The sequence below is a fragment of the Streptomyces gelaticus genome, from assembly GCF_014649535.1.
Classification (GTDB): domain Bacteria; phylum Actinomycetota; class Actinomycetes; order Streptomycetales; family Streptomycetaceae; genus Streptomyces; species Streptomyces gelaticus.
This window is the reverse complement of sequence record NZ_BMTF01000002.1, coordinates 285,931-400,399: the sequence shown is the minus strand read 5'-3', so window position 1 is coordinate 400,399 and position 114,469 is coordinate 285,931. Positions and strand designations below refer to the sequence as shown.

Here is a 114,469-nt window from a genome sequence, read left to right as displayed (position 1 = left end):
GTGGCGCTGACCGCGGCCGTCACCTGGTCCGTCGTCGGCGGCACCTCCCTGGGCCGTGAGGCACGGGCCATCGGCTCCGCCCTGACGGCCGGTGACATCGACCTGGCCCGCGAGCGGCTGCCGCATCTGTGCGGGCGCGACCCGCAGTCCCTGGACGGCCCCCAGATCGCCCGCGCCGTGGTCGAGTCCGTGGCGGAGAACACCTCGGACGCCGTGGTCGGCGCCCTGGTGTGGGGCGCGCTGGCCGGGGTTCCCGGGCTGGCCGGCTTCCGGGCCGTCAACACCCTCGACGCCATGGTCGGCCACACATCGGCCCGCCACCGGCGCTACGGCTGGGCCTCGGCCCGCCTCGACGACCTCGCGGGCTGGCCCGGCGCCCGGCTCACGGCTCTGCTCGCCGTGGCCGCAGGGGGGCGGCCGCGTGGAGCGGTCCGCGCCTGGCGGGCCGATGCCGACAAGCACCCGAGCCCCAACGCGGGCCCGGTGGAGGCCTCGTTCGCGGGTGCGCTCGGCGTACGGCTCGGCGGCACCCTCGCGTACGGCGGCCGGGTCGAGCACCGCCCCGTGCTCAACGGGGAGACGGGCCGGGCAGTGGAGACCGCGGACATCGAGCGCGCGGTGCGGCTGTCGCGGCGGGTGGGCGCGCTGGCCCTCGGCGTGTGCGTGGCGGGGCGGCTCGGCGCGGCCCTCGCCGCACGACGGATCACGGGGCGCCGCACGGCAGGGCCTCGCATCGCAGGACGGAGAAGCACATGAGCGGCGGGCTGCTGGTCGCCGGAACCACTTCCGACGCGGGCAAGAGCGTTGTCACGGCAGGCATCTGCCGCTGGCTCGTACGCCGGGGCGTGAAGGTGGCGCCCTTCAAGGCGCAGAACATGTCGCTGAACTCCTTCGTCACCCGCGAGGGCGCCGAGATCGGGCGCGCCCAGGCCATGCAGGCCCAGGCCGCCCGCGTGGAGCCGACCGCACTGATGAACCCGGTCCTGCTCAAGCCCGGCAGCGACCGCTCCAGCCAGGTCGTCCTGATGGGGAAGCCGGTCGGCGAGATGAGCGCCCGCGGCTACCACGGCGGCTGGCAGCAGGCGCTGCTCTCCACGGTCGTGGACTGCCTGGAGCAGCTCCGGGGCACGTACGACGCGGTGATCTGCGAGGGTGCGGGCAGTCCGGCCGAGATCAATCTGCGGCGCACGGACATCGTGAACATGGGCATCGCACGGGCGGCCCGCTTCCCGGTGGTGGTGGTCGGCGACATCGACCGCGGTGGTGTCTTCGCCTCGTTCTTCGGTACCACGGCACTGCTCGCAGCGGAGGACCAGTCACTGATCGCCGGCTATCTCGTCAACAAGTTCCGCGGCGACGTGTCGCTGCTGGAGCCGGGCCTGGAGATGCTGCGTGACCTCACCGGGCGGCCGACGTACGGGGTGCTGCCCTTCGCCCACGGCCTCGGCATCGACGAGGAGGACGGCCTGCGGGTGTCGTTGCGCGGAGCCGTGCGCGAATCGGTCGTCGCGCCGCCGCACGGCGAGGACGTGCTGCGCGTCGCGGTGTGCGCGGTGCCCCTGATGTCGAACTTCACCGATGTGGACGCGCTGGCCGCCGAGCCGGGCGTCGTGGTCAGGTTCGTGGACCGCGCCGAGGAGCTCTCCGACGCGGACCTCGTGGTCGTGCCGGGCACCCGCGGCACCGTGAAGGCGCTGGCCTGGCTGCGCGAGCGCGGCCTCGCCGAAGCACTGGTGCGGCGCGCGGCCGAGGGCCGTCCGGTCCTCGGCATCTGCGGCGGCTACCAGATCCTCGGCGAGCGCATCGAGGACGAGGTCGAGTCGCGGGCCGGGCGGGTCGAGGGCCTCGGCCTCCTCCCCGTACGCATCCGCTTCGACCGCGAGAAGACCCTGGCCCGGCCCGTCGGCGAGGCGCTCGGCGCGCCGGTCGAGGGGTACGAGATCCACCACGGAGTGGCGGACGTACACGGCGGCGAGGGGTTCATCTCCGACGGCCGAGGACACAGCCTGGACGGTTGCCGGGCCGGCGCCGTGTGGGGCACCCACTGGCACGGTTCGCTGGAGAGCGACGAGTTCCGCCGCCGCTTCCTGGCCGAGGTCGCGCGGGCCGCCGGCCGCCGCTTCGTCCCCGCTCCCGACACGGCGTTCGCCGCGCTGCGCGAGGAACAGCTCGACCGCCTCGGTGATCTCATCGAGGAGCACGCGGACACCGACGCGTTGCTGCGGCTCCTGGAGTCGGGCGCGCCGTCGGGCCTTCCCTTCATCGCCCCCGGAGCCCCCGGAGCCCCCGCAGTCTCCGCAGTCCCCTCGGCTCCCGCAGCCCCGGGAGGCCGCCGATGACCCCGGGCACCGGCCGGGTCCGCGTTTCCCATGCCCATTCACCCGCAGGAAGGATCGCCTCGTGAGCACGCATTTCCCGTTCACCGCCGTCGTCGGGCAGCAGGATCTGCAACTCGCCCTGCTGCTCAACTCCGTCGCACCGAACATCGGTGGCGTGCTCGTACGGGGTGAGAAGGGCACGGCGAAGAGCACCGCCGTGCGCGCGCTCTCGGCACTGCTGCCGGAGGTGGACGTCGTCGCCGGGTGCCGTTTCTCCTGCGACCCCGTATCGCCCGACCCGGCGTGTCCGGACGGTCCCCACGAGGCGGGGGCCGGTGTGCCGCGGGACGCCCGGATGGTCGAGCTGCCCGTCGGCGCGTCCGAGGACCGGCTCGTCGGGGCGCTCGACATCGAGCGGGCACTCGCGGAGGGCGTGAAGGCCTTCGAGCCGGGCCTGCTGGCCGACGCGCATCGCGGGATCCTCTACGTCGACGAGGTCAACCTGCTCCACGACCACCTCGTGGACCTGTTGCTGGACGCCGCCGCCATGGGGGCCTCGTACGTCGAGCGCGAAGGCGTCTCCGTACGGCACGCGGCACGTTTCCTGCTCGTCGGGACGATGAACCCCGAAGAGGGCGAGCTGCGGCCGCAGTTGCTCGACCGTTTCGGGCTGACCGTCGAGGTCGCCGCGTCCCGGGAGACCGATCAGCGGGTCGAGGTCGTGCGGCGGCGCCTCGCGTACGACGACGACCCCGCGGCCTTCGCCGCCGGATGGGCCGACGAGGAGGACGCGCTGCGGGCGAGGATCGTCGCCGCGCGGGCGCTGCTGCCCGGAGTACGGCTCGGGGACGCGGCGTTGCGGCAGATCGCGGCCACCTGCGCGGCCTTCGAGGTCGACGGGATGCGCGCGGACATCGTGATGGCGCGGACGGCCACCGCGCTGGCCGCCTGGGCGGGGCGTACGGATGTGCTCGCCGAGGACGTACGGCAGGCGGCCCTGCTCGCACTCCCCCACCGGCGCCGGCGCAATCCGTTCGACGCGCCGGGCCTCGACGAGGACAAGCTCGACGACACGCTGGAGCAGAACAGCGGCGAGGACGAGGACCCGGACCCGGACGGCCCCGGTGGCGGCGGCCGGCCCCCGCGGGGCGACGGCCCCGACACGCCGCCGCGGCCCGAGGGCGAGGCCGGCGACACGCCCGCGCCCTCCGTCCCCGGGCAGGGGCAGGAACAGGGGCAGGGGCAGTCCTCCCGGGGCGGTGAGCAGCAGCCGGTACGCGCTGCCGAGCCGTTCCGCACGAAGATGCTGAGCGTTCCCGGTCTGGGCGAGGGCGCGGCGGGGCGGCGGTCCCGGGCGCGCACCGAACACGGGCGCACGACCGGCGCGCGGCGTCCGCAGGGCGCCCTGACCAAGCTGCATCTGGCGGCGACCGTGCAGGCCGCCGCCCCGCACCAGCGGGCGCGCGGGCGGTCCGGGCGCGGGCTGGTGGTCCGGCGGGACGATCTGCGCCAGGCGACCCGGGAGGGGCGCGAGGGGAACCTCGTGCTCTTCGTGGTGGACGCCTCCGGGTCGATGGCCGCCCGGCAGCGGATGTCCGCCGTGAAGGGTGCGGTCCTCTCGCTGCTGCTGGACGCGTACCAGCGGCGGGACAAGGTCGGGCTGATCACCTTCCGCGGCAAGGACGCCGAGGTGGCGCTGCCGCCGACGTCCTCCGTGGACGCCGCGGCGGCACGGCTGGAGCTGCTGCCGACCGGTGGGCGCACCCCCGTCGCGGCCGGGCTGCTGAAGGCCCATGAGGTGCTGCGGGTGGAGCGGTTGCGTGATCCGTCGCGGCGGCCGCTGCTGGTCGTGGTGACCGACGGACGGGCGACCGGGGGGCCCGAGCCGGTGGCACTGGCGGCCCGGGCGGCGCGGCTGCACGAGGCGGAGGGCGTCGCGTCCGTCGTCGTGGACTGCGAGTCGGGGCCGGTACGGCTCGGCCTCGCGGGAAGCCTGGCGCACGCTCTCGGGGGCAGTGCCGTCACGCTCGACGCGTTGCGGGCCGACTCGATCGCCGGACTCGTCAAGGACGTTCAGGAAACCAACAGGAGGGCTGCGTAATGCCGCAGGGACAGCCGACCACCGTGCCCGACGACGGGCTCACCACCCGTCAGCGCCGCAACAGGCCGCTGCTGATGGTGCACACCGGCATCGGCAAGGGGAAGTCGACGGCGGCCTTCGGGCTCGCGCTGCGCGCCTGGAATCAGGGATGGCCCATCGGCGTCTTCCAGTTCGTCAAGTCGGCGAAGTGGAAGGTCGGTGAGGAGAACGCGCTGAAGGTCCTCGGCGCGAGCGGCGAGGGCGGCTCCGTCGTCTGGAACAAGATGGGCGAGGGCTGGTCGTGGGTCCAGCGCGACGGCCAGATGGACAACGAGGAGGCGGCGCGCGAGGGCTGGGAGCAGGTCAAGCGCGACCTGGCCGCCGAGACGTACCGGCTGTACGTCCTCGACGAGTTCGCGTACCCGATGCACTGGGGGTGGGTCGACACCGACGAGGTGGTCGACGTGCTGCGCAACCGCCCCGGCACTCAGCACGTGGTCGTCACCGGGCGCAACGCACCGCAGAAACTGCTGGACGCCGCCGACCTGGTGACCGAGATGTCGAAGGTCAAGCACCCGATGGACGCCGGTCAGAAGGGTCAGCGGGGCATCGAATGGTGAGGCACCGGCAGTGAACGTTCCTCGTCTGGTGATCGCCGCGCCCTCGTCGGGCAGCGGCAAGACCACCGTCGCCACGGGGCTGATGGCGGCCTTCGCGGGGCGCGGCCTGGCCGTGTCCCCGCACAAGGTCGGGCCCGACTACATCGACCCCGGCTACCACACGCTGGCCACGGGCCGGCCGGGGCGCAACCTCGACGCGTACATGTGCGGCCCCGATCCGGTCGCCCCGCTGTTCGCGCACGGGGCGCGGGGCTGCGACCTGGCGGTGGTCGAGGGCGTGATGGGGCTGTACGACGGGGCGGCGGGCCAGGGCGAACTGGCGTCGACCGCCCAGGTCGCGAAGTTGCTGCGGGCACCCGTGGTGCTGGTGGTCGACGCGTCGTCGCAGTCGCGTTCCGTGGCCGCGCTGGTGCACGGCTTCGCCTCGTGGGATCCGCAGGTGCGGATCGGCGGGGTGATTCTGAACAAGGTCGCCTCCGAGCGGCACGAGGCGCTGCTGCGGGACGCGCTGGACGAGTCCGGTCTGCCGGTGCTGGGGGTGCTGCGGCGGGCCGAGCAGGTGGCGGTGCCCTCGCGGCACCTGGGGCTGGTGCCGGTGGCCGAGCGGCGCGGTGACGCGGTGGGCGCGGTCGAGGCGATGCGGGCGCAGGTGGTGGCGGGGTGCGATCTGGACGCGCTGATGGCGCTGGCCCGGTCCGCGCCCGCGTTGCCGGGTGGGGCGTGGGACGCGACGGAGGCGATCGGTGGCTGCGGCGGGCCCGTGCCGCCGTCCTCCCCCGCCGGTGGCCGGGGCCCCGTCGTGGCGGTGGCTTCCGGCGCCGCGTTCACCTTCTCCTACGCCGAGCACACCGAGCTGCTCACCGCGGCCGGGGCCGAGGTCGTGCCGTTCGATCCGTTGCGGGACGAGGCGTTGCCCGAGGGCACGCGGGGGCTGGTCATCGGCGGGGGCTTCCCGGAGGTGTACGCCTGCGAGCTGTCGGCCAACGCGGCGCTGCGCAGGGCCGTCGTGGAGCTGGCGGAGTCGGGGGCCCCGGTCTCCGCCGAGTGTGCGGGGCTGCTGTATCTGGCGCGTTCGCTCGACGGGCTGCCGATGTGCGGGGTCCTCGACGCCGAGGCCCGGATGTCGAAGCGGCTGACGCTCGGGTACCGGCAGGCCGTGGCGGTCTCCGACAGTGTGCTGGCGGCGCCCGGCACCCGGGTGCGCGGGCACGAGTTCCACCGCACGGTGCTGGAGCCGGGTGCCGGGTCCGCGCCGGCGTGGGGCATGCACCAGCCGGAGCGCCGGGTCGAGGGGTTCGTGCAGGGCGGCGTGCATGCCAGCTATCTGCACACGCACTGGGCCGCGGAGCCCCGGATGGCCCGCCGGTTCGTCGAGCGGTGCGGGGGATGAGCCGCGTGCGGTGCTCAGTCCGCGACGCCCACCACGAGCCAGATGAAGCCCACCCCGGCCACGGTGCACAGCAGCGTGGAACGCGCCGGGTGTGCGTGGTGCGCCTCGGGGAGGATCTCGGCGGCGGCGAGGTAGAGCAGCGCACCGCCGAAGAAGCCGAGATAGCAGCCGAGGAGCTCCTCCGGAAGGGTGAACAGGAGAGTCGTCGCGGCGCCCACGATCGGCGCCAGGGCGTCCGCGAACAGCATGAACACGGCTTTGTGGCGGGCGTTACCGTACAGGCTGGTGATCGTGTACGTGTTGAAGCCGTCGGCGAAGTCGTGCGTGATGACGGCGAGGGCGACGGCGGCTCCCATTCCGGCGCCCACCTGGAATGCCGCGCCGAGGGCGATCCCGTCCATCAGGCTGTGGCCGACCATCGCCGCCGCCGCCGTGAGCCCGACCTGCGGCACCCGCTCCTCGCCCGCGCCGTGAGCCGCCCGGCGTACCGCGAGGAGCCGCTCCACGAGGTGGGCGAGGAGGAAGCCGCCGACGAACAGCAGCAGGGCGGCCGGGACGCCGAAGACGGGTTCGCCCGCGGCGTCGACCGCCTCCGGCAGCAGGTCCAGGCCGACGACTCCGAGCATCAGTCCGCCGGCGAAGCCGAGGACCAGGTGACGGCGGTCGGTGACGCGCTGGGCGACCCAGCCGCCTGCCAGGGTCATCAGGAACGCGCCGAGCGCGACGAACACCGCCATGCGCTCTTGCTAGCCGATTGACCCCGGTGCGCGCATCTCAGCGCGCCCCGCGCCGCCCTCTCCTCCCCCCCTCCTCCCGCACTCCGAAAGGACCCCGGCCATGTCCGAAGCAGTCCACGCAGCCTCCGTGTTGCGGCCCGCGTCGCTCGCCGTCGGGGTCGGCGCGTCCAGGGGCGCGCCGGCCGACGAGATCCTCGGGCTGGTCCGGGACACCCTGCGCGGGGCCGGGCTCTCGCCGCTGGACGTCGCGGAGCTGGTGACCGTGGACGCCAAGGCGAAGGAGCCGGGAATCGTCGCCGCCGCCGCGGCGCTCGGCGTGCCGCTGCGCACGTACCCGGCCGGGGAGCTGGCCCGCATCGAGGTGCCCGGTCCGTCCGGCGCACCACTCGCCTCGGTCGGTACGCCGTCGGTCGCGGAGGCCGCCGCGCTCGCGGCGGGGGGTGAGCTCCTCGTACCGAAACGGAAGTCGGCCCCGCAGGGGCGGGCGCCGATGGTGACCTGTGCGGTGGCCCGCCGCGAACGGCGCGGGAGGGCGGACGACGCGCTCGCGGCGCCGGAGGTGCCGTCCGGCCCCGGCCGTTGCGTGGAGCCGGGTGCCGGGCGCACAGTCGTGCTGCCGGACTCCGAGGACCAGCCGGGGCCGGCACGGCAACCGGCCTCCCGCCCCGACGGCGGCCCTCACCACCACCCCACGGCGGCCATGCACACTCCCGCGGAAAGACCCGACGCGACCGGCGCGGGCACGCACGATCTGCGGCACCACGGTGACGCGGAGGTACGGGGACGGGACCGGGATCTGACCGATCTCGCCGTCAACGTACGGGCCGGGACTCCCCCGGCCTGGCTGAGGGAGCGGATATCCGCGGCGCTGGACTCGCTCGCCGCCTACCCGGACGGCCGTTCGGCGCGGGCCGCGGTCGCGGCCCGGCACGGGCTTCCGGTGGAGCGGGTGCTGCTGACCGCGGGGGCGGCGGAGGCGTTCGTGCTGATCGCACGGGCGCTGCCGGCCCGCCGTCCGGTCGTGGTCCATCCGCAGTTCACCGAGCCGGAGGCGGCACTGCGCGCGGCCGGGCACGAGGTGGGGCGGGTGCTGCTGCGGACCGAGGACGGATTCCGGCTGGACCCGTCGGCGGTACCCGAGGACGCGGATCTGGTGGTGGTCGGCAATCCGACCAACCCCACGTCGGTGCTGCATCCTGCGGCGGTGCTGGAGCAACTGGCGCGTCCCGGCCGGACGCTGGTGGTCGACGAGGCGTTCATGGACGCGGTGCCCGGCGAGCGCGAGACGCTGGCCGGGCGTACGGACGTCCCGGGGCTCGTCGTGCTGCGGAGCCTCACCAAGACCTGGGGGCTCGCGGGGCTGCGGATCGGCTACGTGCTGGCCGGCCCGGGGACCGTCCGCGCACTGGAGGCGACCCAGCCGCTGTGGCCGGTTTCGTCCCCGGCGCTGACGGCCGCCGAGGCGTGCATGGAGCCGCGGGCCCTGGCCGAGGCGGCCGCCGCCGCGGAGCGGATCGCGGTGGACCGGGCCCATCTGGTGGCGGGACTCATGGAGTTCACCGAGATCCGGGTGGCGGCGCCGGCCGAGGCGCCGTTCGTCCTGGTCCGGCTGGACCGGGCCGGTGAAGTGCGGGAGCGGCTTCGGATGCTGGGGTTCGCGGCGCGCCGAGGGGATACGTTTCCCGGGCTCGGTCCCGAGTGGCTGCGGCTGGCCGTGCGCGACCGTGTGACGACCAACCGCTTCCTTCAGGCTTTCGACCAGGCACTGCAGACGCTGGGCGCGGCGGTGCGCTGACGGGGCAGCCGGTGAGGGACCGGCACCGGCTGCCCCGCTCGGGCTCGTGAAGGGTCAGCCCTGGGCGCGGCGCCTGGCCACGACCACCGCCCCGGCGCCCGCCGCCAGCAGTACGGCCGCACCGCCCGCGATGTACGGCGTGGCGGAGCTGCCGCCGGTCTCCGCGAGGTTCGAGCCGGCGGCCGGTTCGTGGCCGGTGCCGGTCTGCGGCTTCACCCCGCCGCCGGTGGTGCCGCCGTCCGTGGAACCGCTCGTGCTGCCGCCGTTGCCGGTGGAGCCTCCGTCACTGGAACCACCACCGCTGGAACCGCCGTTGCCGGAGCCGCCGTCGCTGGAGCCGCCGCTGTTCGACCCCCCGTTGCTCGATCCGCCGTTGCTCGATCCGCCGGTGTTCGATCCGCCGGTGTCCCCGCTGCCCGGTCCGGCCGGCTTCGGCGTCTGGCAGGTGGCCTCGACGAGGGTCACCTCACCCTGAACCTCCGCGACGTTCAGCTTGAGCGGGTTGACGGAGACCTTCAGCCGCAGCGCGGTCGCCGCGGCGGTGCGCGAGGTGGTGTGCGTCTTCGAGAGGTCGAGGCTCACCTCTCCGACGCCCGGCACGCTGATCTGCGTGGTGCCGCCCGCGGTGAGGTCGATCCGCTTGCCGAGGACCGACACGTGCCCCAGTACGTTCGACTCGGCGACCGGCTTCCGGCCCACCTCGCAGACCGCCTTCGAGGTGACCTTCTCCACCTCGATCAGGGAGAGCAGCGGCAGTCCGGGGACGTGGACCCGGGCCTTGGCCACATTGCTGTAGCCCTCGGCCCGGTGCTTGTCGACGGTGGCGTTCGCGGTGGCCACATCGGCGGCGAGCACGCTGACCGGCCGGCCGCCGTCCACCCCGTCGAGCCGCACGCTGAGCGCGGTCTCCTTGGCGTCGGCGGGTGCCTTCACCTCATTGAGCGTGGCCCTGAGCGGCACGTCGACCGTCTTGTTCAGGAGCGAGACGTCGAGTGCGGCACGGAGCACGACCGCGCTCGCCTTCCCGTCGCCGGTGGCCGTGGTGGTCGCGTCGGCGGCCTGCGCCGGGGCGGCGACCAGCAGGGCGACGGGAGCGGCGGCGACCGCCAGGGCGGCCAGGCGGAAGGTTTTGCTGTTCAAGGTGGTGGAACCCCCACAAGAGACATGGAGCCACCGGTGCCGTCCAATGGGGGACATCGAGAGCTCCGGTGGCCTCGACCCCGAAAGCTTTACGCACGGAGGGTGAACTCGCGGACACCTGACGTGAGTTCACCCCAAAGGGGGGTTTCCGCGCCTGTATTCGATTATCTCGGTACGCTCGTTCCTCCGGGTCCACCGAGTGCGGACGGCGCCGGAGCCGACCGAGCCGGGGTACGCGCAAAAATGTTTCAACGACGGGGCAGGCGATCCGGTAACTGCCCGTCACCACGGCGCACCCCGGTCACCGGGCCGCCGGGCTCAGCCGATCACCCGCCCGTTCAGCACCACCCGCCGCGGTGCCGCGAGCACCCGTACGTCCGCCCGCGGGTCCTCGTCGTACACCACCAGGTCCGCCGGGGCGCCCTCCTCCAGCACCGGCCGGCCCAGCCACTGCCGCGCGCCCCAGGTCGTCGCGGACAGCGCGTCCAGGGCCGGGATGCCCGCCTTCACCAGCTCGGCGACCTCGTCCGCCACCAGACCGTGGGCGAGCACGCCGCCCGCGTCGGTGCCGACGAAGACCGGGATCCCGGCGTCGTACGCGGCGCGCACCGTGTCGTAGCGCCGCTCGTGCAGCCGCCTCATGTGGGCCGACCAGCGGGGGAACTTGGCCTCGCCGCCCGCCGCGAGCGAAGGGAAGGTGGCGATGTTGATCAGCGTGGGAACGATCGCCACACCGCGCTCGGCGAAGAGCGGAATGGTCTCCTCGGTGAGGCCGGTGGCGTGCTCGATGCAGTCGATCCCGGCCTCGACGAGATCGCGCAGCGAGTCCTCGGCGAAGCAGTGCGCGGTGACCCGGGCGCCGAGCCGGTGCGCCTCGGCGATGGCCGCCCGGACCGCGTCGCGCGGCCAGAGGGCGGTCAGATCGCCCACCTCGCGGTCGATCCAGTCGCCGACCAGCTTCACCCAGCCGTCGCCGCGGCGCGCCTCCTGCGCGACGTAGGCGACCAGCTCGCCGGGCTCGATCTCATGGGCGTAGTTCCGGGTGTACCTGCGGGGCCGGGCGATGTGCCGGCCCGCCCTGATGATCTTCGGCAGGTCCTCGCGTTCGTCGATCCACCGGGTGTCGGACGGTGAACCCGCGTCCCGCAGCAGCAGCGCACCCGCGTCCCGGTCGGCGAGGGCCTGCTTCTCGCTGGTCGCGGCGTCGACGGCACCGTGGTGGTCGAGCCCGACGTGGCAGTGGGCGTCCACCAGGCCCGGCAGTACCCAGCCGGTGACGGTCACCGCCCCGTCCGCACCGGCCGGTCTCCCGTAGGAGATCCGCCCGTCGACCACCCAGAGCTCGTCCCGGACGTCCTCGGGACCGACGAGCACCCGCCCCTTCACATGCAGCACCTGCGATGCCTTGTGATCACTCATGGGCAGCACTGTACGAGGCGGCGCGCGGGGCCCTGGGTACGCTTCGACCGAAGCACTGTCCGTACGCGCCGCAGCGCGCCGGACCGACCCGACCCGAAGAGAGCACCACCGTGACGCACCCCTTCCTCGACCTCGCCCCGCTCACCGCCGCGCACTTCGCGGCCGTCGAGAAGCGGGTGGCCGGCCTCCTCGCCACCGAGCAGGACGTCGTCATCATGCAGGGCGAGGCGCTGCTGCCCCTGGAAGGCTGCATCCGGGGCGGCGCCCGGCCCGGCTCGACCGCGCTGAACGTCGTCACCGGGCCGTACGGGCAGACCTTCGGGAACTGGCTGCGGGACTGCGGTGCCGACGTGGTCGATCTATCCGTCCCCTTCCACACGGCGGTCACCGCCGACCAGGTCGCGCGGGCGCTGGCCGAGCACCCGGAGATCGACTTCGTCTCGCTGGTCCACGCGGAGGCGGCGACCGGAAACACCAATCCAGTCGCCGAGATCGGTGAGGTGGTCCGTTCGCACGGGGCGCTGTTCATGCTGGACGCCGTCGCCTCGGTGGGTGCCGAGCCTCTGCTGCCGGACGTGTGGGGCGTCGACCTCTGTGTGATCGGTGCGCAGAAGGCGATGGGCGGCCCGGCCGGGGTGTCGGCGGTGTCGGTGAGCGAGCGCGCCTGGGAGCGGATCGCCGCCAACCCCCAGGCCCCGCGCCGCTCGTACCTCTCGCTGCTGGACTGGAAGGAGCGCTGGATCGACGGTGGCCGCAAGGCCCTGCTGCACGCCCCCGCCCAGCTGGAGATGCTGGCGCTGGAGGCCTGCGTGGATCGGATCGAGACCGAGGGCCTGGAGGCGCTGATGGCACGCCACGCCGCCGCCGCCGCGGCGACGCGCGCCGGTGCGGTGGCTCTCGGCGGCGGGCTCTCGCCGTACGTGCACCAGGCCGCGGAGGCGGCGCCGGTCGCGACGACGCTGCGCGCCCCCGAGGGTGTCGACGCCGCCGGGCTGGTCGCGCGGGCGCTGGCGGCCGACCCGTCGCTGCCGCTGATCGCGGGCGGCGGCGCGCTGTCCAAGGAGATGATCCGGGTCAATCACTACGGCGTGGACGCGACGCGGGGCGCGGTGCAGTCCTCGCTCGCGGCGCTGGGGGCGGCGCTGGCCGACGCGGGCCGGAAGGTCGATCTCGAAGCCGCCCGCAAGGCGGTCTCGGAGGCCTGGCCGAGCGAGTAGCCCCTCGCCGCTCCTCGGGTGTGCGAGGGGCCCGGTCCCGCGAAGTGCCAGCTCCCGAGGGTGCGTTGGCCTCTCGGACCCTGGCGGGTGCCGAGAGCCGATGCGTACTATGTGGGACCTGATCACGACCGTCGGTGATCTCGGGACCGGAGGCCGGGGCACAGGGATCAGGCAACTGCACACCAAGCACCAGCGGGAGACTCGCCCATGCACTGTGGAGTAGAACTGACCGCCTATCTCGTCAACGAGTCGCGCGCCAGGATGCCCGATCTCGCCGAGGACCCCCTGGCGGCGGCATGGATTCCGGACGGCGACCGGCCCGCGGTGCGTGCGCTGTGGGACGAGTTCGCCGGCACCGTCTACCCCCACGACGATCTGGTGGTCTCGCTGCGCGGAAGGTACATCGCGGACACCCTGGCCCGCGCGCTGCGCAAGGATCCGGACACGGTGCTCGTCGTGTGCGGGGCCGGTTTCTCGTCGTACCCGTGGCTCCTGCCGTTCCGGACCGCGCTCGAAGTGGATCTGCCGGACATGGCCGCGGCCAAGCGGTCCCGTACGGCGCAGCTGGTGGCGTCCGGGGTCCTGCCGGAGCGCGATGTCCACCATCACGCGGCCGACCTCAGCAGCCCGGACGCGCGCAAGGAACTCGTGTCCCTGGTACGCGAATTGGCCGACGGGCGCCCGGTGGCCTATGTCGCCGAGGGCCTGGTCTTCTATCTGTCCCCGGAGGCGGCGCGCGCGGTCGTCGGCCTCGGGGCCGAGTTCGGTACGTGCGCGGTCACCGCCGTCAGCTACTGGCCCGCCGCGGCCGCGGGAAGCCGGGTCCTCGCCGACCAGCGTCAGTGGTTCCGCAGCCGTTCGGTCCCGGAGGAAGCCTCCTATCTGACCCACCACGGCCTGACCTCGCTGCTCGGCAAGGAGATCGAGGACTGCGGACCGGAGGATCTGCAGCGGCGGTACCTCGACCGCGTCGACGTGCCCGAGTCCGACCTGATTCCCGAGTACGTGGCCGTCTCCTGGAACGCGCCCGCGCAGAACGTTCCCGGGCAGGGCCTTCCGGGGCAGGCCGAGGTGACGCGTTGAGCGAGGTGCTGCACCTGCAGAGCAGGGCGTACCCGGTGCACCACAACTCCCCGCCCCTGGGCCTGGATTCCTTCCGGGTGCCGGGGCACGGCGAGTTACGCCCGGCCCCCGGTGAGCTGGGGACGCTCGTGTACAACCCGGACCACACGATCGAGCTCGACCTGAAGGAGATCATCACCGGGGTGATCACGCTTCCCGGTACGGAGATCGTCGGCTGCCACGCCCGGATCCTGAGCGCGGGCAGCATCCTGGTGACGTACGCGCTGCGGCACGAGGCGGACCTGCGCCTGCTCCCGCTCGCCGACCTCGACGCGCTGGACGCGCGGGTGAACAACGTGCTCCGCGAGGCGGACGGCCCCGTCCTCGCCGCGGTGCTGGCAGCCGCGGTGGCCTGCGGTCTGGTGCAGGGGCTCGCGCTGCGACCGGACCTCGCGAGCGGCGGGGAGGCGTCACCGGTGGACCGTCAGTCCGCCCGGTACAACTGCCACTTCGTCACCGAGGAACCCCCGTGGGCGACCGATCCGCGGCTGCCGCAGCTCAGTCCGGGGCCGCACTGCCGGATACTGCTGCCGTACACCTACGCCTGGGACCGGGACCCGGCGACGCCGCTGCACGAGCTGCGGACGATGCTGGAGCCCACCGACATCGCGACGGCACAGCAGTCCCTGCTCGTCGGTGCTCTGCTGGGTGGCCGCCGGATTCTGGTCGACCTCGCCAAGGCCGAGCACCCCATGACCGACGTCCACGCGTTCCGGCGCTTCCTCGACGGGGTCTGGTCCGACTACCACCACCTCGACGGCTACCGCATAGAGTCGGACCAGGGCCCCCGGGCCACCTATCTGGCCGCCCGTGATTCCATCGGCCTGGACAACACCCAGGAGCGGGCCGACAAGCTCCTCGGCTACGTCGGCAACTCCCTGCTGGCCGCCGCTTCGCAGCGGACCGAGGCACTCGACACCCGGCTCAACCGCGTCGCCTCCTCGCTCGCCATGGTCGCGGCGGCCTCCTTCAGCCTCGATGTCGCGGTGTTCCTGCTGCCCGATGTCTCGCTGGCACCGCGGATCGGCGTCGTCAGCAGCCTGATCGCGCTGACCGCCGCCGGGATCCTCGCCGTGTTCCTCCCCAACCGCCGCCGGTGGAGGCCTCCGTCGAGGCGCGGCGCCGCCGGGCCTGCGAGGCGCGTACCACGCGGGCGCACGGCAGCCCCCGCTCCTGTCCCCGCGCCCGGTCCGGACGGCCTGCCCGCCGACCCGTCCCCCCAGCCGTAAACCCGCTGTACCTGGCGGGCACCGGCGACCACAGTGGAGCCCATGACCTCTCTCGTACGTCACATCACGATCGACTGCGCCGACGCCTACGGGCTGGCCGGCTTCTGGGCCGGGGTGCTCGGCGCACGGCTCTCGGACGACGACGCCCCCGGTGATCCCGAGGCGCTCGTCGAATCCCCCGGCGCCGCGCTGCTGTTCATCCAGGTGCCGGAGTCCAAGAGCAGCAAGAACCGTGTCCACCTGGACATCCAGCCGCAGGACCGGACGAGGGACGAGGAGGTCGAGCGGCTGCTCGGCCTCGGTGCCACCCTCGTCGCCGACCACCGAAAGCCCGACGGGCGGGGCTGGGCGACGCTCGCCGACCCTGAGGGCAACGAGTTCTGCGTCGAGTGCGGTGCGGCGGAACGGGCGGCCCTGACCGGGACCCGGCTGCCGGTCACGGCGGACGACGTGACCACCGCGGTGGACCTCGCCCTCGCCGCGCTCCGGGAGTCCCCGGTGGACGACTGGAACATTCCGGCGGGGTCGCTGGAGTGGAGCTGCTGGGAGACCGCGGAGCATCTGAGCGACGACCTCTTCTCCTACGCGGCCCAACTGGGCCCGCGGCGGCCGGAGCTGGACACGTACCTCCCTTACCGCTGGAGCCCCGACCGTGAGGGCGGTCCGTGCAACGCGGTCTTCGCGGATCCGTCGGCCGGCCCCGCCGGGCTGCTCCGGACGCTGGAGGCGAACGGGGCGCTGCTCGCCGCGATGGTCCGAACGGCCTCGCCCGAGCTCCGCTCGTACCACTCCTACGGAGTGTCCGATCCGGAGGGCTTCGCCGCGATGGGGATCGTGGAGACCCTGGTGCACACGCACGATCTCGCCGCGAGCCTGGATGTCACCTGGAATCCGCCCGCCGGTCTGTGCGACCGGGTGCTGGCCCGGCTGTTCCCGGACGCTCCGAAGGACGCCGACCGCTGGACCGTACTGCGCTGGGCCACCGGCCGCGCCGAGCTGCCCGGCCACCCGCGCGTCACGTCGTGGAAGTGGCACAGTGCGCCGCTGGACGGGGCCGGTCAGGAGTAACGGGCGGCCGCCCGGACCGCTGTCCCGGGACGCTCCCGGGGAGAGGCGTTCTCCCCGGGAGACTTGAAGCTGCTTCGGTCCAGCGGTCAGAGTTCCGCGTCGAGGACGTCCGCCCACGCCGCGCCTTCCGTGCTCCCGTCGGACCGGGGCAGCGACAGCTCCGCCCAGATGACCTTTCCCTGGGAGGTGTAACGGGTGCCCCAGCGCTCGGCCAGCTGCGCGACGAGGAACAGACCGCGGCCACCTTCGTCCAAGGCACCGGCATCGCGCAGATGGGGTGAGGTGCTGCTGCTGTCCGCCACCTCGCAGGTGAGGGTGCGGTCGTACAGCAGTCGTACGGTGACCGGTGCGGAGCCGTAGCGGATGGCATTGGTGATCAACTCGCTGAGCAACAGTTCCGTGGCGAACGCAAGCTCGGACAGGCCCCAGTCGTCGACCTTCTCTGCCACGGCAGCACGCATTTCCGCCACAGCGGCAGGGTCGAACGGTACGTCCCAGTCGGCGACATGGTCGGGCGGGATCGCCCGCGCCCGGGCGATGAGCAGCGCCACATCGTCCTTCGGCCGATCGGGCAGGAGCGCGTCGAGGACCGCCTGGCAGCTCTCCTCCGGCGACCGGTCGGGATGGCCCGCCAGGGCCTGACGCAGCAGCTCGATCCCCACGTCGATGTCCCGGGTGCGGTCCTCGATGAGCCCATCGGTGTAGAGGACGAACTGCGTGCCCTCCGCCACCTCCAGTTCGGCCGTCTCGAACGGCATTCCCCCCAGGCCCAGGGGCGGGCCGGCCGGCAGGTCGGGGAACGACACACTGCCGTCGGGCCGGACCAGTGCGGCCGGGGGGTGCCCGGCCCGGGCCATGGCGCAGTGGCGGGAGACGGGATCGTAGATCGCGTACAGGCAGGTAGCTCCTGTGATCCCCGCATCGACGGTGGTCTCCGCCTCCTCCTGGTCGATGCGTCCGACCAGGTCGTCGAGGTGGTGGAGGATCTCGTCGGGCGGAAGGTCGAGTGTGGAGAAGTTGTGCACGGCCGTGCGCAGCCGTCCCATTGTTGCGGCCGCGTGCAGGCCGTGACCGACGACATCCCCGACGACCAGCGCCACCCGGCTGCCCGGGAGCGGGATCACGTCGAACCAGTCGCCGCTCACCCCGGAGACGGCGGGCAGGTAGCGATGGGCGACGTCGAGCGCGCTCTGTTCGGGCAGGGCCCGCGGGAGCAGGCTGCGCTGCAGAGTCACGGCCATGACGTGCTCACGGGTGTAGCGGCGGGCGTTGTCGATGCTGACGGCCGCCCGTGCGACCAGTTCTTCGGCCAGGGACAGGTCGTCTTCCTCGAACGGCTGGGGCTTCTCGGAGCGCCAGAAGTTGGCCATGCCCATGATGACGCCCCGTGCCCGGAGGGGCACCGTGATGAGCGAGTGGATTCCGTAATCGATGATCGCCCGCGTCCGCTCCGGGTCCTGGGCGAGCCAGCCGGGTGCGGCGGACAGGTCGGGCACCAGCTCCGGCCGGCCGGTGGCGAAGGCCCGTGCCTGTGGCGTGGACGGGAGAAAGTTGTTCAGTTGACCGATTTTGTACAGGGGATGATCGTCCCGGATGCCGCGTACAGCGGTGCGGCGCATTTCCGTGTCCGTGCTGGTCGGCTCGTCCCCGTGGAGAACCGGTTCGGCCAGATCGACGGTTCCGAAGTCGGCGAGCCGGGGGACCGCGATCCTGGTCAGTTCCTCGGCCGTGCGCACCACATCGAGGGTGGTACCGATGCCGAGACCTGCGTCGTACAGCAGGCGCAGCCGCTCGCGGGCGTTCTCCGCCCTGCCGGACAGCGCACGCAGCTCTGTGGAGTCACGCAAGGTCGCGACTGTCCCCCGGGGGCCGCCGTGACGGTCCGTGGGCCGCTGGTTCACCGCGAGCAGTCGGCTTCCCGCAAGGTGCACTTCGTCCGTGGCAGGGCGGCCCGAGGTCAGCAGCTCCTCCATGCCGGGATCGAGGCCGGCCAGGTCCGGGATACGTCGCCCCTCGGCGTCGAGCGGCAGATCCAGCAGCCGTCTGGCCTCGTCGTTGGCCAGCAGCAGTCGACCGTCGTTGCCGACGATGAGCACGCCTTCGCGCACGGCGTGCAGCACCGCGTCGTGATGCTCGTACATACGATTCATCTCGGCAGCGCCCAGACGGTGGGTCTGCCGCCGCAGCCGCCTCGCCACCAGGGCCGTCCCGCTCGTGGCCAGTCCGAGCGCTATCGCCCCGGCACCGAGGATGATCGGAATCTGCCGTGCCACCGCTCCGGTCACCTTCTCGACCTTCATGCCGGCAGCCACCAGGGCCACGACCTGCACGTGATCGCGGACGGGTACGATCGCCTGCACCTCGCGGCCGAGCGGGCCGTTGACGCTCTCGGTGTACACATGGCCGGCCAGCGCCGGCCCTATGGTGGCGACGGCCCTCTTCCCGATCAGCTCCGGCCGGGGATGCGTGTAGCGGATCCCCTTCGTGTCCATCACCACGATGAAGTCGACGCCGGCCGCCTTCCGCCCCGCCTCGGTGAGCGGCTGGAGCACCGCGGAGGGATCAGGGGCTTTCAGCGCGGTCACGATGCCCGGTGAATGAGCGAATGTCTGCGCGACGGCGATGGTGCGGTCTCTCGCCTCCGCGCTGTTGTCGCGCCGGGCCTCCACCAGGAGCGCCAGCATCGCAGCGGCCACGAGGAGCACGACAACAGCCACCTGCAGGGCGAAGACCTGGCCTGCGAGGCTCCGCGGACGCCTGCCCATGAGTGACCGCATCTGTGCGCTCCGGAATCGGCCGAAACGATTGACCCCGACGATTGCCTCCCTTTGCCCTTTGTAACACCGCGGGGTCGAAGCTGCGTGCGGTCGGGGTTCGTCCGGGGGCGGGATCGAGCGGCGGCCCGACGCCGCTCCGGCAGGCGTGGCAACGGACCGGCGCCAGGGACGGCACGGATACAGCCGGCCCGGATCGTGGGGAGGGCCCGGCTCCGACCCGGACGACCGCCGGGCCGTCCGGGTGGAGGCCATCGACGACAGCTGTGCGCGTCAGCCGGAGAGCACGTCCAGGACCCGGTCCACATCGGCCGGTGTGTTGTACAGGTGGAAGGCGGCACGCAGACTCCCCGCCCGGTCGGAGACCACCACCCCGGCCCGCGCGAGCTCCGGTGCCCGCCCGCCCAGGCCGGGCACGGCCACGATCGCCGACTCCCCCGGCACCGCCTCGTGCCCCAGCCCGGCCAGCTCCGCCCGCAGGCGGGCCGCGAGCCCGGTGGCATGGGCGTGGACGGCGTCCACCCCGACCTCGTTCAGCAGCGCGAGGGACTGCTCGGCGCCGTGGTACGAGAGGAAGGCGGGCGGTTCGTCGTAGCGGCGTGCGGTCGGTGAGAGCCGCTCGACCGGTCCGTACGTACTGCTCCAGGGGTCGACGGCGGCGGACATGCCGACGGAGACCGGCGGCAGGGCCCGCTGCGCCTCCTCGGTGACGGTGAGGAACGACGCGCCCCGCGGGCAGAGCAGGAACTTGAAGCCGCCGGTGACGGTGTAGTCGTACTCCCCGGCGTCCAGCGGCAGCCAGCCCGCCGACTGGGTGGCGTCGAGCAGCGTCCGGGCACCGTGGGCGGCGGCCGCCGCGCGCACCGCCTTCAGGTCGGCGATCCGGCCGTTGGCCGACTGCACGGAGGAGAAGGCGACGAGAGCGGTGCCCGGACCCACCGCGTCGGCCAGCCGGTCCAGCGGCACGTAGCGCATCCGGAGGTCGCCGCGGGCCGCGAGGGGACCGACGACGGAGCTGAACTCGACCTCGGGAGCCACGACTTCGGCCCCCGGATCCAGCGAGGCGGCGATCAGCCCGACATGTACGGAGACCGAGCTGCCGACGGCGACCCGGTCGGTGGCGACCCTCGCGAGGCGGGCGAAGCCGGTCCGGGCCGCCTCCACTCTTTCGAATTCACCGGAGCCGTCCGTGACGCCCTCGGCGATCGCCTCGGCGAGCGTCCGTACGGCCGCCACGGTCCGCCGGGGCAGCAGCCCGCAGGTGGAGGTGTTGAGATAGGTCGTCCTCGGTGCGAACTCGGCTTCCACGGCACGGCTGAGCGAAGTAGTCTCCATGCGCCCAGCCTGGGCCCCCTCAACCTCCGGTCAATCAAGAAAGGTTGAGGAGGACACCCGAGCACCGCTCATGCGTGCCACCGCCGTCACCCCGCACAGCGCGGCCTCAGCCCTGCGGGACCTCGCAGGCGCCGTCGGCGTCGCACGCCGCCGCGTCCTTGCCGATCACGGTGAGCGGGCGGTCCTTCCACGCCTGCTCCAGGGCCTGGGCGAAGACCTCGGCGGGCTGGCCGCCGGAGATGCCGTAGCGCCGGTCGAACACGAAGAACGGCACCGCGTTGGCACCCAGTTCGGACGCCTCGCGCTCATCGGCCCGCACCTCGGCTGCGTACGCCTCCGGGTCGGCGAGCACGGCGCGCGCCTCGTCGCCGTCGAGCCCGGCCTCGACGGCCAGCTCGACCAGGACGCCCGTGTCGTAGACGGACCGCTCCTCGGCGAAGTTCGCCCGGTAGGCGAGGTTCAGCAGCTCGTCCTGGCGGCCGCGGGCCCTGGCCAGGTGGAGCAGCCGGTGGATGTCGAAGGTGTTGCCGTGGTCACGGCCCTCGGTGAGGTAGCCGAGCCCTTCGGCCTGCGCGTTGGCCGCGACGTTGGCCTCCATGGCCTGTGCCTCTTCGCGGGTGCGCCCGTACTTCTGCGCCAGCATGTCGATCACCTGCGCGGTCTCCCCCTTGGCGTGCCCGGGGTCGAGCTCGAAGGACCGGTGCACGACCTCGACCTGGTCGCGATGGGCGAACCCGGCCAGGCCCTTCTCGAAGCGGGCCTTCCCGATGTAGCACCAGGGGCAGGCTATGTCGCTCCAGATCTCGACGCGCATGTCTGTTCTTCTCTCCGTGTCCTCGTACGTACGGCTCGGACGGCGTACGGCTCAGATGGTGCGGAGCCACCCTCCGCCCCCGGGCACAACACCGGAGCGGACCGTCTCATTCCCTCTCACCCACGAGCTCGGCGGGATGACCCGGGACAGCCTCCTCGGCCGCCTCCCACCGGGACGGCGGGCCGCCGGACGGGACGGCCCGCCGCACTCACGAGGTCATCCGATTCATCAGACCGGGTCGATAACCCAGCGGGACGCCGTCCCGATGGTGGGCTGGAAGACGACCTGGGCCCCGACCTTGCCGTTCGCGTCCAAGTACTTGCCGCTCCGGGTGTGCCTGATGGACTTCGGACTGCCGGACGTGGTCGTCCATTTCTGAAACTCGCCACCGTTGCACGGGAATGTGTAGACATCCGCACCGTTTCCGTCGAGGCAGTGGCCTGATGCCGGGTTCCTGAAGATGCCGCCGCTGATCTGCCACACCTGCTTCGCGCTGCGGTCGCAGTTGCCGAGGACAAGGTTTCCCTTGCCTCCCGAGATGTTCACCTGAAGGCAGGAATTGCTGCTGTTGCCGTTGATCACCTGATAGTTCACCGGCGCCGCCTCCGCCGAGGTCGCGGCGCCGACCAGCAGCGTCGAGCCGAAGGCGATCGCCGCGCCCGCTCCGGCGAGTCGAATGAGGTTTCCCTTGAGTCCCATGATTGATCCCTCGATCGAGTTCAGATGATTGGCGCGCGCCGCCTGTGGCGCCGCCCGGTCATTCGGGTTCCCTGGTACGTGACAGGAAGGGTGTTGAGGTGCTGCGGCATCTGTGCCGCCGTCTACGTTGAGGGGTGGCGCCGCTCGGGTGCAGCAATCTCGGAGGAGCCCGGATCCGCTGGGCTCCCCCGCTGGATGAGCTACATTTCTGGGCTCCGAAGTCCGGACGATTCCGGAGAGCGAGACGGGGGAAAGCGGCGTATATGAGGGGACCGGCCTCACCACAAAGCTGGTTCGTCAACCGGTTGCAGCGGTTGCGTACGTCCTCGGGGTCACCCACCCAGGCGCAGCTTCTGGCCTACGACCAGAACAAGGTCCTCACTCGGTCGTCGCTGTCGGACCTGCTGGCAGGCAAGTTCACAAAGCCGCCCCCGTGGGAGCGGGTCGCGGCCTATGTGATCGCGTGCGTCCACGCCGCGCACGCCGGTCGGATCGACCTCTCCGCCGAGGCAGAACTCGCCCGACTGCGGGGTGACCATGCCACGCTCACCGACCTGTTCGAGACCACTGTCAGGGAGGCCCGCGCACCGGCGGCGCGTTCTTCGGGCTCGCGGACCCGTCCGGCGACCTGTCGGCTGCCTCCGCGCAACACCAGCTTCACCGGCCGCGACGCCACCTTGCGGGAGTTACGGCAGCGCCTCACCTCGGGCAACGACGGCGCGATGCAGGTCGTACACGGGCTGGGTGGTGTCGGCAAGACGCAGCTTGCGGTTGAGTACGCCTACCTCCACCGGTCGAAATACCGGTTCGTGGCGTTCGTGGACGCCGAAGATCCCGATCTGGTGGCCTCGCAGTTCGCGTCGCTGGCCAGGGAGCTGGGACTGGCGGAGGTCAGCTCCGAGCAGGTCGTCCCACGGGTGTACGGCGCATTACTGGACCACGGGCCCTGGCTGATCATCTTCGACAACGGGGAGAAACCCGGCACGCTCGTGGACGCGCTGCCGTCCGGTGACCTGGGGAGCAGCGGTCACGTCATCGTCACGACCAGGCTGCGCGGCTGGTCGAGCAGAGCCGGCGTCATCGACCTGGACGTGTTCACCAGGCGGGAGGCGGTGGAGCTGCTGACCCGGCGGGTGTGCGGCATGACCACAGTGGTGGCGGACCGGATCGCCGAGCACCTGGGGGACCTGCCGCTGGCGCTGGAACAGGCAGCCGGGTACATGGACTACAACCACACGGCGCCGGAGGAGTACCTGGCTCTGCTGACGTCGCGGCTGGAGGACATGATCGCGCTGGGCGAGCTGGCCTACCGGCCGACGGTGGTGGTCGCGACCCTGTGGCAGCTCAGCGTGCAAAGGTTGGAGATCCAGCAGCCGCGAGCGATGCGACTGCTGGAGCTGTGTGCCCTGCTGGCGCCGGAACCGATCCCGCTGGACCTGTTCAGCAGCACGGAAACACTGAATGCGGCCGTGGCCGATCCGGTGGCGTGGGACACGACGGTCGGTGCTCTGGCCGGCCTGGGGCTCGCGAGGCGCGGAGCCTCCTCCCTGGTGCTGCACCGGCTGGTGCAGGCCGCCATCCGCGCCGCGATGCCGGACGACGTGCGCACCGACGCTCGGGTGAAACTGTGCCGGGCGCTGCTCGCGGCAGTGCCGCACGACATCCACGGTGACCCGGATGCGCGATCGCGATGGCAAGAACTGCTCCCGCACGCGCTCGTGGTGACCAAGGACGAACCGCCGGCCGAGTGCGCGGCGGAGACGGCGATGCTACTGAGGCTGGCGTCGGCGTTCCTCCTTTCGATCGGGGACCACCCGGTGGCACTGCCCCTGTGTGAGCGCGCCTTCTCGATCGACGAGTCACTCGAACAGAGGGATGCGGAAGTCGGCTTCGACCTGATCACCCTGGCACAGATCCACCGGGACCGCGGCGCGCCGGAGCGAGCGCGTCCGATGGCGGAACGTGCTCTGAGCCTGCACGAGTCCTGTCTGCCGGCGGACAGTCCCGCCATCGCGACGGACTTGGCCACCCTGGCGCGAATCCGACACCTTCTCGGTGATCACGAGGCGGCGGTGCCCCTGGCCGAGCGGGCGCTACGGATCGACGAGGCGGCGTACGGGCCGGACGACCCGTACGTGAGCTTCGACTTGATCGCACTGGCGAGTATCCACCTCGACCTGGACGACCACGCCGTGGCCGTACCGCTGATCTCCCGGGCGCTGCGGATCCGCGAGGCCAGCTACGCTCCGGACCACCTGTACATCGGGTACGCCCTGCTGCTCAAGGCCCGAGCCGTGCACGCGCTGAACGACCCGACCGCAGCGAACCTCGCGCGCAGGGGCGCGCTGATCCTGAACACCCGGCTGGGCAGGACCCACCCCAAGACCGAGGACGCCTTTGTTCTGGCCAACTGCTTACTGAAACGCGACAGCAGCCAGGGGCACGGCGAGGTCGTTGCGGTCGGCGAGGCTTACGACACGAAGGGCCGCACCGATCAGGGGCACACATCAGTCACGCCGCCACATTTCCAGGCGGCCGGTACGGGATTTTCTGCGCGCTAGGCCTTACCGCCGAATTGCACGCCCCCACAGCTCTTCGTCAACCGATTCAACCAACTCTGTCCAGGTGGTGGACGGGCACGCGGACCGACAGGGACAGCTGGTCCCAGTGCAGTCGCTGGCCAGAGCCTCGCGAGAACCTGTGGTTCCGTATTGCCTGTTGTCACTCCCCGTCGTCGAGCTCGACGATCGGCCGGTCGGCGACCACGGCCACCAGGATCATCGGCGCGTCGCCGTCGCACTGGTTGAGGGAGATGGCGATCCACCGGCCCTCTACCGGCCCCCACACCGTCAGGTCCCCGAGGCAGTCCCTGTCGCACAGCGCCCGGTACAGCGGCGGCAGGGACTCACCCGCACCGTGGCGGAAGATCGGCACCCGCATGCCCGCCGTCCGATGGGTGCCCCAGCGGCGGTCCAACTCGCCCACAAGGGCGGCGAGATGACCTGCGGCGGCCTCCTCGGCCTGCTGCCACTCGGGTCCGTACACGCCCACGAGGCCGTCGCTCTCCCAGAGCGGCACGATCCGGAAGCCCTCGCCCGCCGTCGCACTCCACTCCCCGGTGTCCGGCTCGCCCTCGTCGGCCGTCGGCCCCGCGGCCGGTACGGCTCCGGCGAGCAGCGCCTCGATGTCGCGGACCGCGCGGACGGTCCCGAAGGTCTCCCCCGCCCGGGCGGTCACGGCGCCACCGGCCCGGCCGGTGCGGTCGATGCGGTCGACCTGCTGAAGGAGGCGCGGGCGAGGCCTGCGGTGCGTTCGGGCATGGGGACGGGCGGTGTCGCGCCGACGGCGGCGCGGGGTGCGGGCGGCATGGCCGGAACCTCCGGAAGCGTGGTGTTCGGCCGCCAACCTACCCGCGACACGATCGACGGGCCGGGCAGGTGCCCGCACCGGTCCCCCGTCGGCGTGCACCACCCTTCCTCGGCCGCTCGTCTTCGCGTACGGACCCGGATCTTCTCCGCCGCCGGTACGGTGACCGCACGGGGGCAGGAACCAGGTGGCCGCCTGCCGCGTGCGAGGACGCACGACGGGGATTGCGCTGGACGCCAAGAGGGGCTGCCGTGACAGGGGCACGTATCGGGGAGTACGTGATCGAGCGAAAGCTGGGCACCGGGGGGATGGGCTCGGTCTACCTGGGGCGTTCACGTTCCGGCCGGGCCGTCGCCATCAAGGTGGTCAAGGCCGAGTACGCGGCCGATCCCCGGTTCAGGGAGCGGTTCCGCAAGGAGGTCGAGGCCGCCCGGAAGGTCGGCGGCTTCCACACGGCGGCGCTGGTGGACGCCGACCCCGACGCGGAACAGCCGTGGATGGCCAGTGCCTACGTCGAGGGACCGACCCTGGCCGATGAGATCACCCGGCGCGGCCGGCTGACCGAGGCCGAACTGTGGAGGCTCGCCGCCGAACTGGCCGAGGCGCTCAAGGCGATCCACTCCTGTGGGCTGGTGCATCGCGACCTCAAGCCGGCCAACATCGTCATGGCCGGGGACGGCGCCCGCGTCCTGGACTTCGGGATCGCCCATGCCCTGGAGGGGACCCGGCTGACCAGCGACGGCGTGGTGGTGGGGACGGCGGGGTACCACTCTCCGGAACAGGCACAGGGCCATCCGGTCACCGGAGCCTGCGACATCTTCGCCCTCGGTGCCGTACTGGTCGCGGCGGCGGGCGGCAGCGCGTTCGGCTCGGGCTCGGCATACGGGCTGATGTACCGCGTGGTGCACGACGACGCGGACGTGTCCGCGGTGCCCGGACCGCTGCGGCCCCTCGTGCTCGCCTGCCTCCGCAAGGCTCCTGGAAGCAGGCCCACGCCCCGTCGGTTGCTGGATCTGTGCGCGGACCGCGCCCGTCGCCCCGACATCGCCGCCACCGCCGCCACCGCCCCGGTCACGGTGGTCGACGAACCCGCCACCGAGCCCCCGACCGTTCCCCGCACCAAGCCCGTGCGGCCCCGCGCGGTGTCCGCGCCGCCGCCCGCCGCCTATCTGCGCCCGCGCCGGGCCTGGATCGCGCAGGTCGTACGGAACCTGCTCGGGACGGCCGCACTCGTGACCGCCGCCTTCCAGAGCCCGGCCCACCGCCTCCCCACCGCCGTCACCGTGGTGGCCGTGCTCGCCGCGGTTGTCCTGGGTATGCGCCTCGTCGGACTGCTCACCAGCGCCAAGGAGGGCCTCGTCCTCGGCGAATCCGGCATCGGGGTCGGTCCCGGCAACGATCTGGTGGTGCTCCGGTGGGGTGCCATCAGATCCGTGGAGCTGACGGTCGGCGCCAAGGAGAGTTCCCTGTCGGTGCGGCTCGACGCGGAACAGTTCCTGCCGCAGGGCTTCCAACACCCGGCATGGGTCCGCAGCCGACGGAACGGGGTCACCCTGATCCGGGTGCGAGGGCTCCTCCCCGTCGGTGACTCGCTCGCTCTGCCCGACGCCGTCCGCGCGTTCACGGAACGGCACGGCGTGCCGCTGACGACGACCTGGGCCGACGGGGTGACGGACAGCCGCTGACCGCGCTTGCGGCGCCCGGTCCGTCCCGCACGGCCGTGGCCCTCCCCCGACCTCCCCGGCCGGACGCGGCCCGCTGTCGGCGGGTTCGGCCGGCGCCCGGATCCGGGCGCCGGCCGGGGGTCCGGGCGGGCGGGACGGATCAGCTCCCGTCCCGCAGGTCTCCCACCCCCGTCGCACGGAACGCGATCCGGTCGAAGGAGACCTCGCAGCCCTCGCCCGTCGGGGACTGGACCAGGAAGCCGGCCGAGGCCTCGGCCGCCCGGTCCGGGGTGCCGAGGGCGAAGACGCGGACGAAGGTCCACTTCTCGCCGTCGGCCGAGGCGTGGAAGGCGAACGCGTTGCCCGTGCGGCTGAGCCGCAGCCAGCAGCTGTCGCCGTCCACGACGAAGGAGTTGACGTCGTCGGAGTGGCCGCGGGTGACGACCGTGCAGACGGTGGGGCGGTCCGGGGAGAGTTCCAGGCAGATCTTGGCCCACTCCCGTTCCCCGACGTGGAGGTAGAGGACACCGGCGTCGAAGGCCGCCGCGAAGCCGGCCTTCACCCGGGCGAGCAGCTGGAAGTCGCCGCCGGGGACGGGGCCGAGGAGGCGGGGGGCGTCGCTCGTGGAGTCGAGGGACTCGCCGCCCGGTGGTACGAAGCGGTCCTGGCGGGGGCCGGCCCGGCCGGTCAGGGTGCCGTTCTCGTAGGTCCAGTCACCGCTGGGGCCGAACTCGGTGAGCTCGAAGGGAAGTTCGGGGAGCTGTGGGGTCATGCCCGGCGTCCGTCCACTCGGCGGGGAAGGTTCAGGGGGTTGTCCTCGCGGAGCTCTGGCGGGAGCAGGGCCTCGGGGGTCGTCTGGTAGGTGACCGGGCGCAGCCAGCGTTCGATCGCGGTGGCGCCGACCGAGGTGGAGGTGGAGGTGGTGGCCGGGTAGGGGCCGCCGTGGTGCTGGGCGGGGGCGACCGCGACGCCGGTCGGCCAGCCGTTGACGAGGACCCGGCCGGCCAGCGGGACGAGGGCCGCGAGGAGTCCGGGGGCGTCGGCGTCGGCGCCGTCCGTGGCGGTCTGGAGGGTGGCGGTGAGGTTGCCGGGGAGCCGGGAGAGTACGGCGGTGACCTCCTCGTCGGAGGTGTAACGGGCAACGACGGTGACGGGGCCGAAGCACTCCTCCAGGAGTTCGTCGTGCGGGCCCTCGGCGGCGAGGAGCCGCGCCGGTACGGTGAGGAAGCCGGCCGAGACGGTGTGGTCGCCGCCCGCACCGGGGGTGACCGGCGCCTCGACGTCCGGGAGTCCGGCCCGGGCCCCCACGCCCTCGACGAAGGCTTCGCGCATCCGGTGGTCGAGCAGGACCGCGGCCTCGGTGTCGCTGACCGCGTCGGTGAGGGACTTCAGCAGCCGGTCGCCGGTCTCGCCCGCCGGGGCCAGGACGAAGCCGGGCTTGGTGCAGAACTGGCCTGCGCCCATGGTCATCGAGCCCGCGAGCCCGGCACCGATCTCCTCGGCGCGCTCGGCGGCGGCCGCCTCGGTGACGACGACGGGGTTGAGGGAGCCCAGTTCGCCGTGGAAGGGGATGGGCCGGGGGCGGGCCGCCGCGGCGTCGAACAGGGCACGTCCGCCGCGGACCGAACCGGTGAACCCGGCTGCGGCGACCAGCGGGTGCCCGATCAGCTCGATGCCCGCCTCGAAGCCGTGCACCAGGACCAGCACGTCCTCGGGCAGCCCGACCTCGGCCGCCGCCCTGCGCAGCACGGAGGCGCACAGCTCGGAGGTGGCGGGGTGGTCCGGGTGTGCCTTGACGACGACGGGGCAGCCGGCCGCCAGCGCGCTCGCGGTGTCGCCGCCGGGGACGGAAAAGGCGAGCGGGAAGTTGCTGGCCGCGTAGACCGCGACGACGCCGAGCGGGATCTTGTAGCGGCGCAGGTCGGGCCAGGGCGGGGTCCGGCCTGCGTCCGCGTGGTCGATGTGGATGTCGAGAAAGGCGCCCTCGTCGACGACCTCCGCGAAGGCCCTCAACTGGGCGGCGGTGCGCGCGAGTTCGCCGGTCAGCCGGGTCGGCCCGAGCGCGGTTTCCGCGTCGGCGGCCTCGATGACGTGTTCCCCGGCCTCGGTGAGCAGATCGGCCGCGGTGCGCAGGAAGGCGGCGCGCACGGTGCGGTCGGCGAGCGATCCGCTTACCGCGTGGGCGGCCCGGACCGCGCGGTCGACCTCCTCCGCCGTAGCCTCCACCGCAACCTGCTCGCGCGGGTTCCCGGTACGAGGGTCGACGCTCCAGACTGGTGCTGCTGCCACCGTGATTCCTTCCGCTCCGCTGCCACACATCAGAAGTTGTTCGGTATTCTGAACAGAGTTCCTGACCGTGAATATAAGCGACTCCATTTCCGGGCGTTCAGTGTTGGCAAGAAGTCGCCGGTTCAAGAAGTCTCAGGGTTTCACAAGTGGACTGGAAGGGGCGTAGGGCGATGTCGGTTGCCGAATCCGGTGGGGCACAGGTCAAGTCTGCCGTACGGACAGTGGAGTTGCTCGAATACTTCGCGGGGCGGCCCGGCATGCACTCGCTGGCCGCGGTGCAGGAGGCCGTCGGCTATCCCAAGTCCAGCCTCTACATGCTGCTGCGCACCCTGGTGGAGCTTGGCTGGGTGGAGACCGACGCGACGGGCACGCGGTACGGGATCGGCGTACGGGCCCTGCTGGTCGGCACCTCGTACATCGACGGTGACGAGGTCGTGGCGGCCGCCCGGCCGACCCTGGACCGGCTCTCCGACGACACGACGGAGACCATCCACCTGGCGCGTCTCGACGGGACGAACGTGGTGTACCTCGCCACCCGGCAGTCCCAGCACTATCTGCGCCCCTTCACCCGTGTCGGCCGCCGGCTGCCCGCCCACTCCACCTCGCTCGGCAAGGCACTGCTGGCCACCCACAGCGACGAGCAGGTCCGCAAGCTGCTCCCCGAGACGCTGCCCGCGCTGACCGAGCACACCATCACCGACCGCGAGAAGCTCATCGAGGAGCTGCACCTCATCCGCGAACAGGGGTACGCGGTGGACCGCGAGGAGAACACCCTCGGACTGCGCTGCTTCGGCGTCGCCGTCCCGTACCGCACCCCCGCCCGGGACGCCATCAGCTGCTCGGTGCCGGTCGCCCGGCTCACGCCCGCGCACGAACAGATGGTGAAGGACGCACTGTTCGACGCCCGGGACCGGCTGACGCTCGCCACCCGGAGGCTCTGACCCATGGGTGTTTCCCTGCGCGAGGTCCAGGACGGTGACCTGCCACTGTTCTTCGCCTTCATGTCCGACCCGGAATCGGTCAGGACGGCCGCCTTCACCAGCGAGGACCCCACCGACCGGCACGCCTTCGACGCACACTGGCGGCGCGTCCTGGCCGACGGCTCCATGGTGATGCGCACGGTGGTCGCGGACGGCGCGGTGGTCGGCAACACCGGGGTGTACGGGCCTTCGGGCGACCGCCAGGTCACCTACTGGATCGACCGGGCGCAATGGGGCCGCGGACTCGCGACGGCCGCGCTGTCGGCACTGCTCGACGCCGTACCCGAACGCCCGCTGCACGCACGGGCCGCGGCCGACAACACCGGCTCGCGCCGGGTCCTCGAAAAGTGCGGCTTCACCGTCACCGGCACGGACCACGGGTACGCGCACGCCCGCGGCGAGGAGACCGACGAGCTGCTGTTCACCCTGCCGGGATGACCGGACGGCGGCCCGTCTCCGCCGCGCGGCGGAGACGGATCGTCGCGGGGCACGACGTGCCGGCGCGGTTCGCGCGGCAGCGTGGGTGCCATGACACAGACACCGCGGCGGCCCGCGGCCCGCACCGCGCTCCGCGCGCTCGCGATCACCGCCACCCTGCCGTACATCGCGCTCAAGACCGCCTGGATCCTCGGCAGTCGCATCGGCATCCCGGACGGCAGCCCGCTGCTCGACCACCGCGCCACGATGATCGTCGCCAACGGCATCACGATCCTGATGGACAGCGCCGTCGTGGTCATCGCCCTGCTGCTCACCCGGCCCTGGGGGCGGCGGGTGCCCGCCCAGCTGCTCGTCCTGCCCATGTGGGTGGCGTCCGGGCTGCTGCTGCCGATCATGACCGGCTACCCGCTGCAGCTGGCGGTCGGCCTGGCCCGCGGAGAGGGCACGGGCACCGGGAGCGACACGTCGTCCTTCCTGGACGAGTGGGTCTTCGGCGTCGTCTACGGCGGCTTCATCCTCCAGGGCCTCGCCCTCGGCGCCCTCTTCGCGCTGTACACCAAGGACCGCTGGGGCCATCTGTGGAAGGGCACCCTGAGGGACCTGCCGCAGAGCCCGACCGGGCCCGCGCTGCGGACCACCGCGGTCCTCGCCTCGCTGCTCGCGCTCGCACCGGCCGTCATGCATCTGCTGTGGGCCACCGGATCGGCCGCGGGGCTCGCCGGAGGCGGGCTCGCGGACCGGGACGACGTCTTCTACGTCATGGAGGCGCTCGGTGCGCTCTTCGCCGTCACCGCGGCCGCCGGTGTGCTGCTGCTCGCCTTCGGCCGCTGCGCCGCGCTTCCCCTCGCCGTGCCGCTCGCCCTCGCCTGGTGCGGCTCCGCGGCCTCGGCCTGCTGGGGCGGTTGGATGGGCCTCGCCTCGCTCACCGGGACCGAGAACCTCTCCGGACAGGCCACGCCCGCACTGATGTTGATCTACGGTGTCCAGATGCTGCTCGGAGCGCTGGTGGTCACCCTCGGCGGGTACTTCTTCTCGGAACGCGCGGCCGCCCTGCCCGTCCGGCCGGCCGGCTCCCCCGCGCCGGCACCGTCCGCCCGGCCCTCCGGCGCCCGCGCGTGACGCTGCTGTTCGGGCGGCGGGCCCGGCTGCGCTGGCTGCACCTGATCATCGGCGGCGCGCTGCTGATGCCGTACTTCCTGGCGGCGATGGTGGTCGTCGGCTGGTTCCACCCGCACACCGAGCTGTTCTCCTCGTTCTCCCAGCAGCTCACCGCGTTCGCCTGCGCCCTGCCCGTCGCAGCGGTCACCGCGCTCTTCGGACCGGCCCGGCAGCTCTCGGTGGCCGCGGCCCGTGCGCTGTGCGGCGTCCCCGGCGACCGGCCGCTCGCCGACGGACCCGCCAGGACCCGGCAGGCGCGGGTGCGCACGGCCGGCTGGTACACCCTGCACCTCGCGCTCGGCGGCGTCATCAGCGGCGCGACGCTGGCCGTGCCGCCGCTCGCCGGGACCATCGCGGTGCTGCCGTTCTCCCGGTCGGTGCGCGAATCGCGGACCTTCGGCCTGCCCGAGGCGATGGACCGGCCGTGGATTCTCGTCCTGCTCCCCTTCGTCGGGCTCGCGATCCTGGTGGCGATGGCCGGCTGCGCGGCCCTGGCCGGGGCGTTGCTGGCCGGCCGGGCGCCGGTGCTGCTGGGCCCGACGCCCCAGGACCGGCTGGCCGCGGCCGAGCGCCGGGCGGCCGAACTCGCCGTACGCAACCGGCTCGCCCGGGAACTGCACGACTCGGTCGGCCACGCGCTGAGCGCCGTCACCCTCCAGGCGGCCGCGGCCCGCAGGGTCCTGGACAGCGATCCGGACTTCGTCCGCGAGGCGCTGACCGCGATCGAGGAGACCACCCGGCGCACGGTCGGCGAACTCGACTCCGTGCTCGGCCTGTTGCGCAGCGGCGAGGAGCACGGGGCGACCGGCCCGGGGCTCGACGCCCTGGACGGGCTGCTGGAGCACTGCGGGGTACCCGTCTCCTGTGCCGTGCGGGGCGAGACCGGCACGGTCCCGGCCGCAGTGTCGCGGGAGGCGTACCGGATCGTGCAGGAGGGCCTGAGCAACGCGCTGCGGCACGGCGGGCACGGGGTGCCGGTGGAGCTGCGGATCACGGTGGGCGCGGCCGAGCTGGAGATCACCCTGGACAATCCGCTGCCGGAGCGGGCCGCGGTGGTGCGGCCCGGCGGCGGCCGCGGGCTGCGCGGCATCGCCGAGCGGGCGGTACTGCTGGGCGGCCGCACGCAGGCCGGACCGCACGGCGACGGCGGGTGGCGGCTGACCGCCCGCCTCCCCCTGGGTACGCGCGGGCATCCGCGTACGAGTGAACAGGAGAACCGATGAGCACGACGGTCCGGGTGGTCCTCGCCGACGACGAGCGGATGGTGCGTACGGCGCTGCGCGTCATCCTGGACGCCGAACCCGGTCTGGAGGTCGTCGGCGAGGCGGCGACCGGTGCGGAGGCGGTTTCCGTGGTGCGGGAGCTGCGCCCCGACGTGGTGCTGATGGACGTACGGATGCCGGAGACCGACGGCATCCGGGCCACCGAGCAGATCCTCGGCACGCTCGACGCTCCCCCGAGGATCGTCGTCGTCACCACCTTCGAGAACGACTCCTACGTGTACGACGCCCTCCTCGCCGGAGCGGCCGGCTTCCTGCTCAAGCGGGCGGCTGCCGAGGACCTCGTGCAGGCGGTGCGGCTGGTCGCCCGCAGCGACACGCTGCTGTTCCCGTCGGCGGTACGGGCGCTGGCTGCCGAGCACCGCAGGCGGGTGCCCGACCCGCCCCGGTGGGCGTCCCGGCTCACCGACCGGGAGGCGGAGGTGCTGCGGCTGATGGCGGCGGGGCTGACCAACGCGGAGATCGCCGGGCGGCTCCGCGTAGGGCCCGCGACGGCGAAGACCCATGTGGCGGCGGTGCTCGCGAAGACCGGCGCACGGGACCGCACCCAGGCGGTGATAGCGGCGTACGAGTCGGGCTTCATCGCCCCCGGGAGCCCCGGCCCCGCATGAGAAACCGGTGAGAATCGCCGCATTCGGGAACGGTGCGCGAAGCCCCGCTCGTCCCTCGGGCGGGATGAACAGAACGATCAGGCACGCTTCGGTCTTCTGTCTGCTGCTGGTGCTCGCCCTGCTCCTGCGGGCGACCTGGGTGCAGGCGTATCAGGCGAAGGCGCTCGCAGACGACGAACACAACCGGCGGAACACCATCGCGCAGTACGCGCAGCCGCTCGGCGACATCATCGTGGCCGGGAACCCGGTCACCGGATCGAAGAGGACGGTGGGCAGCGACCTCGCGTACAAACGCACCTACACACAGGGCGAGCTCTACGCCGCCGTCACCGGCTACAGCTCGCAGGCGTACGGCGCCACCCAGCTCGAAGGGATCTACAGCCATGTGCTGGACGGCACCGACGACCGGCTGAAGAACCCGATGGCCGCGTTGACGCGCAAGCAGGCGGCACCGGGCAACGTCCTGACGACGATCGACCCGGCCGTGCAGAAGGCCGCCTATCAGGCGCTCGGCGACGACAAGGGGGCGGCGGTCGCGATCGACCCGAAGACCGGCCGGATCCTGGGCATGGTCTCCACTCCCTCGTACGACCCCTCGACGATCAGCGGGACGACGGACGGCGAGGCCTGGCAGCAGCTGCTCGACGACCAGGACAAGCCGATGGTCAACCGCGCGCTGCGCCAGCCGCTGGCGCCCGGCTCCACGTTCAAGCTGGTGGTGGCGGCAGCCGCGCTGGAGGACGGGCTGTACGGCTCGGTCGACGAACGCACCGCCAGCCCCAATCCGTACACGCTGCCCGGCACCAGCACCGTGCTGCGCAACGAGAACCCCTCGGCGCCCTGCGAGAACGCCACGCTGCGCACCGCGCTCCAGTACTCCTGCAACAACGTCTTCGCGAAGGCCGCCGTCGACCTCGGCCAGGACAAGGTCAGGGCGATGGCGGAGAAGTTCGGCTTCAACGCCGACAAGCTCGACGTGCCGGTACGGGCGTCCAAGAGCGTCTACCCCTCCGGCATGGACAAGCCGCAGACGGCGCTCACCGGCATCGGCCAGTTCGAGGTCACCGCGACGCCGTTGCAGATGGCCATGGTCCCGGCCGTCCTCGCCAACGACGGCGAACTCGCCGCGCCGCACATGGTGTCCGCCGTGACCGACTCCAAGGGCGGCACGCTCCAGGAGTTCGCGGACGGGGACACCGAGCGGGTCGTCTCGCAGTCCACCGCCGAGCAGCTGCGCAGCGCCATGGTGACCGTCGTCGAAGAGGGCACCGGAACCAACGCCCGGATCGCCGGGGCCGAGGTGGGCGGAAAGACGGGTACCGCGCAGAACGGCGTGGGCAACAGCAAGACCCCGTACGCCTGGTTCACCTCGTACGCGAAGGACGCGTCCAGCGGCAAGGAGGTCGCGGTCGCCGTGGTCGTCGAGGACTCGGGGGCGGCGCGCTCGGAGGTCAGCGGCAACGGCCTGGCGGCGCCGGTCGCCCAGAAGATGATGAAGGCGGCGCTGGCGGACTGAAGGACGGCGGGAGCCGTACGCCGGGGAACGTTTTCGCGGACGTACGGCATGTTCCCTACGCCCGGCGGGGCGGCAACCGCCCCGCCGGGCACGGAACAGGGCATCCTCCCGATGCCGCCGGGACACCTCGGTCAGCAGCCTGGTCCCCTGACGAAGGCGCTGACCAGGAGGGTGCGATGGATACGGTGACGGGGTCGGCGGCGGTGCGGGTGCTGCGGGACCGGACGGCCGGGCTGTTCCTGACGGCGGTGGTCGTCTCGGGTTTCGGGACCTCCGCGATGTGGCTCGCGGCGGGGGTCTGGGTCAAGTCCCTGACCGGGTCGGACAGTCTGGCGGCGCTCGCCGTGTTCGCCATGTGGCTGCCGGTGCTGTTCGGGCCGGTGCTGGGGGCGGTCGCCGACCGGATCCCGGGAAAGCCGCTTCTGGTCGGGTCGAACCTGGTCATGGCGGGGCTGCTCACCTCGCTGGTGTCGGTCGATGCGGCGGGCCGGATCTGGATCCTCTTCCTGGTGCTCGTCCTGTACGGCGCGAGTTCCGTGCTGATGGACGCGGCCGAGTCGGCGCTGGTCGCCGGGGCCGTCGACGCCCGGCTGCTGGGCGACTTCAACGGGCTGCGGATGACGGCGGGCGAGGGCATGAAGCTGCTGGCGCCGCTGGCCGGTGCCGGGCTGTTCGCGCGGTTCGGGGGCGGGGCCGTGGCGCTGCTGGACGCGGCGTCGTTCGCGCTGGCGGCCGGGGTCTGCGCACTGCTGCCGGCCGGGGAGCCGGACCGGGCCGTCCGTACCGGCCGGCGGGGCGAACTCACCGCGGGCGTACGGCAGGTGTGGAGGTCCCCGGTGCTGCGGCCGCTCGTGCTGGCGGGCTCGGTGACGATGCTGTGCGCGGGGCTCAACGGGGCCGCGGTCTACGCCGTCGTCGATGACGGTCTGGGGCACTCCCCCACGTACGCGGGTGTGCTGTACGCGGTACAGGGCGCCGGGTCCGTCGTGATCGGGCTGCTGGCCGGTCCGCTGCTGCGGCGGCTCGGGGAGCGGGTGTGCACGGCGGCCGGGATCGCGCTGTTCGCGGTGGCGGTGGGGGCGCGGGCGCTGCCGTACGACGCGGTGGCGCTGGCGGCGAGCGCGGCCGTCGGGATCGGGCTGCCGTGCGTGCTGGTCGCCGCGATGACGGCGGTGCAGCGGGAGACCCCGGAGGCGGTGCTGGGCCGCACCGCCGCGACCGCCAACACGCTGATGATGGTGCCGAACGCGGTGGCGCTGGCCCTCGGCGCGGGTCTGATCGCGCTGGTGGACTTCCGGGTGCTGCTGCCGCTGGTCGGCGCGGCGGGGCTGCTGACCGCGGCCCTGTTGGTGACGGGCCTGCGGGGGCGTCCGACGGGCTCCCCCGCCGGCCCGGCTCCTTCATCGACTCAGGCGTGACAGCGCTCCGGCGACGGCCCGGAGGTCCGGGCCGGAGGCCAGCCCGGCGTGGTACAGCCGCAGTTGGTCCGCGCCGAGCGACGCGGCGTGCGCGGCGTCCCGCTCCAGCGTGGCGGGGCTGCCGCCCATGCCCGTGACCACGGAGAAGTTGGCCGCGAGCACCCCGTCGCGCCCGGCGAACGGGCCGAGTACGGCCTCGCGCGCCGCGTCGTCGCCGGTGCAGGGCAGCACCACCCCGTCCGCCACGGACAGGATGTGCTCCGGGTCGGCACCGACGTTCGCGCCGGTGCGGTGGGGCGCGGGGTCGGCGTGCAGCAGCACCTGGAACCCCGGCTCCGCCGCCGCCCGCACGGCGGCGACCGCCGACTCCTGGAGCCTGCGGGCCACCTTGCCGCGCCACTGGAGGGTGGCGGCGGCGGGGCCCGCACCGAGAAGCTGCTCGATGCCCGCCCGGCCGGCCTCCGGAGAGCCGGAGCCCGCCCAGACCGGCTCCAGGGCACCGCGTACGGCCGACGCCAGCCCGTCGGCGTCCAGGCCGTGTCCGGCGTAGCCGGTCCGGCAGTCGGGGCAGAAGCAGAGCGACATCAGGTACTGCGCCGCGTCCCCGAGACCGGCGCCCGCGGTCTTGTCGTGGGCGTGCAGATGCGCGAAGCCGTACCAGCCGCAGCTCTCCAGCTCGGTGCCGCGCGCACCGGGGCGCGCCGCCGCCTCCGCCGCCAGTGCGACCAGGTACGCGCGGACGGCGGGCCGGGCGATGCACGGCGCCCAGGGGTAGCGGTCGCCGTACGCGTTGACCACACAGGTGTCCGGGTGTTCGGCGCCCAGCCGGGAGTTGTGGGCCAGGACCACCCAGCTGTGGACCTCCAGACCGGCGGCGGTGAGGGCCTCGGCGGCCTCCGCGAACGGATCGTCCGAGGCCACCCAGGTCTGCTCGTGGGGACGCAGTTCGTGCCCGGCCCACCGGGCGGCGTCCGGCGGGTAGAGCACCGCAGCGTGCTCCGCGGTGACGATGCGCCGGCCGGGGTGGCGCGGGGTCAGCGCCCGGGTGGAGTGGTAGGCGGCGGCCAGCGTCACCTGCTGGACGCCCAGGTCCGCGACGCGGGCGGCCGCGTCCGGGTCGCCGACGACGTCCCAGGGGTAGAGGAAGGCCGAGGTCTTCACCCGTGCCGCTCCTGCCCGTGCTTCTCCAGCAGGGCCCGGCCGCACGCGATGATCGCGGTGAGCTCCTCGATGTGGGCGGCGGGCGGCTCGGTGAGCGGGGTGCGGACCTCGCCGACGTCCAGGCCGCCGAGCCGGACCCCGGCCTTGACGAGCGAGACGGCGTAGCCGCGGCCCTTGGCACGCAGTTCCACGAGCGGCCGGTAGAAGTGGTCGAGCAGGGCTCCGGTCAGTTCGTCGTCGCCGGAGTCCATCGCCCGGTAGAAGGCGAGCGCGATGTCGGGCGCGAAGGCGAAGACCGCGGAGGAGTAGAGCGTGACGCCGATGCCCCGGTAGGCCGGGCCGGTGAGTTCGGCGGTGGGAAGTCCGTTGAAGTACAGGAAGTCGCGGCCCGGCAGTCCGGTGCGCACGGCGCTGACGATGCGCTGCATCAGGTCGAGGTCGCCATGGCCGTCCTTGAGGCCGATGATGCCGGGCGTCCCGGCCAGCGCGACGACGGTGGCGGGGGTGAAGACGGCGTTGTCGCGCTGATAGACGATCGTCTCCAGGGAGGTGGCCGCGGCGAGCGCGGTGTAGTGGCTCAGCAGCCCCTCCTGGTCGGCGACCACGAGATACGGGGGCATGGCCAGGAGGCCGTCCGCGCCCGCTTCCTCCGCGAGCTCCGCGTACTGGATCGCGAGCGCCGTGCCGTATCCGGCCCCGGCGACGACGGGCACCTCCCCGGCGGTCTCCTCGACGGCCGCGGCGACGACGCGGCGGAACTCCTGAGGCGTGAGCGCGTGGAACTCACCGGTGCCGCAGCAGGCGAAGACCGCCGCCGCACCGGCGTCGACACCGGTCCGCACATGGGCGCGGAAGGCATCGAGGTCGACGCCGCCGTCCGGTCCGTAAGCGGTGACGGGGAAGAAGAGCGGCCCGGCGACACGGCCGAGTCGGGCGGCAAGAGGGGCTGAGGTCACTGGCGCTCCCTGAGCGGGTTCAGACGTACACAATTCTGATCGGTGTCCATATTCATGAACGACTTCACGCTAAGGCAGCCGCCGGGCGCAGGTCAAGGAGCGGAAAGGCGGCGCGAGGGCATGGCGAGAGACACCGAAGGCGGAGCTGCCGACTCCGGGTGAGCGGCCGCCGACCCCGTCGGCGCCCCCTTGACTCCACAGGCCAGGTCTTCTTAGCTTGTCCATGCATATGAATGCCGTCCATGGATTTGGGGTCCTGCGGGCAGGTGTCACAGGCACCCCGGCATGTGGCGCAGGCACCTCAGGGGCCGTGCCGCGCGTGCGCACCTACGTACCGAGGAGATCCGCGTATGCCCGCTCCCCGCACCGTCCTGCTCACCGGCGCCGCCGGCGGTCTCGGCACCCTGATGCGCGGCCTGCTGCCCGCGTACGGCTACGAACTCCGCCTCTTCGACGCCGTCCCCGTCGAGGGCGAGCCGGGCGCGATCACCGCCGACCTGGGCGACCGGGAGGCGCTGCGTGAGGCCGTGCGGGGCGTCGACGCGATCATCCATCTCGCGGGCATCTCCCTGGAATCCTCTTTCGACAAGATCCTCAGGGCGAACATCGAGGGCACGTACAACCTCTACGAGGCAGCGCGCGAGGAGGGCGTGCGGCGCGTCGTGTTCGCCTCCTCCAACCACGTCGTCGGCCACACCCCCCGCCCGCTGCCCGGCGACCCGCTGATCCCCGTCGACGCCCCGCGCCGCCCCGACACCTTCTACGGCCTGTCCAAGTCCTTCGGCGAGGACCTCGCCCAGCTGTACTGGGACCGGCACGGCATGGAGACCGTCTCGGTACGCATCGGCTCCTGCTTCCCCGAGCCGACATCGGTACGGATGCTCTCGGTCTGGATGAGCCCCCGGGACGGCGCCCGGCTCTTCCACGCCGCACTCACCGCCGAGGGCGTGCGGCACACCGTCGTCCACGGCTCGTCCGACAACACCCGGCTGTGGTGGGACCTGACGACGGCGCGCTCACTGGGGTACGAGCCGAAGGACGACTCCGAGCCCTACGCGGCCCGGCTCATCGCCGAGCAGGGCGAACTGGACCCGGACAACCCCGACCACGCCCACCTCGGCGGTCACTTCTGCACCGATCCGCCGATCTGGCCGCGCTGACGACGGCCCCCGTCCGCGAAAATCCGCGCGACAGGCGGCCCTGCGCCGGGCAGGATGCGGAGCCATGCCGAGACCTTACGGATTCGTGTACGAACAGCACGGCGACGCAAGCGTCACCATCACCCACCACGGCCGCCCCGCGGGCACGCTGCGCGGCGGCCGGGCGGAGAAGTTCCTGGCGGAGGTGGAGTCGGGGGACGCGCAGCTGGTGATGGCCCGCTGGACGGGGGCGTACAAGCACGGCAACGAACGCACCGCCCGCAACCACCCGCGCAACCGCTGACGGGGGTACGGGCGGGCGCCCGTACGGCCGAAGCCCGCCAAAGGTAAGGGAACGGCAAAGCCGGGTCGTTCGTTACCCCGAGCATGACCGCTATGACCCCCGGCTCGAACATCCCTCTCTCCGCGGCCCGCGTGGCCGTGGACGTCTCCGCACCGGTGCGGCTCGACGTTTCGGGCCTGCTGCTCACCCCCGACGGCAAGGTGCGCTCCGACGACGACTTCATCTTCTACAACCAGCCCGACGGCCCCGGCGTGACCTACCGCTCCGGCGGCGGCACCGCGCCGGACGCGATCCTGGTGGACACCGCCGCGGTCCCGCCCGGCATCGAGAAGATCGTCGTCACGGCGAGCCCGGACGCGGCGGGCCAGACCTTCCAGGGCATCGAGCCCACCGCGACGGTGCGCAACAGCGACGACGGCAGCGTGCTGGCCACGTTCACCCCGCCCCGGCTGGGTGCCGAGACAGCACTGGTGGTCATGGAGGTCTACCGCCGCAACGGCGCCTGGAAGGCCCGCGCGGTCGGCCAGGGCTATGCGAACGGGCTGGCCGGGATCGCCACGGACTTCGGCGTCTCGGTCGAGGAGGAGCCCGCCGCCGCTCCGGCCCCCGCGCCCGTGGCGCCCCCGATGCCCGCCGCACCGGTGGACCCGCGGATCGCCGCGCCCCCGGCCCCCGCCGCCCCGCCGGCCCCGCCCGCCGCCCCGCCCGCCGGCAGCGGCAAGATCAACCTCGACAAGGGCCGGGTGAGCCTCCAGAAGAACCAGACGGTCTCCCTGGTCAAGGGCGGCCGGCCGCTGCTCTCCCAGGTCAAGATGGGCCTCGGCTGGGAGCCCGCGTTCCGGGGCAAGGACATCGACCTCGATGCCTCCGTGATCGCCTACGGCCCCACCCGGAACCACCTGGACAGCTGCTACTTCGGCAAGCTCTCCATCCTGAACGGCGCGATCAAGCACTCCGGCGACAACCTCACGGGCGAGGGCGCGGGTGACGACGAGGTGATCGTCGTGGACCTGGGCCGGATCCCGGCGGAGGCGACCGGCCTCGTCTTCACGGTCAACTCGTTCACCGGCCAGAAGTTCACCGAGGTCGCCAAGGCCTACTGCCGGCTGGTCGACGCGACCACCGGCGAGGAGCTGGTCCGCTTCGACCTGACCGGTGCCGAGCCGCAGACCGGCGTGATGATGGCCAAGCTGATCAAGCAGTTCTCCGGCGAGTGGGAGATGACGGCCATGGGCGACTTCGTGAAGTCGCGCACCGTCCGCGGCATGGTGAAGCCCGCCGCCCAGGCCCTGTAGGGGGAACGGCTCCCGATACGGCTTCAGGGGCACCTGCCGACGCAGACGCCCCTGAAGCCGGAGAATGTGACGGGGACACGGACGCCGCGCGTGCTCGCCGCCCCTCTCAGAGCTTGGTCAGCTTGGAGTACGGGCTCAGGATCCTCCCCTGCTGCCCCGAGAAGTCGATGAGCACCGCGTCGTTGTCGCCCTCGACGGCGAGGACGCGTCCGAGTCCGAACTGATCGTGCGACACCCGGTCGCCCACATCGAACAATTCGACCGGTGGGTCCGCCTGGGCCGGGCGGTTGAAGGGACTGGAGGGCAGATGGCGCCGGGAACCGGCTGACTGTTTCATTGCGTTGAGTATGCGCCCCGGGAACGCCCGACGCCATGCCCGTTCACCGCAGGGGCCCCACTGATACCGGATTCGTGATCAGCGGATCCAGGGCCAGTCCGCGTCCCGGCCCGCTTCCAGCAGCGGCACCATGCGGAACGCGGCGTCCGAAAGACCCCCGAAGGTGTGGCGCGTCCCGTCGCCCGAGGGGGCGTGTCCGACCCGGTACCCGGCCAAATTCCAGGTGTAGACGGGCACGGTGGCGGGCACCGCCGCGGTGACGTCCGCGGCGTACGAGAACGACGCCTGCTCGTCGGTGACGATCAGCACCCGGTCATGGCCCCGGTAGTGCCGACGCACCGCCTCCGCGGTGTTGGTGCCGCCGAGATTGCCGAAGCGTTCCAGTATCTTCAGCACGGACTCGCTCCGGCGATATGTCACCGGCGCACTGTTCGTACCGAACTGCACCAGATCGGCATCGGCCGCCCGCAGCGCCAGCGCCGTACCGAAGATCGCGGCCGCGTCGGCCCGGTTGAGCTGCGAACGGTCCGAGAGCGGCGACCACATCGAGCCCGAGCGGTCGACCAGGACCAGCGTGCGCCCCGGCAGGGCGGGCACGTTGTCCAGCGAGTGGCCGAGCGCCTGCTCCAGCGGGTGGGCCCAGCGCAGCGAGGGCGCGTGCTGGTAGGCGGCGAGGTAGCGGAAGGGGAACTGCTGGGACGCGGCGACCGCAGCCGGGTCGCAGATCCGCTCCGCCACCCGTGCGGCGACCTCGTCCGAGACTCCCGCCTCGTCGAAGTTGCGCAGATTGCGGATGAGCGCCATCGCGCCCATCGACGGGATCACCGCTTCCCAGGCCGTGGCGTCCATCGGCCCCTGCAGCCAGCCCGCCAGGGCCTCCCAGGTCATGCCCGCGGCCGCCAGCCGGTCCGCCGCGTCGGTGCTCTCGACCACGGCCCGCCGCTCCCCGACGGGCAGCTCCATCAGCGCGCGGTGGGCGTTCAGGACCCGGTCGGAGACCGGCACCACGGCCGCCTCGGGGTGGTGGCGGCGGTCGAGGGCGTACCGGAACAGCTCGCCCTGCCACGGCTTCTGCGGGTCGGGCGAGGCGTGCACCAGGTTCAGGATGTCGCCGAAGCGGTAGCCCTTGGAGGCGGTGTCGTACTTCAGCAGCGACCTGCCGTTGTAGAGCCTGCGCACGGCATCGGCGATGCCGCGCTTGACCGGCTTGGGCACCGCCCGGCCGTAGCGGGAGGTCCAGTACCCGAGGAGTTCCCCGGGCTCGTCGGCGCGCAGCAGGACGGAGTCGACGACCTTTCGGTTGGACGGTCCGTCCTCGGCGCCCGCGTCCAGCCGCGCCTTCACGTACTCGGCGGCGCCGACGATCGAGGCGGTACGCATCCGGCCGTCGCGGCGCAGCCAGTGCAGCAGGCCCGCGGTCCACTCGGGGTCACCGACGGCAAGCACCCGCACCAGTTCGGCGAAGCGCTCGTCCCGCTGCTCGCCGTCCTCGTAAAAGGTCTGCTGCGAAACGAAATTGGCGACCGCGAGCAGAAAGAGCTCTGAGCGGTTGTCACGCAGATGTCCCCGGCCGCCCTGGTGGGTCGGCGCAGTGCGCCCGGTCGACTTCACGGGCGAGGTGACACGGGGTCTGGTGATGCGGATGTTGAAGCGTGCCATGTGAATTCCCCCGAATTCATTGGGAGAAGGCACAGCGCAAAGGGAGCCCGAGATCAGGAGTCGGCGACGGGTATCACTGATGCTCTACCGAATTGAGCTACCGGCCGCGGCCGGACGGGACTCGAACCCGCAACCGTCTGTTCAATGGAAGTATCCGTCGCCTGCGCACCGGGCACCCCCGGCGTCTGTGCCTCCCGAGATCAGAGTCGGCAGCGGCGGTTTCATGACAGGAAGTAGCCGCGGCCTGCGCACCGGGAGGTGCAATGCTGGTGTTGCTGATGAAGTTGTAGTACCCAGAGGTCAGGGTCGGCGGAACCGACGAAGGCGCTCTGCCGGCTGAGCTACACCGGACCGGAATCCGGCGGCGGGACTCGAACCCGCGACATCCCCATGACATTGGAAGTAGGTCCTGCCTGCGCACCTGGGCACAGACAGGACTCTAGGGGGACGTCCGGGCAGCGCGCGAGGGGATTACGCGCGCCGGGTGACCGGACGTCAGTCGCGGTTCGGCTGGCGCTTCCACGGACCGGTGATGGCGAGCATGATGCCCGGCGTCTGGATGTTGGCGTACAGCGTCCGGCCGTCGGGCGAGAACGTGACACCGGTGAACTCGCTGTACTCCGGCTTCTCCTCGGTGCCGATGTTCAGCTCGTTGCGCGCGATGGGGTAGGTGCGGCCGCTCTCGGTCGCGCCGAAGAGGTGCTGGATGCCGTCGCCGTCCTCGGAGATGACCAGACCGCCGTAGGGCGACACGGTGATGTTGTCCGGGCCGTCGAAGGCGCCGTCCTTCGACGGGTCGGGGTTCACGCCGAGGAGCACCTTCAGCGTCAGCGTGCGGCGCTTCGGGTCGTAGAACCAGACCTGGCCGTCGTGCTGGACGGGGCTCTCGGAGCGGGCGAACGAGGAGACGACGTAGGCGCCGCCGTCGCCCCACCACATGCCTTCGAGCTTGCGGGCGCGGGTGATCTCACCGTCGGCGAACTGCTTGCGCACCGAGACGGTCCTGGCGTCGCGGTCGGGCACGTCGACCCAGTCCACGCCGTACACGGTGCCGATCTTCGTGGCGCGGGACAGGTCGTCGACGAACCTGCCGTTGCGGTCGAAGCACTTGGTGGCCTGGAGGACACCGGCGTCGTCGGCGAGGGTGCGCAGCTTGCCGCGGCCGTGCCGGAAGCCCTGCGGCGGGACCCAACGGTAGAGCAGCCCGTTGGGGCTCCCGGCGTCCTCGGTCAGGTAGGCGTGACCGCGCTTGGGGTCGATCACGACGGCCTCGTGGGCGTACCGGCCGAACGCCTTGATCGGGTGCGGGTCGCGGTTGGCCTTGCGGTCGTACGGGTCGACCTCGAAGACATAGCCGTGGTCCTTGAGCAGGCCGTTCTTGCCGGCCCGGTCCTCGGTCTCCTCGCAGGTGAGCCAGGTGCCCCACGGGGAGGCGCCACCGGCGCAGTTGGTGGACGTGCCGGCGATGCCGACCCACTCGGCGGTACGGCCGTCGCGGCGGGTCTCCACGACGGTGCAGCCGCCGGCCGCGACCGGGTCGTAGACGAGGCCCTCGGCGAGCGGCACCGGGTGCTCCCAGCCGGCGCGGGTGCCGCTGAGCTCGTGGTTGTTGACGAGCAGGGTGACGCCGCGCGGGCCCTCGAAGGTGGCCGTGCCGTCGTGGTTGGAGGGCGTGTACTCGCCGGACTCCAGCTTGGTGACACCGCAGTGGGTGATGACCTTGTACGAGAAGCCGGCGGGGAGCGCGAGTATGCCCTCGGGGTCGGCGATCAGCGGCCCGTAACCGGGTTCGCGGCCGTGCCCGTGACCGTGGTCGTCGTGGCCGTGGCCGTGCTTCGGGTCCCCGGCGGCCAGCGCACCCGGTGCGGTGGCCAGCGCCGCGACGGTACCGGTCAGTGCGATGCCGGCACCGGTGAGGGCGGACTGCTTGGTGAATTCCCTGCGCGTGATGGGCATCACGTAACTCCTGGGGCAACTGGGCGGGTTGTTGGCGCGCCCACAGTTGCGCCCTTGGGTCAACACCAGTTGAACTGCGGGCGACGCCAGGGGGCATCCTTCCTGTGCACTTGGCCGGAATGCGTGCCCTGAAGTCGCCGTTCGCCGTGGGGCCGCCCCGCCCGCGCCGCCCGCTCGCAGCCGGACGGGGGGTCAGGCTCGCTTGCGCGACCGGGCCTTGAAGGCCGCCTTGCGGGCCTCCTTGGCCTTCTTCTTGTCGCCGTGCAGCCGTCCCATCGCTTCGAGGACGTCCGCGGTCGCCGGGTGCTCCACCCGCCAGGCCTCGTCGAAGAAGCCGCTGTGCTGGCCCGCCAGCCCCTCCACCAGTCCCTGGAGTTCGTCGAGATCGCCGGCGGCCTCCAGCTGGGCCGCGATCGTGTCGATGGCGAGCCAGAAGATCATCGTCTCCGGGGGCGCGGGCACATCGGCCGCGCCCAGCTCTGCGAGCCAGACCCGGGCGAGGCCGCCCAGCTCGGGATCGTCCAGCACCGCGCGCACCGCGGGCTCCGCCTCCATGCCGACCAGGGCGAGGGCCTGCTGGCAGTGGAGCCTGCGCAGCGGGGCCTGCTGGTCCGCTCCGCGTGCCGCGGCCAGCAGTTCGGCCGCCGCGCCGTCCACGCCACCGCGCCGGGCGAGCCACAACTCGACCTCGTTCCGGGCCGCCGCCTCGGGGTAGTACGCGACGCCACCGAGCAGCGCGTCGGCTCCCTTGTCCGCGAGGTCGCCGATCGCCGGGGCGTCCACCCCCGCCTCCAGCATCCGGTTCCGCAGTCCGTACAGGCCGAGAGGGGTGAGCTTCACCATTCCGTACCGGGTGATGTCCTCGTCGTCGGCCGGCGGGGCGGCGTCCCCGCCCTCCTCGGCCAGCAACGCCTCGTCCACCGGGCGGTACTCGACGATCCCGATGGGTTCCAGGACCCGGAACTGGTCGTCGAGGCGCATCATCGCCTCGGACACCTGCTCAAGGATGTCGTCGGTGGGTTCGCCCATGTCGTCGGGGACGATCACCGACGCGGCGAGGGCGGGCAGCGGCACGGGGACGGGGTCCGTGCCGCCGTGGCCGTCGCCGACGGTGAGCAGATACAGATTGCCGAGGACCCCGTCGAGGAATTCCGCCTCGGCGTCCGGGTCCCAGTCCAGGGACTCGAAGTCGATCGAGCCGTCCTCGCCCACGAGGTCGGCGAGGTCGTCGAAGAACGGCGCGGTGGCGTCGGCGTGCACGGCCTCCAGGCCGTCGAGCCAGATCGACAGGACGTCCTTCGGTGAACCGCCGGTGACGAGCGCCAGGTTCTCACCGACGGCCGCGGTCCCCTCCGCGTCCGGCCCGGCGGCCTCGTCGGGGTCCTCGACGTCGATGAGTCCGGTGTCGACCGCGAGCCGCCACGCCTCGCTCGCCTCCGCCGCGCCGTCCTCGTCGGCCGTCAGGTCCAGGTGCTCGGCCGCCGCGGGCAGTTGGGCGTCGACGAGCTCACCGCCGGCGCCGACCCGGGTGCCGGGGCCCGCCCAGCGGGCGAGCCGGACGGCGCGGGCGAGCAGCGGCGCGGCAAGCGCGTCCCGCGCCAGCTCGGCCTCGGTGCGCAGCCGTACGGGCGGCAGGGTGGGGCGCTCTGCGGACATCAGGTGGTTCTCCTCGGGGCGTACCGGGCGTACGGGACAGGGCGCGCCGGACGTACGGATCAGGCGCACCGGGCGTACGGACGCGGCCCAAGCGTAGACGCATTTCGCCCCATGCCGCCCGGTTCATGCAACGGACAGCAGCAGTCCACCCGGCAGACCTTGACAACGGCCTTGCGCACACAAGAGATTGACGCGCGTAGACCTCCACCCCGACCCCCGATACCCACGGAGTCCGTGATGCCTGCCGCATCGTCCAGAACGACCGCCGTCTCCGCCGTAGTCACCGCCGCGCTCGCCGCCGGTCTGCTCACCGGCGCCGCCACCACCTCCGCGTCCGCCTCCACCACCCCCGACCAGGCCGTGGAAGGCCAGGTCCGGATCCACGACATCCAGGGCTCCACCCGGATATCTCCGCTCGTCGGCCGGCAGGTCGGCGAGGTGGCGGGCATCGTCACCGGAGTGCGGACGTACGGCTCGAAGGGCTTCTGGTTCCAGGACCCGAACCCGGACGCCGATCCCGCCACCAGCGAGGGCATCTTCGTCTACACCGGATCCGCGCCCACCGTCGCGGTCGGTGACGCGGTCACCGTCTCCGGCACGGTCACCGAGTACGTCCCGGGCGGCCTCGGCTCCGGCAACCAGTCGCTCACCCAGATCAGCAAGCCCACCGTCGCCGTGGTGTCCTCCGGCAACGCCCTGCCCGAGCCGGTGCGCATCACGGGGCGCTCCGTCCCGTCCCGGTACACCCCCGAGGGCGACCCCGCGGCGGGCGGCTCGATCAACGCGCTGCCCCTGCGTCCGTCCCGCTACGCCCTCGACCACTACGAGTCGCTCGAAGGCATGAACATCAGCGTCGGCACCTCGCGCGTGGTCGGCGCCACCGACTCGCACGCCGAGCTGTGGGTGACGGTGAAGCCGCACGAGAACCACACCCGCCGCGGCGGCACCGTCTACGGCTCGTACGACGCGCAGAACACCGGGCGGCTGCAGATCCAGTCGCTGGTACCGCTGGCCCAGCAGCCCTTCCCCAAGGCCGATGTGGGCGATGTGCTGACCGGTACGACCGAGGGCCCGCTCGACTTCAGCCAGTACGGCGGCTACACGCTCACCGCCCGCACCATGGGCACGGTCGCCGCCGAGGGCCTGCGGCGGGAGACCACCCGCAAGCAGCGCGGCGGCGAGCTGGCCGTGGCGACGTACAACGTCGAGAACCTCGACCCGAGCGACCCGCAGGAGAAGTTCGACGCGCTCGCCGCCGCGGTCGTCGACAACCTCGCCTCGCCGGACATCGTGGCGCTGGAGGAGATCCAGGACAACAACGGTGCGAAGAGCGACGGCACGGTCGCCGCCGACCTGACGGTGAAGAAGTTCACCGACGCGATCGTGGCGGCGGGCGGCCCGGCGTACGAGTGGCGCTCCATCGACCCGCAGGACAAGAAGGACGGGGGCGAGCCCGGCGGCAACATCCGCCAGGTGTTCCTCTTCAACCCCGAGCGGGTCTCGTTCACCGACCGGGCCGGCGGCGACGCGACGACGGCCACCGATGTCGTACGGGAGCGGGGCCGCGCGGCCCTGACCCTCTCCCCCGGCCGGATCGACCCGGCGAACGCGGCCTGGGAGAACAGCCGCAAGCCGCTCGTCGGGGAGTTCGGCTTCCGCGGCCGTACGGTCTTCGTCGTCGCCAACCACTTCGCGTCCAAGGGCGGCGACGAGTCCATCTTCTCGCAGCACCAGCCGCCGACCCGTTCCTCGGAGGTCCAGCGGCACGCGCAGGGCCAGGCGGTCAACTCCTTCGTCAAGAAGCTGCTGAGCGTCCAGAAGAACGCGGACGTGCTGGTCGTCGGCGACATCAACGACTTCGAGTTCTCCGGCACGGCCGAGGCGCTGACGGCCGGGGGCGTGCTGTACCCGGCGATCAAGTCCCTGCCGCGCTCGGAGCGTTACAGCTACGTCTACCAGGGCAACAGCCAGGTCCTCGACCAGATCCTGACCAGCCCGTCGATCGGCGACTTCCAGTACGACAGCGTGCACATCAACGCCGAGTTCGCCGACCAGAACAGCGACCACGACCCGCAGGTGCTCCGCTTCCGCCCGTAGCGGCGGCCCTACCCGCCCGCCCCCGGCCGGAGGCCGAGGGCGGGCGTGTACCGGTGCACTCCGCCGCCGGTCACCCCCGGGTACGACTGCACCCGCTCCCACTGCGGCGTACGCGACCCGATCCCGGCACCGGGCGCGGCCAGTGCGTCGATGTGGGCCCGGGCGCTCTCCCATTCGGCGTAGTTGAGCACCCGTGTCCCGTCGGTGCTCACATGGAAGTGTCCGGAGATGCCGCCGGGGGCGGGCGTCGGGTCGGTCCCCAGCGCCTCGAACACGGTGTCCACCCAGTCCCGTTGCCGCGCCTTGTCCGGTCCCTCGAACTCGACGTCGACGATCACGACGCAGCCCGGCTCGCGTCCGTCGTCCTTCCGCGGCGGCGTGGAACGGTAGAGCTCCAGGGTGTGCAGTCCGAGCCGCCGGATACCGGGCACGGCGGCGTCGATGTCCGCGTTGCGCTCGTCCCTGCCGTGCCGGAAGAAGTCCTGGTATGCCTGCTCACCACTCCACTGGCTGTAGTGGAACAGGGTCTTCCCGTCCTCACCGGCATGGACGGTGTACGAAAGAAGTCCGGGATGCGGCCAGTCCCGGCGGGCCCACGCCTCACGGATGGCCTCGACCGTCCGCCGTTGGCGCTCCGGGGTGCCGACATCCCAGGTGCTCGCCTTGACGAGTCCGACGTCGTTACGGGCAAGATCGGGACGGGATGCGAATCGCACGCTCATGACGGGTCCTCCTGACGGGGGCACCGGGGCGGTGCACCGTTGCCGGCCACCCTGGTACGTCAAGTGCGCTTGAGGTCAACAGCACACCCGGTCCGCACCGCCGGGCACAGCGACAGCACAACGAACGGAGCAGCGCATGGCACCGCACCTCAGGACGATCAGCCGCGAGGAGCATCTGGCGTTCGTCGCGAGCCGCCCCGCCGTGAGCCATATGCAGGTTCCGTCGTGGGGCGACGTGAAGCCCGACTGGCGCGCGGAGAGCATCGGCTGGTTCGACCGGGACGGCGCGGGAGCGGAGCGGATCGTCGGGGCCGGGCTCGTCCTGTACCGGCCGATCCCCCGGGTGAAGCGCTCTTTGGCCTATCTGCCGGAGGGCCCGGTCATCGACTGGCACGGCACGGGGCTGGGGCCGTGGCTGGATCCGATGCTGGCGCATCTGAAGGCGCAGGGCGCGTTCTCGGTGCGGATGGGCCCGCCGGTGGTCGCCCGGCGCTGGGACGCCAGGACGGTCAAGGACGCCATCGCCGACCCGGCGGCCGGGCGGCTGCGCGACGTGCCACCGGACGCGCAGGAGCCGCGGGCCGCCGAGGTCGTGGCGCAGCTGCGCGCCCTGGGCTGGCGGCGGGGCGAGGAGGAGGGCGAGGACGGTTTCGGCGCGGGGCAGCCCCGGTACGTCTTCCAGGTACCGTTCGCCGGGCTGTCGCTGGAGGAGATCCGGGGCAATCTGAACCAGCAGTGGCGGCGCAACATCAAGAAGGCCGAGAAGGCGGGCGTCAAGGTCGTCGAGGGTGATTACGAGGACCTCCCGGCCTTCTACGAGTTGTACCGCGAGACCGCCGGGCGCGACCGCTTCATCCCCCGTCCGCTCGGCTACTTCCAGCGCATGTGGACCGCGCTGCGGGCCGAGGACCCCGACCGGATGCGGCTCTATCTCGCCCGGCACGACGGGGAGACGCTCTCCGCGGCGACGATGCTGACGGTGGGGAACCACGTCTGGTACTCCTACGGCGCCTCGACCGGCCGCAAGCGCGAGGTGCAGCCCAGCAACGCCGTCCAGTGGCGCATGATGAGCGACGCGCACGAACGCGGCGCGGCCGTCTACGACTTGCGCGGCATCACCGACACCCTCGACGAGAGCAGCCATCTGGTGGGCCTGCTGCGCTTCAAGGTCGGCACGGGCGGCCGGGCCGCGGAGTACATCGGCGAGTGGGACTACCCGGTCAACAAGGTGCTCCACAAGGCCTTCACCCTCTACATGGCCCGGCGCTGACGGGCGCGGCGCCCGTGGCCGACTGCGGGGCGTGATCCTGCGCACCGGCTACGCGGGGCCGGTCCGCCACGCGGTCATGTTGAGCTCGTCGAGCAGCCGTACGTCGCTGCCCTTGAGCGGGAAGGTGCGCGCCTCCAGGCCGGGGGCCGGCGCGATCTCCAGGGCGTCGCCCTCGACGAGGTCGCCGCCGGTGGGGGTGGAGACCCAGGCCAGGAGCGATCGCATCGTCTTCCCCGGCTTCAGCACGACCTCCTGCGGCCCGTGGTCGGTGCCCATGTAGGAGGAGCCCGGGTTCACCGGGACGGGCAGCGGGTCGCCGGCCTCGTCCAGGGCCCGGACGGACGGGTAGCCGTGGACCCGGTACGGCTTGCTGCCGCAGTTGGTGAGGGTGAGCCCGACGGCCCGGTGACCGAGCGCCGCCTCCACCTCGCCCATGTCGACGACGACGCCGGAGGACGGGCAGCCGGCCCGGACGGTGGGCGTGGGGCCGGGCCCCTGCGCGGCCGGCGGCCGGTCGGAGAGCCCGGTGGAGACGCTCGGGAACGGGGTCGGCAGCTTGTCGGCGTGCACCCCGCCGGGCAGCCGTGACACGCTCGGCGTGGGCTCCGGCTCGCCCTCTCCCGCCGGTACGAGGAACCCGGCGCATCCGGAGAGCGAGAGGCCCAGCACCCCGGCCAGCAGCACGGCCGTCACCGGCCCTCGTCTGCCGTTGCCCGTTCGGGCCCCCGCCCCTGCCTGCCCTCGCACGCTCACGCCACCCACCCCGGTCTCGCCTACCGCATAGGTGTTCGATCATGCCAGAGCGCGGCCGCCCGACCCGGCGACTGTTGAGCCCTTCTTGCCACTCACCCCAAGCAGATCTAAGTGGACCTTCACAGTCCGGTCGGCCGACACTTCTGGGATGACCACACCCACAGCCCCCTTCGGTCGCGCGCTCTGCGCGATGATCACGCCGTTCACCGCCTCCGGCGACCTGGATCCGGACGCCGCCGGGAAGCATGCCGCCGCCCTGGTCGCCGACGGCTGCGACGGCCTGGTGCTGAGCGGCACCACGGGCGAGTCCCCGACCACCACGGACGCCGAGAAGACCGCGCTGCTGCGTGCGGTCCGGGCGGCGGTCGGCGACGGTGTGCCGATCGTCGCCGGGGTCGGCAGCGCGGACACCCGGCACACCGTGGACCTCGCCCGGCAGGCCGAACAGGCGGGCGCGGACGGCCTGTTGGTGGTGGCGCCGTACTACAGCCGACCACCGCAGGCCGCCGTGGAGGCACACTTCCGCCGGGTCGCCGACGCGACCGGTCTGCCGCTGATGCTGTACGACATCCCCGGCCGCACCGGCACCCGCATCGAGCCGGAGACACTGCTGCGGCTCGCGGAGCACCCCCGCATCGCGGCCGTGAAGGACTGCGCGTACGACCTGCTCGGCTCCACGAAGGTGATCGGCGCGACCTCGCTGGCGTACTACTCGGGCTGCGAGGAGCTGAATCTGCCGTTGTACGCGGTGGGCGCGGCCGGTTATGTCAGCACGGTCGCCAATGTGGCGCCCCGGCAGCTGAGGGCGGTCCTGGATGCCTTCGACGCCGGGGACACCGCCGGGGCGGCCCGGCTCAACCTGCTGAACACCCCTCTCGCGGAGGCGATGATGGCGTCCGGACTGCCGGGTACGGTCACGGCGAAGGCGCTGCTCGGCGCCGGACCGGTCCGTGAACCGCTGCAGCCCGCCGGGCGCGAGGCGGCCGACGGGCTGCGGAGGGCGTACGAGGAACTCCTCGCCGCTACGAGCTAGTTGTGGCTGTGCAGGATGTCGTTCAGACCGCCCCAGACCGCGTTGTTCGGGCGGGCCTCGACGGCACCGGAGACCGAGTTGCGGCGGAAGAGGATGTTCGAGGCGCCGGAGAGCTCGCGGGCCTTGACGATCTGGCCGTCCGGCAGCGTGATGCGGGTACCGGCCGTGACGTAGAGCCCGGCCTCGACGACGCACTCGTCGCCGAGCGCAATCCCGACCCCGGCCTCGGCGCCGATCAGGCAGCGCTCACCGATGACGATGCGCTCCTTGCCGCCGCCGGAGAGGGTGCCCATGGTGGAGGCGCCGCCGCCGATGTCGGAGCCGTCGCCGACCACGACACCTGCGGAGATGCGGCCCTCGACCATCGACGTGCCGAGGGTGCCCGCGTTGAAGTTGACGAAGCCCTCGTGCATGACGGTCGTGCCGGCGGCGAGGTGCGCGCCGAGCCTGACCCGGTCGGCATCGGCGATCCGGACGCCCTTCGGCGCGACGTAGTCGGTCATCCGGGGGAACTTGTCGACCGAGGTGACCTGGAGGTGCAGGCCGTCGGCGCGGGCGTTGAGCCGCACCTTCTCCACATCGTCGACGGCGACCGGGCCGAGCGAGGTCCAGGCGACGTTGGTGAGGAGGCCGAAGAGCCCGTCCAGGTTCTGGCCGTGCGGCTGGACGAGGCGGTGCGAGAGCAGGTGCAGGCGCAGGTATGCGTCGTGGGCGTCGAGCGGCTTGTCGTCGAGCGAGGCGATGACCGTACGTACGGCGACGATCTCGACACCGCGGCGGGCGTCCACGCCGATGGCCTTGGCGGCACCCTCACCGAGGAGGTTGACGGCCTGGTCGGGGGTGAGCCGTTCGGTTCCGGCCGGGCCGGGCCCGGCGGTGAGCTCGGGGGCGGGGAACCAGGTGTCGAGAACGGAACCGTCGCCGGCGATGGTGGCGAGGCCGGCGGCGACGGCGCCGGTGGTGCGAGCAGGAGTCGTGTCGGTCATGACACGAAACCTAACCGGCGAGGCACCGCGGGAGCCAACCGGTCCCGCCCGATGGCCGCCGCGCGGGCCCGGCCGCCCGCCCGCAGGTCATCCGGGCTGTGCCTGCCGTTCGGGTGCCCGCGCGGAAACCTGCTCGCGCCCCGCACCCGGCACCCCGGGCGCCCGCAGCCGCCGCGCCGCCAGCACCGCCACCCCCGCACCGCAGGCCAGTGCCGCGCACGCGGGCCAGAGCAGTCCGGGCGCGTGGGTGTAGAGCGCGCCGCCGAGCGGCGGGGCCAGCACCTGGCCGCTGATGGAGGCGCCCGCGTACAGGCTCTGGAAGCGGCCCTGGGCATGGGCGGGCGCCTGATCGGCGACGTACGCCGTCGCGGTGGTCTTGTAGAGGATCTCGCCCGCGGTCAGCGAGGCCATCATGGTGACGGCGGACAACGCCCCGGCCCCCGGGATCAGCAGCGCGTAGCCCAGCCCCACCAGCAGCAGCCCGGTGCCCACGATGCCCAGTGGCGCCCGTCGGCGCAGCAGGTGCGCCGCGGGGAGCTCCAGCAGCAGGATCACCCCGCCGTTGACCGACAGCAGCCAGCCGTAGAACTGCGCGCCGTGGCCGTGCTCGGCGAGGAAGACGGGCAGGGTCGAGTACTGCTGCCGGTAGACGAGGTCGACGCAGAGGATCGCGGCGAGCAGCACCGGCACGGCGGGCCTGGCCCGTAGTTCGCGCAGGAGTCCCGGCGCGTCCGGGTCGTGGGCGGGCCGGGTGTGCGCGGTGCCGTGCGCCGGGAGCACCGCCGCCGCGTACCCGGCGAAGAGCAGGGTCCCGAGGCCGTCGGCGACGAACAGCCAGTCGTACGAGAAGCGGGCGGCGATCAGCGCGCCGAGCGGCGGGCCGACGGCGAACGCGGCATTGCCGGCGGACCGTACGAGGGCGAAGCTCTGGCGCCGCCCGCCCTCGGGGACAGAGACCGCGACGAGCGCGGAGTTCGCCGCGCGTACGACGCCTGCCGCGTACTGCGCGAGCGGCAGCACCCCGTACATCGCCGCGACCGGAAGGACCGGCAGGGCCGCGAGCGCCGTGCCGCTGACCAGCGCGCCGGTCAGGAGCATCCGGCGGTGGCCGTACCTGTCGCCGAACCAGCCACCGGTGAAGTTGCCCGCCACGAGGCCGATGCCGCCGATGCCCGCGACGACCCCGGCCTGCGGGACGCTCAGCCCGCGCGGCCCGCTCAGATAGACGAAGAGGTAGACGAAGGTGAAGCTGACGACTCCGTTGAGAAAGGAGCCGAGGGCCAGCAGCCGCACCGTGCGCGGTACGTCCCGCACGACCCCGAAGAAGCTCATCCCCAGCACCCTCCCCAGCGAGTTCCTTTTGGGAACTAACCATGGCATCATGCTTTCCTGCTGGTCAATCCGGTAAGAGGCGGATGCGGGAGACCGACGGAGGAGCCCATGCCCCAGCGCACCAGCCTGGCCGACGCCGACTGCGCGATCGCCCAGGCACTCGATGTCGTGGGCGACTGGTGGACCCTGCTGATCGTGCGGGACACGGCGCGCGGGGTGCACCGCTTCGACGCGCTCCAGGAAGAGCTGGGCGTTTCCCGCAAGGTGCTGACCGAGCGGCTGCGGCTGCTGGTCGACGCGGGGGTGCTCGCCCGGGAGCCGTACCAGGACCGGCCGCCCCGGTACGAGTACCGGCTCACCCGGCGCGGCCGCGCACTGCTGCCGGTACTGATCGCGCTCCAGGACTGGGGCGACACCTGGGTGCTGGGGGAAGGGGAAACGATGGCGACGGCCGCGGAGAGTTCGAAGGAGGCGGCCCGGGTGCACGCCCTGGTGGGCACACGCCTGCCCGCGCTGCGGCTGCTGGACCACGACGGCGCATCGCGCGACCCGGTCGCCGGCACCCCGTACACCGTCCTGTACTTCTTCCCCGGCGCCTACGCCCGCCGGGACGCCTATCCGCCGGGCTGGGCCGGGATCCCGGGCGCGAGCGGCTGCACGCTCGAATCCTGCACCTACCGCGACCAGCTGGCCGAGTTCACGGCGGCCGGCGCGACCGTGCACGGGGTCTCCACCCAACGCCCGGACGAGCAGCGGGCCTTCGCCCGGGCGGAGCGGCTGCGGTTCCCGCTGCTGTCCGACGCGGAGCTGGAACTGACCGCGGCGCTGCGCCTGCCGACCTTCCGCGCGGGGGGCACCAGCCGGATGAAGCGGCTGACGCTGGTGGTGGACCGCGACCGGACGGTCCGCGAGGCGCTGTATCCGATCACGGACATCGAGGCGAGCGTCCGAGCGGCCCTGGCGGCGGTACGGAGCCCGCGCCCGTCCCCGGAATGAGGGACACCCGGAGACGGGACGGCCGTCACCCCGTGCCCCGGGACAGGGCCGTCACCCGGCGATCCGCCCCAGCATCTCGCGCGCGTACGCCTCGTCGTACTCGCCGCCGGTGAGCAGCACTTGCAGACAGATGCCGTCCATGAGCGCGATCAGCGCCCGCGCCGTGGCCGGATCGGTCCGCCGGGACAGCAGTTCGGCGGTGCCGTCGGTCCACTCGGCGGCGACGGGGCGCAGCGCGGGCCTGCGGAGCGCGGCGAGATAGAGCTCGTACTCCAGCTCGGCCCGTCCGCGCCCGCCGGAGAAGTACGCCCCCAGCAGCCCGGCCAGTTCCCCGGCGAGGTCGGCGTCCGGATCGGCCAGTGCCTCGCTCTCCCGCATGACCTCGGCGAAATTCTCGTTCGACCGGCGCAGCGCGGCGATCAACAGCTCGTCCAGCGAGGCGAAGTGATACGTCGTCGAGCCGAGCGGCACATCGGCCTCGGCCGCGACGGAGCGGTGGCTCAGCCCCGCGATGCCCTTGGCGCCGACCACCCTGATCGCGGCATCGATGATGCGGTCGCGCCGCTCGGGGTCGTAGCGCCGCACCATCAGTGGGCCCCGCCCAGGTTCAGCACCACCACTCCGGCGATGACCAGCGCTATGCCCGCCAGCTTGACCGGGCTGCCGGACTCGCCCATGAAGAGGATGCCGATGGCGGCGACCGCCGCGGTGCCGATCCCGGCCCAGATGGCATAGGCGGTGCCCACCGACAGCGTCTTCAGAGTCTGGGCGAGCAGCCCGAAGGCCACGAGGTATCCCGCGACGGTGATCAGCGAGGGCCAGAACCGGGTGAAGCCCTCGCTGTACTTCATGGCCGTCGTGCCGGCCACCTCCGCCGCGATCGCCGCGGCCAGCAGTCCGTATCCCATGTGTACGAGTGTACGCATCGCCGTATGCGCGACGGTACGGGCGCTTTCGGCCGATCGGGACGCTACGGTGTCCCGACCAGCACACCGGACAACGACACACGACGGAGCAGCAGTGGCGCAGGACGCAGGGTGGGGCGGCGGAGCACCGTACGGAGGGCCCCCGGGACCGCCGGGATGGGGCGGCTGGACGCCACCGCCGAAGCCGGGAGTGATACCGCTGGTGCCCCTGAGGCTCGGGGACATATTCGGCGGCGCCTTCAGCACACTGGGGCGCTATTGGAAGCAGTTGTTCGGCATCGGCGCGGCCGTGTACGGCGGGGCGCTGGTGATCATGGGCGCCGCGGTCCTGATCGGGTACTCCGCGGTCAGCGACCCTCTGCACCGGCTCATCGCGCTCAGCGCCGACGAGGACCCTCCGTCCTCCGACGTGGTGCCGATCGTGGTCGGCCTCGGTGTCATCTGGCTGCTCGGTCTGATCGTCTTCACGGTCGCCACGGCCATGATGTACGCGACCGTTCCCACGATCCTGCAGGAGGCGGTACTGGGCAGGCCGACCACCTTCGCCCTCGTCTGGCGCCGGGCCTGGGCCCGCGTACCGTCGGTGTTCGGGACGGTGGTGCTGACCTACCTGATCGCCATGGTCCCGATGCTGCTGATGGTGGTCGGCTTCTTCGCGCTCGTGATCGGCTCCATCGCCCTGACGCACGGGGGCGACATCGCGCTGTGGACCGCGCTCGGCTTCCTGGGCGCGCTGGCCACCGCCCCGCTGGCGATCTGGCTCTGGGTGAAGTTCTGCCTGGCACCCTCGGCCGCGGTGTTCGAGGGGCAGTCCCCGATGGCCGCCCTGCGCCGCTCCTCGCAGCTGGTGCGCGGCGACTGGTGGCGGGTCCTCGGTATCACCCTGCTGTCCTTCATGCTTGCCGCCGCCACGAACTACGTCATCCAGATCCCGTTCTCGTTCCTCGGCATGTTCTCCGGGGTCATCGGCGGAGCGACTCTGGACGAGGACCCGAATCCCGCCTCCATCGCCTTCGCCATGAGCGGCTATCTGGTGATCCTGGCGCTGGGTCAGCTGATCGGCCAGTTCATCTCGGCGACGTTCCCGCAGCTGGTGACCGGACTGCTCTACGTCGACCGGCGCATGCGCACGGAGAATCTGGGCCCGGCCCTCGCCGAGGCGGCGGCCGTGCCCCCGCAGTACGGACCGCGGTACGGCCCCTGAGCGCGGCCGCGAGGACCCGGCCCGCTCATCGGCCGGCGGGCGGGCGACGCAGAACCGTGGGCGTCGATGACGACACCGTGGAAGGAAACGGCCGTGCCCGCCGGTCTGCCCGGCGGACCCGGCCGTTCGCGTCCGGAATCCGCGCGGCCGTCCGCCCGTCAGCCGCCGACGGTGAACCAGGTGGCCCGGAACTTCTTCCATTCGGCGTGGTCGAGGTCCTTCGCCTCCGTGCCGTCCCCGTACAGATCGGCCGATCCGGCATCCGTGATCAGCTGCGCGCGGGCGCCCGGAACCGTCAGGTCCGGAACGTCCACGACGGCCTCCCAGCCGCCCGGGTCCGTCGTCGGCAGATCGGCCCGCTTGACCGGCGCGTGCGAGGCGACGCCGTCCCAGGCGTAGAGGGCGTACGGGTCGGAGTTGTCGTCGGCCGCCCAGGAACCGGCCACGATCAGATACTGGTCGGCGGCGTTCTTCCGGATGTCCCGGATGCTGAGCCCGCCGAGGTCCAGCTCGATCGGCACGCCCATGACCGCCTTCGCCCCGCTGCCGGCCACCTCGTCGAAGTTGGTGACGGGCACGATCAGGGCCTTGCCACCCGGCTTCGGCGGCACCAGGGGTGCCCGGAAGCCGAGGTACGCGGTGGTCGTCGAGCCGGGCGCGAACTCCAGGCCCTCGATGTTGAACCCGTCGATCTGCTTGGGCGCTTCACCGTCCGCCGTCCCCGCGGCGAAGCCCAGCCGGTTGCCGTTCGCCTTGTCCCAGGCGACGAGGTCGTCACGGAGCTCTCCGTACGAGCCGCCCACCGTCAGCCGGGTGCCGGCGCCCGATCCGGTCACCTTCGTGGTGAAGACGGTGTTGCGGGCCGGCTTGTACTCGCCGTCCTTGTTGTTGCCGAGTGAACCGGTCCAGTAGACGGTGTCGCCGACCCGGGCCGCGCCCTCGATGTCGATCTCCTTCGACACCCCGAGCTCCGAGCCGACGTCCCAGCTCCTCACCGGCGCACCGGACGCGGAACGGTCGTACAGGCGCAGCGTGTTGGACTCGTCGTCGGCCACGACCACGTACCCGCCGCCGACGTCGACGGCGGCCGAGGCGTCCGAGGAACCGGTGGGATATCGGGTGTCGGAGGCGTTCTGCACGGCGGCCGAGGCGGCGTAGTGCAGCGTCTTGGTGGCGGTCTTGCCGCCGAGGCCGGTGACCTTGACCGTGAGGTCGGTGTAGCCGCGTCCTTGAGCGGCGACCGTGAGCCTGCGGGTGCCCCCGGTCCCCGTCACAGTCACGTCACCGGTCCGGGCGACGGACGGCCTGGAGCTGGCGGAGGCCGCCACGCCGAGCGCGGCCGCGTCGGCACCGCTCTGCGCGACGGTGACGGTCACCACGGGGTCACCGCTCGCGCCGACGGCACCGGAGAGGTAGGAGACCGAGAGCCCGATCGTCGGCGTCCCGTAACTCGCGGCGTGCGCGGGGGTGTTGATCCCCAGGGCGGCCAGCAGGAGAAAGCCGCCGGCGGCGGCCGCCCTGCGGTCGGTGAGCGAAGACTGATGCAGCACGGCATGCCTCTCGTCGGCGTGGTGTCGCGGGTACGTTCCGGTACCCGTGCCAACGAGGGACACACATCATGCGTACGGCAGGCGAAACAACGACGAACGGCAGGCGAAACAATGACGAACGGCCCCCGGCGCGGCGCCGGGAGCCGTTTCGTCGTTCGCGGGGGCTCGGACGTCTCAGACGTTGAAGCCCAGGGCGCGCAGCTGCTCCCGCCCGTCGTCCGTGATCTTGTCCGGGCCCCACGGCGGCATCCAGACCCAGTTGATCCGCAGCTCGTTGACGATGCCGTCGGTCGCCGACTTCGCCTGGTCCTCGATGACATCGGTCAGCGGGCAGGCCGCGGACGTCAGCGTCATGTCGAGGGTGGCGATATTGGCGTCGTCGATGTGGATGCCGTAGATCAGGCCCAGGTTGACGACATCGATGCCCAGCTCGGGGTCGACCACGTCGTACAGGGCCTCGCGGACCTCCTCCTCGGAGGCCGGCTTGCTCAGGGTCTCGTTCTCGCTCATGCCGTCTTCCCTTCGGACAGCGCTTTCGCCGTCGCGTCCTTCCACGCCATCCAGCTCAGCAGCGCGCACTTCACCCGGGCCGGGTACTTCGAGACGCCGGCGAACGCGACCGCGTCCTCCAGCACCTCCTCCATCGCGTCGTCGGGCTCCAGCTGGCCCTTGGACTGCATCAGCTCCAGGAAGGTCTCCTGGATCTTCTGCGCCTGGCCCAGCTCCTTGCCGACCAGGAGGTCGTTCAGCACGGAGGCGCTGGCCTGGCTGATGGAGCAGCCCTGACCCTCGTACGACACATCGACGATGGTCTCGCCGTCGTACTTCACCCGGAGAGTGATCTCGTCGCCGCACGTCGGGTTGACGTGGTGCACCTCGGCGTCGCCGTCCCGCAGGCCGCGCCCGTGGGGGTGCTTGTAGTGGTCCAGGATCACTTCCTGGTACATGGAATCAAGCTTCACCAGTCAACCTCAGCCGCTCGCCCATTATCCGAAAAAGTTCCGTACGTGCTCCAGGCCGTCCACCAGGGCGTCGACCTCGGCGGGCGTGGAGTACAGATAGAACGACGCTCGCGTGGTCGCAGGAATTCCGTACCGCAGGCAGACCGGCCGTGCGCAGTGGTGTCCGACCCGGACCGCGATGCCCTGCTCGTCGAGCACCTGGCCCACGTCGTGCGGGTGGATGTCGCCGAGCGTGAAGGAGATCGTGGCGCCGCGGTCCTCGGCGGTCGCCGGACCGATGATCCGGAGGTCCGGGACCTCCAGGAGCCGCTTCACCGCGTACTCGGTGATCGCGTGCTCATGGCGGTAGATCTTCTCCATGCCGATCGCCGAGAGGTAGTCCACGGCAGCGCCGAGGCCGACGGCCTGGGCGATCGGGGGCGTACCGGCCTCGAACTTGTGCGGCGCGGGGGCGTACGTCGACGAGTGCATCGACACGGTCTCGATCATCTCGCCGCCACCGAGGAACGGCGGCAGGTCCTCCAGGAGCTCCTGCCGTCCCCAGAGCACGCCGATACCGGTCGGGCCGACCATCTTGTGACCGGTGAAGGCCACGAAGTCGGCCTGCAGCGCCTGCACGTCGAGCACCATGTGCGGGGCGGCCTGCGAGGCGTCGATGCAGACCAGCGCGCCGACCTGCTGGGCCCGGCGGATGATCTTCTCGACCGGGTTGATCGTGCCCATGATGTTGGAGACCAGGGTGAAGGAGACGATCTTCGTCTTCTCCGTGATGATCTCCTCGATGTTGGACAGGTCGAGGCGGCCGTCGTCGGTGATGCCGAACCACTTCAGCTTCGCGCCCGTGCGCTGCGAGAGCAGCTGCCACGGCACGATGTTGGAGTGGTGCTCCATCTCCGTGGTGACGATCTCGGTGTCGTGGTCCACCCGGTAGGGCTCGTCGGCCCAGCCGAGCATGTTGGCCACGAGGTTGAGCGACTCGGAGGCGTTCTTGGTGAAGATCACCTCGTCGCGGCTGGGTGCGTTGATGAACGCGGCGACCTTGTCACGGGCGCCTTCGTACAGCGCCGTGGCCTCCTCCGCGATCGTGTACACACCGCGGTGCACGTTGGCGTTGTGCCGCTCGTAGTACTCGTTGAGGGCGTCGAGCACCTGGCGCGGCTTCTGCGAGGTCGCAGCGCTGTCCAGGTAGACGACCTTCTTCCCGTCGTGGACCGTCCGATCCAGCAGGGGGAAGTCCTTGCGGATCGCCTCGGTGTCGAGGAGGCCCGGCAGCTGTGTCACGCGACTGCACCTCCTGAGTTCGCTCCGCTCACGGGGCCACCCTTCACATATGCCTCGTAGCCCTCGTTCTCCAGCTTGTCGGCGAGCTCGGCGCCGCCGGACTCGGCAATGCGGCCGTTGGCGAAGACGTGCACGAAGTCGGGCTTGATGTAGCGGAGGATCCGCGTGTAGTGCGTGATCAGCAGGGTGCCGACCTCGCCGGTCTCGCGGACCCGGTTGACGCCCTCGGAGACGATGCGCAGGGCGTCGACGTCCAGACCGGAGTCGGTCTCGTCGAGGATCGCGACCTTCGGCTTGAGCAGCTCCAGCTGAAGGATCTCGTGGCGCTTCTTCTCACCGCCGGAGAAGCCCTCGTTGACGTTGCGCTCGGCGAACGCCGGGTCCATCTGGAGCCGGCCCATCGTCTCCTTGACCTCCTTCACCCAGGTGCGCAGCTTGGGCGCCTCGCCGCGGACGGCGGTGGCGGAGGTCCGGAGGAAGTTGGAGACCGAGACACCGGGGATCTCGACCGGGTACTGCATCGCGAGGAACAGACCGGCGCGGGCCCGCTCGTCGACGGTCATCTCCAGGACGTCCTCGCCGTCCAGGGTCACCGAACCGCTGGTGATCGTGTACTTGGGGTGACCCGCGAGGGAGTACGCGAGGGTGGACTTGCCGGACCCGTTGGGGCCCATGATGGCGTGGGTCTCGCCCTGCTTCACGGTCAGGTCGACGCCCTTGAGGATCTCCTTCGTGGCGTTGTCGGCCTCGACGGAGACGTGCAGGTCGCGGATTTCAAGCGTTGCCATGGGTGACTCAGGACTCCTGGGTGACGGAGACGAGCACATCGTCCCCTTCGATCTTGACGGGGTATACGGGGACGGGGCGCGTCGCGGGAAGGCCGGACGGCTTGCCGGTGCGCAGGTCGAAGCTGGAGCCGTGCAGCCAGCACTCGATCATGCAGTCCTCGACCTCTCCCTCGGACAGTGAGACGTTCGCGTGCGAGCAGATGTCGTTGATCGCGTACACCTCGCCCTCGGTACGGACGACGGACACCGGGACGCCGTCGAGCTCCACCCGCTTCGGGGTGTCGTCCTCCAGCTCACTCAGCGCGCAGGCTTTGACGAAGGCCATCAGACGGATGCCTTCAGCTCGGCCTCGATCTTCTCCAGCAGCCGCGCCTCGACGTCCGGCAGACCGATCTGCTGGACGAGCTCGGCGAAGAAGCCGCGCACGACGAGCCGGCGGGCCTCCTCGGCCTCGATGCCGCGGGACATCAGGTAGAAGAGCTGCTCGTCGTCGAACCGGCCGGTCGCGGAGGCGTGGCCGGCGCCGACGATCTCGCCGGTCTCGATCTCCAGGTTCGGCACGGAGTCGACCCGCGCGCCGTCCGTGAGGACGAGGTTGCGGTTCATCTCGTAGGTGTCGGTGCCCTCGGCCCTGGCCTGGATGAGCACGTCACCGATCCACACGGCGTGTGCGCCGTCGCCCTGGAGCGCGCCCTTGTAGGCGGCGTTGGACTTGCAGTGCGGGGTGTTGTGGTCGACCAGGAGGCGGTGCTCCTGGTGCTGGCCCTTGTCGGTGAAGTACAGACCGAAGAGCTCGGCCTCGCCGCCGGTGCCCGCGTAGGCGACGCGCGGGTGCAGCCGGACGAGGTCGCCGCCGAAGGTGACGACGATCGACTTGAACGAGGCGTCCCGGCCGACCAGCGCGTTGTGCTGGCCGACGTGGACCGCGGTCTCGTCCCAGTCCTGCACGGAGACGACGGTGAGCTTCGCGCCGTCACCGAGGACGTAGTCCACGTTGGCGGCGAGCACCGCGTCACCGGTGTGGTCGATGACGACGACGGCCTCGGCGAAGGCACCCAGCTCGACGACCTGGTGGCCGTAGGCCACACCGCCCTCGCCGTGCACCGTGATGCGGATCGGCTCGGTGAGCACGGCCTCCTTGGCGACCGTGACGACGGACGCCTGCTCGAAGGACGTGTACGCCTGGGCGGCGACGCGGTCCACCGGGGTACCGGCTTTCCCTAGCCGGGAGTCGTCGCGGCCGACGGTCTCGACCGTGACACCTTCGGGAGCCTCGATCGCGACCTTCACGGCGCCGCTGGTGGCGACGGCCGTGCCGTCGTGCAGCCCGCGCAGCCGCTCCAGCGGGGTGAACCGCCACTCCTCCTCGCGGCCGTGCGGGACCGGGAAGTCCGCGACGTCGAAGGACGGGGGCGCGCTCATGCGCGTGGCGACGGTCGACTCGGCGGCCACCGCGATGGACCCGGTGGTGGTGGAACCCGCCGGAATGTTCTGAGCCTCAGCCATGGCTGTCGTAGTGCTCGCTTTCTCTGTCAGTGGTCGGGGAATCCGGTCGTCAGGCCGCGCTAGCCGACCGAACCCTCCATCTGCAGCTCGATCAGCCGGTTGAGCTCAAGGGCGTACTCCATCGGCAGCTCCTTGGCGATCGGCTCGACGAAGCCGCGCACGATCATCGCCATCGCCTCGAACTCCGTCAGACCGCGGCTCATCAGGTAGAAGAGCTGGTCCTCGGAGACCTTGGAGACGGTCGCCTCGTGCCCCATCGACACGTCGTCCTCGCGGACGTCGACGTAGGGGTAGGTGTCGGAGCGCGAGATGGTGTCGACCAGCAGCGCGTCACAGAGCACGTTGGACTTCGCGCCCGGCGCGCCCTCGCCGATCTCGATCAGACCGCGGTAGGAGGTGCGGCCGCCGCCCCGCGCCACCGACTTGGAGACGATGTTGGAGGAGGTGTTCGGCGCCATGTGGACCATCTTGGCGCCGGCGTCCTGGTGCTGGCCCTCGCCCGCGAAGGCGATGGAAAGGGTCTCGCCCTTGGCGTGCTCACCCATCAGGTAGACGGCGGGGTACTTCATGGTGACCTTGGAGCCGATGTTGCCGTCGACCCACTCCATGGTCGCGCCCTCGTAGGCCACGGCGCGCTTGGTGACCAGGTTGTAGACGTTGTTCGACCAGTTCTGGATGGTCGTGTAGCGGCAGCGGCCGCCCTTCTTCACGATGATCTCGACGACCGCGGAGTGCAGCGAGTCGGAGGAGTAGATCGGGGCGGTGCAGCCCTCGACGTAGTGGACGTAGGCGTCCTCGTCGACGATGATCAGCGTCCGCTCGAACTGGCCCATGTTCTCCGTGTTGATGCGGAAGTAGGCCTGCAGCGGGATGTCGACGTGGACACCCTTGGGCACGTAGATGAACGAGCCGCCGGACCACACGGCCGAGTTCAGCGAGGCGAACTTGTTGTCGCCGACCGGGATGACGGTGCCGAAGTACTCCTTGAAGAGCTCCGGGTGCTCCTTCAGCGCGGTGTCGGTGTCGAGGAAGATGACGCCCTGCTCCTCCAGGTCCTCACGGATCTGGTGGTAGACGACCTCGGACTCGTACTGCGCGGCGACACCGGCGACCAGGCGCTGCTTCTCCGCCTCCGGGATGCCGAGCTTGTCGTAGGTGTTCTTGATGTCCTCGGGCAGGTCCTCCCAGGACTCCGCCTGCTGCTCCGTGGACCGCACGAAGTACTTGATGTTGTCGAAGTCGATGCCCGACAGGTCGGAGCCCCAGTTCGGCATGGGCTTCTTGTCGAAGAGCCTGAGGCCCTTGAGGCGCAGCTTCAGCATCCACTCGGGCTCGCTCTTCTTCGCCGAGATGTCGCGGACGACCTCCTCGGAGAGCCCGCGCTTGGCCGCGGCGCCTGCCGCGTCGGAGTCGGCCCAGCCGAATTCGTACGTGCCCAGGCCCTCGAGCTCAGGGTGGGCAGTCTCCGTGGGGAGCGTCATGCGGGGTTCCTCCCGGCCGTGCTTGCAGATGCTGAATTGGTGGTCTGTGGTGCTGGGTGGCCGCTGCGCGGAATGTACGTCGTGCACACACCGTCGCCGTGGGCGATGGTGGCCAGACGCTGCACATGCGTCCCGAGGAGGCTGGAGAAGAACTCCGTCTCCGCCTCGCACAGCTGCGGGTACTGCTCGGCGACATGGGCGACCGGGCAGTGGTGCTGGCACAGCTGCTCGCCCTGCTGCGGACCGGGCGCGCTACGCGCCGTAGCAGCGTACCCGTCGGCGGACAAGACCTTGGCCAACGCCTCGGTGCGGGCCCCGGGGTCCGCGGCCTCGACCGCCGTGCGGTACGCCTCGGACTGGGCCGCGAGCCTGGCGTGGGCGAAAGCGGTGACCGCTTCCTCACCCGCGGTCTCGGCGATCCACCCCAGGGCGTCCGCCGCGAGCTTGTCGTAGGACTGGTCGAAGGCGTCCCGGCCGCAGTCGGTGAGGGCGAACACCTTGGCCGGGCGGCCGCGGGTCCGCGCCCCGTAGACCCGCTGCTCACGGGCCTCGACGACGCTGTCGGAGACGAGGGCGTCGAGATGGCGGCGGACCGCGGCCTGGGTGAGACCGAGGCGCTTGGCCAGCTCGGCGACGGTGGACGGGCCGTGGTCCAGGATGGAGCGCGCGACCCGGTTGCGCGTCGAGCGCTCGCCGGTCGCGAGTTCCTCCTGCGGTGATTCCCGCTTGGCCTCGCCGTATTTCACAACGCCATTGTTGCGTAATTCATCCGGCCCTGACAACCACGGTCCGAAACGATCTGCGGTGCCCTTCATCACTTAGGGTCACCTAATCCGGCCCCGGGAGACGGGCCCCGTTCCGCCCCTGCCTAGACTTACCGGCCATGAAGAGCGAGTCGGCCGTACAGGTCCGCGGCCTGGTGAAGCGGTACGGCCCCAAGACCGCTGTGGACGGCCTCGACCTGTGTGTGCGCACCGGCACCGTCACCGCCGTCCTCGGCCCGAACGGCGCCGGCAAGACCACCACCGTCGAGACCTGCGAGGGCTACCGCCGCCCCGACGCCGGGACGGTACGGGTCCTCGGCCTCGACCCGGTCGCCGACGCGGAGAAGCTCCGTCCCCGGATCGGCGTGATGCTCCAGTCGGGCGGCGTCTACTCCGGGGCGCGCGCCGACGAGATGCTCCGCCACATGGCGAAGCTCCATGCCCACCCGCTGGACGTCGACGCCCTGATCGAGCGCCTCGGCCTCGGCAGCTGCGGCCGTACGGCCTACCGGCGGCTCTCCGGCGGCCAGCAGCAGCGGCTCGCCCTGGCGATGGCCGTCGTCGGCCGCCCCGAGCTGGTCTTCCTCGACGAGCCGACCGCCGGCCTCGACCCGCAGGCCCGCCGCTCCACCTGGGACCTCGTGCGCGAGCTGCGCAGCGACGGGGTGTCGGTCGTCCTCACCACACACTTCATGGACGAGGCCGAGGAGCTCGCCGACGACGTCGCCGTCATCGACGCGGGCAAGGTCATCGCCCAGGGCAGCCCCGAGACGCTCTGCCGGGGCGGCGCCGAGAACACCCTGCGCTTCACCGGCCCTCCCGGTCTCGACATCGGCTCGCTGCTCAAGGCGCTGCCCGACGGCACGGAGGCGGCCGAGATCCTTCCGGGCGCGTACCGCATCTCCGGAGACGTCAACCCGGAGCTGCTGGCCACCGTCACCTCCTGGTGCGCCCAGCACGGAGTGATGCCGTCGGGCATCTCCGTCGAGCGGCACACGCTGGAGGACGTCTTCCTGGAACTGACCGGCAAGGAGCTGCGCGCATGAGCGCCGGTACGTACACCCCCCGGCCGGGCGCCGCCCCGCTGGGCCGCATGATCACCGCGCAGACCGCCCTGGAGACGCGGATGCTGCTGCGCAACGGCGAGCAGCTGCTGCTGACCGTGATCATCCCGACGCTGCTGCTGGTGCTGTTCAGCGCGGTCGACATCGTGGACACCGGCGCGGGCGAGTCCGTCGACTTCCTGACGCCCGGCATCCTCGCGCTGGCCGTGATGTCCACGGCCTTCACGGGCCAGGCCATCGCCACCGGCTTCGAGCGGCGCTACGGGGTGCTCAAGCGGCTCGGTGCCTCGCCGCTGCCGCGCTGGGCGCTGATGACCGCCAAGACCCTCGCGGTGCTGGTCACCGAGGTGTTGCAGGTGGTGCTGCTCACGGTGATCGCGTTCGCGCTGGGCTGGTCGCCGCACGGCAACCCCTTCGCCGTCATGCTGTTGCTCCTGCTCGGCACGGCGGCCTTCTCCGGACTCGGGCTGCTGATGGCCGGGACGCTCAAGGCGGAGGCGACGCTCGCCGCGGCCAACCTGGTCTTCCTGCTGCTGCTGGTCGGCGGCGGGGTCGTCGTGCCGCTGGACAAGTTCCCGGACGCGGCGCAGTCGGTTCTCGGGCTGCTGCCGATCGCGGCCCTGTCCGACGGTCTGCGCGAGGTGCTCCAGCACGGCGCGTCGATGCCGTGGGGCGATCTCGGCATCCTGGCGGTGTGGGCGGTACTGGGGCTGGGCGCGGCGGCGAAGTTCTTCCGCTGGGAGTGAGGCGGCGAACGCGCTGCGTCGACGATTCGGGCAACTCGTCCCCCTCGTGAAAGCTTGCACAAGCCGCCGCCTACGATGGTGCGCGTGCCCAAGCTGACCCGAGCCGAAGTCGCTCAAGCCGCGCGGAACCCGCTCCTGTACATCGCCGAGCGATGGACCCCCTCCCCCCGTACGGTCCGCCGTGCGGCCATGTCGGCCGTCGTCATGGCCGTGGTCATCGTCGTGACCGGTGGCGCTGTGCGGCTCACCGGCTCCGGCCTCGGCTGCCCGACCTGGCCCAAGTGCACCGACGAGAGCCTCACGGCGACGAGCGAGATGGGCTTCCACGGCGCCATCGAGTTCGGCAACCGGATGCTGACGTACGTCCTGTGCGCGGCCGTCGGCTGGGCGATCATCGCCGCCCGGTCCGCCAAGCCCTGGCGGCACAGCCTGACGAAGCTCGGCTGGCTGCAGTTCTGGGTGGTCATGGGCAACGCCGTGCTCGGCGGCATCGTGGTGCTGGTCGGCCTCAACCCGTACACCGTCGCTGCGCACTTCCTGCTCTCCACGGCGCTGCTGACTGTCGCGATGGTGACCTGGCAGCGGGTCCGCGAGGGCGACGAGGCGCCCCGGCCGCTGGTCGGCAAGGCGGTCTCCCAGCTGACCTGGCTGCTCGCGGTCGCCGCGGGGCTGCTGGTCGCGGTCGGCACGGTGGTCACGGGCGCCGGACGGCACGCGGGCGACTCCAGCGATGTGCACCGCATTCCGATCGACTGGAAGATGATCTCGCAGTTGCACGCCGATCTGGCCTGGGTCGTGGTGGCCCTGACCGTCGCGCTCTGGTTCGTGCTGAAGGCCGTCGACGCGCCGATCGGCCCGCTGCACCGCGTCCGCGACCTCTTCCTGGTGCTGATGGGGCAGGGCGTGATCGGGTACGTGCAGTACTTCACCGACACGCCGGAGATCCTGGTCGGCCTGCACATGCTGGGCTCGTGCCTGGTGTGGATCGCGCTCGTGCGGGTGCTTCTGTCGCTCCGTGAGCGCCCCGTGGCCGTTGCCGCGGTGCCCGGCCCCGCGGCCGAACAGCCTCAGCCCGCCACGGCGGGCTGACCGCGCCTCCCCCCTCCGCAAGCCGATCGCCGGACGGTTCCTTCTCGGAAGCGTCCGGCGATCGGCACATACGGGGAAAGGCGCGGTCAGGCCCGGTCGGAGGGGCCGCCGATCTGGATGCCGGCCATCCGCGACCACTCGTACGGGCCGGTGCGGACCTTCGCGGCGAACTCCCCGTCGAAGGACTCGTGCATGGTGATGCCGGCCTTGCGGGTGGCGCTCTCGGCGATCTCGTACGAGGGGGCGACCAGATCGCCCCAGCCGCCGTCCTCGCCCACGAGCACGATGCGGGCGCCCCGCTGCCCGATGTAGGCGAGCTGTCCCTCCGCGCCGCCGTGCGCCTTGGAGAAGGCGCCGATCTCCTTGGCGAGCCTCGCCGCCCTGCGCTCCGCGCGGGCCGCCTGCTTGCCGCTCTCCACCTGGGTCTCTGCCGTCTCAGCCATACTCAGGATGCTACCGACGGGTAGCCCGACGTGCGACGGGCGGGGCACGTGGTCTGGGCCACGTGCCCCGCCCGTCGGCAGGTATCCCCGGCTGGGGCAGAGAGGCGGACTACCTCAGGAAGGGGTCGACCGCCACAGCGACGAAGAGCAGCGAGACGTAGGTGATGGACCAGTGGAACAGCCGCATCTCCTTGAGCTTCGCACCGGTCACACCCGCCTTGGCCCGGTTCTGCAGCCCGTGCGCCTCCCAGAGCCAGAACCCGCCGGTCGCCAGCGCCACCGCCGTGTAGAACCAGCCGGTGTAGCCCAGCGGGGTCAGCAGCAGCGACACGGCCACCATCACCCAGCTGTAGACGACGATCTGGCGGGCCACCACCCGGTTGGACGCGATGACCGGAAGCATCGGGACGCCGACCCTGGCGTAGTCCTCCTTCACCTTCATGGAGAGCGGCCAGTAGTGCGGCGGCGTCCAGAAGAAGATGACGGCGAAGAGGATCACCGCGGCCCAGGACATCGAGTTCGTCACGGCCGACCAGCCGATGAGGACCGGCATGCAGCCCGCGATGCCGCCCCAGACGATGTTCTGCGCGGTACGGCGCTTGAGCAGCATCGTGTAGACGACGACGTAGAACAGCAGCGCGCCGAGCGACAGCGCCGCCGAGAGCCAGTTCACCAGCAGGCCGAACCAGACCGTCGAGATCACCGCGAGGGCGATACCGAAGGCCAGGCACTCGCGCGGGCTCACCATCCCGGTGACCAGCGGACGCTGCGACGTACGGTCCATCAGGGCGTCGATGTCGCGGTCGATGTACATGTTCAGCGCGTTGGCGCCGCCGGCGGAGAGATATCCGCCGATGGTGGTGGTGACCACGAGCCACAGGTCGGGCACACCCCGCGCGGCGAGGAACATCACCGGAACAGTGGTGATCAGCAACAGCTCGATGATCCGCGGCTTGGTCAGCGCCACGAAAGCCTTGACACGGGCCCCGAACGGGCGATGGCCCCCTGGGCTGGGAGTCAAGGCGACCCCTGCGGGTCGGGACTCGACGGCCGTCACGCACACCCCTGACAGAGAAATCCCAGCAAGCTCCGGGCGTGAAGGCCCGGTAAAGACTTGCGCGAACCAGACCACTGTAGACGTTGGGGACAGGCCCATCTCCGCGGGGGTGGGTCGTGTTGGAGAGGCACGGAAGCAGGGCACATGAGCAGGGGTGCCGCCCGGCGGAGCGGGACGGAAGTGCCGGGGACACGCGCACCGGGGGGCCCATGTGCAAGGAGAAGCGCTCATCCGAGTGGCGCACAAGTGAGCCGTCGCGCTCATACGGGAGGCGAACTCCGCAGGCCGCCTGCACCCTGGAAAGCAGCGGAAAATGCTTGTTCCGACGGGGGTAGGCTCGACAACGCCCGGTGCGGTCTCAGTCACCGGTTTAACAGTGGAGAGGAGCCCTGACTCAGGGTGAGCACCAAGCCGACCACCACAGACCTCCAGTGGACCGAATTGGACCAGCGGGCCGTGGACACTGTCCGTGTCCTTGCGGCGGACGCCGTACAGAAGGTCGGAAACGGCCACCCTGGAACGGCCATGAGCCTGGCTCCCGCCGCATACACCCTCTTCCAGAAGGTGATGCGCCACGACCCCGCCGACGCGGACTGGACCGGGCGCGACCGGTTCGTGCTGTCGGCCGGTCACACCAGCCTGACCCTCTACATCCAGCTCTACCTGGCCGGGTACGGCCTGGAGCTCGATGACCTCAAGGCCTTCCGCACCTGGGGTTCGAAGACCCCCGGCCACCCCGAGTACGGCCACACCACCGGCGTCGAGACGACCACCGGCCCGCTGGGCCAGGGTGTCGCCAATGCGGTGGGCATGGCGATGGCCGCCCGCTACGAGCGCGGCCTGTTCGACCCGGAGGCCGCCCCCGGCACCTCCCCCTTCGACCACATGGTCTGGGTCGTCGCCGGTGACGGCTGCCTCCAGGAGGGCATCGCCGCGGAGGCGTCCTCGCTGGCCGGCCACCAGAAGCTCGGCAACCTGGTCCTGCTGTGGGACGACAACCACATCTCCATCGAGGGCGACACCGAGACCGCGGTCTCCGAGGACACCCTGAAGCGGTACGAGGCGTACGGCTGGCACGTCCAGCGCGTCGAGCAGCTGCCCAACGGGGACCTGGACCCGGCGGGTCTGTACCGCGCGCTCCAGGCCGCCAAGGCCGAGACCGGGCGCCCCTCGTTCATCGCGGCCCGCTCGATCATCGCCTGGCCCGCGCCGCACGCCCAGAACACCGAGGCCTCGCACGGCTCGGCGCTCGGTGCCGAAGAGGTCGCCGCCACGAAGAAGGTCCTCGGCTTCGACCCGGAGAAGACCTTCGAGGTGGCCGACGAGGTCATCGCCCACACCCGCGAGGCACTGGACCGCGGCCGCGAGGCCCGGGGCGAGTGGGAGAAGTCCTTCGCCGCGTGGCGCACCGCCAACCCGGAGCGCGCCGCCGAGTTCGACCGGATCTCCGCCTGCGAGCTGCCCGCGGGCTGGGAGGACCGGCTTCCGGTCTTCGAGCCCGGCAAGGGTGTCGCCACCCGTGCCGCCTCCGGCAAGGTGCTCCAGGCGCTCGGCGAGATCATCCCCGAGCTGTGGGGCGGCTCCGCCGACCTCGCGGGCTCGAACAACACCACGATCGACAAGACCTCGTCGTTCCTCCCGGTGGGCAACCCGCTGCCGGGCGCGGACCCGTACGGCCGCACGATCCACTTCGGCATCCGCGAGCACGCCATGGCCGCGGCCATGAACGGCATCGCGCTGCACGGCAACACCCGTATCTACGGCGGCACCTTCCTGGTGTTCTCCGACTACATGCGCAACGCCGTGCGGCTGTCCGCGCTGATGCACCTGCCGGTGACGTACGTGTGGACGCACGACTCGATCGGTCTCGGCGAGGACGGTCCGACCCACCAGCCGGTGGAGCACCTGGCCTCACTGCGCGCCATCCCGGGCCTGAACATCGTCCGCCCGGCCGACGCCAACGAGACCTCCATCGCCTGGCGCGAGATCCTGCGCCGCTACACCAAGGTGTTCGGCAAGGGCGCCCCGCACGGTCTGGCGCTGACCCGCCAGGGCGTTCCGACGTACGAGGCGAACGAGGACGCGGCCAAGGGCGGCTACGTGCTCTTCGAGGCCGAAGGCGGCGAGGCCCAGGTCCTCCTCATCGGCACCGGCTCCGAGGTCCACCTCGCGGTCGAGGCGCGCGAGGAGCTGCAGGCGGCCGGCATCCCGACCCGGGTGGTCTCGATGCCGTCGGTCGAGTGGTTCGAGGAGCAGGACCAGGCGTACAAGGACAGCGTCCTGCCGCCGTCCGTGAAGGCGCGCGTGGCCGTGGAGGCCGGCATCGGTCTGACGTGGTACCGCTACGTCGGTGACGCGGGCCGGATCGTCTCGCTGGAGCACTTCGGCGCCTCGGCCGACGCCAAGGTCCTCTTCCGCGAGTTCGGCTTCACCGGCGAGCACGTCGCCGCCGCCGCGCGGGAATCTCTCGCCGCAGCCACGCGCTGACGCCGTTATACGACTAGTAGGAGATGCAATTCTCATGACAGACGCACTCAAGCGCCTCTCCGACGAGGGCGTGGCGATCTGGCTCGATGACCTGTCGCGCAAGCGGATCACCTCGGGCAACCTCGCGGAGCTGATCGACCAGCAGCACGTCGTGGGCGTCACCACCAACCCGTCGATCTTCCAGAAGGCGATCTCGCACGGGGACGGCTACGAGCAGCAGCTCACCGACCTCGCGACCCGCAAGGTCACCGTCGACGAGGCCATCCGGATGATCACGACGGCCGACGTACGGGACGCGGCGGACATCCTGCGCCCGGTCTTCGACGCGACGGGCGGCCAGGACGGCCGGGTCTCCATCGAGGTCGATCCGCGTCTGGCCCACCGCACCGATGCCACCGTCGCCGAGGCCAAGCAGCTGGCCTGGCTGGTGGACCGGCCCAACACGCTCATCAAGATCCCGGCGACGAAGGCCGGTCTCCCGGCGATCACCGAGGTCATCGGCAAGGGCATCAGCGTCAACGTCACGCTGATCTTCTCGCTGGAGCGCTACCGCGAGGTCATGGACGCCTACCTGGCGGGCCTGGAGAAGGCGAAGGCCGCCGGCCTGGACCTGTCCAGGATCCACTCGGTGGCCTCGTTCTTCGTGTCCCGCGTGGACACCGAGATCGACAAGCGCCTCGACACCGTCGGCACCGACGAGGCCAAGGCCCTCAAGGGCAAGGCGGCCCTCGCCAACGCCCGGCTCGCCTACCAAGCGTACGAAGAGGTCTTCGGCTCGGAGCGCTGGGCGGCCCTGGACAAGGCGCAGGCCAACAAGCAGCGTCCGCTGTGGGCCTCCACCGGCGTCAAGGACCCCGCGTACAAGGACACCCTGTACGTGGACGACCTGGTCGCCCCCGGCACGGTGAACACCATGCCCGAGGCCACCCTGGACGCCACCGCCGACCACGGGCAGATCACGGGCAACACCATCTCGGGCACCTACGAGCAGTCCCGCGCCGAGCTCGACGCCGTGGCGAAGCTCGGGATCTCCTACGACGACGTCGTCCAGCTCCTGGAGGACGAGGGCGTCGAGAAGTTCGAGGCGGCCTGGATCGACCTGCTCAACTCGACCGAGGCGGAGCTCAAGCGCCTCGCCCCTTCGGAGGGCTGACCACCTTGTCTGGTGTTCCCGGAGCCAACCCGCTTCGTGACCCCCAGGACCGACGGCTCCCGCGCATCGCGGGACCGTCGGGTCTGGTGATCTTCGGGGTCACGGGCGATTTGTCCCGTAAGAAGCTGATGCCCGCCGTCTACGACCTGGCCAATCGCGGCCTGTTGCCGCCGGGCTTCTCCCTCATCGGTTTCGCGCGCCGTGAGTGGCAGGACGAGGACTTCGCACAGGAGGTCCACGACGCCGTCAAGCAGCACGCGCGCACGCCGTTCCGCGAAGAGGTCTGGCAGCAGCTCATCCAGGGGATGCGCTTCGTCCAGGGCAACTTCGACGACGACGACGCCTTCGAGCAGCTGAAGACCACGATCCAGGAGCTGGACAAGGCGCAGGGCACGGGCGGCAACTTCGCGTTCTACCTGTCCGTGCCGCCGAAGTTCTTCCCCAAGGTCGTCCAGCAGCTCAAGAAGCACGGACTCGCCGACCAGAAGGAGGGCTCCTGGCGGCGTGCCGTCATCGAGAAGCCCTTCGGCCACGACCTGAAGAGCGCTCAGGAGCTCAACCAGATCGTGCACGACGTGTTCCCGCCCAACGAGGTCTTCCGGATCGACCACTACCTGGGCAAGGAGACCGTCCAGAACATCCTGGCGCTGCGGTTCGCCAACACGATGTTCGAGCCGATCTGGAACAGGTCGTACGTCGACCACGTCCAGATCACGATGGCCGAGGACATCGGCATCGGCGGCCGGGCCGGCTACTACGACGGCATCGGCGCCGCCCGTGACGTCATCCAGAACCACCTGCTCCAGCTGCTGGCGCTGACCGCGATGGAGGAGCCCGGCTCCTTCCACCCCAAGGCCCTGGTCGCCGAGAAGCTCAAGGTGCTCACGGCGGTGGAGCTGCCGGAGGACCTGGGCAAGCACACGGTGCGCGCCCAGTACGTGCACGCGTGGCAGGGCGGCGAGGAGGTCCCCGGCTACCTCGAAGAGGACGGCATCGACCCCAAGTCGAAGACCGACACCTACGCCGCGATCAAGCTGACGATCAACAACCGCCGCTGGGCGGGCGTGCCGTTCTACCTCCGTACCGGAAAGCGGCTCGGCCGCCGGGTCACGGAGATCGCGGTCGTCTTCAAGCGGGCCCCGTACCTGCCCTTCGAGTCCGGCGCCACCGAGGAGCTGGGCGGCAACGCCCTGGTCATCCGGGTCCAGCCGGACGAGGGCGTGACGGTGCGGTTCGGCTCCAAGGTGCCCGGCACCTCGATGGAGGTCCGGGACGTCACGATGGACTTCGCGTACGGCGAGTCCTTCACGGAGTCCAGCCCGGAGGCCTACGAGCGGCTCATCCTCGATGTGCTGCTCGGCGACGCCAACCTCTTCCCCCGGCACCAGGAGGTCGAGCTCTCCTGGAACATCCTCGACCCGATCGAGGAGTACTGGGACAAGCACGGCAGGCCCGCCCAGTACCAGGCGGGCACCTGGGGTCCGGCCGAGGCCGACGAGATGCTCGCACGAGACGGACGGAGCTGGCGCCGGCCATGAAGATCGATCTCACGGAAACCACTTCCAGCAAGATCAACCAGGCGCTGGTCGCGGCTCGCCGTGCCATCGGCACCCCGGCCATCGGCATGGTGCTCACCCTGGTCATCGTCACCGACGAGGAGAACGCCTACGACGCGCTCAAGTCGGCCGGCGACGCCTCGCGCGAGCATCCCTCGCGGATCATCGCGGTGATCAAGCGGGTCAGCCGCTCGCCGCGCAGCCGCCGGGACGCCCGGCTCGACGCCGAGGTGCGGGTCGGTTCCGACGCGGGCACCGGCGAGACGGTCGTGCTGCGTCTCCACGGCGAGCTGGTCAACCACGCCCAGTCGGTGGTCCTGCCGCTGCTGCTGCCGGACGCCCCGGTCGTGGTCTGGTGGCCCGAGGACGCCCCCGCCGACCCGGCGAAGGACCCACTGGGCGCGCTCGCCCAGCGCCGGATCACGGACGCGTACTCGGCGGAGGACCCGGCCGCGGAGCTGGCGGCGCGCGCCGACTCGTACACCCCGGGCGACACCGATCTGGCCTGGGCCCGCATCACGCCGTGGCGCTCGATGCTGGCCGCCGCGCTCGACCAGCAGCATGCCGAGCTCGTCTCGGCGACGGTCGAGGGCGAGTCGGAGAACCCGAGCTGCGAGCTGCTCGCCATGTGGCTCGCGGACCGGCTCAAGGTGCCGGTGGAGCGCACCGTCTCCGCCGGTCCCGGCCTGACGGCCGTGCGGATGGAGACGAAGAACGGCGTCATCGTCCTGGACCGTCCCGACGGTTCGCTGGCCACGCTCTCGATGCAGGGCCAGCCGGACCGCGCCGTGGCGCTCAAGCGGCGGGACACCGCCGAGCTGCTCGCCGAGGAGATGCGCCGTCTGGACCCGGACAACACCTACGAGGCAACGGTGAAGTTCGGCGTGGCGCGGCTCGGCGGACCGGCGCAGCCGACGCCGGCCGAGCCCGCGACGGCCACCGCCCCGGCCGCCGCGAAGAAGACCGCGGCCAAGAAGGCGGCGTCGAAGTGAGTGCCCCTCAACTCGTCGTGCACCACGACAAGGAGCTGATGGCGCAGGCCGCCGCGGCCCGGCTGATCACGAGGATCGTGGACGCCCAGGCCGCACGCGGCTACGCCTCGGTGGTGCTCACCGGCGGGCGCAACGGCAACGGCCTGCTGGCCGCGCTCGCCGGTGCGCCCGCCAGGGACGCGATCGACTGGTCGCGGCTCGATCTGTGGTGGGGCGACGAGCGGTTCCTGCCGGAGGGCGACCCGGAGCGCAATGTCACGCAGGCCCGCGAGGCGCTGCTGGACTCGGTGGCGCTGGACCCGTCCCGGGTGCACGCGATGCCCGCCTCGGACGGCCCGTTCGGCAACGACGCCGACGCGGCGGCGGCCTGGTACGCCGAGCAGCTGGCCGCCGCGGCCGGTCCCGAGGACCACGGCCCGGTGCCGACGTTCGACGTGCTGATGCTGGGCGTCGGCCCGGACACCCATGTCGCGTCGCTCTTCCCGGAGCTGCCCGCGGTGCGGGAGACCGAGCGCACCGTTGTCGGTGTGCACGGCGCCCCCAAGCCGCCGCCCACCCGTGTCTCGCTCACGCTGCCCGCGATCCGGGCGGCGCGCGAGGTGTGGCTGCTCGCCGCGGGCGAGGACAAGGCGGAGGCCGCGGAGATCGCGCTCTCGGGCGCCGGGGAGATCCAGGCCCCGGCGGCCGGTGCGTACGGACGCAGCCGCACCCTGTGGCTGATGGACGCGGCGGCGGCCTCCCGGCTGCCGCGCGCGCTGTATCCACCGGCCTCTCCCTGACGGTTCGTCAGTAAGGTTGCCCACGGGCCCGGTTCGCTCCTCGGAGCGGCCGGGCCCGTTGCGTGGGAGTGTGCGGGACTCGGCCCGTGGTGCGGACCGCAACCGGGGTCAGCCGGTGGGTGGGACGCGCTCCAGGAAGGGCTCCAGCAGGCCGGGCACGGCCTCGGAGGCGAAGTCGAGGCCCTCGCTCGCATCCGTGTCGTACGCCGTGTACGCGCCTGCTCCGGCGGCCGTTGTCGCGGTGACGCTCAGCACCCCGGCCCGCCGCTGGAAGTACGTCTGCCGGACCGTCCAGCCGATGACTCCGGCCCGCTCCAGCGCTGCGGTCGAACGCCGGATGCTGCCGGACCTCACCACCAGGTAGTCGCCGCTGATGGCGTGCCCCAGCCCGCGGTACGCGTCCCGGGCCAGGAACACCCCGGCCGCCGGTCCCACGACGGCGCAGGCGAGCGCGGTCCAGAGCAGTACGGGTGTCAGCAGCACGCCCAGGAGAGCCAGCACCAGCACCGGGACCCCGGCGGCCCAGAGCGCCCGGCGCAGCCTGCGACCGCGGGCCGCGAGGGGATGCCCGGTCAGCGAGGCGCCGGTCGGGGACGTGGGCTCGCGCAGGACTTCGGCGGCCACCGCGTCGGCGACCGGCCTGGGCGCGGCGGGCAGCAGGGTGTTGTGATCGCCGTGCCGCTCCTCGTCGTCCTTGGCGAGCCCGGTGGTGATCGCGTCGACCCGGGCCGCGCCGAAGGTCCGGATGCCGAGGGGTTCGACGAGGTCGACCCCGCGCAGCCGGCGTTCCTCGATGGAGACGGACCGGGAGGTCAGCAGTCCGCGCCGGATGCGCAGGGTGCCGCCGGGCTCGCGCTCCAGCCGGTAGTTCCACCACATCTCGACCCACAGGCCGAGCGCGCCGACGACACCGGCGAGCACCGCGGCTAGGGCGAGGATCACGATCATGGTGGGCAGCGAGGTGTCCCGGAACCGGTCGCCGACCCATTCGATCACCTGCCCCTGCGCCCCGAACCAGTCGCTGACCTGCATCACCGCGCCGGCCGCCGCACCGCCGAGCGCCGGGGCGACGAAGGAGACCGGTGCGTAGCGGATCCAGCGCGGGTCGAGGGCGGCGAGCTCGCCCTCCCGATGGGTGCCCGGGGTGCCACCGGCCGCGCGTTCCAGCAGTTCGCGGCGGAGCCGTTCGCTCTCGGGCCGGGTGACCGGGTCGAGTTCCAGGGTGGAGTCGTTGCCGGAGTGCTCGCCGGTGCCGATGCGGACGGTGACCAGGCCGAGTATCCGTTGCAGAGGATGGGCGGTGACGTCGACGCTGCGGATGCGTTCGCGGGCCAGTGAGCGCTTCTTGACCAGGAACAGCCCGGTGTGGAGCTCGACCCGGTCGGCGCCGACCCGGTAGCGGGTGCGGCGCCACCGCACCTGGTCACCGGCCGCCGCGCAGCCGATCAGCAGGACCGAGCCGGCGACGACCCAGGCGATCGCGGGGCCGAAGCCGAGCCGCCCGGACAGTCCGAGCGTGGTCGGCACGGCCGCGCCGGCCACCACCGAGGCCGTGACAAGTGCGCTGAGAAGGACCGTGCGCCGGTCCAGCCGCCGCCAGTCGGCGGTGGTGGCCGGGCCGGGACCACGGTCCGGACGCCGGTCGCCCCCGGTGTCCGGGGAGGGGGAGAGGGCCGCCCCGGAGCTCATGTGGCATCTCCGGGGGTGTCCTGGGTGATCCGGGTGAGCCGTTCGGCCAACCCGGCCGCCGTCTCGTGGTCGAGGCCCTCGATCCGCACCGCGCCCTTGGCCGAGGCGGTGGTGACGGTGACCGTGGCGAGCCGGTAGAGCTGTTCGAGCGGTCCGCGTACCGTGTCCACGGTCTGGATCCGGGACATCGGGGCGATCCGCCACTCCTGCCGGAAGACCCCGGTCCTGACGTACACCGCTTCGTCGGTGACCTCCCAGCGGTGGGTACGGAACCACCATGCGGGAAGGAGGACGGCGCAGCCGACGCCGAGGACCGCGAGCACCCCTGCGGGCAGCAGCAGCCAGAACCGGGCGGGCGCGATGAGGGCGCCCAGCACGGCCAGGACGACCACGGGGGCGGCGGTCAGCAGCAGCCACTGGGCCCGCCACCACCCCACGGCTCTCGGGTCCAGCGTGTTGTTCGGCGGCCGCAGCCGTACCGTCCCCTCCCCCGCGGTCATCGGCTCAGCGCCCCCGGCGGGCGCGGTACGCCTCGACGAGCGCGGCGGTCGAGCTGTCCAGCTGCTCGCCCCCCTTGCCCTCGGTGAGCACCGGCTCGATCTTCTTGGCGAGGACCTTGCCGAGCTCGACGCCCCACTGGTCGAAGGAGTCGATGTTCCAGACGGCACCCTGGACGAAGACCTTGTGCTCGTACAGCGCGATCAGCTGACCGAGCACGGACGGGGTCAGCCGGTCGGCGAGGATCGTCGTCGTCGGGTGGTTGCCCCGGAAGGTCTTGTGCGGCACCAGTTCCTCGGCGACGCCCTCGGCACGGACCTCCTCCGGCGTCTTGCCGAAGGCCAGCGCCTGGGTCTGGGCGAAGAAGTTGGCCATCAGCAGATCGTGCTGGGCGACCAGGCCGGGCAGCAGGTCGGCGACCGGCTCGGCGAAGCCGATGAAGTCGGCCGGGATGACCTTGGTGCCCTGGTGGATCAGCTGGTAGTAGGCATGCTGCCCGTTGGTGCCGGGGGTGCCCCAGACGACCGGTCCGGTCTGCCAGTCGACCGGATTGCCGTCCCGGTCCACGGACTTGCCGTTGGACTCCATGTCCAGCTGCTGCAAGTACGCGGTGAACTTGGACAGATAGTGGCTGTACGGAAGCACGGCATGCGACTGGGCGTCGAAGAATGCCCCGTACCAGACGCCCAACAGACCCAGCAGCAGGGGGACGTTGGACTCGGCGGGGGCGGTGCGGAAGTGCTCGTCGACCAGGTGGAAGCCGTCGAGCATCTCGCGGAACCGCTCCGGGCCGATGGCGATCATCAGCGAGAGGCCGATGGCGGAGTCGTAGGAGTAACGGCCGCCGACCCAGTCCCAGAACTCGAACATGTTGGCGGTGTCGATGCCGAACTCCGCGACCTTCCCGGCGTTCGTGGACAGCGCCACGAAGTGCTTGGCGACCGCGTCCTGACCGGCGTTCAGCCCGGTCAGCAGCCAGTTGCGTGCGGAGGTGGCGTTGGTGACGGTCTCGATCGTGGTGAAGGTCTTCGACGCGACGACGAAGAGCGTCTCGGCCGGGTCGAGATCGCGCACCGCCTCGTGGAGGTCGGCGCCGTCGACGTTCGACACGAAGCGGACGGTCAGCTCGCGGTCCGTGAAGGAGCGCAGCACCTCGTACGCCATGGCGGGGCCGAGGTCGGAGCCGCCGATGCCGATGTTGACGACGTTCTTGATGCGCCTGCCGGTGTGACCGGTCCACTCCCCCGACCTGATGCGGTCGGAGAACGCCGCCATCCGGTCGAGCACGGCGTGCACACCCGGCACCACGTTCTCGCCGTCGACCTCGATCACCGCGTCGCGCGGGGCTCGCAGCGCGGTGTGCAGGACGGCGCGGACCTCGGTGGTGTTGATCTTCTCGCCACGGAACATCGCGTCCCGCAGCTCGGCCACCTTGGTGGCCGCGGCGAGCTCGCGCAGCAGCCGCAGCGTCTCGTCGGTGACCAGGTGCTTGGAGTAGTCGACGTACAGATCGCCGACCGTGAGGGTGTATCCGGTGCCGCGCCGCGGATCGTCCGCGAAGAGCCGGCGCAGATGTGTTGTTCCGAGCTGCTCGCGGTGCTTGCCCAGAGCGGTCCACTCGGGCGTCTGGTTGAGCCTGGTTCGGCTTCGTGTATTCATCCCGGGTATCAGCCCAATTCTTCTCGTGCCTGCAGATGCCCCGCTGCACCTCCAACCTAATTGATCAGAGGGACCGGCGAGACAATGGAGGCCTGCGGACACGGCACAAGCGGCCCGGCCGGGCACCTTGCGGGTGCCCGGCCGGTGAACTTCTAGATTTCGCCCCGGAGTTTCGCCAGGGCCTCGGCGAGGATGGCCTCGCCGTCCGCGTCACTGCGCCGCTCGCGCACGTACGCGAGGTGCGTCTTGTACGGCTCGGTGCGCGGCGGGTCCGGCGGGCTGTCCCGGTCCTGGCCGGCCGGGAAGCCGCAGCGCGGGCAGTCCCAGGTCTCCGGTACCTGCGCGTCACTGGCGAAGCTCGGCTGCGTCTCGTGCCCGTTCGAGCACCAGAAGGAGATGCGGAGGCGCGGCGCGGCCTCACCGCGCTCGGCCTCCCCCATCGGCCCCGCTCCGACCCGGCTTCCCCGGATCGCGTTGCCACTTGCCACGGTCGTAACTCCCTGCGTGATGGTGCTCGAAGATGCCCCAGTCTACGTAAGGCCCAACGCGCGTCCAGTGAAAGGAGTTACACCGTCACCGGGAATCGCGTACGACGGGTCAGTTGTCCAGCTTGATCAGCAGACCAAGCACAACAATGCACGCGAACCACGCCAGACCGACGACCACGGTGATCCGGTCGAGGTTCCGCTCCGCGACCGAGGAACCACCGACCGACGACTGCATGCCGCCACCGAACATGTCGGAGAGGCCGCCGCCCTTTCCCTTGTGCATCAGCACCAGCAGCATCAGCAGCAGGCTGAAGACGATCAGGGCGATCTCGAACGCCAAAATCACGGCTGGTCCCTACTTTCCGGAATTCCTCTGGACTGCATGTGCTGACAACGGGGGCCGGGAGGCTACCCTCCGCGGCCCCCGCAAGGGTACGACGGATCCGCGCTACCGCATACTCACTGGTCGCGGAAGCGGACGATCTTGACGAACTCGTCGGCGTCCAGTGCGGCACCCCCGACCAGCGCCCCGTCCACGTCGGGCTGCGCCATGATCGCGGCGACATTGCCGGACTTCACCGAGCCGCCGTACTGGATACGGACGGCGTCCGCCAGCTCCTGCGAGTACAGCTCGGCCAGCCGGCCGCGGATCGCACCGCAGACCTCCTGGGCGTCCTGGGGCGTGGCGACCTCACCGGTGCCGATGGCCCAGACCGGCTCGTAGGCGATCACGATGGACTCGGCCTGCTCGGCGGGGACGTCCTTCAGACCGCCGTCGAGCTGCGCGAGGGTGTAGGAGACCTGGTCACCGGCCTTGCGGACGTCCAGACCCTCGCCGACGCAGAGGATCGGGGTCAGGCCGTGCTTGTACGCGGCCTTCACCTTGGCGTTGCAGATCTCGTCGGTCTCGCCGTGGTACTGCCGGCGCTCGCTGTGGCCGACGGCGACATAGGTGCACCGCAGCTTGGCGAGCATCGGGCCGGAGATCTCACCGGTGTACGCGCCGGAGTCGTGCGCCGAGATGTCCTGGGCGCCGTACTTGATCTTCAGCTTGTCGCCCTCGACCAGGGTCTGCACGGAGCGCAGGTCGGTGAAGGGCGGCAGCACGGCGACCTCGACGACGTCGTAGTCCTTGTCGGTCAGTGCGAAGCCGAGCTTCTGGGTGTGTGCGATGGCCTCGAGGTGGTTGAGGTTCATCTTCCAGTTGCCCGCCATCAGCGGGGTACGCGTGGTCATGAAAGGTCAGTCCTCCAGTGCGGCGAGGCCGGGAAGCGTCTTGCCCTCGAGGTATTCGAGGCTGGCACCGCCACCGGTCGAGATGTGTCCGAATGCGTTTTCGTCGAAGCCCAGGGTGCGGACGGCCGCGGCGGAGTCGCCACCGCCGACGACACTGAAGCCCGAGGAATCGACGAGGGCCTGGGCGACGGCCCGGGTTCCCTCGGCGTAGTCGGGGTGCTCGAAGACGCCCATCGGGCCGTTCCAGAAGACGGTGGCGGCGTCGGCGAGCTTCGATGCGTACAGCGCGTTGGTCTCGGGGCCGTTGTCCAGGCCCATGAACCCGGCCGGCATGGCGTCCGCGGGCACGGTGCGGTGCTCGGTCGGAGCCTTGGCCTTGAGGTCCGGGAACTGCGCGGAGACCACGACGTCGACGGGGAGCACGAACTCCACGCCCCTGTTCTCGGCCCGCTTGAGGTACTCCAGCACCGCCGGGATCTGGTCCTCCTGGAGGAGCGAGCTGCCGACCTCGTGGCCCTGGGCCTTGAGGAAGGTGTACGCCATGCCACCGCCGATCAGGATGCGGTCGGCACGCTCCAGGAGGTGGTCGATGACGCCGAGCTTGTCGGAGACCTTGGAGCCGCCGAGCACCACGGCGTAGGGGCGCTCGACGTTCTCGGTGAGCTTCTTCAGGACGCCGACCTCGGTGGCGATCAGGTCGCCGGCGGCGTGCGGCAGCCGGGCCGGGAGGTCGAAGACCGAGGCGTGCTTGCGGTGCACCGCTCCGAAGCCGTCGCCCACGTACAGGTCGGCGAGCTCGGCGAGCCGGTCGGCGAACTCACCGCGCTCGGCGTCGTCCTTGGACGTCTCGCCGGGGTTGAAGCGGAGATTCTCGAGGACGGCGACCTCGCCGTCCCCGAGGGCGGCGACCGTGGCGCGGGCCGACTCGCCGACCGTGTCGGTCGCGAAGGCCACGTCGGCGCCGATGAGTTCGCCGAGGCGGGCGGCGGCGGGCGCCAGAGAGAAGGCCGGGTCCGGGGCGCCCTTGGGGCGGCCCAGGTGCGAGGCGACGACGACCCGCGCGCCGGCCGCGACGAGCTTCTCCACGGTCGGCTGGACGGCGCGGATACGGCCGTCGTCGGTGATGGTGGTGCCGCTCAGCGGCACGTTGAGGTCGGCGCGGACGAATACGCGCTTGCCGGTGACCCCTTCGGCGATCAGTTCGTCGATCGTCTTCATCTTGCTGGACTCCTTGGAGGGCGGGAGAGCATGCGACGGGGCCCGAACGGCGCGGCGTTGCGCTGTTCGAGCCCCGTGCTCACATCTGGCTGCCTGGCCGTTCGACGGTCAGAGCTGGCTGCCGACGAAGACGGTCAGGTCGACGAGGCGGTTGGAGTAACCCCACTCATTGTCGTACCAGCCGAGGATCTTCACCGACTTGCCCTCCTGAACCATGGTCAGCGAGGAGTCGAAGGTGCAGGACGCCGGGTCGCTGACGATGTCCGAGGACACGATCGGGTCCTCGGTGTAGTACAGGATGCCCTTGAGGTCGCCGTCGTCCGCGGCCTTCTTGAACGCGGCGTTGACCTCGTCCTTGGTGACCTCGCGCTGGAGCTCGACGACAAGGTCGGTGGCCGAGCCGGTCGGGACCGGGACGCGCATGGCGATGCCGTCCAGCTTGCCCTTCAACTGCGGCAGCACGAGGGCGGTGGCCTTGGCGGCACCGGTGGTGGTCGGGATGATGTTCTCGGCGGCGGCGCGGGCGCGACGCAGGTCCGAGTGCGGGAAGTCCAGGATGCGCTGGTCGTTGGTGTACGCGTGGACCGTCGTCATGAGGCCCTTGACGATGCCGAAGTTCTCGTCCAGAACCTTGGCCATCGGTGCGACACAGTTGGTCGTGCAGGACGCGTTGGAGATGACGTGGTGGTTGGCCGCGTCATACTTGTCCTGGTTGACGCCCATCACGATGGTGATGTCCTCGCCCTTGGCCGGAGCCGAGATGAGGACCTTCTTGGCGCCGCCCGCGATGTGCTTCTCGGCGTCGGCCTTCTTCGTGAAGATGCCGGTCGACTCGACGACGATGTCGACGCCCAGTTCACCCCAGGGGATGTCGGCCGGGTTGCGCTCGGAGAGAACCTTGATCGTGTGACCATCGACGGTGATGGTGTCGGCGGTGTGGCTGACCTCTGCCTTCAGACGACCCAGGATGGTGTCGTACTTCAGCAGGTGGGCCGTGGTCGCGGTGTCACCCAGGTCGTTGACAGCCACGATCTCGATGTCCGCACCCTGCTCCAGCAGCGCGCGGAAGTAGTTACGACCGATGCGACCGAAGCCGTTGATGCCTACGCGGATCGTCACGAACCGATCTCCTCGTTTGGTACGCGGAGTTTTCACCCCGGCGAGTTGTATGAGATGTCCCCGACCGCCTCCGACCCTACCTCTCCGAGGCCCCCGGAGTGACATTGAGCGGGGCCTTGGGAACGCCTGAGGCCCGTACCCCTCGATAGGAGTACGGGCCTCCGAATACTTGGTCGCATACGCAGCGAAAACTACGCAGCGTCAGCATCCCGGGGAGCTCCGCGCGTGCCGGATCCGGCCGGATTCGTTCCCGTCGCGGGTCAGCCCACCAGGCCGTCGGCGAGCTCCTCGCCGAGGGTGGATTCGGTGCCCGGAATGCCCAGGTCCTGGGCCCTCTTGTCGGCCATCGCCAGCAGCCGGCGGATCCGGCCGGCGACCGCGTCCTTGGTCAGCGGCGGGTCGGCGAGCGCGCCCAGCTCCTCCAGGGAGGCCTGCTTGTGCTCCATGCGCAGCCGTCCGGCCGCCGCGAGGTGCTCGGGCACCTCCTCGCCCAGGATCTCCAGCGCGCGCCCCACCCGGGCGCCCGCGGCGACCGCGGCCCGCGCGGAACGGCGCAGGTTGGCGTCGTCGAAGTTGGCGAGCCGGTTGGCCGTGGCGCGGACCTCGCGGCGCATCCGCCGCTCCTCCCAGGCGAGCACCGACTCATGGGCGCCCAGCCGGGTGAGCAGCGCGCCGATCGCATCGCCGTCACGGACGACGACCCGGTCCACCCCGCGCACCTCGCGGGCCTTGGCCGCGATGGAGAGCCTGCGGGCCGCGCCGACCAGCGCGAGCGCCGCCTCCGGGCCGGGGCAGGTCACCTCCAGCGAGGAGGAGCGGCCCGGCTCGGTGAGCGAGCCATGGGCCAGGAAGGCTCCGCGCCAGGCCGCCTCGGCATCGCAGGTGGCCCCCGAGACCACCTGCGGGGGCAGCCCGCGGATGGGACGGCCGCGACCGTCCACCAGACCTGTCTGGCGGGCCAGCTGGTCGCCGCCGGCCACCACCCGTACGACATAGCGGGAACCGCGCCGCAGGCCTCCGGGGGCCATCACGATCAGCTCCGAGCTGTGCCCGAAGATCTCGAGGATGTCCCGCTTGAGCCGACGTGCCGCCATCGCGGTGTCCAGCTCCGCCTCGATCACAATCCGGCCGCTGACCAGGTGCAGCCCACCCGCGAACCGAAGAATCGCCGAAACCTCTGCCTTCCTGCAGCAGGTCCGGGTCACGGGAAGCCGAGAGATTTCGTCCTTCACCGCCGGCGTCATCGCCATGGGCCGATCCTTCCATGCATCCGAAAAATACGGTCGTACGCGGCGGCCAACAGCTCCGGATCATGGATCGGAACGCCGTCGGGTGAGGCCACCGGCGCCAGCTCGACCGCGGCGCCGAGCCGCTTGGCGGCATCGGCGAGGGACTCACGATCGGGCACAGCGGCTTCGTCGGCCAGCACCACGTCCAGGGCGAGTTTAGGGGCGTGTCGTCCCAAAACCTCCAAATGACGCTGCGGGGAGAAGCCATCAGTTTCACCGGGTTGCGGTGCGAGGTTGAGCGAGAGGACCTTGCGGGCCTTGGTTTCGACGAGCGCGTCGAGCAGTTCGGGGACGAGCAGGTGCGGGATCACGGAGGAGAACCAGGATCCCGGGCCGAGCACCACCCAGTCGGCGTCGAGCACCGCGGCGACGGCCTCGGGGACGGCCGGCGGGTCGTGCGGGACGAGGTGCACGGACTGCACCTCGCCGGGGGTGAGCGCCACGGTGGCCTGTCCGCGCACGGTGTCCACGTCGTCCGGGCGGGCCGGGTCGTGTCCCCGGACCAGCGCCTGGAGCTCCAGCGGCACGGCGGACATGGGCAGCACCCGGCCGTGCGCCCCGAGGAGCTTGCCGACCAGGTCGAGTGCCTGGACATGGTCGCCGAGCTGCTCCCAGAGGGCGACGATCAGGAGATTGCCGACCGCGTGCTCGTGCAGGTCGCCCTTGGACTGGAAGCGGTGCTGGATCACCCGGGCCCAGGTCTGGCCCCAGTCGTCGTCGCCGCACAGGGCGGCGAGCGCCTTGCGCAGGTCGCCGGGCGGCAGTACGCCGAGCTCCTCGCGGAGCCGGCCGCTGGAGCCGCCGTCGTCGGCGACGGTGACCACGGCGGTGAGATCGCCGGTGATCCGGCGGAGCGACGCGAGCGACGCGGACAGCCCCATGCCGCCGCCGAGGGCGACGACCTTGGGCTGTGCGCCGCGCTTGCGGCCGGGCAGCGCGGAGGTGGCTCTGCGCAGCCGCCGCAGGCGCAGATTGCGGCTGGTCACTCGCGCCCCATGTCCCGGTGGACGAGGACCGTCTCGATGCCTTCGGTCGCGAGCCGGGCCGCGAGCTTCTCGGACATGGCGACCGAACGGTGCTTGCCGCCCGTGCAGCCGACGGCGATCGTCACATAGCGCTTGCCCTCGCGCCGGTACCCGGTGGCGATGAGCTGGAGCAGCTCCGTGTACTGGTTGAGGAACTCCTTGGCGCCGGGCTGGTCGAAGACGTAGGCGGAGACCTCCTCGTTGAGCCCGGTGAACGGGCGCAGCTCGGGGACCCAGTGCGGATTGGGCAGGAAGCGGCAGTCGACCACCAGGTCGGCGTCGACCGGCAGGCCGTACTTGAAGCCGAACGACATGACCGTGGCGCGCAGCTCCGGCTCCTCGTCACCGGCGAACTGGGCGTCCATCTTGGCGCGCAGTTCGTGCACGTTGAGGCTGGAGGTGTCGATCACCAGGTCGGCGTCGCCGCGCAGCTCGCGCAGCAGGTCGCGCTCGGCGGCGATGCCGTCGACGATCCGGCCGTCGCCCTGGAGGGGGTGCGGGCGGCGGACCGATTCGAAGCGGCGGACGAGGGCGTCGTCGGAGGACTCCAGGAAGACGATCCGCCGGGTGACGTGCTTGGCCTCCAGGTCGGCGAGGGATTCGCGGAGGTTGTCGAAGAAGCGGCGCCCGCGGACGTCGACGACGACGGCGATCCGTGCCACGTTGCCCTGCGAGCGGGCGCCGAGCTCGACCATGGTGGGGATCAGGGCGGGCGGCAGGTTGTCGACGACGAACCAGCCGAGGTCCTCCAGACACTTGGCCGCCGTACTGCGCCCGGCGCCCGACATCCCCGAGATGATCACCAGCTCGGGAATGGTCGCATTCCCGTCGCCCGTCTCGATCGTGGTGCCCGTACTCACGTGTCCTGCTCCGTCTGCTCGGTCGGTGCCGTCGTGCTCGACTTCGTGCTCGCGCTCGGCTTCGTGTGCGTTCTCACGCTCGGTCATGTCGTGCTGCCCCCGTCGTCCTCTTCAATGATCTCTCCTGTCGCCGTGTTCACGGCGGGCGAGGCCGGGGCGGTCGAGGCGAGGGCGACAGCCACTGATTCCGCCGTCCTGCGGCCTATCCCCGGAACCTCGCAGATCTCGTCGATTGTCGCCTGCCTCAGCTTCTTCACGGAGCCGAAATGCTTGATCAACGCCTGTTTCCGGGTTTCGCCGAGGCCTGCGACGGCGTCCAGCGGGCTGGAGCGGATGCGTTTGGCCCGCTTGGCGCGCTGATACGTGATCGCGAAGCGGTGCGCCTCGTCACGGACGCGCTGGAGGAGATAGAGGCCCTCGCTGGAGCGGGGCAGGACGACGGGGTCGTCGTCATCGGGCAGCCAGACCTCTTCGAGGCGCTTGGCGAGGCCGCAGACGGCGATGTCGTCGATCCCCAGCTCGTCGAGGGCCCGCCTGGCGGCGGCGACCTGCGGCTGGCCGCCGTCGACCACGACGAGCTGCGGCGGATAGGCAAACCGCTTGGGACGCCCGTCGTCCTCGCGCGGCTCGGCGTCCGGGCCGGGGGCGGCGTCCGGGCCGGGGGCGGCGTCCGGGACCGGTCCGGTCGGGGCGGGGGTCTCCTCCCACTCCCCCGTGCGCTCCTTTTCCTGGAGGTACCTCTTGAAGCGGCGGCCGATCACCTCGTGCATCGACCGGACGTCGTCCTGGCCCTCGAAGCCCTTGATCTGGAAGCGGCGGTACTCGCTCTTGCGGGCGAGCCCGTCCTCGAAGACGACCATGGAGGCGACCACGTCCTCGCCCTGGAGGTGCGAGATGTCGAAGCACTCGATGCGCAGCGGGGCGGTGTCGAGGCCGAGCGCCTCGGCGATCTCCTCCAGGGCTCGGGAGCGGGTGGTCAGGTCGGAGGCACGCTTGGTCTTGTGCAGCCCCAGGGCCTGCTGGGCGTTGCGCTGGACCGTCGCCATCAGGTCCTTCTTGTCGCCGCGCTGCGGGATGCGCAGGCTGACCTGGGAGCCGCGGCGGCCGGCGAGCCACTGGGAGACCGCGTCGGGATCCTCTGGCAGGGCCGGGACGAGGACCTCCTTGGGGACGGCGTCGCCCGCCTCCTCGCCGTACAGCTGCTGGAGGGCGTGCTCCACCAGACGCGAGGTGTCGACGTTCTCGACTTTGTCGGTGACCCAGCCGCGCTGTCCGCGCACCCGGCCGCCGCGTACGTGGAAGATCTGGACGGCGGCTTCGAGCTCGTCCTCGGCGACCGCGATCAGGTCGGCGTCGGTGGCGTCGGCCAGGACGACGGCGCTCTTCTCCATGGCCCGCTTGAGGGCCTCCACATCGTCGCGGAGCCGGGCCGCCCGCTCGTACTCCATCTCCTCGGCCGCCGCCATCATGTCCTTCTCCAGGCGGCGGATGTACGTACCGGTCCGGCCGGCCATGAAGTCACAGAAGTCGTCGGCCAGTTCGCGGTGTTCTTCTGGGGTGACGCGGCCGACGCACGGGGCCGAGCACTTGCCGATGTAGCCGAGGAGGCACGGACGGCCGGTCCTGGCGGCGTTCTTGAAGACTCCGGCGGAGCACGTACGCACCGGGAAGACCCGAAGCATCAGGTCGACCGTCTCGCGGATCGCCCAGGCGTGCCCGTACGGACCGAAGTAGCGCACGCCCTTCTTCTTGGCTCCCCGCATGACCTGGACGCGCGGGAACTCCTCGCCCAGCGTGACGGCGAGATACGGATAGCTCTTGTCGTCGCGGTACTTGACATTGAACCGAGGGTCGAACTCCTTGATCCAGGAGTACTCCAGCTGGAGGGCCTCGACCTCGGTGGAGACGACCGTCCATTCCACCGAGGCGGCCGTGGTGACCATCGTGCGCGTACGCGGGTGGAGCGCGGCCAGGTCCTGGAAGTAATTGGCCAGGCGCTGGCGCAGGTTCTTGGCCTTGCCGACGTAGATCACCCGGCGGTGTTCGTCGCGGAATCTGTAGACCCCCGGGGAGTCGGGGATCTGTCCCGGCTTGGGGCGGTAGCTGGAGGGGTCTGCCATGTGTCCCACCCTACTTGCGGGCAGTGACAGTGCGGCCGGACCGCAAGTGGTGCCGCGCTCCGGGGCGCGGATCGCGGAAGCGGGCCCGGCGCCCGGGTCCGGGGGTGCCACTGCCGGTCACGGGTTCTGCCGGTGGCGGCGGTCGCACAGGACGGTGAGCCCGCCGAGGCCGAGCACCGCGAGAGCGCCCGCTCCGGCGGCGGCCGAGGCGGCGGTCAAGGCCGGGCCGAGCACTGTGCCCGCGGTGGCCGGACGGGTGTCCGAGGAGCGCGTCCGGTCTCTGCCCGAGGAGCATCAACCGTTGCCGGGAGCGGGTCAACTCGCGGTCAGGGCCGGGGTGACGAGCCTGAGTTGCTGGCAGCAGGAGGCCAGGCGCCCGCAGTGCGCCGAGTCCCTGCGGGCCGTGAAGGCACTGGAGGAGGTGCTGGAGCCGCCGCGGCACTGGGCCCCGCTGCCGGTACGGTGCCGGCGCCTCGCCCAGGTGCCGCCGAGGGCACCGCGCGGCGCCCGTACGGATCTCAGGCCGACCGGCAGGAACCGGACCGTTCATCTGGTGGAGCAGGGGTACGGCCCGGTCCGGTCGGCATCGACTGGGACTGGGGGTGAAACCGGTAGTACCCGGCCGAGGGCCGGCGTCGGGGCCCGGCCGGGGTCAGGCGTCGGAGCCGGCGATCAGCTTTCCACCCTCGACCCTGACCGGGACCGAGGGCAGCGGCGCAGTCGCCGGGCCGCGCGTCGCCTTGCCGGTCGTCGTGTCGAAGTGGCTGCCGTGGCAGGGGCACGTCCCCACGTTGTCCTCGACCTTGTCCAGCAGGCAGCCCCCGTGGGTGCACTGGGCACTGAAGGCCTTGTACTCGCCCTTGCCCGGGCAGTTCACGATGACCCGCTCGTTGCGGTAGAGCTTGGATCCGCCGACCGGAATCTCGTCCGGCGCGCCGAGCTCGACCGGGGCGGTCGGCGTCGGCGTCTCGGCGTGGCCGAGCTTCGAATCGGTCGAGCAGGCGGCCACTCCCAGCCCGGCGGCGCCGGCGAGAGCGGCACCCTTCAGCACGGTACGACGGGCGGCGGGCTGGCCGGACATGCGGTCTCCACTGGTCCAAGGGGTGGATGGGCACCGGGCGCGACCGAGCGCCGCGGGTACCAGGAGTGCCGCGGACATCGGAGCTGTCAGACGCCATCGGTGCCATCGGTGACAGAACCGACGATACCGGCGGAGACCGACGGCCCTGCGGCCGGGCCTCCTGAGAACGGTTGTCCCTGGTCACCGCCCCAGCGACTCAGCGGGTTCGACGGGTTCAGAAGTCTCAGCGGCTTCAGCAGTGGCAGCAGCGATGACGGTGGCAGAACGCGAACGGCGGCCCCCGGAGATCCGGGGGCCGCCGCGACGCGCGGGTCTCAGGCCTTGCGCGCGCGGGTCGCCTTCTTCGCCGCGGGCTTCTTCGCCGCAGCCGTCTTGGCGCTCTTGGCCGTGGCGGACTTCGCGGTCTGGCCCACGCCCGTCCTGGCCGTGGCCGTCTTCCTCGCCGGGGTCGACTTGGCGGCGACCGCCTTCTTCGCGGCCACCCTCCGCACCGGCTTACGGGCAGCGGGCACCGCGGCCTCGTTCACCCGGTCCGGGTCCAGGATGCCCTGGAGGAACTTTCCGGTGTGGCTGGCCGGAACCCCGGCCACCTCCTCCGGAGTGCCCTCGGCGATGACCAGACCGCCGCCGCTGCCGCCTTCGGGACCCATGTCGATGACCCAGTCCGCAGTCTTGATCACATCGAGGTTGTGCTCGATGACGATCACCGAGTTGCCCTTGTCGACCAGCCCGGAGAGCACCTTGATGAGCTTGCTGATGTCCTCGAAGTGCAGACCCGTGGTCGGCTCGTCCAGGACGTAGACCGTGCGACCGGTGGAGCGCTTCTGCAGCTCACTTGCAAGCTTCACGCGCTGCGCCTCACCGCCGGAGAGCGTCGGCGCGGACTGGCCGAGCCGGACATAACCGAGGCCCACCTCGTTGAGCGTACGGAGGTGGCGGGCGATCGTCGGAACGGCCTCGAAGAACTCCAGGCCCTCCTCGATCGGCATGTCCAGCACCTCGGCGATGGACTTGCCCTTGTAGTGGACCTCCAGGGTCTCCCGGTTGTAGCGCGCTCCGTGGCAGACCTCGCACGGCACGTACACATCAGGCAGGAAGTTCATCTCGATCTTGATGGTGCCGTCGCCGGAGCAGTTCTCGCAGCGGCCGCCCTTGACGTTGAAGGAGAAGCGGCCCGGCAGATAGCCGCGCACCTTCGCCTCCATCGTCTCCGCGAACAGCTTGCGGACGTGGTCGAAGACCCCGGTGTACGTGGCCGGGTTGGACCGGGGCGTGCGGCCGATGGGTGACTGGTCGACGTGCACCACCTTGTCGACCAGGTCGTCGCCGTCGACCCGGGTGTGGCGGCCGGGGACCGACTTGGCGCCGTTCAGCTCACGCGCCAGGTGGGTGTAGAGGATGTCGTTGACCAGCGTCGACTTCCCCGAACCCGAGACGCCCGTGACGGCGGTGAGCAGACCGAGCGGGAAGGAGACGTCGATGTCCTGGAGGTTGTTCTCCCGGGCGCCGTGGACCGTGAGCCTGCGCTGCGGGTCGACGGGACGCCGGACATCGGGCATCGGGATCGACTTCTCGCCGTTCAGATACTGACCGGTGATCGACTCGCCGTTGGCCAGCAGTTCCTTGAGCGATCCGGAGTGGACCACCTTGCCGCCGTGCTCACCGGCGCCGGGGCCGATGTCGACGACCCAGTCGGCGACCTTGATGGTGTCCTCGTCGTGCTCGACGACGATGAGCGTGTTGCCCATGTCGCGGAGCCGGACGAGGGTCTCGATCAGCCGGTGGTTGTCCCGCTGGTGCAGGCCGATGGACGGCTCGTCCAGCACGTAGAGCACGCCGACGAGACCCGAGCCGATCTGGGTGGCGAGCCGGATGCGCTGGGCCTCGCCGCCGGACAGGGTTCCGGCCGCACGGTTGAGCGAGAGGTAGTCCAGGCCGACGTCGACGAGGAACCTCAGCCGCTCGTTGACCTCCTTCAGCACCCGCTCGGCGATCTTCTTGTCACGGGCGTTGAGCGTCATCCGGCCGAGGAACTCGGCGCACTCGCTGATCGACATCGCGGCGACCTCGGCGATGGACTTCTCCATCACCGTCACCGCGAGGACGATCGGCTTGAGCCGGGTGCCCTCACAGGTCGGGCAGGGCACCTCGCGCATATAGCCCTCGAAGCGCTCGCGGCTGGAGTCGCTCTCGGCGTCGGAGTGCCGCCGCTTGACGAACTGCACCGCGCCCTCGAAGGCGGGGGTGGTGTACGCGCGCTCCCGCCCGTAGCGGTTGCGGTAGCGGACCTCGGTCTGGATCTTGTGGCCGTGGAGCAGGGCCTTTCTGGCCCGCTGCGGCAGCCCGGCCCAGGGGATGTCCGTACGGAATCCGAGGGCGTCGGCGAGCGCGTTGATCTGCCGGCCGAAGTACTCCTTGGTGTGGCCGTGCGACCAGGGGTGGATCGCGCCCCCGTCGAGCGTCCTCTCCTCGTCGGGGACGATCAGCTCCGGATCGACCTCCATCCGCGTACCGATACCCGTGCAGTCGGGGCAGGCGCCGAAGGGCGAGTTGAAGGAGAAGGAGCGCGGTTCGAGCTCCTCGAAGGAGAGGTCGTCGTACGGGCAGTAGAGGTGCTCGGAGTACATTCGCTCACGCTCGGGGTCGTCCTCGGGGAGGTCGACGAAGTCGAGCACGACCATGCCTCCGGAGAGCCCGAGCGCGGTCTCGACCGAGTCGGTCAGCCGGCGCTTGGCACTGTCCTTCACCGTGAGACGGTCGATGACCACCTCGATGGTGTGCTTCTCCTGCTTCTTCAGCTTGGGCGGCTCGGAGAGCTGGATGGTCTCGCCGTCGACCCGAGCCCTGCTGTAGCCCTTGGTCTGGAGATCGGCGAAGAGGTCGACGAACTCGCCCTTGCGCTCGCGCACCAGCGGCGAGAGCACCTGGAATCGGCTGCCCTCGGGCAGGCCGAGCACCTTGTCGACGATCGCCTGCGGCGACTGGCGCGAGATGGGCCGGCGGCACTCCGGGCAGTGCGGCTTGCCGATCCGGGCGAAGAGCAGCCGGAGGTAGTCGTAGACCTCGGTGATCGTGCCGACCGTCGAGCGCGGGTTGCGCGAGGTCGACTTCTGGTCGATGGAGACGGCGGGCGAGAGGCCCTCGATGAAGTCGACGTCCGGCTTGTCCATCTGGCCGAGGAACTGGCGGGCGTACGAGGAGAGGGACTCCACGTAGCGCCGCTGGCCCTCGGCGAAGATCGTGTCGAACGCGAGAGACGACTTGCCCGACCCGGAGAGCCCGGTGAAAACGATCAGGGAGTCGCGGGGGAGGTCGAGCGAGACGTTCTTGAGGTTGTGCTCGCGAGCGCCACGGACGATGAGACGGTCGGCCACGCCGGTCCGCACCTTTCTGGAGAGAAGTGGGGGAACTGAGCCCCTGTCCCAGGGTATGGGGGGCGCCACAGCGTTGTACGAAGCTTTCGACTCCGAGCGTATAGCACGCACATTCGATTTACGGACGCCTGTGGACTCCTTCACCCGAATGAGTGGCGAGGCTAGGCTCAGCCTCATGATTGATCATGCGCACGACCTGGAAGCCGTACGTGAAGCAACCGATCGGCTGCTCAGCGCCACCGGAAAATTGGACGCCGCCGCACTGGCCGAGCCGTCGCGACTTCCCGGCTGGAGCCGGGGACATGTCCTTGCGCACCTCTCCCGTAACGCCGACGCGCTCGTAAATGTTCTCCAGGGCCGGCCCATGTACGCAGACAGCGAAACCCGCGACCGCGACATCGAACGCGACGCGCCCCGGCCACCGGCCGAGCAGCTGGCCGACCTCGCCGGGAGCGCGGACCGCTTCGCGGCCGCCGCCGCGGCCCCGGCCGACTGGTCCCGCACGGTCACGCTGCGCAACGGCGTCACGGACTCCGCCTCCCGGGTCCCCTTCCGCCGCCGCGTCGAGGTCGAACTGCACCATGTCGACCTGGGTACCGGCTACGAGCTGGAGGACCTGCCGGAGGAGTTCGTCGCCCGCGAGATCGAGTTCCTCGCCGAGCGGTTCGACGGGCACCCCGATGTCGTGTCCACGAGGCTGGACGACGGACAGGGACCGATCCGGACGACCGGCGGCGGCGCGGAGGGCGGCCCCGTCACAGTCCGCGGCACGGCCTCCGACCTCCTCGGCTGGCTCTGCGGGCGCCGCGACGGGGCGGCACTGGCCGTCGAAGGCGGCCCGCTTCCCGCACTGCCCCCGCTATAGGCTGAGAGACATGACGTACAGCGGAGCGGTCAAGGTCGGCGGGCGCGCGGCCGTGCACGAGCTGACGGATCTGATGATCTCCAAGGTCGCCGTCGGCCCGATGAACAACAACGCGTATCTGCTGCGCTGCCGGGCCACCGGCGAGCAGCTCCTGATCGACGCGGCCGCCGAGGCCGGCACGCTGCTGCGGCTGATCGGTGACGACGGCATCGCGTCCGTCGTCACCACCCACCGGCACGGTGACCACTGGCAGGCGCTGGCCGAGGTGGTGGCGGCCACCGGAGCGCGTACCTACGCCGGGCGGTACGACGCCGAGGGCATCCCGGTTCCGACCGACGTCCTGGTCGACGACGGCGGCACGGTCCGGGTGGGCGAGGTCTCCCTGACCGCCCGTCACCTCGTGGGCCACACCCCGGGCTCCATCGCGCTCGTCTACGACGACCCGCACGGCGCTCCGCACCTGTTCACCGGGGACTGCCTCTTCCCGGGCGGTCCTGGGAGGACAACACTTCCGAAGGACTTCGAGTCGCTGATGAGCGGCATCGAGACCAAGCTCTTCGACCAGCTGCCGGATGAGACTTGGGTCTACCCGGGCCACGGTCACGACACCACGCTCGGCGCGGAACGCCCGCACCTGGCGGAGTGGAGAGCCCGAGGCTGGTAAACCGGAACCTCGTACAAGCGGGGCCGCCCCACCGAAGGGCCCTACGCCAACCTCATCGGCATAGGGCCCTTCGGTCTGTGCGGGTCAGGTAGCCGCGCCCCGATGGGGCCCTGTTCTCCCGAAGCTACGGCGAAGTGACAAGTAGCTCTCTGTAATCAGAGTGACGCTCGGTCAAGAAGAGCGAGGCGGGGGCCGGGGACTTCGCTGGCCTGGAGGGCGGCGAAGTCGGCGGGGGCCTTCTCGGCAGCTTCGGGGTACGCCTCGCGCTTGGCTTGCTCGGCCAGTGCCCGGTAGACGCTGGCCACCGAGGGGTTGCGCCCCTTGCGCTTGCCGGTGGGGATGATCAGGTCGGGCTGGATCTGCTCGACGGACTCGCCGTTCGCGCGGCGCCGCAGCACGGTGTGCAGCATGTCGTCGGTGATGACCGGCGGTCGGCCGCCGTGCTTGCCCTTGCGAGAGGCGGTGTCGAGCCCTTCCAGTGTGGACTCGCGGATGTTCTCCCGCTCGGCACCCTGCGGGAAATGGCAGCTCAGCCAGCGCGCGCAGTCCACTCCGGCGGCGTCCACAACCGGGCATTGGCGCTGCCGACCTGGATCAGCGTTCCGGTATGTCGATCCTGACGCGCCGGGCGGAACCCGTCGATCGCGAACACCTGCTGTCCGCTGGTGATGTCGACGCCCTGCAGACCGGCCTCGTCGGCGATCAGCAGATGCTCTCCGTCGGTGAAAAAGCCGAAATCGCCGACCGGCCAGGGGAACGTCGCGACCGCCTTGATCCATCGGACGCCTGGCGAGCGCAGTTCGATCGAGGTGGGGTCGAGGACGTGGACGGTACCGCTGCCGGCATCGTCCCGGTCATACACCGCGATCCGCCCGTCGTCGATCCACACCACCGGCCAGTTCCACTCCGAGACCTCGGGATACACCGCATAGCTGGGCCCGTCCTCGGACTCATACGGGTTGTCGTGCAGCCAGGCGGTCAGGCTCCACACCGCCGGCATCCCCCACGGCTGCCACACCCAACCGCCGTCGTAGACACGAGTCCCGTCAGGACTCAGCGACAGCGCGCCGTGGAAGTAATCGAGGTCGTGCTCCGCATCTTCCTCATCTCTATCCGGGCTGTCCCGCGCCGTAAGCACCTCGCCGGACGCGAGATCGGTGACATCCAACCGGTTCCAGTCAGTGCGATGGACGACAACCGGCCGGCCACCGTGTTCGGCGAACGCCAACGCGAACGGGACGGTTTCACAGCAGTAATCCCCGCCGTCCAACTTCAACGCTGGCGAACCAGTGGTGAGATCGACGACGGTGCCGTACCGACCGCGGTCTTGAACCACCGCCGCCCAACGGCCACATCGAGACACGTGAAGCCGCAGCCGAACGCCGCCACCGTATTCGGACGCCAGCCTCTCCTCCCGATACCGGGCCACATCCTGCACCTCGCCGGTCGTCGGCGTCCATCGCGCCAGCCGACCGTCCTCGGACAGCACCAGCCACGCCGGCCCCGCGTCACCGAGGGCCGCTGGCAACGCTGCCACATCCACGACCGGCGGCAGCGCGTCGGGAACCGCCACGTCCACCGTGATCATCGCCATATTGATCCCCTCGGTGCGCCCGTGTGCCCCCCATTACCTTTTTCGTGGTCCCGCAATGGGGCTCCCGGCCTCCGGGATCGGCATGACTGCTCCCCCCTGTTGAACGTATGGCCCGGGGGGTGGTGTCACCGGTCCCGGAGGCACTGACAGACCGCTGATTAGGGGCATGACCACCGACTCCTCCGGGAGGCTCTTCGTAATGTGGATGTGGCGATCGGTGCCGACGGACGGCCGGGTGGGCACGACTGAAGGACGCACGTGATCGACACCGGTGACATCGACGTCTACCTCGGTTTGAACGTCGGCAAGGGCGAACACCACGCCACCGCCGTCACCCCGGCCGGCAAGAAGGCGTTCGACAAGCGCCTGCCCAACAGCGAACCGAAACTGCGCGAGGTGTTCGCCAAGCTCCAGGCCAAGCACGGGACCGTGCTCGTCGTGGTCGACCAGCCCGCGTCGATCGGCGCCCTGACCGGCCCGCAATGACCTCCGTGCACGGCGGCCCCCGGCCCGCCGACGAGAGACGGCGCACAGTGGCAGTCGGCGACGAGGGCCGGTCCATGGGGTCCGGCTTCCGTGGTTACCTTCACGGGTCCGTTCGCGCGTCGGCGATCGGGTTCACCGCGGACTCCGTGTGCCTGCGTCGGCGAACTCGCGGATGCCGGGCATGTGCCCCCTCACAGGCCGATGCCGACCAGGGGGGAGTTCTTCACGCGGTCGACGTCGTCCATGTACCGAGCGAGGACGCGGGAGCCGTCGACCCATCCGCCCGCGCGGGCGATCTCCAGCGGGTCGTGTCCGGCGGCTCGGGCTGCGGTGGCGAAGCCGCGGCGCAGGGAGTGCCCGGACCAGTCGCCGGAAAGGCCGGCGGCGACGGCCAGGCGCTCGATCGCTTCGGCGGCGGCCTCCGCCGTCATCCGCCCGGCCGGGTCCCCGATGATGCGGCCGCCCCGGGTCATGGGCGGGGCCAGGCGGTCCCACCGGTCGACGCGGAGGAACACAGGGCCCTCGGTGCGTCCGGCGGCCGCGAGGGCGGCGAGGTAGGTGCGCAGCGCGCGGACGGGGCAGGTGGCCGGGTCGGTGCCGTACAGGACGGCGTTCGTGGTGTGCTTGCGCACTCTTTTCCGGTACACGGTCACGTCGTAGCCGTGCTCCGTCTCCACGACGGCGGCGAGGTCCAGCGCGGCCAGCTCGGAGACGCGGGCCGCCGTGGCGAAGCCGACCAATGCGAGGGCGGCGTTCCGCTTCCCGGCGAGAGCGCCTGAGCTGGGCACCGGCCGGGGCGGGCGACGATGCGTCGCCCGCCCCGGCCGGTGTCCGTTTCCCGCCCGCCGGTCAGACGGCTGTGCCTGCGCCCTTGCCGGCGGTCTCGTCGGCGTCCTCGGCAGACTCCGCCCGGGCCTGCTTCTTGTTGGCCATGAGACTGGTGATCGTGGTGATCACCAGCACGCCGCAGATGACGCCGAGCGAGACCGGGATGGAGATCTCGGGGACGTGCACCCCCGACTCGTGCAGTGCGTGCAGCACCAGCTTCACCCCGATGAAGCCGAGGATGACCGAGAGCCCGTAGCTGAGGTGGACCAGCTTCTTCAGCAGCCCGCCGATCAGGAAGTACAGCTGTCGCAGCCCCATCAGGGCGAAGGCGTTGGCGGTGAAGACGATGTACGGGTCCTGGGTCAGACCGAAGATCGCGGGGATGGAGTCCAGGGCGAACAGCACGTCGGTGGTGCCGATGGCGAGCATGACGACCATCAGTGGCGTCAGGACGCGCTTGCCGTTGTTCCGGATGAAGAGCTTGGTGCCGTGGTAGCGGTCGGCCACCCCGAAGCGGCGCTCGATCGTCTTGAGCAGGCGGTTCTCCTCGAACTCCGACTCTTCCTCGTCGGCCCGCGCCTCCTGGATGAGCTTCCAGGCGGTGTAGATCAGGAATGCGCCGAAGATGTAGAAGACCCACGAGAAGTTGGCGATCACGGCGGCACCGGCGGCGATGAAGACCGCCCGCAACACCAGCGCGATCAGCACACCGAACAGCAGCACCCGCTGCTGGAGGTGTGAGGGGACCGAGAACTTCGCCATGATGAGGACGAAGACGAAGAGGTTGTCGACACTGAGCGACTTCTCGGTGATGAAGCCGGCGAAGAACTCGCCCGCGGCCTGGCTCTCGCCGAAGAGCAGCAGGCCGAGCCCGAAGAGGACGGCCAGCGCGATCCAGACGATCGTCCAGATTCCGGCTTCCTTGGTCGTCACGTCATGGGGCTTGCGCCCGATGAAGAAGTCGACGGCGATAAGGGCTGACAGACCAAGAATGGTCAGCACCCAGAGGGTCCATGAAACGTCCACTGCGCCTCCGGCAGTTCGCTACGGCTACTGATCAGCGTCGTCGCTGCCGGAGGTCTCTTCCACCCGGGCGCACGGGCTGCACGCCACGGGCCGGCGCCCCGGGACCGGTCACGGTCCGTATTGACGGGAACACCGCGTACGGGAGTACTCCCCTCCGCCCGAAGAACAGTACAGGAAACACCAAGGAAAGGTAAAGAAGAGGGTAAAGATCATTCAAAAGCGCTGGTGGGAGTGGCGTGAAAAGCGATGCCGGGTGGCGGGCCCACATGCGGGCCGGCCACCCGGCCGAGTCGGTGCCGGTACGCCGGGGTTCAGAAGCGCCGGGGGCGTCGGGCGGCGGCCACCTGGGCGAGGACCTGTTCCAGGACCCGGCTGCCCGGCGGCATCCGCGGCGGCTCGTACGTCCAGGCGTGGCCCACCCAGGGATCGGACAGGTGGTCGTCGGCGACCGGGGTGAGCCGGAGCAGCGAACGCCACAGCGGGTCGAGCACCGGCCCGTACGCGCCGGCGTCCTCCCGGTCCGCGACCATCAGCAGATGGACACCGACCGAGGGCCCCTCGTCGGCCAGGTAGCGCAGCTGGGTGACGGCCCGGTCGTCGAATCCGTGCGGGAAGTCGTTGACGATCAGCAGCTGCTCGCCCGTGTCCACGTCCGGCGGAAGGGAGTCGGCGGCGCCGGCCCGGATCGCCATCTGGACCAGATCGACGCGCCGGGTGAGATGGGCGAGGACCGTGGCCACGCCTCCTGCTCCGGAGGCGGGCGGCCCGGCGAGCACCCCGGACCGCACCAGGGGGGCGAGCGCTCCGGCCGCCGAGCCCGCAGGGTCGATGACATGGACCGAGAACTCGTCGGCCGGGTAGACGGCCAGCAGCCGGGCCGCGTGCGCGACCGCGCTCTCCATGGCGAGGCCGCGCAGCCGGGCGCCGTCCGTCATGGCCGCGGCCTCGGACGCCGTGCGGCCGCTGTCGATCCAGATGCCGCGCTCCAGCGGCAGCCGGACCAGCAGCGGGATGTGCAGGCCGGGATTCTCCGGCAGGTGAAGGTCGCCGATGCGCAGCGCCATGGGGATCTCCATGGGGACGCGGTAGGCGTGCCAGACGGGGTTGTCCCAGCCCGCGAACGGGGCGGGCAGCGCGGGCTCCACCACGGCGGCCTCGGCGGCGAGCTGGGCGAGGTCGCGGTCGAGGGCCTCACGGGCCCGGGCGGTCAGCTCGTCGCGCTTGGCACGGGCCTCCTCGCGGGCCCGGTCCCCCGCGCCGCCGATCCGGCTGCGCGGGTCGGACAGCGTGCGGTCGAGCTCCTGCTCCATGCGGGACTCGGCGAATTCGACGGCGCTGCGGTAGGCGGCGGTGGTGCGGGCGAGGTCCTCGAACATGCCCCAGATCTGGTTGTAGAGGCGCTCGTCCATGGACCAGCCGGTCGCGTTCCCGGCGACGGGTTGTGCGGGGCGGCCCGGCTCGGTGGGCGGCGCGGTGGGCGGGGGCGGCGGGGGTGCGGCGGCCTGGCGGCGCGGGTGCGCGTAGTTGATGGGTCCGCCCGTCGGGGCGGCGGGCGGCGGGGTGACGGGCCCCGTGAGCGGTTCGGACGGCTGGGCGGCGGGCCTGCGGCCGTCCGGCGGCGATACGGGGCCGGCGCCGGATCCTGCCCGGCCGGCGTCCGGGGTGCGGGGCGGGGGCGGGGTGACCGAGCGGGCCATCGCCCGGGTGACCGCGTCCTGGATCGTGTGGGCCAGCTCGGGGGCCCGGGGCAGCCCCTGGTCGGCGAGCATGGCGGCGAGGCCGCCCGCGTAGCCCTGGCCGACGGCGCGCACCTTCCAGGCGCCCTGGCGGCGGTAGAGCTCCAGGGCCGCGACCGCGGATTCGGTGTCCAGGCCGGTGAGGGTGAAGGTGGCGATCTCGGTGCCGTCGAGCGCGGTGACGGCGACGAACGGGGAGGCGACCGCGCCGAACCGTACCGGGCCGCCGACTCCCGTCGGCAGGGCCAGCAGCACGGTGACCCGGTGCACCGGGGCGGGCAGGGCGTCGAGGTCCACGGCGAGCCGGTGGTCGGCCGCGGCCTGTCTGGATACTTCGAGCCCGGGGAGCTGAGGCGACCCCGGGTGGGCGATCCACTCGGTGCCGTGCACTGTGCCGTGCTCGTCGCCGAGCGTGGCGCCGGCCACGACGGGCGTGCCGGCCGATACCCGGATCTCCAGACGGGTATGGGGCAAGGTGTGGTTCTGCCCCCGGACCAGCTCGGCCGTCATTGCCCTGTCCCCTCGACGAGTCACTGCGTGGCGCGCCGCGTGCGGTGCGGCGTCATGTGGTGCAGCTCCCGGCGGCCGATGCCTCCGGGAGCTGCGGGTAACCGATGTGTACCGGATCGGAGGGTGCCGAGGACCCTCGGCACCCTCCCCGGTCGGGCCCTGCTTACAGGTGCGGCAGGATCGCCGGCATCAGGTCCTGGAAGGTGCGGCCGTTGGCCGGGTTGCCGAGGGCCGTCATCTGCCACCCGTTCCCCGAGCGGTGCACCTTCGCCATGATCTGGGCGGTGTACTGCCCGCCGCCGTTCAGCGTGTAGCGGGCGAGCTCCTGGCCGTTGGTCTCGTCGACGATGCGGCAGAAGGCGTTCTGCACCTCCTGGAACGTCTGGCCGGTGAAGGAGTTCACCGTGAAGACGATCTGGTCGATGTGGACCGGCACCCGCTGCAGGTCGACGAGGATCGCCTCGTCGTCGCCACCGGAACCGGCGCCGCCGACCAGGTTGTCCCCGGTGTGCTTGACCGAGCCGTCGTCACTGACGAGGTGGCGGAAGAAGACCACGTCGACCGGCTGCTTGTCGGCGAAGAGCACCGCCGATGCGTCGAGGTCGATCTCCCGTGTACGTGAACCGAACAGACCCCGGCGCGGTGCGGCCTGCCAGCCGAGCCCCATCCGCACCGCGGTCAGGGTCCCCCCATCGCTCTTCTGCAGACTGATGGCCTGACCCTTGGTCATATTGACCGTCACGCGCTGTCCCCTCTCCGCTTTCCCCGCAACCATCCGTGCGCGGTTTCCCAGAACCCTACGCAGTCGCGCCGGTGGCGCGGCCGCTCGGGGCCGATTTGTGTCGGTCCTGCAACACACTCGATGCGACGGGGCTCAGGCGAGCCCCGCTTCGCGCATCTGGCGCAGCTCCTTCTTCAACTCCCCGACCTCGTCACGCAGTCGCGCCGCCACCTCGAACTGGAGGTCCGCGGCGGCCGCCCGCATCCGGTCGGTCATCTCCTCGATGATTCCGGCGAGTTCGGTGGCGGGCCGGTCGGTGACCGCTTCGCCGCCGCCCTTTGCCTTCTTGGAGGCGGCCGGCTTGATACCCAGCGCGGGCACGGGAGCCTTGGCGCCCTTCGCCTGGCGGTAACCGGTGCCGAGCAGTTGCTCGGTGTCGACCTCCTCGCGGGCGATCGTCGCGACGATGTCGTTGATCTTCTTCCGCAGTGGCTGCGGGTCGAGACCGCGCTCGGTGTTGTAGGCGATCTGCTTCTCGCGGCGGCGGTTGGTCTCGTCGATGGCCTGCTCCATCGCCGGGGTGATCTTGTCCGCGTACATATGGACCTGTCCCGAGACGTTCCGGGCGGCGCGGCCGATGGTCTGGATCAGGGACGTCCCCGAGCGCAGGAAGCCCTGCTTGTCCGCGTCGAGGATCGCGACGAGCGACACCTCGGGCAGGTCGAGGCCCTCACGCAGGAGGTTGATGCCGACCAGTACGTCGTACTCGCCGGAGCGCAGCTCGCGCAGCAGCTCGATGCGGCGCAGCGTGTCGACGTCGCTGTGCAGATAGCGGACCTGGATGCCGAGCTCCAGGAAGTAGTCGGTGAGATCCTCGGCCATCTTCTTGGTGAGGGTGGTGACCAGGACCCGCTCGTCCTTCTCGGCGCGTGTGCGGATCTCGTGCACCAGGTCGTCGATCTGGCCCTCGGTGGGCTTGACGACCACCTCCGGGTCGACGAGGCCGGTGGGCCGGATGATCTGCTCCACGAAGCCGTCGCCCCGGGACAGCTCGTACTTCCCGGGGGTGGCGGAGAGGTAGACGGTCTGGTTGATCCGGCTCAGGAACTCCTCCCACTTCAGCGGGCGGTTGTCGAGCGCGGAGGGGAGCCGGAAGCCGTGGTCGACGAGGGTGCGCTTGCGGGAGGCGTCGCCCTCGTACATCGCACCGATCTGCGGCACGGTGACGTGCGACTCGTCGAGAACGAGGAGGAAGTCCTCCGGGAAGTAGTCGAGGAGGGTGTTGGGGGCGGTGCCGGGCGAGCGGCCGTCGAAGTGCATCGAGTAGTTCTCCACGCCGGAGCAGGTGCCGATCTGCCGGAGCATCTCGATGTCGTACGTGGTGCGCATCCGCAGTCGCTGGGCCTCCAGCATCTTGCCCTGCTTCTCCAGCTCGGCCAGGCGCTGCTCCAGCTCCTGCTCGATGCCGTTGACCGCCTTCTCCATGCGCTCGGGGCCCGCGACGTAGTGGCTGGCGGGGAAGACGTGGAGGGACTGGTCCTCGCTCATCACCTCGCCGGTGAGCGGGTGGAGGGTGGAGAGCGCCTCGATCTCGTCGCCGAACATCTCGATGCGGACGGCGAGCTCCTCGTAGACCGGGAAGATCTCGATGGTGTCACCGCGGACCCGGAAGGTGCCCCGGGTGAACGCGAGGTCGTTGCGGGTGTACTGGATCTCGACGAAGCGGCGCAGCAGCTGGTCCCGGTCGATCTCGTCACCGACCTTGAGCTGGACCATCCGGTCCACGTACTCCTGGGGTGTACCGAGGCCGTAGATGCAGGAGACGGAGGCGACCACGACGACATCGCGCCGGGTGAGCAGCGAATTCGTCGCGGAGTGGCGCAGCCGCTCGACCTCCTCGTTGATGGAGGAGTCCTTCTCGATGTAGGTGTCCGACTGGGGGACGTACGCCTCGGGCTGGTAGTAGTCGTAGTACGAGACGAAGTACTCGACGGCGTTGTTGGGCAGCAGCTCGCGGAACTCGTTCGCGAGCTGTGCGGCGAGCGTCTTGTTCGGCGCCATCACGAGCGTGGGGCGCTGCAGCTTCTCGATCATCCATGCGGTGGTCGCCGACTTACCGGTGCCGGTCGCTCCGAGCAGGACGACGTCCTTCTCGTCGGCGCGGATGCGCCGCTCCAGCTCGGCGATGGCCGCGGGCTGGTCGCCGCTGGGCTGGTAGGGACTGACGACCTCGAAAGGCGCCACCGAACGTTCGATCTTCGAAACGGGCCGCATGGAACCACCGTACGACCCGCCACTGACAACCGGGCGCGGTCAGCCGATGTGCCGGGCCGGGATCACCATTCTCCCGGCGGCGCGGGGTCGCGCGGCCGGGAGTGGAACGAGGCCGGGTCGGCATGCGTCCCGAACCGCGGCACCTGCCGCTGGGCCGGTATCCCGGGCGGGCGGCCGGCCCCCGAGGTCCTCGGGTCGTTCCAGTCCGGGGTGCCCATCACCATCAGCGGATCGAACATCACGACCACCGCGGCGAGGATCAGGAAGCAGCCGGGTCCGATCAGCAACGGCACGAGCGGTGCGGTCGCCGCGCCGGCCGCAGCGGCGTCGGGGTGGGCGCCGGGGTGCACATGGACACTGAGCGCGGCCATGCCCGTGTAGTGCATGCCGCTCACCGCGACGCCCATGACGACGCTGGCCCCGAGGCTGAGCAGGAACCCATGGACGGAGACGGCCGCCCAGAGCGCCGTGGTGGCGGCCACCACGGCGATGACGACGGAGAGGGCCACGGTGATCGTGTCGTACTCGAACTGCCCTTCGAAACGCATTCCGGCCATGCCCAGGTAGTGCATGGTGGCGACACCGAGTCCGGTGATGGTGCCGCCCGTCACCAGGGCCATTCTGGTGGCTCCGCGGTACCCGACGATGAAGATGCCGACGCCGACCATGCCGATGGCGACCGCGAGGCTGGCGAAGGTGATCGGCTTGTCGTAGCCGATGGTCATCCCGTCGACGGAGAAACCCAGCATCGCGATGAAGTGCATGGTCCATATGCCGGAGCCGATGGACGTCGCACCGAGGGCCAGCCAGCCGGCCTTGAAGGAGCGCTCGGTCCGCAGCGACCGGTTCGTGCAGCGCAGTCCGAGCGCCGCGCCGAGGCAGGCCATGAGGAAGGCCGCGACGGGCGTCACCGCTCCATAACTGAAACCGTCGATCGTGCCCTGCATGCTCGTACGCCCTTCGCGGAAGCCCGGGTTTCGGGGTGACCCTAAGGCGCGAGTCCCGGCAAACAAACAGAAGGACTGCATTTTATCGAGCGGGAATTCGGCCCGTGCCCCGGCATCGGCGGCCGCGTTCACGTTGTGGCCATCCTTCGCCTGTCCTCCGTTGGGGCGTGGCTGCCACTCTCGGCCCGTCCGCACCTTCCGACGCAAGGAGTACACGTGTACGCACGCACCGCAACCGCCGCGCTCGCCGCCGCCGCCCTGATGGGCACCGGCGCCTTCCTGATGTCGGCCACCGACACACGGACCACGGACCGGGCCGCCGCCGGAACCGGGCACGTGACCGCGGTCACCGGCATCAGTGCCGTGAGCGCCCGGACCACGGACGCGCAGCGGACCGCCCCCCTCGTCTTCGCCCACCGGGGCGCTTCGGCCTATGCGCCGGAGAACACCCTGGCCGCCGTCGACAAGGCCGATGCCCTCGGCTTCGACTGGGTGGAGAACGACGTCCAGTTCACCAAGGACGGTGTGCTGGTGGTCGTGCACGACACCGATCTGAAGCGGACCACCGATGTCGAGGAGGTCTTCCCGGACCGGACCTCGTGGGCGGTCAAGGACTTCACGGCGGCGGAGATCGCCCGGCTGGACGCGGGCAGCTGGTTCGGCCCGCAGTTCGCGGGGACCCGGGTGCCCACGCTCGAGCAGTATCTGGACCGGGTCGAGCGCAACCGGCAGAAGCTGCTGCTGGAGATCAAGAGCCCCGAGACCTACCCGGGCATCGAGAAGGAGACCCTGCGGGTGCTGCGCCAGAAGGGGTGGCTCGACCGCGCTCATGTGAAGAACCGGCTCGTCATCCAGAGCTTCGGAGCGGACAGCGTGAAGAAGGTGCACCAGCTGCGCCCGGACATCACGACGGGTTTCCTCGGCACCCCCGCGGTGGCCGACCTGCCCTCGTACGCGGCCTTCACCGACCAGATCAACCCCTCCTACACCTCCATCTCGGCCGACTACGTGAACGCGGTGCACGCGCTGAAGGGCGCGCACGGCAAGAAGCTCCGGGTCAACACCTGGACGGTCAACGACGCGGCGAGCGCCCGGAAGGTGGCAGGCCTCGGCGTGGACGGGATCATCACCAACAACCCCGACGTGGTGCGCGAAGCCACCGGCTGACCGGGGCCGCGGCCGGTTGTCAGTGGGCGGCCGTACGGTGGATCCCATGAACAGCAACGGGGTCGTCGAGTGGGCCGTCGTCGGGAGCGGCATCGGCCCGCTGCTCCTTGCCGCGACCGGCACGGGCCTGGTGAGCGTGGTCTTCCACGCCCGCCCCGAGGTGCGTGAGAAGGCGGTCGGGCAGCTGCGGACGCGGCTCGGCGCGGAGCCGGTGGAGAGTCCCGGCTCCGCCCGGCTCGCCGAGCCGGTACGCCAGCTCGCGGCGTACTTCGCGGGCTCGTCGCAGAAGTTCTCGCTCGCTCTGGACTGGTCGCTGATCTCCGGCTTCAACCGCCAGGTGCTCCGCGAGCTGGCGACGGGCGTGCCGTACGGGACGGTCGTCGGATACGGGGAGCTCGCCGGGCGCGTGGGCCGGCCGGGTGCCGCGCAGGCGGTCGGGGTGGCCATGGCGTCCAACCCGCTGCCGGTGGTGGTGCCGTGCCACCGGGTGGTGGAGAGCGACGGCGGACTCGGCGGTTTCGGCGGAGGGCTCGACACCAAGCGGCAGCTGCTGGCGCTGGAGGGCGTGCTGCCGCAGCCGCTGTTCTGAGCCGGCCGCCGGAGTCTTCGCACCGAAGCGGCCCCGGGGTCATCGCCTCCGCGGCGGCACGTCGTGCCTGGACCGGGCCCGGTTTCGTACCCGTGTACGGACTGGCACACTTCGTCAGTGACCAACACCCTTGATGCACCTGACACCCCCACCGGGCCCGGCCGCCCCGCAGCCCGGGTCCTGGCAGCCGAGCTTCCCGGGCTGCGGCGCAGAACGTCCGCGGTGCTCATCGGCAGCCAGATACTCGGCGGCCTCGGCGTGCCCATCGGTATCGCCCTGGCGCCCGTACTGGCCACGGAGGTGAGCGGCTCCGAAGCGCTGTCCGGCCTGGCCCCGACCGCTTCGGTGACCGGGACCGCACTGCTCTCGCTGCCGCTGGCCGCGCTGATGACCGCGCGCGGGCGGCGCCCCGGTCTCGTACTGGCCTATCTGATCGGCGCGCTCGGCGCGGGGCTGGTGGTCCTGTCCACCCTTGTGGAGAGCTTCCCGTTGCTGCTGCTCGGCATGGCCGGGTTCGGCGCGGGTTCCTCGGCCAATCTGCAGGCCCGGTTCGCCGCCGCGGATCTGGCCGAGCCCGACCGGCGCGGCCGGGCGATCTCCACCGTCATCTGGGCCACCACGATCGGTTCCGTCCTCGGGCCCAACATCGCCGCCCCGGTGGGGCGTGTCTTCCGCGGCTCCGCGATATCCGAGCAGGCGGGCCCGTTCGTCTTCGCGGCCGGGATCTTCCTGCTGGCGGCCGTGGTGGTCGGGGCGCTGCTGCGGCCGGACCCGCTGCTGACGGCGCGGGCGCTGGCGCCGCAGGGCGAAGCATCCCTGGCCGGCCGTTCGCTGCGTGCCGGAATCGCGGCGGTCCGGGCCTCGCCGATGGCACGGCTGGCGCTGGTGACGGTGGCCGTCTCGCACACCGCGATGGTGTCGATCATGGTGATGACCCCGGTCGACCTGGGTCACCACGGCGCCGGACTCCAGCTGATCGGCCTGGTCATCAGCGGCCACATCGCGGGGATGTACGCGTTCTCCCCGGTGATGGGCTGGCTGTCGGACCGCTTCGGCCGGCTCGCGGTGATCGGTCTGGCGGTCGGACTGCTCTCCTGCGCCGCGCTGCTGGCCGGAACCGCGGGCGCCAGTCACGGGCAGACCGCGGCCGGTCTCTTCCTGCTCGGCCTCGGCTGGTCGGCGGGGCTGGTCGCCGGTTCGGCGCTGCTCACCGATTCCGTGCCGCAGGCCGCCCGCGCCGCCGTGCAGGGGCTGTCGGATCTGACCATGAACACGGCGGCGGGCATCGGCGGAGCCGTCGCCGGGGTCATCGTCGCCCGCGCGAGCTACGGCTGGCTGAACGTGGTCGGAGCGTGTCTGCTGCTGCCGATGGCGGCGCTGGCGCTGCGCCGGGCACTCGCCCGGCCCACGGCACCGGCGTCGCCACACGACGCCTGAGGCTCCTAAAGCTCCCGGCCCCCTCCTGGGACCCCGGGGCTCCTGGGGCTCTCGGTCCTCCCGGAGCTTTGGGCAGCTCCAGGAGCTTCAGAGGCTGATGTGGTACGCCTTGCGCAGCGTCTCGTGCACGGTCCACGTCGTACGGTCGCCCTCGCGCAGCACGCAGGCGTCCCCGGGCCCGAGCTCCAGCGTCGCGCCGCCCTCGACCACCACGGTCGCGCGCCCGCTGACGACCACGAAGAGTTCGTTGGCCTCGGTGTCGGTGACCACGCCGGGCGTGATCTGCCAGATCCCGCGCACCTGCTTGCCGTCGGGGGACTCCCAGAGCACCTTGCCGGTCACCACGGGCTCGCCCGAGACGATCTGGGCGGGGTCGAGCGGTTCCGGTTCGAGTTCGGCATCCGGAATGTGTACGACGAACGACGCGGGAGCTTGATCAAATGTGGTCATGGCCGGTCACCTTAGCGACCACTGAAAGGCGACTCGGCGGCAGGATGCGCCAAAGCCGGTCGACGGAATCCCGGCCGGCCCGGCCGCCCGCCCAGCGGTCCCGCCCAGCGGTCCCGCCCGGCCGTCCCGCACAGGCCGCCTCCCCGGGCGCACGTTTGAGGCGCCCGCGCCCGCGACAGAGATGTGGACATGTCATCCAACGCGTCGCACAGCGCACATCCCTGCGCCCCCGCCCTCTCCACCGAGGTACGGGCGGCCCTCGCCACGCACCACCCCGTCGTGGCCCTGGAGTCGACGATCATCGCCCATGGCCTGCCGCGCCCGCGCAATCTGCGGGTCGCCGAGGAGCTCGAAGGGCTCGTCCGGTCCGCGGGCGCGGTGCCCGCGACCATCGCCGTACTCGACGGAAGGGCCCACATCGGCCTGGCCAAGGGCCAGTTGGAGCGGGTCGCCACGGACCCCGCGATGCGGAAGCTGGGGCACCGGGACCTCGCGCCGGCCCTGGCGACGGGCGCGAGCGGGGCGACGACCGTGTCCGCGACGGCGTTCCTGGCCGCCCGCGCCGGCCTGCGCGTCTTCGCGACCGGCGGCCTCGGCGGCGTGCACCGGGAGTGGACCCGCACCCAGGACGAGTCCGCCGATCTCCGGCTCCTCGCACGGACCGGCATCACCGTGGTGTGTGCGGGGGTGAAGTCGATCCTGGACGTCCCGGCCACGCTCCAGCGCCTGGAGACGCTGGGCGTCACGGTGCTCGGCTACGGCACCGACCGCTTCCCCGGCTTCTATCTGACCAGTTCGGGCGAGCCGGTCGACTGGACGGTGCGGACGCCCGGGGAGGTCGCGGAGGTGATGCGGGCCCAGGACGTGCTCGGCGGTCCCGGCTCCGCGCTGATCGTCGCCAATCCCGTGTCCGTGGCGGACCAGTTGGATCCCGCGCTCCACGACCGTGTGCTGACCGAGGCGCTGGAGGAGTGCCGGGAACGCGGCATCGAGGGCCAGGCCGTCACACCGTTCCTGCTGGACCGTCTGGTGCGGGGAACCGGGGGCGCTTCGCTGGAGGCCAATCTGGCGGCCGTGCGCGGAAACGTGTCGCTTGCCGCACGGATCTCCGGCGCGTGGGCCACCGCGCCCCAGGACCCGGCGGCCCGGCGATGACCGACGGGGGCCTGCTCGTCGTCGGGGACGTGGTCACGGATGTGGTGGCCCGGCACGCGACGGCCCTGGTCCGCGGTACGGACACCGCGGCCCGGATCCGCACCCTGCCCGGCGGGGCGGGGGCCAACGTCGCCTGCTGGGCGGCACGTTCGGGATGCGCCGACGTACGGCTGCTGGCCAGAGTCGGCGCCGACAGCGCGGACTGGCACCGGGATGCGCTGCGGCGGGCGGGGGTGCGCAGCCTGCTGGCCGTGGACGACGACGTGCCGACCGCCACCGTCGTCGCGCTGGTCGACTCCGCCGCCGAGCGCACCTTCCTCACCGACAGCGGTGCCGTGCTCCGTCTCTGCCCCGACGACTGGTCACCGTCGATGCTGGACGGCGTCGCGCATCTCCACCTCTCCGGCTACCTCCTCTTCGCCGCGACGAGCCGGGCGACGGCCCTGCTCGCCCTGCGGGAGGCGCGGCGGCGACGGATCCCGGTGAGCATCGATCCGGCCTCGGCCGGCTTCCTCGCCGAGTTGGGCGCCGACCGGTTCCTGGCCGCCGCGGAGGGCGCCGATCTGCTGCTGCCCAACGCGGACGAGGCCCGGCTGCTCACCGGGCTGCCCGAGCCCGCCGACGCGGCGGCCAAGTTGAGCCTCCAGGCCGGCCGGGTGGTCGTCACGCTCGGCGAGAGCGGGGCGCTGCTCGCCGTCGCGGGCGCGGTGACCGGGCACGTCCCGGCTGTCCTGGTGCGCGGAGCGGTGGACTCGACCGGTGCGGGCGATGCCTTCACCGGCGGCTTCCTCGCGGCGCACCTGGCGGGGGCGGACGACGCCTCGGCCGTGGCAGCGGGCTGCCGGGCGGGAGCGGAGGCGGTCGCCACCGTGGGCGGCCGCCCCGGCCCAGGACGAAGGCCCACCCCATGACCACAACACCGATCCGCGGCCCCGCCCGTGACCACAACACCGGCCCACGGCTCCGTCCCGTGATCACACGTCCGGCCGCGACCCCGCCCACCCGGTCCAGGCCGGGTGCAGTGGATCGTCGGCCCGTACGACCGCGTCCGCGCGGTCGCCGGGCGCCGCCTCGTCCTCGTACCGCGCGAAAGCGGGCAGGGTCCAGCGCTCGCCCTCCTCGGTGCGCCGCCGCAGCGCGCCCGGCGACAGCCGCAGATGGACACTCAGATCGAACGGGAACCAGTGCCCCAGCAGCAACGGGCCGTGCACCACCAGCACTCCGCCCTCGGGCAGCGAGCGGTACGGGCTGCGGGTGGCCCGGTCGGTCGCCGGATCCCAGAGATCGGGCAGCACCCGTCCGCTCCCGCCGGCCTCCAGCGGCCCGAAGACCTCGCGCCACAGCGCGCCCGTGTCGAACCAGCTGTCGTAGTACGAGTCGGGGTCCTCCTTGCCGTACTCGTACCGCAGGCTCGCCGGCCGCAGGAATCCCTCGGTGGACACGACCAGCACCGCACGGCCCCGGACCCGCAGCGCCTGTGCGACGTGCTCGGCCAGTTCCCCGGTACGGGCCGCCGGAGCGCCGTCGACGGCGACCTTCAGCCAGGGCCCGCCGTCGCCGGCTCCGAGGGCATCGGCATGTGCGGCGAAGGCCTCGGCCAGCCGCTCCCACGTGATCGCTTCGAATCGCACCCCACCATCATCACGCTGCGCCGGCTCCCGTCGCGTCCGCGCCGCCTCACCGGTCCCCGCCGCGCCGATCCGGAAACCGGCCGAGCGATCCCCGCAGTTCCGCCCGTGGGCCGGGCAGCACGCGGTGAACGCCCCACCAGCTCCTGCGCGAACGCGGCGCGCCGCGCCGGGCCGAGTGCACACCCGCCCGTCGGATCCCACGGTCCTCCCCGTTCAGGCCGCCATTCCCCGTCGCCCGAAAACGCTCCGTCCCCGGCGCGTCCGCCTCCTACGATCTTCCCCATGGACCTCGAATTCGCCCGCACGTTCGCCGCCGAGTGGCTGGACGGCTGGAACTCCCATGATCTGGAACGCATTCTGACGCACTATCACGAGGACGTGACGTTCAGCTCACCTGTCATCGCGCAGATGACCGGCGACGCGTCCGGCACGGTGCACGGCAAGGAGGCGCTGCGCGCGTACTGGGCCACGGGTCTGGAGCGCATCCCCGAGCTGCGGTTCGAGCTGGTGGACGTCCGGGCGAGCGTCCACGCCCTGGTGATCGACTACCGCAACCAGATCGGTGGCCGGGTCAGTGAGGTGCTGACCTTCCGGGACGGGCTGGTGATCTCCGGCTTCGGGGCGTACGGGGAGACGCTCGCCAACTGACGTCCGGCCGACCGCCGCCGGTGGCCGCACCGGAGCCGGTGGCGGTCGACCCTTCGGGCCGGGCCGTCACTCGCCGCGCAGCTCGGCGGCGAGCGGCCCGTCGCCCGACACCTCGACGCGCCCGTCCT

Annotated in this window: 102 protein-coding genes and 1 pseudogene (2 of these 103 running past the window's edge); 44 read left to right on the top strand and 59 right to left on the bottom strand. The window is 71.4% G+C overall.

Going from position 1 to position 114,469, the window contains the following annotated elements:
• The 5 genes from IE107_RS04515 to IE107_RS04495 form a co-directional block, all read left to right on the top strand.
• A protein-coding gene (locus IE107_RS04515) for a cobalamin biosynthesis protein (protein WP_189541252.1) crosses the window boundary here: on the top strand, nt 1-756 show its 3' portion. It extends 243 nt beyond the left edge of the window; the window shows 756 of its 999 coding nt (coding positions 244-999); its start codon lies beyond the left edge, outside the window; its stop codon occupies nt 754-756.
• Nucleotides 753-2,339, top strand: coding sequence for a cobyric acid synthase (locus IE107_RS04510; protein ID WP_189541250.1), 1,587 nt, complete (start codon nt 753-755; stop codon nt 2,337-2,339). The genes IE107_RS04515 and IE107_RS04510 overlap by 4 nt, the downstream gene beginning before the upstream one ends.
• Nucleotides 2,340-2,400: 61 nt before the next feature.
• The gene (locus tag IE107_RS04505) at nt 2,401-4,419 is read left to right on the top strand and encodes a putative cobaltochelatase (RefSeq protein ID WP_189541249.1); all 2,019 of its coding nucleotides are present in this window, start codon (nt 2,401-2,403) and stop codon (nt 4,417-4,419) included.
• Complete coding sequence (cobO, locus tag IE107_RS04500) at nt 4,419-5,018, top strand: cob(I)yrinic acid a,c-diamide adenosyltransferase (protein WP_189541247.1); 600 nt, start codon at nt 4,419-4,421, stop codon at nt 5,016-5,018. The genes IE107_RS04505 and cobO overlap by 1 nt, the downstream gene beginning before the upstream one ends.
• Before the next feature lie 10 nt (nt 5,019-5,028).
• Complete coding sequence (locus IE107_RS04495; RefSeq protein ID WP_189541245.1) at nt 5,029-6,408, top strand: cobyrinic acid a,c-diamide synthase CobB; 1,380 nt, start codon at nt 5,029-5,031, stop codon at nt 6,406-6,408.
• A 14-nt stretch (nt 6,409-6,422) separates the two neighbouring features.
• Here the strand turns inward: IE107_RS04495 and IE107_RS04490 are convergent, their stop codons facing one another.
• Entirely contained in the window at nt 6,423-7,145 is a 723-nt protein-coding gene (locus IE107_RS04490; RefSeq protein ID WP_189541243.1) for a ZIP family metal transporter, read from the bottom strand.
• Nucleotides 7,146-7,245: 100 nt separating this feature from the next.
• Between IE107_RS04490 and cobC the strand changes: the two genes are divergently transcribed.
• Nucleotides 7,246-8,940 (top strand): Rv2231c family histidinol phosphate aminotransferase CobC, encoded by a 1,695-nt coding sequence (cobC, locus tag IE107_RS04485; RefSeq protein WP_189541241.1) that lies wholly within the window; start codon nt 7,246-7,248, stop codon nt 8,938-8,940.
• A 54-nt stretch (nt 8,941-8,994) separates the two neighbouring features.
• Here cobC and IE107_RS04480 read toward each other — a convergent pair whose 3' ends face one another.
• Both IE107_RS04480 and IE107_RS04475 read right to left on the bottom strand, forming a co-directional pair.
• Complete coding sequence (locus tag IE107_RS04480) at nt 8,995-10,080, bottom strand: SCO1860 family LAETG-anchored protein (RefSeq protein WP_189541240.1); 1,086 nt, start codon at nt 10,078-10,080, stop codon at nt 8,995-8,997.
• A gap of 318 nt (nt 10,081-10,398) precedes the next feature.
• Nucleotides 10,399-11,475 carry an amidohydrolase family protein gene (locus IE107_RS04475; RefSeq protein ID WP_189541399.1) on the bottom strand — a complete coding sequence of 359 codons (1,077 nt, stop codon included), beginning with the start codon at nt 11,473-11,475 and terminating at the stop codon, nt 10,399-10,401.
• A 134-nt stretch (nt 11,476-11,609) separates the two neighbouring features.
• On the opposite strand from IE107_RS04475, the gene IE107_RS04470 reads away from it, so the two are divergent.
• The 4 genes from IE107_RS04470 to IE107_RS04455 all read left to right on the top strand — a co-directional run bounded on the left by IE107_RS04470 (nt 11,610) and on the right by IE107_RS04455 (nt 16,135).
• Entirely contained in the window at nt 11,610-12,716 is a 1,107-nt protein-coding gene (locus IE107_RS04470) for a pyridoxal-phosphate-dependent aminotransferase family protein (protein ID WP_189541238.1), read from the top strand.
• A 207-nt stretch (nt 12,717-12,923) separates the two neighbouring features.
• Nucleotides 12,924-13,799, top strand: coding sequence for a class I SAM-dependent methyltransferase (locus IE107_RS04465; RefSeq protein WP_189541236.1), 876 nt, complete (start codon nt 12,924-12,926; stop codon nt 13,797-13,799).
• The gene (locus tag IE107_RS04460; protein ID WP_189541234.1) at nt 13,796-15,067 is read left to right on the top strand and encodes a hypothetical protein; all 1,272 of its coding nucleotides are present in this window, start codon (nt 13,796-13,798) and stop codon (nt 15,065-15,067) included. Before IE107_RS04465 ends, IE107_RS04460 begins: the two co-directional genes overlap by 4 nt.
• A 42-nt stretch (nt 15,068-15,109) precedes the next feature.
• Nucleotides 15,110-16,135, top strand: coding sequence for a VOC family protein (locus tag IE107_RS04455; RefSeq protein ID WP_189541232.1), 1,026 nt, complete (start codon nt 15,110-15,112; stop codon nt 16,133-16,135).
• An 86-nt stretch (nt 16,136-16,221) separates the two neighbouring features.
• Here the strand turns inward: IE107_RS04455 and IE107_RS04450 are convergent, their stop codons facing one another.
• The 4 genes from IE107_RS04450 to IE107_RS04435 form a co-directional block, all read right to left on the bottom strand.
• Nucleotides 16,222-18,900 carry a SpoIIE family protein phosphatase gene (locus IE107_RS04450; protein WP_229866685.1) on the bottom strand — a complete coding sequence of 893 codons (2,679 nt, stop codon included), beginning with the start codon at nt 18,898-18,900 and terminating at the stop codon, nt 16,222-16,224.
• 282 nt (nt 18,901-19,182) lie between these two features.
• Nucleotides 19,183-20,244 (bottom strand): aminotransferase class V-fold PLP-dependent enzyme, encoded by a 1,062-nt coding sequence (locus tag IE107_RS04445; protein WP_189541228.1) that lies wholly within the window; start codon nt 20,242-20,244, stop codon nt 19,183-19,185.
• A gap of 106 nt (nt 20,245-20,350) precedes the next feature.
• Nucleotides 20,351-21,058, bottom strand: coding sequence for a DsbA family oxidoreductase (locus IE107_RS04440; RefSeq protein ID WP_189541226.1), 708 nt, complete (start codon nt 21,056-21,058; stop codon nt 20,351-20,353).
• 228 nt (nt 21,059-21,286) lie between these two features.
• Nucleotides 21,287-21,757, bottom strand: a complete 471-nt coding sequence (locus IE107_RS04435; RefSeq protein WP_189541224.1) for an RICIN domain-containing protein — start codon at nt 21,755-21,757, stop codon at nt 21,287-21,289.
• Between the two features lie 134 nt (nt 21,758-21,891).
• On the opposite strand from IE107_RS04435, the gene fxsT reads away from it, so the two are divergent.
• Complete coding sequence (gene fxsT / locus IE107_RS04430) at nt 21,892-24,318, top strand: FxSxx-COOH system tetratricopeptide repeat protein (protein ID WP_229866683.1); 2,427 nt, start codon at nt 21,892-21,894, stop codon at nt 24,316-24,318.
• A gap of 160 nt (nt 24,319-24,478) precedes the next feature.
• Here the strand turns inward: fxsT and IE107_RS04425 are convergent, their stop codons facing one another.
• Nucleotides 24,479-24,994, bottom strand: a complete 516-nt coding sequence (locus IE107_RS04425; RefSeq protein ID WP_189541222.1) for a hypothetical protein — start codon at nt 24,992-24,994, stop codon at nt 24,479-24,481.
• Nucleotides 24,991-25,125 (bottom strand): hypothetical protein, encoded by a 135-nt coding sequence (locus IE107_RS35670; RefSeq protein ID WP_268246553.1) that lies wholly within the window; start codon nt 25,123-25,125, stop codon nt 24,991-24,993. The genes IE107_RS04425 and IE107_RS35670 overlap by 4 nt, the downstream gene beginning before the upstream one ends.
• Nucleotides 25,126-25,374: 249 nt before the next feature.
• Here IE107_RS35670 and IE107_RS04420 point away from each other — a divergent pair, with 249 nt between their 5' ends.
• The gene (locus IE107_RS04420) at nt 25,375-26,808 is read left to right on the top strand and encodes a serine/threonine-protein kinase (RefSeq protein ID WP_268246552.1); all 1,434 of its coding nucleotides are present in this window, start codon (nt 25,375-25,377) and stop codon (nt 26,806-26,808) included.
• A 139-nt stretch (nt 26,809-26,947) separates the two neighbouring features.
• On the opposite strand, the gene IE107_RS04415 is transcribed toward IE107_RS04420, so the two are convergent.
• Both IE107_RS04415 and IE107_RS04410 read right to left on the bottom strand, forming a co-directional pair.
• On the bottom strand, nt 26,948-27,559 hold the full coding sequence (locus IE107_RS04415) for a DUF1349 domain-containing protein (RefSeq protein ID WP_189541220.1): 612 nt from the start codon (nt 27,557-27,559) through the stop codon (nt 26,948-26,950).
• Complete coding sequence (locus IE107_RS04410) at nt 27,556-29,076, bottom strand: aldehyde dehydrogenase (NADP(+)) (RefSeq protein ID WP_268246551.1); 1,521 nt, start codon at nt 29,074-29,076, stop codon at nt 27,556-27,558. The genes IE107_RS04415 and IE107_RS04410 overlap by 4 nt, the downstream gene beginning before the upstream one ends.
• 170 nt (nt 29,077-29,246) lie before the next feature.
• Here IE107_RS04410 and IE107_RS04405 point away from each other — a divergent pair, with 170 nt between their 5' ends.
• The 7 genes from IE107_RS04405 to IE107_RS04380 all read left to right on the top strand — a co-directional run bounded on the left by IE107_RS04405 (nt 29,247) and on the right by IE107_RS04380 (nt 36,477).
• Complete coding sequence (locus IE107_RS04405; RefSeq protein WP_072483027.1) at nt 29,247-30,017, top strand: IclR family transcriptional regulator; 771 nt, start codon at nt 29,247-29,249, stop codon at nt 30,015-30,017.
• Between the two features lie 3 nt (nt 30,018-30,020).
• Nucleotides 30,021-30,494, top strand: a complete 474-nt coding sequence (locus IE107_RS04400; protein WP_189541216.1) for a GNAT family N-acetyltransferase — start codon at nt 30,021-30,023, stop codon at nt 30,492-30,494.
• 90 nt (nt 30,495-30,584) lie between these two features.
• Nucleotides 30,585-31,613: a hypothetical protein gene (locus IE107_RS34720; protein WP_229866682.1), complete on the top strand. Its 1,029-nt coding sequence runs from the start codon at nt 30,585-30,587 to the stop codon at nt 31,611-31,613.
• Nucleotides 31,610-32,875 carry a sensor histidine kinase gene (locus IE107_RS34715; protein ID WP_229866681.1) on the top strand — a complete coding sequence of 422 codons (1,266 nt, stop codon included), beginning with the start codon at nt 31,610-31,612 and terminating at the stop codon, nt 32,873-32,875. Before IE107_RS34720 ends, IE107_RS34715 begins: the two co-directional genes overlap by 4 nt.
• Nucleotides 32,872-33,543: a response regulator transcription factor gene (locus IE107_RS04390; protein ID WP_189541214.1), complete on the top strand. Its 672-nt coding sequence runs from the start codon at nt 32,872-32,874 to the stop codon at nt 33,541-33,543. Before IE107_RS34715 ends, IE107_RS04390 begins: the two co-directional genes overlap by 4 nt.
• A 64-nt stretch (nt 33,544-33,607) precedes the next feature.
• The gene (locus IE107_RS04385; protein ID WP_189541212.1) at nt 33,608-35,059 is read left to right on the top strand and encodes a penicillin-binding transpeptidase domain-containing protein; all 1,452 of its coding nucleotides are present in this window, start codon (nt 33,608-33,610) and stop codon (nt 35,057-35,059) included.
• Between the two features lie 176 nt (nt 35,060-35,235).
• A complete protein-coding gene (locus IE107_RS04380) occupies nt 35,236-36,477 on the top strand; it encodes an MFS transporter (RefSeq protein WP_189541211.1) in 1,242 nt (413 codons plus the stop codon).
• Here the strand turns inward: IE107_RS04380 and IE107_RS04375 are convergent.
• Nucleotides 36,460-37,638 carry a hypothetical protein gene (locus IE107_RS04375; RefSeq protein WP_189541209.1) on the bottom strand — a complete coding sequence of 393 codons (1,179 nt, stop codon included), beginning with the start codon at nt 37,636-37,638 and terminating at the stop codon, nt 36,460-36,462. The two genes, IE107_RS04380 and IE107_RS04375, sit on opposite strands and share 18 nt — an antisense overlap.
• Entirely contained in the window at nt 37,635-38,594 is a 960-nt protein-coding gene (locus tag IE107_RS04370; protein WP_189541207.1) for a 5-dehydro-4-deoxyglucarate dehydratase, read from the bottom strand. The genes IE107_RS04375 and IE107_RS04370 overlap by 4 nt, the downstream gene beginning before the upstream one ends.
• 350 nt (nt 38,595-38,944) lie before the next feature.
• Between IE107_RS04370 and IE107_RS04365 the strand changes: the two genes are divergently transcribed.
• From IE107_RS04365 to IE107_RS04355, 3 genes are all read left to right on the top strand, one after another.
• Entirely contained in the window at nt 38,945-39,754 is an 810-nt protein-coding gene (locus IE107_RS04365; RefSeq protein ID WP_189541205.1) for an NAD-dependent epimerase/dehydratase family protein, read from the top strand.
• Between the two features lie 64 nt (nt 39,755-39,818).
• The gene (locus IE107_RS04360; protein ID WP_189541203.1) at nt 39,819-40,037 is read left to right on the top strand and encodes a hypothetical protein; all 219 of its coding nucleotides are present in this window, start codon (nt 39,819-39,821) and stop codon (nt 40,035-40,037) included.
• Nucleotides 40,038-40,120: 83 nt separating this feature from the next.
• On the top strand, nt 40,121-41,332 hold the full coding sequence (locus IE107_RS04355; protein WP_189541200.1) for a TerD family protein: 1,212 nt from the start codon (nt 40,121-40,123) through the stop codon (nt 41,330-41,332).
• Nucleotides 41,333-41,438: 106 nt separating this feature from the next.
• Here the strand turns inward: IE107_RS04355 and IE107_RS04350 are convergent, their stop codons facing one another.
• The 4 genes from IE107_RS04350 to IE107_RS04335 all read right to left on the bottom strand — a co-directional run bounded on the left by IE107_RS04350 (nt 41,439) and on the right by IE107_RS04335 (nt 46,940).
• Entirely contained in the window at nt 41,439-41,669 is a 231-nt protein-coding gene (locus tag IE107_RS04350) for a hypothetical protein (protein ID WP_189541404.1), read from the bottom strand.
• A 78-nt stretch (nt 41,670-41,747) separates the two neighbouring features.
• Complete coding sequence (locus IE107_RS04345; RefSeq protein WP_189541198.1) at nt 41,748-43,328, bottom strand: TROVE domain-containing protein; 1,581 nt, start codon at nt 43,326-43,328, stop codon at nt 41,748-41,750.
• A 495-nt stretch (nt 43,329-43,823) separates the two neighbouring features.
• Nucleotides 43,824-45,284, bottom strand: coding sequence for an alkaline phosphatase PhoX (locus tag IE107_RS04340; protein ID WP_189541196.1), 1,461 nt, complete (start codon nt 45,282-45,284; stop codon nt 43,824-43,826).
• 192 nt (nt 45,285-45,476) lie between these two features.
• On the bottom strand, nt 45,477-46,940 hold the full coding sequence (locus tag IE107_RS04335; RefSeq protein WP_189541194.1) for a hypothetical protein: 1,464 nt from the start codon (nt 46,938-46,940) through the stop codon (nt 45,477-45,479).
• A 237-nt stretch (nt 46,941-47,177) separates the two neighbouring features.
• Between IE107_RS04335 and IE107_RS04330 the strand changes: the two genes are divergently transcribed.
• Nucleotides 47,178-49,037: a DUF8508 domain-containing protein gene (locus IE107_RS04330; RefSeq protein WP_189541192.1), complete on the top strand. Its 1,860-nt coding sequence runs from the start codon at nt 47,178-47,180 to the stop codon at nt 49,035-49,037.
• A gap of 8 nt (nt 49,038-49,045) precedes the next feature.
• Here the strand turns inward: IE107_RS04330 and IE107_RS04325 are convergent, their stop codons facing one another.
• Nucleotides 49,046-49,759, bottom strand: coding sequence for an antibiotic biosynthesis monooxygenase (locus IE107_RS04325; protein ID WP_189541190.1), 714 nt, complete (start codon nt 49,757-49,759; stop codon nt 49,046-49,048).
• A gap of 136 nt (nt 49,760-49,895) precedes the next feature.
• Here IE107_RS04325 and IE107_RS04320 point away from each other — a divergent pair, with 136 nt between their 5' ends.
• Nucleotides 49,896-51,029, top strand: a complete 1,134-nt coding sequence (locus tag IE107_RS04320; protein ID WP_189541188.1) for a lipid II:glycine glycyltransferase FemX — start codon at nt 49,896-49,898, stop codon at nt 51,027-51,029.
• 48 nt (nt 51,030-51,077) lie between these two features.
• Here IE107_RS04320 and IE107_RS04315 read toward each other — a convergent pair whose 3' ends face one another.
• Nucleotides 51,078-51,722 (bottom strand): DUF4232 domain-containing protein, encoded by a 645-nt coding sequence (locus IE107_RS04315; protein ID WP_229866680.1) that lies wholly within the window; start codon nt 51,720-51,722, stop codon nt 51,078-51,080.
• A gap of 208 nt (nt 51,723-51,930) precedes the next feature.
• On the opposite strand from IE107_RS04315, the gene dapA reads away from it, so the two are divergent.
• The gene (gene dapA / locus IE107_RS04310; protein ID WP_189541185.1) at nt 51,931-52,815 is read left to right on the top strand and encodes a 4-hydroxy-tetrahydrodipicolinate synthase; all 885 of its coding nucleotides are present in this window, start codon (nt 51,931-51,933) and stop codon (nt 52,813-52,815) included.
• Here dapA and dapD read toward each other — a convergent pair.
• Both dapD and IE107_RS04300 read right to left on the bottom strand, forming a co-directional pair.
• Entirely contained in the window at nt 52,812-53,801 is a 990-nt protein-coding gene (dapD, locus tag IE107_RS04305; protein ID WP_189541183.1) for a 2,3,4,5-tetrahydropyridine-2,6-dicarboxylate N-succinyltransferase, read from the bottom strand. The genes dapA and dapD overlap by 4 nt on opposite strands.
• Before the next feature lie 87 nt (nt 53,802-53,888).
• The gene (locus tag IE107_RS04300; protein ID WP_189541181.1) at nt 53,889-55,133 is read right to left on the bottom strand and encodes an MFS transporter; all 1,245 of its coding nucleotides are present in this window, start codon (nt 55,131-55,133) and stop codon (nt 53,889-53,891) included.
• 108 nt (nt 55,134-55,241) lie between these two features.
• Between IE107_RS04300 and IE107_RS04295 the strand changes: the two genes are divergently transcribed.
• Nucleotides 55,242-56,129, top strand: a complete 888-nt coding sequence (locus tag IE107_RS04295; protein ID WP_189541179.1) for a winged helix-turn-helix transcriptional regulator — start codon at nt 55,242-55,244, stop codon at nt 56,127-56,129.
• A gap of 51 nt (nt 56,130-56,180) precedes the next feature.
• Here IE107_RS04295 and IE107_RS04290 read toward each other — a convergent pair whose 3' ends face one another.
• Nucleotides 56,181-56,717: a TetR/AcrR family transcriptional regulator gene (locus IE107_RS04290; protein ID WP_189541177.1), complete on the bottom strand. Its 537-nt coding sequence runs from the start codon at nt 56,715-56,717 to the stop codon at nt 56,181-56,183.
• Nucleotides 56,717-57,037: a DMT family transporter gene (locus IE107_RS04285; protein ID WP_189541389.1), complete on the bottom strand. Its 321-nt coding sequence runs from the start codon at nt 57,035-57,037 to the stop codon at nt 56,717-56,719. The genes IE107_RS04290 and IE107_RS04285 overlap by 1 nt, the downstream gene beginning before the upstream one ends.
• A gap of 220 nt (nt 57,038-57,257) precedes the next feature.
• Here IE107_RS04285 and IE107_RS04280 point away from each other — a divergent pair, with 220 nt between their 5' ends.
• Complete coding sequence (locus IE107_RS04280; protein ID WP_308434206.1) at nt 57,258-58,259, top strand: DUF7847 domain-containing protein; 1,002 nt, start codon at nt 57,258-57,260, stop codon at nt 58,257-58,259.
• 158 nt (nt 58,260-58,417) lie between these two features.
• On the opposite strand, the gene IE107_RS04275 is transcribed toward IE107_RS04280, so the two are convergent.
• The 9 genes from IE107_RS04275 to IE107_RS04235 form a co-directional block, all read right to left on the bottom strand.
• Nucleotides 58,418-59,809, bottom strand: coding sequence for a hypothetical protein (locus IE107_RS04275; protein WP_189541175.1), 1,392 nt, complete (start codon nt 59,807-59,809; stop codon nt 58,418-58,420).
• Nucleotides 59,810-59,983: 174 nt separating this feature from the next.
• Nucleotides 59,984-60,319 (bottom strand): metal-sulfur cluster assembly factor, encoded by a 336-nt coding sequence (locus IE107_RS04270; RefSeq protein ID WP_189541173.1) that lies wholly within the window; start codon nt 60,317-60,319, stop codon nt 59,984-59,986.
• Nucleotides 60,316-60,771 (bottom strand): Fe-S cluster assembly sulfur transfer protein SufU, encoded by a 456-nt coding sequence (sufU, locus tag IE107_RS04265; protein WP_189541171.1) that lies wholly within the window; start codon nt 60,769-60,771, stop codon nt 60,316-60,318. Before sufU ends, IE107_RS04270 begins: the two co-directional genes overlap by 4 nt.
• Before the next feature lie 24 nt (nt 60,772-60,795).
• The gene (locus tag IE107_RS04260; RefSeq protein ID WP_189541169.1) at nt 60,796-62,052 is read right to left on the bottom strand and encodes a cysteine desulfurase; all 1,257 of its coding nucleotides are present in this window, start codon (nt 62,050-62,052) and stop codon (nt 60,796-60,798) included.
• On the bottom strand, nt 62,049-62,840 hold the full coding sequence (gene sufC, locus IE107_RS04255) for a Fe-S cluster assembly ATPase SufC (protein ID WP_093899508.1): 792 nt from the start codon (nt 62,838-62,840) through the stop codon (nt 62,049-62,051). Before sufC ends, IE107_RS04260 begins: the two co-directional genes overlap by 4 nt.
• Before the next feature lie 7 nt (nt 62,841-62,847).
• Nucleotides 62,848-63,165 carry a bifunctional 3-phenylpropionate/cinnamic acid dioxygenase ferredoxin subunit gene (locus IE107_RS04250; RefSeq protein WP_072483053.1) on the bottom strand — a complete coding sequence of 106 codons (318 nt, stop codon included), beginning with the start codon at nt 63,163-63,165 and terminating at the stop codon, nt 62,848-62,850.
• Nucleotides 63,165-64,346: a Fe-S cluster assembly protein SufD gene (gene sufD, locus IE107_RS04245; protein WP_189541167.1), complete on the bottom strand. Its 1,182-nt coding sequence runs from the start codon at nt 64,344-64,346 to the stop codon at nt 63,165-63,167. The genes IE107_RS04250 and sufD overlap by 1 nt, the downstream gene beginning before the upstream one ends.
• Before the next feature lie 59 nt (nt 64,347-64,405).
• The gene (gene sufB / locus IE107_RS04240; RefSeq protein ID WP_189541165.1) at nt 64,406-65,827 is read right to left on the bottom strand and encodes a Fe-S cluster assembly protein SufB; all 1,422 of its coding nucleotides are present in this window, start codon (nt 65,825-65,827) and stop codon (nt 64,406-64,408) included.
• Entirely contained in the window at nt 65,824-66,609 is a 786-nt protein-coding gene (locus tag IE107_RS04235) for a helix-turn-helix transcriptional regulator (RefSeq protein ID WP_229866679.1), read from the bottom strand. The genes sufB and IE107_RS04235 overlap by 4 nt, the downstream gene beginning before the upstream one ends.
• A 101-nt stretch (nt 66,610-66,710) precedes the next feature.
• On the opposite strand from IE107_RS04235, the gene IE107_RS04230 reads away from it, so the two are divergent.
• From IE107_RS04230 to IE107_RS04220, 3 genes are all read left to right on the top strand, one after another.
• On the top strand, nt 66,711-67,637 hold the full coding sequence (locus IE107_RS04230) for an ABC transporter ATP-binding protein (protein WP_189541161.1): 927 nt from the start codon (nt 66,711-66,713) through the stop codon (nt 67,635-67,637).
• A complete protein-coding gene (locus IE107_RS04225) occupies nt 67,634-68,401 on the top strand; it encodes an ABC transporter permease (protein ID WP_189541159.1) in 768 nt (255 codons plus the stop codon). The genes IE107_RS04230 and IE107_RS04225 overlap by 4 nt, the downstream gene beginning before the upstream one ends.
• Before the next feature lie 75 nt (nt 68,402-68,476).
• Nucleotides 68,477-69,490, top strand: coding sequence for a COX15/CtaA family protein (locus tag IE107_RS04220; protein WP_189541157.1), 1,014 nt, complete (start codon nt 68,477-68,479; stop codon nt 69,488-69,490).
• 86 nt (nt 69,491-69,576) lie between these two features.
• Here the strand turns inward: IE107_RS04220 and IE107_RS04215 are convergent, their stop codons facing one another.
• Together IE107_RS04215 and IE107_RS04210 are read right to left on the bottom strand one after the other, a co-directional pair.
• Complete coding sequence (locus IE107_RS04215; RefSeq protein WP_189541155.1) at nt 69,577-69,933, bottom strand: hypothetical protein; 357 nt, start codon at nt 69,931-69,933, stop codon at nt 69,577-69,579.
• A gap of 109 nt (nt 69,934-70,042) precedes the next feature.
• Nucleotides 70,043-70,996, bottom strand: coding sequence for a heme o synthase (locus tag IE107_RS04210; protein WP_189541152.1), 954 nt, complete (start codon nt 70,994-70,996; stop codon nt 70,043-70,045).
• Between the two features lie 393 nt (nt 70,997-71,389).
• On the opposite strand from IE107_RS04210, the gene tkt reads away from it, so the two are divergent.
• Genes tkt through pgl form a run of 5 tightly spaced genes read left to right on the top strand, consistent with a single transcriptional unit; the run spans nt 71,390 to nt 77,957 of the window.
• Complete coding sequence (gene tkt / locus IE107_RS04205) at nt 71,390-73,477, top strand: transketolase (protein ID WP_189541150.1); 2,088 nt, start codon at nt 71,390-71,392, stop codon at nt 73,475-73,477.
• Nucleotides 73,478-73,511: 34 nt separating this feature from the next.
• The gene (tal, locus tag IE107_RS04200) at nt 73,512-74,630 is read left to right on the top strand and encodes a transaldolase (protein ID WP_189541148.1); all 1,119 of its coding nucleotides are present in this window, start codon (nt 73,512-73,514) and stop codon (nt 74,628-74,630) included.
• Nucleotides 74,631-74,635: 5 nt separating this feature from the next.
• Nucleotides 74,636-76,168, top strand: coding sequence for a glucose-6-phosphate dehydrogenase (gene zwf, locus IE107_RS04195; RefSeq protein WP_189541146.1), 1,533 nt, complete (start codon nt 74,636-74,638; stop codon nt 76,166-76,168).
• Complete coding sequence (gene opcA, locus IE107_RS04190) at nt 76,165-77,178, top strand: glucose-6-phosphate dehydrogenase assembly protein OpcA (RefSeq protein WP_189541144.1); 1,014 nt, start codon at nt 76,165-76,167, stop codon at nt 77,176-77,178. The genes zwf and opcA overlap by 4 nt, the downstream gene beginning before the upstream one ends.
• Nucleotides 77,175-77,957: a 6-phosphogluconolactonase gene (pgl, locus tag IE107_RS04185; RefSeq protein WP_189541142.1), complete on the top strand. Its 783-nt coding sequence runs from the start codon at nt 77,175-77,177 to the stop codon at nt 77,955-77,957. The genes opcA and pgl overlap by 4 nt, the downstream gene beginning before the upstream one ends.
• A gap of 108 nt (nt 77,958-78,065) precedes the next feature.
• On the opposite strand, the gene IE107_RS04180 is transcribed toward pgl, so the two are convergent.
• The 14 genes from IE107_RS04180 to uvrA form a co-directional block, all read right to left on the bottom strand.
• Nucleotides 78,066-79,646: a PH domain-containing protein gene (locus IE107_RS04180; RefSeq protein ID WP_189541141.1), complete on the bottom strand. Its 1,581-nt coding sequence runs from the start codon at nt 79,644-79,646 to the stop codon at nt 78,066-78,068.
• Nucleotides 79,643-80,146 carry a PH domain-containing protein gene (locus IE107_RS04175; RefSeq protein ID WP_189541138.1) on the bottom strand — a complete coding sequence of 168 codons (504 nt, stop codon included), beginning with the start codon at nt 80,144-80,146 and terminating at the stop codon, nt 79,643-79,645. The genes IE107_RS04180 and IE107_RS04175 overlap by 4 nt, the downstream gene beginning before the upstream one ends.
• A gap of 4 nt (nt 80,147-80,150) precedes the next feature.
• Nucleotides 80,151-81,803 carry a glucose-6-phosphate isomerase gene (gene pgi, locus IE107_RS04170; RefSeq protein ID WP_189541136.1) on the bottom strand — a complete coding sequence of 551 codons (1,653 nt, stop codon included), beginning with the start codon at nt 81,801-81,803 and terminating at the stop codon, nt 80,151-80,153.
• Between the two features lie 152 nt (nt 81,804-81,955).
• Nucleotides 81,956-82,291, bottom strand: coding sequence for an RNA polymerase-binding protein RbpA (locus IE107_RS04165; RefSeq protein ID WP_189541135.1), 336 nt, complete (start codon nt 82,289-82,291; stop codon nt 81,956-81,958).
• 109 nt (nt 82,292-82,400) lie between these two features.
• The gene (gene secG, locus IE107_RS04160; RefSeq protein ID WP_093539669.1) at nt 82,401-82,637 is read right to left on the bottom strand and encodes a preprotein translocase subunit SecG; all 237 of its coding nucleotides are present in this window, start codon (nt 82,635-82,637) and stop codon (nt 82,401-82,403) included.
• A 113-nt stretch (nt 82,638-82,750) separates the two neighbouring features.
• On the bottom strand, nt 82,751-83,527 hold the full coding sequence (gene tpiA, locus IE107_RS04155) for a triose-phosphate isomerase (RefSeq protein ID WP_189541133.1): 777 nt from the start codon (nt 83,525-83,527) through the stop codon (nt 82,751-82,753).
• Between the two features lie 6 nt (nt 83,528-83,533).
• Nucleotides 83,534-84,745, bottom strand: coding sequence for a phosphoglycerate kinase (locus tag IE107_RS04150; protein ID WP_189541131.1), 1,212 nt, complete (start codon nt 84,743-84,745; stop codon nt 83,534-83,536).
• A 108-nt stretch (nt 84,746-84,853) separates the two neighbouring features.
• Nucleotides 84,854-85,864, bottom strand: a complete 1,011-nt coding sequence (gene gap, locus IE107_RS04145; RefSeq protein WP_189541129.1) for a type I glyceraldehyde-3-phosphate dehydrogenase — start codon at nt 85,862-85,864, stop codon at nt 84,854-84,856.
• A 260-nt stretch (nt 85,865-86,124) separates the two neighbouring features.
• Complete coding sequence (gene whiA / locus IE107_RS04140; RefSeq protein ID WP_148834166.1) at nt 86,125-87,114, bottom strand: DNA-binding protein WhiA; 990 nt, start codon at nt 87,112-87,114, stop codon at nt 86,125-86,127.
• On the bottom strand, nt 87,105-88,139 hold the full coding sequence (locus IE107_RS04135; protein WP_189541127.1) for a gluconeogenesis factor YvcK family protein: 1,035 nt from the start codon (nt 88,137-88,139) through the stop codon (nt 87,105-87,107). The genes whiA and IE107_RS04135 overlap by 10 nt, the downstream gene beginning before the upstream one ends.
• Complete coding sequence (gene rapZ, locus IE107_RS04130) at nt 88,136-89,125, bottom strand: RNase adapter RapZ (RefSeq protein ID WP_189541125.1); 990 nt, start codon at nt 89,123-89,125, stop codon at nt 88,136-88,138. The genes IE107_RS04135 and rapZ overlap by 4 nt, the downstream gene beginning before the upstream one ends.
• A complete protein-coding gene (uvrC, locus tag IE107_RS04125) occupies nt 89,122-91,158 on the bottom strand; it encodes an excinuclease ABC subunit UvrC (RefSeq protein WP_189541123.1) in 2,037 nt (678 codons plus the stop codon). The genes rapZ and uvrC overlap by 4 nt, the downstream gene beginning before the upstream one ends.
• Before the next feature lie 652 nt (nt 91,159-91,810).
• A complete protein-coding gene (locus IE107_RS04120; protein WP_189541121.1) occupies nt 91,811-92,239 on the bottom strand; it encodes a Rieske (2Fe-2S) protein in 429 nt (142 codons plus the stop codon).
• Nucleotides 92,240-92,553: 314 nt separating this feature from the next.
• Nucleotides 92,554-95,613 carry an excinuclease ABC subunit UvrA gene (gene uvrA, locus IE107_RS04115; RefSeq protein WP_189541119.1) on the bottom strand — a complete coding sequence of 1,020 codons (3,060 nt, stop codon included), beginning with the start codon at nt 95,611-95,613 and terminating at the stop codon, nt 92,554-92,556.
• 175 nt (nt 95,614-95,788) lie between these two features.
• Here uvrA and IE107_RS04110 point away from each other — a divergent pair, with 175 nt between their 5' ends.
• Together IE107_RS04110 and IE107_RS04105 are read left to right on the top strand one after the other, a co-directional pair.
• Nucleotides 95,789-96,478: a maleylpyruvate isomerase family mycothiol-dependent enzyme gene (locus tag IE107_RS04110; RefSeq protein ID WP_189541117.1), complete on the top strand. Its 690-nt coding sequence runs from the start codon at nt 95,789-95,791 to the stop codon at nt 96,476-96,478.
• Nucleotides 96,479-96,488: 10 nt separating this feature from the next.
• Nucleotides 96,489-97,142, top strand: coding sequence for an MBL fold metallo-hydrolase (locus IE107_RS04105; RefSeq protein ID WP_189541116.1), 654 nt, complete (start codon nt 96,489-96,491; stop codon nt 97,140-97,142).
• A gap of 155 nt (nt 97,143-97,297) precedes the next feature.
• Here IE107_RS04105 and IE107_RS04100 read toward each other — a convergent pair whose 3' ends face one another.
• Together IE107_RS04100 and IE107_RS04095 are read right to left on the bottom strand one after the other, a co-directional pair.
• A complete protein-coding gene (locus IE107_RS04100) occupies nt 97,298-97,708 on the bottom strand; it encodes a hypothetical protein (protein WP_229866678.1) in 411 nt (136 codons plus the stop codon).
• Nucleotides 97,672-98,736 carry a hypothetical protein gene (locus IE107_RS04095; RefSeq protein WP_189541114.1) on the bottom strand — a complete coding sequence of 355 codons (1,065 nt, stop codon included), beginning with the start codon at nt 98,734-98,736 and terminating at the stop codon, nt 97,672-97,674. Before IE107_RS04095 ends, IE107_RS04100 begins: the two co-directional genes overlap by 37 nt.
• Before the next feature lie 261 nt (nt 98,737-98,997).
• On the opposite strand from IE107_RS04095, the pseudogene IE107_RS04090 reads away from it, so the two are divergent.
• Nucleotides 98,998-99,207: pseudogene (locus tag IE107_RS04090) on the top strand (IS110 family transposase); the annotation flags it as partial.
• Between the two features lie 206 nt (nt 99,208-99,413).
• Here IE107_RS04090 and IE107_RS04085 read toward each other — a convergent pair.
• The 6 genes from IE107_RS04085 to IE107_RS04060 all read right to left on the bottom strand — a co-directional run bounded on the left by IE107_RS04085 (nt 99,414) and on the right by IE107_RS04060 (nt 107,264).
• Nucleotides 99,414-100,010 (bottom strand): tyrosine-type recombinase/integrase, encoded by a 597-nt coding sequence (locus tag IE107_RS04085; protein WP_229866677.1) that lies wholly within the window; start codon nt 100,008-100,010, stop codon nt 99,414-99,416.
• Nucleotides 100,011-100,071: 61 nt separating this feature from the next.
• Nucleotides 100,072-101,076 (bottom strand): TerC family protein, encoded by a 1,005-nt coding sequence (locus tag IE107_RS04080; RefSeq protein WP_189541112.1) that lies wholly within the window; start codon nt 101,074-101,076, stop codon nt 100,072-100,074.
• A gap of 311 nt (nt 101,077-101,387) precedes the next feature.
• Nucleotides 101,388-103,322: a TerD family protein gene (locus tag IE107_RS04075; protein ID WP_189541110.1), complete on the bottom strand. Its 1,935-nt coding sequence runs from the start codon at nt 103,320-103,322 to the stop codon at nt 101,388-101,390.
• A 163-nt stretch (nt 103,323-103,485) separates the two neighbouring features.
• Complete coding sequence (locus IE107_RS04070) at nt 103,486-104,064, bottom strand: TerD family protein (RefSeq protein WP_189541108.1); 579 nt, start codon at nt 104,062-104,064, stop codon at nt 103,486-103,488.
• Nucleotides 104,065-104,196: 132 nt separating this feature from the next.
• Entirely contained in the window at nt 104,197-106,317 is a 2,121-nt protein-coding gene (gene uvrB / locus IE107_RS04065) for an excinuclease ABC subunit UvrB (protein ID WP_189541106.1), read from the bottom strand.
• 62 nt (nt 106,318-106,379) lie between these two features.
• Complete coding sequence (locus IE107_RS04060) at nt 106,380-107,264, bottom strand: MHYT domain-containing protein (RefSeq protein ID WP_189541104.1); 885 nt, start codon at nt 107,262-107,264, stop codon at nt 106,380-106,382.
• Between the two features lie 216 nt (nt 107,265-107,480).
• Between IE107_RS04060 and IE107_RS04055 the strand changes: the two genes are divergently transcribed.
• The 3 genes from IE107_RS04055 to IE107_RS04045 all read left to right on the top strand — a co-directional run bounded on the left by IE107_RS04055 (nt 107,481) and on the right by IE107_RS04045 (nt 110,457).
• Nucleotides 107,481-108,431, top strand: coding sequence for a glycerophosphodiester phosphodiesterase (locus IE107_RS04055; RefSeq protein WP_189541102.1), 951 nt, complete (start codon nt 107,481-107,483; stop codon nt 108,429-108,431).
• Nucleotides 108,432-108,477: 46 nt separating this feature from the next.
• Nucleotides 108,478-109,020 (top strand): methylated-DNA--[protein]-cysteine S-methyltransferase, encoded by a 543-nt coding sequence (locus IE107_RS04050; RefSeq protein WP_189541101.1) that lies wholly within the window; start codon nt 108,478-108,480, stop codon nt 109,018-109,020.
• Between the two features lie 117 nt (nt 109,021-109,137).
• Complete coding sequence (locus tag IE107_RS04045) at nt 109,138-110,457, top strand: MFS transporter (protein ID WP_189541099.1); 1,320 nt, start codon at nt 109,138-109,140, stop codon at nt 110,455-110,457.
• Between the two features lie 87 nt (nt 110,458-110,544).
• On the opposite strand, the gene IE107_RS04040 is transcribed toward IE107_RS04045, so the two are convergent.
• A complete protein-coding gene (locus tag IE107_RS04040) occupies nt 110,545-110,907 on the bottom strand; it encodes a cupin domain-containing protein (RefSeq protein WP_189541097.1) in 363 nt (120 codons plus the stop codon).
• A 189-nt stretch (nt 110,908-111,096) separates the two neighbouring features.
• On the opposite strand from IE107_RS04040, the gene IE107_RS04035 reads away from it, so the two are divergent.
• Both IE107_RS04035 and IE107_RS04030 read left to right on the top strand, forming a co-directional pair.
• Complete coding sequence (locus IE107_RS04035; RefSeq protein ID WP_189541095.1) at nt 111,097-112,062, top strand: pseudouridine-5'-phosphate glycosidase; 966 nt, start codon at nt 111,097-111,099, stop codon at nt 112,060-112,062.
• Nucleotides 112,059-112,973, top strand: a complete 915-nt coding sequence (locus IE107_RS04030) for a carbohydrate kinase family protein (RefSeq protein ID WP_189541093.1) — start codon at nt 112,059-112,061, stop codon at nt 112,971-112,973. Before IE107_RS04035 ends, IE107_RS04030 begins: the two co-directional genes overlap by 4 nt.
• 63 nt (nt 112,974-113,036) lie before the next feature.
• Here the strand turns inward: IE107_RS04030 and IE107_RS04025 are convergent, their stop codons facing one another.
• On the bottom strand, nt 113,037-113,693 hold the full coding sequence (locus IE107_RS04025) for a nucleoside/nucleotide kinase family protein (RefSeq protein WP_189541091.1): 657 nt from the start codon (nt 113,691-113,693) through the stop codon (nt 113,037-113,039).
• A 282-nt stretch (nt 113,694-113,975) separates the two neighbouring features.
• Here IE107_RS04025 and IE107_RS04020 point away from each other — a divergent pair, with 282 nt between their 5' ends.
• The gene (locus IE107_RS04020; protein WP_189541089.1) at nt 113,976-114,341 is read left to right on the top strand and encodes a nuclear transport factor 2 family protein; all 366 of its coding nucleotides are present in this window, start codon (nt 113,976-113,978) and stop codon (nt 114,339-114,341) included.
• Nucleotides 114,342-114,407: 66 nt separating this feature from the next.
• Here the strand turns inward: IE107_RS04020 and IE107_RS04015 are convergent, their stop codons facing one another.
• Nucleotides 114,408-114,469, bottom strand: the 3' portion of a protein-coding gene (locus tag IE107_RS04015; protein WP_189541087.1) for a winged helix-turn-helix transcriptional regulator. It continues 607 nt past the right edge of the window; the window shows 62 of its 669 coding nt (coding positions 608-669); the start codon falls outside the window, past its right edge; it ends in the stop codon at nt 114,408-114,410.

Excerpts from the sequence above, each read along its gene's own strand:
- IE107_RS04250 (WP_072483053.1), bottom strand. The coding sequence starts at position 63,165 with ATGGCCTTCGTCAAAGCCTGCGCGCTGAGTGAGCTGGAGGACGACACC.
- IE107_RS35670 (WP_268246553.1), bottom strand. The coding sequence starts at position 25,125 with ATGCCGCCCGCACCCCGCGCCGCCGTCGGCGCGACACCGCCCGTCCCC.
- IE107_RS04490 (WP_189541243.1), bottom strand. The coding sequence starts at position 7,145 with ATGGCGGTGTTCGTCGCGCTCGGCGCGTTCCTGATGACCCTGGCAGGC.
- IE107_RS04105 (WP_189541116.1), top strand. The coding sequence starts at position 96,489 with ATGACGTACAGCGGAGCGGTCAAGGTCGGCGGGCGCGCGGCCGTGCAC.
- dapA (WP_189541185.1), top strand. The coding sequence starts at position 51,931 with ATGACCACACCCACAGCCCCCTTCGGTCGCGCGCTCTGCGCGATGATC.
- IE107_RS04020 (WP_189541089.1), top strand. The coding sequence starts at position 113,976 with ATGGACCTCGAATTCGCCCGCACGTTCGCCGCCGAGTGGCTGGACGGC.
- IE107_RS04040 (WP_189541097.1), bottom strand. The coding sequence starts at position 110,907 with ATGACCACATTTGATCAAGCTCCCGCGTCGTTCGTCGTACACATTCCG.
- IE107_RS04355 (WP_189541200.1), top strand. The coding sequence starts at position 40,121 with ATGACCGCTATGACCCCCGGCTCGAACATCCCTCTCTCCGCGGCCCGC.
- IE107_RS04330 (WP_189541192.1), top strand. The coding sequence starts at position 47,178 with ATGCCTGCCGCATCGTCCAGAACGACCGCCGTCTCCGCCGTAGTCACC.
- IE107_RS04180 (WP_189541141.1), bottom strand. The coding sequence starts at position 79,646 with ATGAGCTCCGGGGCGGCCCTCTCCCCCTCCCCGGACACCGGGGGCGAC.
- dapD (WP_189541183.1), bottom strand. The coding sequence starts at position 53,801 with ATGACCGACACGACTCCTGCTCGCACCACCGGCGCCGTCGCCGCCGGC.
- IE107_RS04415 (WP_189541220.1), bottom strand. The coding sequence starts at position 27,559 with ATGACCCCACAGCTCCCCGAACTTCCCTTCGAGCTCACCGAGTTCGGC.
- cobC (WP_189541241.1), top strand. The coding sequence starts at position 7,246 with ATGTCCGAAGCAGTCCACGCAGCCTCCGTGTTGCGGCCCGCGTCGCTC.
- IE107_RS04365 (WP_189541205.1), top strand. The coding sequence starts at position 38,945 with ATGCCCGCTCCCCGCACCGTCCTGCTCACCGGCGCCGCCGGCGGTCTC.
- IE107_RS04285 (WP_189541389.1), bottom strand. The coding sequence starts at position 57,037 with ATGGGATACGGACTGCTGGCCGCGGCGATCGCGGCGGAGGTGGCCGGC.
- IE107_RS04405 (WP_072483027.1), top strand. The coding sequence starts at position 29,247 with ATGTCGGTTGCCGAATCCGGTGGGGCACAGGTCAAGTCTGCCGTACGG.
- IE107_RS04360 (WP_189541203.1), top strand. The coding sequence starts at position 39,819 with ATGCCGAGACCTTACGGATTCGTGTACGAACAGCACGGCGACGCAAGC.
- IE107_RS04075 (WP_189541110.1), bottom strand. The coding sequence starts at position 103,322 with ATGACGGCCGAGCTGGTCCGGGGGCAGAACCACACCTTGCCCCATACC.
- uvrB (WP_189541106.1), bottom strand. The coding sequence starts at position 106,317 with ATGCGGCCCGTTTCGAAGATCGAACGTTCGGTGGCGCCTTTCGAGGTC.
- IE107_RS04220 (WP_189541157.1), top strand. The coding sequence starts at position 68,477 with ATGGTGCGCGTGCCCAAGCTGACCCGAGCCGAAGTCGCTCAAGCCGCG.
- IE107_RS04095 (WP_189541114.1), bottom strand. The coding sequence starts at position 98,736 with ATGGCGATGATCACGGTGGACGTGGCGGTTCCCGACGCGCTGCCGCCG.
- rapZ (WP_189541125.1), bottom strand. The coding sequence starts at position 89,125 with ATGACCGAGCGTGAGAACGCACACGAAGCCGAGCGCGAGCACGAAGTC.
- IE107_RS04225 (WP_189541159.1), top strand. The coding sequence starts at position 67,634 with ATGAGCGCCGGTACGTACACCCCCCGGCCGGGCGCCGCCCCGCTGGGC.
- IE107_RS04325 (WP_189541190.1), bottom strand. The coding sequence starts at position 49,759 with ATGAGCGTGCGATTCGCATCCCGTCCCGATCTTGCCCGTAACGACGTC.
- IE107_RS04060 (WP_189541104.1), bottom strand. The coding sequence starts at position 107,264 with ATGCAGGGCACGATCGACGGTTTCAGTTATGGAGCGGTGACGCCCGTC.
- IE107_RS04035 (WP_189541095.1), top strand. The coding sequence starts at position 111,097 with ATGTCATCCAACGCGTCGCACAGCGCACATCCCTGCGCCCCCGCCCTC.
- tal (WP_189541148.1), top strand. The coding sequence starts at position 73,512 with ATGACAGACGCACTCAAGCGCCTCTCCGACGAGGGCGTGGCGATCTGG.
- IE107_RS04510 (WP_189541250.1), top strand. The coding sequence starts at position 753 with ATGAGCGGCGGGCTGCTGGTCGCCGGAACCACTTCCGACGCGGGCAAG.
- IE107_RS04175 (WP_189541138.1), bottom strand. The coding sequence starts at position 80,146 with ATGACCGCGGGGGAGGGGACGGTACGGCTGCGGCCGCCGAACAACACG.
- IE107_RS04230 (WP_189541161.1), top strand. The coding sequence starts at position 66,711 with ATGAAGAGCGAGTCGGCCGTACAGGTCCGCGGCCTGGTGAAGCGGTAC.
- cobO (WP_189541247.1), top strand. The coding sequence starts at position 4,419 with ATGCCGCAGGGACAGCCGACCACCGTGCCCGACGACGGGCTCACCACC.
- IE107_RS34720 (WP_229866682.1), top strand. The coding sequence starts at position 30,585 with ATGACACAGACACCGCGGCGGCCCGCGGCCCGCACCGCGCTCCGCGCG.
- IE107_RS04385 (WP_189541212.1), top strand. The coding sequence starts at position 33,608 with ATGAACAGAACGATCAGGCACGCTTCGGTCTTCTGTCTGCTGCTGGTG.
- IE107_RS04440 (WP_189541226.1), bottom strand. The coding sequence starts at position 21,058 with ATGCGCGTCGAGATCTGGAGCGACATAGCCTGCCCCTGGTGCTACATC.
- IE107_RS04215 (WP_189541155.1), bottom strand. The coding sequence starts at position 69,933 with ATGGCTGAGACGGCAGAGACCCAGGTGGAGAGCGGCAAGCAGGCGGCC.
- sufD (WP_189541167.1), bottom strand. The coding sequence starts at position 64,346 with ATGGCTGAGGCTCAGAACATTCCGGCGGGTTCCACCACCACCGGGTCC.
- IE107_RS04300 (WP_189541181.1), bottom strand. The coding sequence starts at position 55,133 with ATGAGCTTCTTCGGGGTCGTGCGGGACGTACCGCGCACGGTGCGGCTG.
- IE107_RS04320 (WP_189541188.1), top strand. The coding sequence starts at position 49,896 with ATGGCACCGCACCTCAGGACGATCAGCCGCGAGGAGCATCTGGCGTTC.
- IE107_RS04120 (WP_189541121.1), bottom strand. The coding sequence starts at position 92,239 with ATGTCCGGCCAGCCCGCCGCCCGTCGTACCGTGCTGAAGGGTGCCGCT.
- IE107_RS04400 (WP_189541216.1), top strand. The coding sequence starts at position 30,021 with ATGGGTGTTTCCCTGCGCGAGGTCCAGGACGGTGACCTGCCACTGTTC.
- IE107_RS04030 (WP_189541093.1), top strand. The coding sequence starts at position 112,059 with ATGACCGACGGGGGCCTGCTCGTCGTCGGGGACGTGGTCACGGATGTG.
- IE107_RS04290 (WP_189541177.1), bottom strand. The coding sequence starts at position 56,717 with ATGGTGCGGCGCTACGACCCCGAGCGGCGCGACCGCATCATCGATGCC.
- IE107_RS04270 (WP_189541173.1), bottom strand. The coding sequence starts at position 60,319 with ATGAGCGAGAACGAGACCCTGAGCAAGCCGGCCTCCGAGGAGGAGGTC.
- IE107_RS04110 (WP_189541117.1), top strand. The coding sequence starts at position 95,789 with ATGATTGATCATGCGCACGACCTGGAAGCCGTACGTGAAGCAACCGAT.
- sufB (WP_189541165.1), bottom strand. The coding sequence starts at position 65,827 with ATGACGCTCCCCACGGAGACTGCCCACCCTGAGCTCGAGGGCCTGGGC.
- IE107_RS04445 (WP_189541228.1), bottom strand. The coding sequence starts at position 20,244 with ATGGAGACTACTTCGCTCAGCCGTGCCGTGGAAGCCGAGTTCGCACCG.
- IE107_RS04345 (WP_189541198.1), bottom strand. The coding sequence starts at position 43,328 with ATGGCACGCTTCAACATCCGCATCACCAGACCCCGTGTCACCTCGCCC.
- IE107_RS04150 (WP_189541131.1), bottom strand. The coding sequence starts at position 84,745 with ATGAAGACGATCGACGAACTGATCGCCGAAGGGGTCACCGGCAAGCGC.
- IE107_RS04450 (WP_229866685.1), bottom strand. The coding sequence starts at position 18,900 with ATGGGCAGGCGTCCGCGGAGCCTCGCAGGCCAGGTCTTCGCCCTGCAG.
- opcA (WP_189541144.1), top strand. The coding sequence starts at position 76,165 with ATGAAGATCGATCTCACGGAAACCACTTCCAGCAAGATCAACCAGGCG.
- tpiA (WP_189541133.1), bottom strand. The coding sequence starts at position 83,527 with ATGACCACGCGTACCCCGCTGATGGCGGGCAACTGGAAGATGAACCTC.
- IE107_RS04295 (WP_189541179.1), top strand. The coding sequence starts at position 55,242 with ATGCCCCAGCGCACCAGCCTGGCCGACGCCGACTGCGCGATCGCCCAG.
- whiA (WP_148834166.1), bottom strand. The coding sequence starts at position 87,114 with ATGGCGATGACGCCGGCGGTGAAGGACGAAATCTCTCGGCTTCCCGTG.
- IE107_RS04350 (WP_189541404.1), bottom strand. The coding sequence starts at position 41,669 with ATGAAACAGTCAGCCGGTTCCCGGCGCCATCTGCCCTCCAGTCCCTTC.
- IE107_RS04380 (WP_189541211.1), top strand. The coding sequence starts at position 35,236 with ATGGATACGGTGACGGGGTCGGCGGCGGTGCGGGTGCTGCGGGACCGG.
- uvrC (WP_189541123.1), bottom strand. The coding sequence starts at position 91,158 with ATGGCAGACCCCTCCAGCTACCGCCCCAAGCCGGGACAGATCCCCGAC.
- pgi (WP_189541136.1), bottom strand. The coding sequence starts at position 81,803 with ATGAATACACGAAGCCGAACCAGGCTCAACCAGACGCCCGAGTGGACC.
- sufC (WP_093899508.1), bottom strand. The coding sequence starts at position 62,840 with ATGGCAACGCTTGAAATCCGCGACCTGCACGTCTCCGTCGAGGCCGAC.
- IE107_RS04455 (WP_189541232.1), top strand. The coding sequence starts at position 15,110 with ATGACCTCTCTCGTACGTCACATCACGATCGACTGCGCCGACGCCTAC.
- IE107_RS04050 (WP_189541101.1), top strand. The coding sequence starts at position 108,478 with ATGAACAGCAACGGGGTCGTCGAGTGGGCCGTCGTCGGGAGCGGCATC.
- IE107_RS04435 (WP_189541224.1), bottom strand. The coding sequence starts at position 21,757 with ATGGGACTCAAGGGAAACCTCATTCGACTCGCCGGAGCGGGCGCGGCG.
- IE107_RS04465 (WP_189541236.1), top strand. The coding sequence starts at position 12,924 with ATGCACTGTGGAGTAGAACTGACCGCCTATCTCGTCAACGAGTCGCGC.
- IE107_RS04335 (WP_189541194.1), bottom strand. The coding sequence starts at position 46,940 with ATGTCCGCAGAGCGCCCCACCCTGCCGCCCGTACGGCTGCGCACCGAG.
- IE107_RS04340 (WP_189541196.1), bottom strand. The coding sequence starts at position 45,284 with ATGCCCATCACGCGCAGGGAATTCACCAAGCAGTCCGCCCTCACCGGT.
- IE107_RS04390 (WP_189541214.1), top strand. The coding sequence starts at position 32,872 with ATGAGCACGACGGTCCGGGTGGTCCTCGCCGACGACGAGCGGATGGTG.